The organism is Flavobacterium tagetis (assembly GCF_016735615.1).
Classification (GTDB): domain Bacteria; phylum Bacteroidota; class Bacteroidia; order Flavobacteriales; family Flavobacteriaceae; genus Flavobacterium; species Flavobacterium tagetis.
The window spans coordinates 865,071-980,413 of the sequence record NZ_JAERSF010000001.1; the positions used below are offsets into that span (position 1 = coordinate 865,071).

The 115,343-nt window shown below is 33.2% G+C and carries 87 protein-coding genes (1 of these 87 only partly in view); 54 read left to right on the top strand and 33 right to left on the bottom strand.

Annotated features, from left to right (window positions below; translation table 11 throughout):
- Positions 1–93: 93 nt before the first annotated feature.
- The 5 genes from JI750_RS03790 to JI750_RS03810 form a co-directional block, all read right to left on the bottom strand.
- A complete protein-coding gene (locus JI750_RS03790; RefSeq protein ID WP_201999032.1) occupies positions 94–1,122 on the bottom strand; it encodes an asparaginase in 1,029 nt (342 codons plus the stop codon).
- On the bottom strand, positions 1,112–2,248 hold the full coding sequence (locus JI750_RS03795; RefSeq protein ID WP_201999033.1) for a 1-acyl-sn-glycerol-3-phosphate acyltransferase: 1,137 nt from the start codon (positions 2,246–2,248) through the stop codon (positions 1,112–1,114). The genes JI750_RS03790 and JI750_RS03795 overlap by 11 nt, the downstream gene beginning before the upstream one ends.
- Before the next feature lie 63 nt (positions 2,249–2,311).
- Positions 2,312–3,091, bottom strand: a complete 780-nt coding sequence (locus JI750_RS03800; RefSeq protein ID WP_201999034.1) for a TatD family hydrolase — start codon at positions 3,089–3,091, stop codon at positions 2,312–2,314.
- Positions 3,092–3,394: 303 nt separating this feature from the next.
- On the bottom strand, positions 3,395–5,050 hold the full coding sequence (locus tag JI750_RS03805) for a S41 family peptidase (protein ID WP_201999035.1): 1,656 nt from the start codon (positions 5,048–5,050) through the stop codon (positions 3,395–3,397).
- 130 nt (positions 5,051–5,180) lie between these two features.
- A complete protein-coding gene (locus JI750_RS03810) occupies positions 5,181–6,275 on the bottom strand; it encodes a CDC27 family protein (protein WP_236672969.1) in 1,095 nt (364 codons plus the stop codon).
- A gap of 260 nt (positions 6,276–6,535) precedes the next feature.
- Here JI750_RS03810 and JI750_RS03815 point away from each other — a divergent pair, with 260 nt between their 5' ends.
- Positions 6,536–6,973, top strand: coding sequence for a retropepsin-like aspartic protease (locus tag JI750_RS03815; RefSeq protein WP_201999036.1), 438 nt, complete (start codon positions 6,536–6,538; stop codon positions 6,971–6,973).
- Between the two features lie 88 nt (positions 6,974–7,061).
- On the opposite strand, the gene JI750_RS03820 is transcribed toward JI750_RS03815, so the two are convergent.
- The 6 genes from JI750_RS03820 to JI750_RS03845 all read right to left on the bottom strand — a co-directional run bounded on the left by JI750_RS03820 (position 7,062) and on the right by JI750_RS03845 (position 15,448).
- Positions 7,062–8,300, bottom strand: coding sequence for a TCR/Tet family MFS transporter (locus tag JI750_RS03820; RefSeq protein WP_201999037.1), 1,239 nt, complete (start codon positions 8,298–8,300; stop codon positions 7,062–7,064).
- Positions 8,301–8,445: 145 nt separating this feature from the next.
- Positions 8,446–11,622 carry an efflux RND transporter permease subunit gene (locus JI750_RS03825; protein ID WP_201999038.1) on the bottom strand — a complete coding sequence of 1,059 codons (3,177 nt, stop codon included), beginning with the start codon at positions 11,620–11,622 and terminating at the stop codon, positions 8,446–8,448.
- A 92-nt stretch (positions 11,623–11,714) separates the two neighbouring features.
- Positions 11,715–12,782 carry an efflux RND transporter periplasmic adaptor subunit gene (locus JI750_RS03830; RefSeq protein WP_201999039.1) on the bottom strand — a complete coding sequence of 356 codons (1,068 nt, stop codon included), beginning with the start codon at positions 12,780–12,782 and terminating at the stop codon, positions 11,715–11,717.
- Between the two features lie 12 nt (positions 12,783–12,794).
- The gene (locus JI750_RS03835; protein ID WP_201999040.1) at positions 12,795–14,126 is read right to left on the bottom strand and encodes a TolC family protein; all 1,332 of its coding nucleotides are present in this window, start codon (positions 14,124–14,126) and stop codon (positions 12,795–12,797) included.
- A 93-nt stretch (positions 14,127–14,219) separates the two neighbouring features.
- Entirely contained in the window at positions 14,220–14,819 is a 600-nt protein-coding gene (locus JI750_RS03840) for a TetR/AcrR family transcriptional regulator (protein ID WP_201999041.1), read from the bottom strand.
- A gap of 107 nt (positions 14,820–14,926) precedes the next feature.
- Complete coding sequence (locus tag JI750_RS03845) at positions 14,927–15,448, bottom strand: YceI family protein (RefSeq protein WP_201999042.1); 522 nt, start codon at positions 15,446–15,448, stop codon at positions 14,927–14,929.
- 266 nt (positions 15,449–15,714) lie between these two features.
- Here JI750_RS03845 and JI750_RS03850 point away from each other — a divergent pair, with 266 nt between their 5' ends.
- Positions 15,715–16,689, top strand: a complete 975-nt coding sequence (locus JI750_RS03850; RefSeq protein ID WP_201999043.1) for a polyprenyl synthetase family protein — start codon at positions 15,715–15,717, stop codon at positions 16,687–16,689.
- Positions 16,690–16,714: 25 nt separating this feature from the next.
- Positions 16,715–17,068, top strand: coding sequence for a hypothetical protein (locus JI750_RS03855; protein WP_201999044.1), 354 nt, complete (start codon positions 16,715–16,717; stop codon positions 17,066–17,068).
- Between the two features lie 111 nt (positions 17,069–17,179).
- Here the strand turns inward: JI750_RS03855 and JI750_RS03860 are convergent, their stop codons facing one another.
- Positions 17,180–17,731, bottom strand: coding sequence for a hypothetical protein (locus tag JI750_RS03860; protein ID WP_201999045.1), 552 nt, complete (start codon positions 17,729–17,731; stop codon positions 17,180–17,182).
- Between the two features lie 117 nt (positions 17,732–17,848).
- On the opposite strand from JI750_RS03860, the gene JI750_RS03865 reads away from it, so the two are divergent.
- From JI750_RS03865 to JI750_RS03895, 7 genes are all read left to right on the top strand, one after another.
- Entirely contained in the window at positions 17,849–20,626 is a 2,778-nt protein-coding gene (locus JI750_RS03865; RefSeq protein ID WP_201999046.1) for a 2-oxoglutarate dehydrogenase E1 component, read from the top strand.
- A 77-nt stretch (positions 20,627–20,703) separates the two neighbouring features.
- On the top strand, positions 20,704–21,948 hold the full coding sequence (odhB, locus tag JI750_RS03870; RefSeq protein WP_201999047.1) for a 2-oxoglutarate dehydrogenase complex dihydrolipoyllysine-residue succinyltransferase: 1,245 nt from the start codon (positions 20,704–20,706) through the stop codon (positions 21,946–21,948).
- 218 nt (positions 21,949–22,166) lie between these two features.
- Complete coding sequence (locus tag JI750_RS03875; protein WP_201999048.1) at positions 22,167–24,620, top strand: TonB-dependent receptor; 2,454 nt, start codon at positions 22,167–22,169, stop codon at positions 24,618–24,620.
- A gap of 59 nt (positions 24,621–24,679) precedes the next feature.
- A complete protein-coding gene (locus tag JI750_RS03880) occupies positions 24,680–25,012 on the top strand; it encodes a hypothetical protein (protein ID WP_201999049.1) in 333 nt (110 codons plus the stop codon).
- 21 nt (positions 25,013–25,033) lie between these two features.
- Positions 25,034–25,333: a hypothetical protein gene (locus JI750_RS03885; RefSeq protein ID WP_201999050.1), complete on the top strand. Its 300-nt coding sequence runs from the start codon at positions 25,034–25,036 to the stop codon at positions 25,331–25,333.
- Between the two features lie 5 nt (positions 25,334–25,338).
- A complete protein-coding gene (locus JI750_RS03890; protein ID WP_201999051.1) occupies positions 25,339–26,889 on the top strand; it encodes a PepSY-associated TM helix domain-containing protein in 1,551 nt (516 codons plus the stop codon).
- A gap of 177 nt (positions 26,890–27,066) precedes the next feature.
- Positions 27,067–28,179 carry a PepSY-associated TM helix domain-containing protein gene (locus tag JI750_RS03895; RefSeq protein ID WP_201999052.1) on the top strand — a complete coding sequence of 371 codons (1,113 nt, stop codon included), beginning with the start codon at positions 27,067–27,069 and terminating at the stop codon, positions 28,177–28,179.
- A gap of 57 nt (positions 28,180–28,236) precedes the next feature.
- Here JI750_RS03895 and JI750_RS03900 read toward each other — a convergent pair whose 3' ends face one another.
- Complete coding sequence (locus JI750_RS03900; RefSeq protein WP_008466129.1) at positions 28,237–28,584, bottom strand: toxin-antitoxin system YwqK family antitoxin; 348 nt, start codon at positions 28,582–28,584, stop codon at positions 28,237–28,239.
- Between the two features lie 211 nt (positions 28,585–28,795).
- Positions 28,796–29,788 (bottom strand): TlpA family protein disulfide reductase, encoded by a 993-nt coding sequence (locus JI750_RS03905; protein WP_201999053.1) that lies wholly within the window; start codon positions 29,786–29,788, stop codon positions 28,796–28,798.
- A gap of 158 nt (positions 29,789–29,946) precedes the next feature.
- On the opposite strand from JI750_RS03905, the gene aspS reads away from it, so the two are divergent.
- The 18 genes from aspS to JI750_RS03995 all read left to right on the top strand — a co-directional run bounded on the left by aspS (position 29,947) and on the right by JI750_RS03995 (position 50,133).
- Positions 29,947–31,698 carry an aspartate--tRNA ligase gene (gene aspS / locus JI750_RS03910; RefSeq protein ID WP_201999054.1) on the top strand — a complete coding sequence of 584 codons (1,752 nt, stop codon included), beginning with the start codon at positions 29,947–29,949 and terminating at the stop codon, positions 31,696–31,698.
- A gap of 308 nt (positions 31,699–32,006) precedes the next feature.
- Positions 32,007–32,201: a cold-shock protein gene (locus JI750_RS03915; RefSeq protein WP_007137066.1), complete on the top strand. Its 195-nt coding sequence runs from the start codon at positions 32,007–32,009 to the stop codon at positions 32,199–32,201.
- A 243-nt stretch (positions 32,202–32,444) separates the two neighbouring features.
- On the top strand, positions 32,445–32,810 hold the full coding sequence (locus JI750_RS03920; RefSeq protein ID WP_201999055.1) for an NADH-quinone oxidoreductase subunit A: 366 nt from the start codon (positions 32,445–32,447) through the stop codon (positions 32,808–32,810).
- Positions 32,811–32,959: 149 nt separating this feature from the next.
- Positions 32,960–33,508 carry an NADH-quinone oxidoreductase subunit B gene (locus JI750_RS03925; RefSeq protein ID WP_095929653.1) on the top strand — a complete coding sequence of 183 codons (549 nt, stop codon included), beginning with the start codon at positions 32,960–32,962 and terminating at the stop codon, positions 33,506–33,508.
- Between the two features lies 1 nt (position 33,509).
- Entirely contained in the window at positions 33,510–34,031 is a 522-nt protein-coding gene (locus JI750_RS03930; protein WP_095929652.1) for an NADH-quinone oxidoreductase subunit C, read from the top strand.
- A 21-nt stretch (positions 34,032–34,052) separates the two neighbouring features.
- Complete coding sequence (locus tag JI750_RS03935; protein ID WP_095929651.1) at positions 34,053–35,291, top strand: NADH-quinone oxidoreductase subunit D; 1,239 nt, start codon at positions 34,053–34,055, stop codon at positions 35,289–35,291.
- A gap of 198 nt (positions 35,292–35,489) precedes the next feature.
- Positions 35,490–36,020 carry a complex I 24 kDa subunit family protein gene (locus JI750_RS03940; protein WP_057115709.1) on the top strand — a complete coding sequence of 177 codons (531 nt, stop codon included), beginning with the start codon at positions 35,490–35,492 and terminating at the stop codon, positions 36,018–36,020.
- A 1-nt stretch (position 36,021) separates the two neighbouring features.
- Positions 36,022–37,392: an NADH-quinone oxidoreductase subunit NuoF gene (nuoF, locus tag JI750_RS03945; protein ID WP_201999056.1), complete on the top strand. Its 1,371-nt coding sequence runs from the start codon at positions 36,022–36,024 to the stop codon at positions 37,390–37,392.
- A gap of 93 nt (positions 37,393–37,485) precedes the next feature.
- Entirely contained in the window at positions 37,486–38,514 is a 1,029-nt protein-coding gene (locus JI750_RS03950) for an NADH-quinone oxidoreductase subunit G (RefSeq protein ID WP_111286263.1), read from the top strand.
- Positions 38,515–38,520: 6 nt separating this feature from the next.
- Positions 38,521–39,573 (top strand): NADH-quinone oxidoreductase subunit NuoH, encoded by a 1,053-nt coding sequence (gene nuoH / locus JI750_RS03955; protein WP_095929647.1) that lies wholly within the window; start codon positions 38,521–38,523, stop codon positions 39,571–39,573.
- 86 nt (positions 39,574–39,659) lie between these two features.
- Positions 39,660–40,205 carry a NuoI/complex I 23 kDa subunit family protein gene (locus JI750_RS03960; RefSeq protein WP_111286267.1) on the top strand — a complete coding sequence of 182 codons (546 nt, stop codon included), beginning with the start codon at positions 39,660–39,662 and terminating at the stop codon, positions 40,203–40,205.
- Complete coding sequence (locus JI750_RS03965; protein ID WP_201999057.1) at positions 40,206–40,745, top strand: NADH-quinone oxidoreductase subunit J family protein; 540 nt, start codon at positions 40,206–40,208, stop codon at positions 40,743–40,745.
- Positions 40,745–41,065 carry an NADH-quinone oxidoreductase subunit NuoK gene (gene nuoK / locus JI750_RS03970; protein WP_008466103.1) on the top strand — a complete coding sequence of 107 codons (321 nt, stop codon included), beginning with the start codon at positions 40,745–40,747 and terminating at the stop codon, positions 41,063–41,065. The genes JI750_RS03965 and nuoK overlap by 1 nt, the downstream gene beginning before the upstream one ends.
- Before the next feature lie 6 nt (positions 41,066–41,071).
- Complete coding sequence (gene nuoL / locus JI750_RS03975; RefSeq protein ID WP_201999058.1) at positions 41,072–42,955, top strand: NADH-quinone oxidoreductase subunit L; 1,884 nt, start codon at positions 41,072–41,074, stop codon at positions 42,953–42,955.
- Positions 42,956–42,965: 10 nt separating this feature from the next.
- Entirely contained in the window at positions 42,966–44,405 is a 1,440-nt protein-coding gene (locus tag JI750_RS03980) for a complex I subunit 4 family protein (RefSeq protein ID WP_201999059.1), read from the top strand.
- Positions 44,406–44,470: 65 nt separating this feature from the next.
- Positions 44,471–45,862 (top strand): NADH-quinone oxidoreductase subunit N, encoded by a 1,392-nt coding sequence (locus JI750_RS03985; RefSeq protein WP_201999060.1) that lies wholly within the window; start codon positions 44,471–44,473, stop codon positions 45,860–45,862.
- 163 nt (positions 45,863–46,025) lie between these two features.
- The gene (locus tag JI750_RS03990; RefSeq protein ID WP_201999061.1) at positions 46,026–46,796 is read left to right on the top strand and encodes a Bax inhibitor-1/YccA family protein; all 771 of its coding nucleotides are present in this window, start codon (positions 46,026–46,028) and stop codon (positions 46,794–46,796) included.
- Between the two features lie 478 nt (positions 46,797–47,274).
- Positions 47,275–50,133: a pectate lyase family protein gene (locus JI750_RS03995; protein WP_201999062.1), complete on the top strand. Its 2,859-nt coding sequence runs from the start codon at positions 47,275–47,277 to the stop codon at positions 50,131–50,133.
- Between the two features lie 68 nt (positions 50,134–50,201).
- Here the strand turns inward: JI750_RS03995 and amaB are convergent, their stop codons facing one another.
- A complete protein-coding gene (gene amaB / locus JI750_RS04000; protein WP_201999063.1) occupies positions 50,202–51,755 on the bottom strand; it encodes an L-piperidine-6-carboxylate dehydrogenase in 1,554 nt (517 codons plus the stop codon).
- 180 nt (positions 51,756–51,935) lie between these two features.
- On the opposite strand from amaB, the gene JI750_RS04005 reads away from it, so the two are divergent.
- Together JI750_RS04005 and JI750_RS04010 are read left to right on the top strand one after the other, a co-directional pair.
- Positions 51,936–52,892: an MBL fold metallo-hydrolase gene (locus JI750_RS04005; protein WP_201999064.1), complete on the top strand. Its 957-nt coding sequence runs from the start codon at positions 51,936–51,938 to the stop codon at positions 52,890–52,892.
- Positions 52,893–52,944: 52 nt separating this feature from the next.
- A complete protein-coding gene (locus JI750_RS04010) occupies positions 52,945–53,235 on the top strand; it encodes a type II toxin-antitoxin system RelE/ParE family toxin (RefSeq protein ID WP_201999065.1) in 291 nt (96 codons plus the stop codon).
- 2 nt (positions 53,236–53,237) lie between these two features.
- Here the strand turns inward: JI750_RS04010 and JI750_RS04015 are convergent, their stop codons facing one another.
- The 3 genes from JI750_RS04015 to JI750_RS04025 form a co-directional block, all read right to left on the bottom strand.
- The gene (locus JI750_RS04015; protein ID WP_091128812.1) at positions 53,238–53,549 is read right to left on the bottom strand and encodes a hypothetical protein; all 312 of its coding nucleotides are present in this window, start codon (positions 53,547–53,549) and stop codon (positions 53,238–53,240) included.
- A gap of 131 nt (positions 53,550–53,680) precedes the next feature.
- Positions 53,681–54,220 carry a 3-hydroxyanthranilate 3,4-dioxygenase gene (locus JI750_RS04020; RefSeq protein ID WP_201999066.1) on the bottom strand — a complete coding sequence of 180 codons (540 nt, stop codon included), beginning with the start codon at positions 54,218–54,220 and terminating at the stop codon, positions 53,681–53,683.
- A 42-nt stretch (positions 54,221–54,262) separates the two neighbouring features.
- On the bottom strand, positions 54,263–55,354 hold the full coding sequence (locus JI750_RS04025) for an endonuclease/exonuclease/phosphatase family protein (protein WP_201999067.1): 1,092 nt from the start codon (positions 55,352–55,354) through the stop codon (positions 54,263–54,265).
- Between the two features lie 230 nt (positions 55,355–55,584).
- On the opposite strand from JI750_RS04025, the gene JI750_RS04030 reads away from it, so the two are divergent.
- The 12 genes from JI750_RS04030 (at position 55,585) to JI750_RS04085 (ending at position 74,793) form a co-directional block, all read left to right on the top strand.
- Positions 55,585–56,484, top strand: a complete 900-nt coding sequence (locus JI750_RS04030) for a S66 peptidase family protein (protein ID WP_201999774.1) — start codon at positions 55,585–55,587, stop codon at positions 56,482–56,484.
- Between the two features lie 183 nt (positions 56,485–56,667).
- The gene (locus JI750_RS04035) at positions 56,668–57,039 is read left to right on the top strand and encodes a YraN family protein (RefSeq protein WP_177211344.1); all 372 of its coding nucleotides are present in this window, start codon (positions 56,668–56,670) and stop codon (positions 57,037–57,039) included.
- A gap of 122 nt (positions 57,040–57,161) precedes the next feature.
- Positions 57,162–57,818, top strand: coding sequence for a hypothetical protein (locus JI750_RS04040; protein WP_008466087.1), 657 nt, complete (start codon positions 57,162–57,164; stop codon positions 57,816–57,818).
- Positions 57,819–58,204: 386 nt separating this feature from the next.
- Positions 58,205–58,768, top strand: a complete 564-nt coding sequence (locus tag JI750_RS04045; protein WP_201999068.1) for an RNA polymerase sigma factor — start codon at positions 58,205–58,207, stop codon at positions 58,766–58,768.
- Positions 58,769–59,052: 284 nt separating this feature from the next.
- Entirely contained in the window at positions 59,053–60,231 is a 1,179-nt protein-coding gene (locus JI750_RS04050) for a FecR family protein (RefSeq protein ID WP_201999069.1), read from the top strand.
- Positions 60,232–60,420: 189 nt separating this feature from the next.
- Complete coding sequence (locus JI750_RS04055; RefSeq protein ID WP_236672970.1) at positions 60,421–63,636, top strand: TonB-dependent receptor; 3,216 nt, start codon at positions 60,421–60,423, stop codon at positions 63,634–63,636.
- Positions 63,637–63,644: 8 nt separating this feature from the next.
- On the top strand, positions 63,645–65,138 hold the full coding sequence (locus tag JI750_RS04060; RefSeq protein ID WP_201999071.1) for a RagB/SusD family nutrient uptake outer membrane protein: 1,494 nt from the start codon (positions 63,645–63,647) through the stop codon (positions 65,136–65,138).
- Between the two features lie 14 nt (positions 65,139–65,152).
- Positions 65,153–66,229 carry a SusE domain-containing protein gene (locus JI750_RS04065; RefSeq protein ID WP_201999072.1) on the top strand — a complete coding sequence of 359 codons (1,077 nt, stop codon included), beginning with the start codon at positions 65,153–65,155 and terminating at the stop codon, positions 66,227–66,229.
- Between the two features lie 121 nt (positions 66,230–66,350).
- A complete protein-coding gene (locus JI750_RS04070) occupies positions 66,351–67,748 on the top strand; it encodes an alpha-amylase family glycosyl hydrolase (protein ID WP_201999073.1) in 1,398 nt (465 codons plus the stop codon).
- Positions 67,749–67,821: 73 nt separating this feature from the next.
- Entirely contained in the window at positions 67,822–69,969 is a 2,148-nt protein-coding gene (locus JI750_RS04075) for a glycoside hydrolase family 97 protein (RefSeq protein ID WP_201999776.1), read from the top strand.
- Between the two features lie 233 nt (positions 69,970–70,202).
- Positions 70,203–73,319, top strand: a complete 3,117-nt coding sequence (locus JI750_RS04080) for an Ig-like domain-containing protein (protein WP_201999074.1) — start codon at positions 70,203–70,205, stop codon at positions 73,317–73,319.
- Between the two features lie 136 nt (positions 73,320–73,455).
- Positions 73,456–74,793 (top strand): IPT/TIG domain-containing protein, encoded by a 1,338-nt coding sequence (locus JI750_RS04085; protein ID WP_201999075.1) that lies wholly within the window; start codon positions 73,456–73,458, stop codon positions 74,791–74,793.
- 120 nt (positions 74,794–74,913) lie between these two features.
- On the opposite strand, the gene JI750_RS04090 is transcribed toward JI750_RS04085, so the two are convergent.
- Positions 74,914–75,468 (bottom strand): DUF5683 domain-containing protein, encoded by a 555-nt coding sequence (locus JI750_RS04090; RefSeq protein WP_201999076.1) that lies wholly within the window; start codon positions 75,466–75,468, stop codon positions 74,914–74,916.
- 366 nt (positions 75,469–75,834) lie between these two features.
- Between JI750_RS04090 and JI750_RS04095 the strand changes: the two genes are divergently transcribed.
- Complete coding sequence (locus tag JI750_RS04095) at positions 75,835–76,674, top strand: DUF6625 family protein (RefSeq protein WP_201999077.1); 840 nt, start codon at positions 75,835–75,837, stop codon at positions 76,672–76,674.
- Between the two features lie 130 nt (positions 76,675–76,804).
- On the opposite strand, the gene JI750_RS04100 is transcribed toward JI750_RS04095, so the two are convergent.
- From JI750_RS04100 to JI750_RS04135, 8 genes are all read right to left on the bottom strand, one after another.
- Positions 76,805–78,091: an HlyD family secretion protein gene (locus JI750_RS04100; RefSeq protein WP_201999078.1), complete on the bottom strand. Its 1,287-nt coding sequence runs from the start codon at positions 78,089–78,091 to the stop codon at positions 76,805–76,807.
- Positions 78,092–78,136: 45 nt separating this feature from the next.
- Positions 78,137–80,398: a peptidase domain-containing ABC transporter gene (locus JI750_RS04105; protein WP_201999079.1), complete on the bottom strand. Its 2,262-nt coding sequence runs from the start codon at positions 80,396–80,398 to the stop codon at positions 78,137–78,139.
- 25 nt (positions 80,399–80,423) lie between these two features.
- Positions 80,424–81,260: a DUF6625 family protein gene (locus JI750_RS04110; protein ID WP_201999080.1), complete on the bottom strand. Its 837-nt coding sequence runs from the start codon at positions 81,258–81,260 to the stop codon at positions 80,424–80,426.
- 9 nt (positions 81,261–81,269) lie between these two features.
- On the bottom strand, positions 81,270–82,835 hold the full coding sequence (locus JI750_RS04115; RefSeq protein ID WP_201999081.1) for a thioredoxin domain-containing protein: 1,566 nt from the start codon (positions 82,833–82,835) through the stop codon (positions 81,270–81,272).
- A gap of 135 nt (positions 82,836–82,970) precedes the next feature.
- Entirely contained in the window at positions 82,971–84,170 is a 1,200-nt protein-coding gene (locus tag JI750_RS04120; RefSeq protein ID WP_201999082.1) for a TlpA family protein disulfide reductase, read from the bottom strand.
- Positions 84,171–84,335: 165 nt separating this feature from the next.
- Positions 84,336–84,527, bottom strand: coding sequence for a hypothetical protein (locus tag JI750_RS04125; protein WP_201999083.1), 192 nt, complete (start codon positions 84,525–84,527; stop codon positions 84,336–84,338).
- A 160-nt stretch (positions 84,528–84,687) separates the two neighbouring features.
- Positions 84,688–84,867: a hypothetical protein gene (locus JI750_RS04130; protein ID WP_201999084.1), complete on the bottom strand. Its 180-nt coding sequence runs from the start codon at positions 84,865–84,867 to the stop codon at positions 84,688–84,690.
- Positions 84,868–85,680: 813 nt separating this feature from the next.
- A complete protein-coding gene (locus JI750_RS04135) occupies positions 85,681–85,869 on the bottom strand; it encodes a hypothetical protein (protein WP_201999085.1) in 189 nt (62 codons plus the stop codon).
- 218 nt (positions 85,870–86,087) lie between these two features.
- On the opposite strand from JI750_RS04135, the gene JI750_RS04140 reads away from it, so the two are divergent.
- Positions 86,088–86,456 (top strand): helix-turn-helix transcriptional regulator, encoded by a 369-nt coding sequence (locus JI750_RS04140; RefSeq protein WP_201999086.1) that lies wholly within the window; start codon positions 86,088–86,090, stop codon positions 86,454–86,456.
- 146 nt (positions 86,457–86,602) lie between these two features.
- Here the strand turns inward: JI750_RS04140 and mfd are convergent, their stop codons facing one another.
- Both mfd and JI750_RS04150 read right to left on the bottom strand, forming a co-directional pair.
- Positions 86,603–89,968 (bottom strand): transcription-repair coupling factor, encoded by a 3,366-nt coding sequence (gene mfd, locus JI750_RS04145; RefSeq protein ID WP_201999087.1) that lies wholly within the window; start codon positions 89,966–89,968, stop codon positions 86,603–86,605.
- Positions 89,961–90,569 carry a hypothetical protein gene (locus tag JI750_RS04150; protein WP_201999088.1) on the bottom strand — a complete coding sequence of 203 codons (609 nt, stop codon included), beginning with the start codon at positions 90,567–90,569 and terminating at the stop codon, positions 89,961–89,963. The genes mfd and JI750_RS04150 overlap by 8 nt, the downstream gene beginning before the upstream one ends.
- Positions 90,570–90,881: 312 nt before the next feature.
- On the opposite strand from JI750_RS04150, the gene JI750_RS04155 reads away from it, so the two are divergent.
- On the top strand, positions 90,882–91,820 hold the full coding sequence (locus JI750_RS04155) for an L-threonine 3-dehydrogenase (RefSeq protein ID WP_201999089.1): 939 nt from the start codon (positions 90,882–90,884) through the stop codon (positions 91,818–91,820).
- A 75-nt stretch (positions 91,821–91,895) separates the two neighbouring features.
- Here JI750_RS04155 and JI750_RS04160 read toward each other — a convergent pair whose 3' ends face one another.
- Positions 91,896–93,776: a M1 family metallopeptidase gene (locus tag JI750_RS04160; RefSeq protein WP_201999090.1), complete on the bottom strand. Its 1,881-nt coding sequence runs from the start codon at positions 93,774–93,776 to the stop codon at positions 91,896–91,898.
- 64 nt (positions 93,777–93,840) lie between these two features.
- A complete protein-coding gene (locus tag JI750_RS04165) occupies positions 93,841–95,475 on the bottom strand; it encodes a S8 family peptidase (RefSeq protein WP_201999091.1) in 1,635 nt (544 codons plus the stop codon).
- 294 nt (positions 95,476–95,769) lie between these two features.
- Here JI750_RS04165 and JI750_RS04170 point away from each other — a divergent pair, with 294 nt between their 5' ends.
- The 4 genes from JI750_RS04170 (at position 95,770) to JI750_RS04185 (ending at position 109,834) form a co-directional block, all read left to right on the top strand.
- Positions 95,770–101,319, top strand: a complete 5,550-nt coding sequence (locus JI750_RS04170) for a T9SS type A sorting domain-containing protein (protein WP_201999092.1) — start codon at positions 95,770–95,772, stop codon at positions 101,317–101,319.
- Between the two features lie 3 nt (positions 101,320–101,322).
- Entirely contained in the window at positions 101,323–102,024 is a 702-nt protein-coding gene (locus JI750_RS04175; protein ID WP_201999093.1) for a glycoside hydrolase family 78 protein, read from the top strand.
- Between the two features lie 247 nt (positions 102,025–102,271).
- Entirely contained in the window at positions 102,272–107,332 is a 5,061-nt protein-coding gene (locus JI750_RS04180) for an RCC1 domain-containing protein (RefSeq protein ID WP_201999094.1), read from the top strand.
- Positions 107,333–107,479: 147 nt separating this feature from the next.
- Positions 107,480–109,834 carry a leucine-rich repeat domain-containing protein gene (locus tag JI750_RS04185; protein WP_201999095.1) on the top strand — a complete coding sequence of 785 codons (2,355 nt, stop codon included), beginning with the start codon at positions 107,480–107,482 and terminating at the stop codon, positions 109,832–109,834.
- Positions 109,835–109,910: 76 nt separating this feature from the next.
- On the opposite strand, the gene JI750_RS04190 is transcribed toward JI750_RS04185, so the two are convergent.
- Together JI750_RS04190 and JI750_RS04195 are read right to left on the bottom strand one after the other, a co-directional pair.
- Entirely contained in the window at positions 109,911–110,768 is an 858-nt protein-coding gene (locus JI750_RS04190) for an MBL fold metallo-hydrolase (protein WP_201999096.1), read from the bottom strand.
- 74 nt (positions 110,769–110,842) lie between these two features.
- Positions 110,843–111,763, bottom strand: coding sequence for a DUF8428 domain-containing protein (locus tag JI750_RS04195; RefSeq protein WP_201999097.1), 921 nt, complete (start codon positions 111,761–111,763; stop codon positions 110,843–110,845).
- A gap of 331 nt (positions 111,764–112,094) precedes the next feature.
- On the opposite strand from JI750_RS04195, the gene JI750_RS04200 reads away from it, so the two are divergent.
- The 5 genes from JI750_RS04200 to JI750_RS04220 form a co-directional block, all read left to right on the top strand.
- Positions 112,095–112,424, top strand: a complete 330-nt coding sequence (locus JI750_RS04200; protein ID WP_008466073.1) for a HesB/IscA family protein — start codon at positions 112,095–112,097, stop codon at positions 112,422–112,424.
- Positions 112,425–112,509: 85 nt separating this feature from the next.
- Entirely contained in the window at positions 112,510–113,958 is a 1,449-nt protein-coding gene (sufB, locus tag JI750_RS04205) for a Fe-S cluster assembly protein SufB (RefSeq protein WP_111425869.1), read from the top strand.
- A 7-nt stretch (positions 113,959–113,965) separates the two neighbouring features.
- Positions 113,966–114,454, top strand: coding sequence for a flavodoxin family protein (locus tag JI750_RS04210; protein ID WP_201999098.1), 489 nt, complete (start codon positions 113,966–113,968; stop codon positions 114,452–114,454).
- A gap of 11 nt (positions 114,455–114,465) precedes the next feature.
- A complete protein-coding gene (gene sufC / locus JI750_RS04215; RefSeq protein ID WP_008466070.1) occupies positions 114,466–115,212 on the top strand; it encodes a Fe-S cluster assembly ATPase SufC in 747 nt (248 codons plus the stop codon).
- A gap of 47 nt (positions 115,213–115,259) precedes the next feature.
- Positions 115,260–115,343, top strand: the start of a protein-coding gene (locus tag JI750_RS04220; protein WP_012023264.1) for a four helix bundle protein. The gene runs 285 nt beyond the window's last position; the window shows 84 of its 369 coding nt (coding positions 1–84); the start codon lies at positions 115,260–115,262; its stop codon lies beyond the right edge, outside the window.

A 115,343-nucleotide genomic window follows, 5' to 3' on the forward strand; every position in this document is an offset into this window, starting at 1 on the left:
TGACTAACTGAAACGATTAAAGGAAATTTTCAACAAAATCCCAAACCCATCTTCTACTTTTGGAATTTGGAATTTTTCTATTGTAATTTAAATCTATGATATTTCTCCGCGAAGTGCCGTTTCAAAAATATCTTTAAACTCGTTTTGAGGAATATTATGCCCAAGCAGATACATCAATTTTGTAATTGCGGCTTCTGTTGTAATGTCTTTTCCAGAAATAACGCCAAGAGATTTTAAAGCTGTACTGGTTTCATATTGTCCCATATTTACACTTCCGCCAGAACATTGGGTTACGTTTACAATATGCATTCCTGATTTGATGGCTTTTTCTATTAAGTTCAAAAACCAATCTTCGGTTGGAGCATTTCCAGAACCGTAAGTTTCTAGAATAATTCCTCGCAATCCTTTAGTAGAAAGGATAGAAGCTAAAACTACTTCGCTCATTCCAGGGAACATTTTAATGATGGCAACATGATTGTCTAAATTCTTATGAACAATCAGCTTTGCATCTTTATTTTTTGGAAGAAATAAATGTCTGTTTAATTTTAAATGAACACCAGATTCTACCAATTCAGGATAATTTGGTGCTGTAAAAGCTCTAAAATGTTCTGCATTTACTTTAGAAGTTCTGTTTCCGCGGTACAATTTGTACTCAAAATACAGACAAACTTCATTAATAACAGGTTTTCCGTCTTCTAAAAGCGAAGCAATCTGAATTGCTGTAATCAGGTTTTCTTTAGCATCAGTACGCAAATCTCCAATTGGAAGTTGCGAACCTGTAAACACCACTGGTTTTGACAAATTCTCCAGCATAAAACTCAATGCCGAAGCCGAATACGACATGGTGTCTGATCCGTGAAGTACCACAAATCCGTCATAAGCGCTGTAATTTTCCTCGATAATAGTGGCGATTTTAGTCCACATTTCAGGATTCATATTCGAAGAATCAATTGGATGTTCAAATGAAATCGATTCGATTTCGCAGTCCAATTGTTTAATTTCTGGTATTTTCTGAATCAATTTACCAAAATTGAAGGCTTTAAGCGCTCCTGTTTCAAAATCTTTGCTCATCCCGATGGTTCCTCCGGTATAAACCAATAATATTTTTGCTTTAGATGACATCTTGGTATTTTAATTTGTTGACAACAGGATTGGCGTACATCGCTAAAAATCCTTGTCTTGTCACAGGATTATCGCTTCCGATTCTCATTTCTAAACGACGCTCAAAAAGCTGTTTTTCACTCTCTTTGTATTTGTGAGCGAATTTATCTGTTTCGTTTAAAATATCGTAAGCAATAAAATTTGTCGGCCATAATTGGTAGTTTTTCAAAATAACATCATCAATCGTTTGTGCCAAAGCCTGAACTTGCTTATTTGCATTGTCATTTTCAGCCACAATCTGATCGATTTCTGTATCTAGAACATCGCCAACAGAAATATGTATTCTTTTTTTAGTTCCCATGATACCGCTTATAATGGTCATGAAATCTTCATTTTTGTCTTTTACATAGACTTCGTTATTTGCTTCTGCCATTAATTGCGGCATTTTCAAAACATCAGTCGGATCATATTCATACGAAATAGAAACCGGAACAATTCTCAATTTCTTAAAATAATCCATTAAGTTTTCTTCATCAGACCCCATTCCAATCATTTTTAAAACTCCTGGATTGGTTTCGTCGTTTCCATCTTTTGTTCTTCCTTCTCTTTGTGCAATCCAAACCGAACGATTTTCGCGAAGCAATAATTGTCCCATATATTCAGACAATAGCTTTGAACTTTGCAGCATTTCACGAGGCGTCAGTCCTCTTAAAACCAAAAAATTTCTATTTAATTTTGCTAAAGTTGCCAAGAAAGCTTTCTTCACCAAATTGTCACCAATTGCCGAAGCGGTCATCACTAAACCGTGTTCAAATAAACAAACATTCAGTAATGTAGTATCTAGAAGAATATCTCTATGGTTGGAGATAAACAGATAAGAAGTATTAGGTTCCAGTTTTTCAAAACCTGAAGTTGTAAGGCCTTCAGAGCTTTTTTCTAAAACTTTCTGGATTGTATTGTAAATAAAGTTGCACTGAAAATCACGAATAGAATGTGTTTTCTTTAATTGTTCCTTCCAAACCTCATCTTCTACATCCGGAAATGTAAAGTTCATCATGGTTTTCATCATAGGATGATTAACCACACCATGAAGTGCTTCATTTATTTCGGAATCATAAAACGGTCGAATGGCATCAAATCTCTGCATTATTTATTTGGGTTTAAGTGGGCAAAAGAACAAAAAAAAAATTAAAGTTTTGTAAGGCTTAAGTTAAATACCAAAAACGTCTTTTGAATTTTGCGTTGTAATGGCTGCAATTTCTTCGGCAGAAACACTATAAATTTCGCTTAATTTAGCTATAACATTGACTAAATAACTGCTTTCATTTCTTTTTCCTCTATACGGAATTGGTGCTAAATAAGGAGAATCTGTCTCTAAAACGATATGTTTTAAATCGATTTGATTTAAAAACTGATCGATTTTTCCGTTCTTAAACGTAACAACACCGCCAATTCCTAATTTCATTTTGTAAGAAATAGCACGTTCTGCTTGTTCTAAAGTTCCGGAAAAACAATGAAAAATCCCAAATAAATCTTCAGATTTTTCTTCTTCTAATACCTCAAAGATTTCATCAAAAGCTTCTCTGCAATGAATTACAATTGGCAATTTGTACTGTTTTGCCAGCTGAATTTGTCTTTTAAAAGCAATTTGCTGTTCTTTTAAATGCGTTTTATCCCAATACAAATCGATTCCGATTTCACCGACAGCGTAGAATTTTCTTTTAGACAATTCTGTTTCCACATGCGCCAATTCTTCCAGATAATTATCTTTTACGTAAGTAGGATGCAAACCCATCATTAGGAATATATTTTCAGGATAATTTTTCTCCAAATCGTACATAGACTGAGTTGCCGCAGCATCGATTGCAGGAATAAAAAAACGAGTAATTCCGGCATCAATAGCGCGTTGAATCATTGCTTCACGATCCTGATCAAATTCTTCAGAATACAAATGCGTGTGGGTATCGGTAATAATAGGTGTTGAATTCAAGTTTGTAATTTTAAAGCGTCAAAATTACGACAATATTAAAAGAATAGCAATTTCGTAGAGATTAAGGGACGTGGATTTAACGGATTCACTTCGCGCAGACGCTATGAATACGGATTTCTGTTTAGCTAAAAATAAAAAACCTTTGTCAAAGATTAGAACTTTGACAAAGGCCAGAACAATAATCACCTAATTTAGTTATTCTGATGAACGAAGGACCTCACAAGAAGCTTCGAGGAGAAAACCCCCATTTTTTCTCTCGATCAGCTAGTGCGATCCCTCGTGCTTCAGTACAACAAACAAGCTTTATTTTCCATTTTCTATATATAGCAAAGCGCGTTCCAAAACCTCGTCTTTGCCTTGTTGAACACCTAAAATTGTTGGTTTTACTGTAATATTTGGTACAATTCCTACACGTTGGGTTTCTTTTTTATTTGGATAAAAAACACCCGCGGAAGTAAAACTGGAATCGAATCCTTTTATAATTGTAAAATAATAATTTGGTCCATCTGCTCCTGATGTTTGTGTGCCAATAACTGTTGCATTTGGAGCTGTTTGAAGACTCATTGCTGTTTGCTCACCAAAACTATGTGTTCCCGAACCTACTAAAACAATTACTTTTCCTTTGTAATAATCTGTATTGATTTTTCCGCACTCCTGCATTTCATTATTAAAGTAATAACGTCCAGGATAACTTAAATCTTGATAAAGCAATCTCAAGATTGGTTTAGGTTCTGAATTTAAATAATCACTAACTAAAAAATCTGTGTAAGTTGGTCTGGCTCTCACATCAAAAATAATAGATTTAGTGTTTTTTAATTCTTCCATCATACCTGCAATCTCTTCTTTTGGCACTTTACTCATTCTTACCACACCAATATTGTTTTCTAGTATTTCCCATTTTGCAACACTTTTGGGTGGCGTTCTTTTAATTTTTTCGTTTGGATAACGATGTACTTTTTTAACAGAAGTGATATTATTTCGAATAAATTCAATTTCAAATTCATCGTTATTGCCTGTAAACATTACAAAACCAGAATTCAAATCTGCAGCAGCCCTATTTGAACCCTGCATATACTTTGAGAATTCTTCTGCTTTTTCTTTAATACTTACTCCATCAAGTTTTGTAATAATATCTCCAATTTTTAAATCATCAATTTTAGCCAACGAGTCATTAGCTACACTTACAATCACCGATTTGTTATCTACCAATCTAGCGCCAAATGCGGGGTATTTTTCACCGCCTAAATATTTAATCATATTTGCGCTCATTGTTGATGCATGCGAATCGTTAAGTTTTATTGAGATTTCTCGCATTGCCAATACAAATTCTTTTTCAGACTTTGGATCCGAAACATGGGGCAGAATTTCTATAAGAGCTTCATCCCAATTCTGATCCATTACATATTTGTATGGAAAAAAATATTCAACATAATTCCAGAAACGGAATAGACCTAAAAGACGTAAATTTTTATCTGTCCAATTAAATTGTGCATATTCTGGTTCATTTATAAACTGAAGAGCTATGCCTTTCCCTTCTCTGTTAACATAATAATTTGAACCCTGAAACCTATTTTCTTCAATAAATTTCAATTTACTTGAAAGACTTTTTGAAAACAGCTTTTCTTGTTGTGTCCAATCTAAATTTAGATTTTTATTAAAATAATCTCTCTTCGGGTCATCTAATTGGGGTTTATTTTCTGGAATATTTCCCAATTCATCAATCCACTTTTCTATTACTGTAGCATATTCTTCTTTTGTTGAAGCGCTTTCTACTTTTGGTAATATTGTAAAAAGTTGCTCATCCCAATTTGTTTTTCCAGCAGCAACAGCAGGATGATAATATTTTAAGAATCCCCAAACTTTACAAGTCGCGGCAAGTTTTTCTGTCTCTGTAATTTTAGCGGCGCTAAAAATAGTTTGAGAAAAAATAAGAAGTAAAATCAGCGTAACTTTTTTCATTTGGTTTTTGGTTGGTTTAAATTGTCTTTGGAGCAAATTCTTTTAAAAAGAAAATCGAATTTAGAGCTAAAATTCCAAATTCGATTGAGGTTTCCCGTAAAAGGATAAAATTTTTCTTAATAATAACAATTTATTCCAATTCTTCTAGTAAATGTTCCACATCTTCATAATCTTCATAATCCTGCGAAATGGTTTCTAAAACTGCTTTACATTCTTTATACTTTCCTTGTTTTAGCTTAGATAAAGCTAGATTCCATTTTGCTTTTTCTTTATAAACAGAATTCCCTGCTTCCAATTCTTTAAAAATGTTTTCTGCTTTTACGTATTTGCTTACTTGCAATAATGAAACGGCATAGAAATATTTAATTTCGTCTGAATTGTTTTCTTTCAAAATCATTTCAAAAATCGGAATCGCGGTTTCATATCTTTTTCCGTTGAAATTATTCTCAGCTTGCTTTAAAATTGCTTCAGATACACCTCTTTCTGTAAAATAAGCACTTTCTGGATTGCTGTAATCTTCAAAATTAGGATAATGTCGATAATCGAAAAAAAATAGACCAAACATAACAATTACAGATATCGCCGCAGCAAAATACCAAGGCTTAAGCGATGCTACTTTATGTCTCTTTTTATTGAAGTATTTGTCCGAAATTTTAGTCAAGTTTTCTATAAAAGAGAGGCGATCTGGTTCTGTCTCTAATTGATTTTCTTTTTGAAGATAAATTTCTTTAAAGTTTTCAAATTCAGAGAGAAGAGCTTTGTCATCTGATAAACGTTTCTCCAGACTATTTTTTTCGCCAATATCTAGTTCATCTCGAAGATAATCATTGAAAATTTTGTGCTTCTTTTGCTTTTGGTCAAATGCTTCGATTTGCTCAATTAGCCCATGCGCCGATTCGTTTCTGGAAACAACATTTTCGTAAATAGGAACTTTTTTATGCGTTGAATTTTCTAATTCTCTAAGCCAATGCCTTTTGCATAATGAAAAAAAACAAGCATCAAAAGGACAATCTAATTGCAGTTGATCTGCTTTTGCTTGATCAAACAACAAAATCATAATTTCCTGAATTACATTTTGAGCATCTTCTTTGTCGCCAGAATTATTAGTAATAAACTGAACCACCTTCGGAGCAAATTTTTTATAAATCATTTCAATAACCACAGAATTATTAGCAACAATTCCGTCGATATATTTTTGATCTGGATGAATTTTATTTAGATCCATAAAAAACATTTTATAGCTAATTTAAAAAAAAGAATCTTACAAATTTAAAAAACAAGAAGTAACAACATCATAATCAACCGCATATACACTAAAAAAGTCGATTATTTTTAAAAAAAATTAAACGAAATAGAAAGTTACCAATTTATTACTGAATAAAATGAGAAACCCTAGAAAATCTAAAAAAGTCTCCAAATTATATCTCCTGTATCATTAGTTTTTTGGATGTAATTGCTTTATTTTTGGGTTTCAACATTACAAGAATGGAAAATCTTCACGAAATTCTCAAAATAGAGAAGTACAAAAAAATAAAGTTTAAAATCACTAAAACTCAGCATCTGCAGATAAAAGCCAAAATAAATGGCGTTTCTGGCAATTTCATTTTAGATACAGGCGCATCAAATACTTGCGTGGGTTTTGAGTCTATTGAACGTTTTGAGCTTGCTGCAAAAAACTCTAAAACAAAAGCTTCTGGAGCTGGAGGAACCGGAATGACAACACAGATTTCGTCTCAAAATAAATTACAATTAGGAAGCTGGAAAAGCAAAAATTTTAGCATCGTAATTTTTGATCTTTCGCATGTTAATGAAGCTTTACAGTCTTTTAAAGCTAAACCTGTTCACGGTATTATCGGCGCTGATGTTTTATTGGAAGGAAAAGCGATTATTGATTATTTTAATCATTATTTGTACCTTAAGTAGAAAAATTCCAAATTCCAAATTCCAAATTCCAAATTCCAAATAAAAAAGTCTTCATTAAAATGAAGACTTTTTAGTTTTATACTATTCCTTAATTATTAATTTCTGTTTTCGGAATGACATGTTTTTTCAATGAAAAATAAGCAACTACTGTACTCAACAACATTAAAACTCCTCCTAAAATAAAAGGCGCTCCTGCAAACTTAAATGGCGCATCATCATGAGTGAAAAAGTAAAATGTATTGGCCATCATTGGTGGACCAATAATTGATGAAGCACTCATTAAACTAGTCAAAGTTCCTTGAATTTCTCCTTGTTCACTTGGTTCGACTTTACTTGCTACGACAGATTGCAATGCTGGACCAGCAATTCCGCCAAGGCAATACGGAATTAAAAACACAAACATCATCCAGCTTTCTGTTGCAAAAGCAAACAATAGCATTCCGATGGTATATAAAGCTAAACCAATGTAAATGCTTTTCTCATTTCCAATTTTCGGATTGATATAACGCACTAATCCGCCTTGTACAACGCCGACCAATAAACCGATTATTCCTAACGAAATTCCGATCATTCTTTCGTCCCAATTAAATTGGTAAATAGTGAAGAAACTCCAATTGCTTTGTACGGCATGAGAACCTACATATAAAAGAAATATCGCTACAATTAAACCTATTAATGTTGGGTGTTTTCTTAATCCTAAAATGGCTCCTATTGGATTGGCACGTTTCCAATCGAATGGTCTGCGATTTTCTTTTTTAAGCGATTCTGGCAGAATGAAAAATCCATAAAGGAAATTTAACATACACAAAACTGCCGCCGCATAAAAAGGAACTCTAGAGCCATACTGACCTAAAAGTCCGCCAATAACGGGTCCGATGATAAATCCTAATCCAAAAGCGGCTCCTACTAAACCGAAGTTTTTTGCTCTGTTTTCGGCCGTACTGACATCAGCAATATACGCTGAAGCAGTTGTAATGCTTGCTCCTGTAACTCCTGCAATAATTCTTCCGATAAAAAGCCAGATAATGGTTGGTGAAAATGCTAATAATAGATAATCTAACGAAAATCCGAAAAGGGAAATCAAGATAATTGGCCTTCTACCATATTTATCACTCAAATTTCCAATTACAGGAGCAAATACAAATTGAGTTATCGCATACGCGAAAGTCAACCAGCCACCTATTTTTGCTGCTTCGCTGATATCTCCGTGAATCAATTCTTCGATTAATTTTGGTATTACAGGAATAATAATTCCCCATCCTGTAATGTCTATTAACATAGTTATGAAAATAAAACCAATCGCTGCTGACTTGTCTTTTTGTAGCATAATAATTTTTGTAAGGTGATGCAAATAAACAGATTTTTCAATTAACAATAAAAAAATCCCAAATTCCAATTTAAAAGAATCTGGGATTTTTTATTGTGAAATTCCGAATTCGGGCTCGGAATTTCACTATCAAAAATTAAAACTATTAATGAGTGTGTTTTGGATTAAAACCGTCTTCGCTTAATTCAGTATGCACATAATCAGCATGCATTTCTGCTTCGTAGTCGATTTTTTCTCCTTTAGAGAATTTTTTAATGATTTTCTCCATAATATCATAGATTACCGGAACCACGATTAACGTTAGGAATAATGAAGAGATCAAACCTCCAATAATTACCCAAGCCAATCCGTTTTTCCACTCTGCTCCTGCTCCAGATGCTAGTGCAATTGGGAACATACCAAATACCATCGCAATTGTCGTCATCAAGATCGGACGTAAACGAGCGTGGTTTGCTTGGATTAGAGCGTTTCTGATTGACTCTCCAGCTGCTCTTCGCTGATTGGTATAATCCACAAGCATGATCGCATTCTTACACACCAGACCAATCAACATGATTACCCCTAAGATAGTAAATATATTTAAAGTATTGTTTGTTAATGCTAGTGCAAATAAAACTCCAATGAACGAAAGCGGAATAGCAAATAATACGACAAACGGGTGAACGAAACTGTCATATAATCCAACCATTACAAGGTAAACCAAAATAATAGCGGCCAATAATGCGATTCCTAAAGTACCAAATCCTTCAGATTGGTTCTCTTGGTCACCCCCCCAGATGTAATTAACTCCTGTTGGTTTTTGCAATTTATCTAATTTTGCTTGCCATTGCTGAACGATTGTTCCTGCTGGAACCCCAACGTTCTGACCTTGTACAGTTACAGAAGCTGTTTTATCTCTACGCTCTAATTTACTTGGTCCAGAACCTTCTGTAATAGTTGCGAATTGGTTTAATTTAATCTGCTGGCCTGCATTGTTTATGAAAATCAAATTACTAACGTCTGTGATGTTTTTTCTATCAAATTCGTTGTATTTAATGTTGATGTCATACTCATATTCACCAGCTCTAAATTTACCATCCGTATTACCACTATAAGCTGTCTGCATGGTTAAACCAACTGTTTGAAGTGTTAATCCTAACGCAGCCATTTTATCTCTGTCAACCTGAACGTTGATCTCAGGGTTTCCGTCCTCAACTGTTAATTTAATCTCGGTTGTTCCAGGAATTGTACGTAATTCTGCTTCGGCAAGTTTAGCAAATTTCATGGCACTTTCTACGTTCGGACCTGTTACGATCAAACCTAAAGTTGCATCCTCAGCAGTACCTAAGATACCTACTGGAACTGTTTTTACTTTTGCACCAACTAAAACTTTTTCTAGTTTACGTTTCACTTTTGCAGCATATACGTTGGCATCATCTGTACGATCTTTTTGATCAATCATTTTAACGTCAATCTCTGCTTTGTATGCAGTTGCCTGAGCAGCTCCTAAACCTTCACTGGTTTGACCAACAGTTGTAATTTGGCTGAAAACATATTTCTCCCCTTTTAAGAAAGCTTCTGCTTTTTGTGTCATAAAGTTGGTTTGCTCTAACGAAGCATCTTTTGGCATCTCAATTTGCACTAAGAACTCACCACTATCAGATGATGCGAAAAACTCTCCTCCAATGTATCCACCTCCCATTAACCAGAAGATCGTACCAAAGAACATTACAACAATAACAACCATTGTTTTAACATAATGATCTAAACACCAGTTTAATAAATTAGACACCCAATCAGTAAAACGAGTCAAGTAGCTTTCAAATCCAAGGATAATTCTTCCGAAAAGATTTTTACCTTCTATATGCTCTAATTTTCCAAAACGAGAAGACAACCAAGGAATGATGGTAAACGAAGCCAATAATGAGAACATCGTTGATATAATTACCGTAACACAGAATTGTGTAATAATGTTCGATACCAATCCTGTACTCATTGCAATTGGCAAGAACACTACCACAATTACTAATGTAATCGAAGTTACAGTTGCACCAATTTCGGCAGTTCCATCATAAGCAGCACGAATTCGGCTTTTACCCATCTCCATGTGTCGGTAAATATTCTCCAATACCACAATCGCGTCATCCACAAGGATACCAACTACAAGAGATAAACCAAGTAAAGACATTAAGTTAAGCGTGTAACCTAATAAGTAAATTCCAATAAATGTTGCAATCAACGATGCTGGAATAGATACCATTACGATTAATGAGTTTCTAATACTGTGCAAGAAGAACAACATTACGAATGCTACCAGAATAACCGCGATTAACAAGTCATGTACAACAGAATCTGCTGCTTCAAGAGTAAAGACCGTACTGTCTTTTGCTACTTCTAATTTTAATTGAGCCGATTTATAATCGTTCTCTAACGTTTTAATTGTTTTAATCAATTGCTCACTTACCGCAACGGCATTTGCATCTGATTGTTTTACAATTTGAAGTACAATCGCACTTTTTTGATCTACTCGCGCAATTTTCTCCGCGATTTTTTGAGTATCCTGAACATCAGCGATATCTCCTAAACGAATTTGAATTCCGTTTTGAGAAGAAACTACTAAGTTTCTTAATTCGTCAACATTTTTATATTTACCCGCTAAACGGATTAAGATTTTTTGATTACGAGTCTGGATGTTACCTGTAGGGAAATCTAAGTTTGAACTCAAGATTGTCTGTTGCACCTGCGGAACTGAAAGTCCGTAACCTTGCATTTTTACTGCATCAAGGTTTACCTGAATCTCACGCTCTTGACCACCAATAATGTTTACCTGAGCAACCCCTTGTACACGAGATAAAACTGGAGCAATCTTTTTATCGATCAAATCGTAGAAAGCTGCTTCGTCCATTTTACCATTCGCACCAAGCGTCATAATTGGTAAATCACTCAAAGAGAATTTAGTCAATGACGGCGGATCTGCATCATCTGGCAAGTCACTCAAAATCGCATTGATTTTACGCTGTGCATCGTTCATCGAAATATCAACATTTGCGTTTGAAGTCAATGTGATCGACACAATCGAAAGACTCTCGTAAGATTTCGAATCGATTTTTTTGATATTTTCAAGAGACGCAATCGCATCTTCAATTTTCTTTGTTACAGTATTTTCAACCTCACTAGGAGAAGCTCCAGGATATACAGTTGAAACCGTAATTACGTTGGTTTCAAATTTTGGGATCAGCTCGTAGCCTAATTGGCTGTAACTGAATAATCCACCTAGTGTCAGAATTGTAAACAATACAATTACCAACGACGGACGTTTTATGGATATTTCGGCTAATTTCATATATTTTTTCTTTATGCTTTAAGCTGTAGGCAATAGGCTTTAAGCTTTGAAATTGCTTATAGCCCATACCTTTAATGCTTATAGCCAAATAATTATTTAATAATTTCTACTGTATTTCCGTCTTGTAGGTTGATTTGACCAGTAACAATTACAGTTTCTCCGTCATTTAAACCATTAATAATTTCAACTTTATCTCCTAAAATTCTTCCAGCAATTACTTTTCTTAATTTAGCAACACCGTTTTCTACAACAAAAATTTCGTTACTGCTCACACTTCCAACAAATGCATTTCTAGGAACAACTTTCAAGTTTTGTTTTTGGTTTTTAGCACCAAAGTTTGCAGTTCCGTACATACCTGCTTTTAGGTCGTTGTTAGCATTGTTTGTAATTTCAATTTCCACAGGGAAATTTAAAGAAGCATCTGCTTTTGCTGCGATGAAAGTAATTTTTCCGCTAAAAGATTTATCAGGATAAACACTCGCTGTGATGTCTACAGTTTGTCCTAATTTTAAACTAGCAACTTGAGTTTCGTTTACTGTAACAGTCAATTTTAATTTAGAAACATTTACAATATCAAATAAAGCAGTTGCAGGCATTCCAGCTAAAATAGACCCTGGCTCGATGTATTTTTTATTGATGTATCCGTTAATTGGAGCTTTTACTCTTGTGTCTCCAACATTAATTTTAGCTTGAGTGTAGTTAGACTGAGCATTAGTTAAAGCTAATTTTGCTTGATCTAATTGTTGTTTTGTAACCCCACCAGTTTTGAAAGCGTTTTCATATCTAGCATAATCAGATTTTGCGTTTTGATATGCTGCTTCAGCTGCTTGAGCGTTTACATTGATAACATCACCTCTTACTGTTAAAAGAGTTTGACCTACTCTTACATAGTCACCTTCTTTAACTAAAACACTAATTACTTTTCCAGATTTTTCAGCAGAGAAAGTCAACTCCTGAATTGGTGCGAAGTTTCCGTTTGCAGTAAAACCTAAGTTAACATCTTCTGTTTTTACTGTAGCCACTTTTACAGAAACTGCTGCGTTTTTTTCTGCTACAATAGCAGTTTTCGCTTCGTTTTCTGCTTTGTTCTTATTTAAAATGTAGCTAACTCCAAAAAAAGCTACAATTATGATTACGACTGTTATAATTATTTTCTTCATTGTAATAATTTGTTATTTAGTAAGAGATTTAAGTTCGCCTTTCGATTTGATTAGAGATATTTCGGCAATTTTATAATTTAAAACTGCTCTTGTAAAGTTATTTTGAGCTTCAAGTGATGCGTTTTCTGCATCTAGCAAATCGGTTAAAGATGCTAAACCTTGAAGATAATTGTTTTTGGTGTTTCCTAAGATTTCTAACGCCAAACGCATATTTTCTCTCTGATTTTCGATAGTTACAAGATTATTATTAATCTGTGTCATTGCATTTCTATAATCTAAATCAAGAGAAAGTTTTGTATCTTTGATGTCTTCTTGTAACTCTCTGATTTGAACATCTGCTTGTCTTACTTTTGCACGAGTTCCGAAACCTGTAAAGATTGGCACGTGTAGGTTTAAAGCAATTGCAGAGAAATCTGACCAATAAACTCCTTTATCTGGTTTTGCAAACCAAGGCATTTCAGGTCCTTGTCCGATATAATTGTAACCTGCAGATAATGAAAGTGTAGGATAATAACCTGCTTCAACAGCTTTTTTATTGAATACTAAAAGTTCTTCTTGTTTTTTCAAAAGTAAATATTCTGTTCTGTTTTCAATATTTGGCTCTTGTGTTAAAGCAGCTGGCACAACTTCAAATTCTTCTTTTGGCATAACGATTTGAGTTTCAATTGGCATACCCATATAAAACTTTAATGCATTTTCCTGTAACTCGATCTGATTTTTAACCTGCTGACGATCTGTATCAATATTAGACATTTTTACGATAATACGATCTAAGTCAATTTTTTTAGCTAAACCGTTATTAAACTGTCCTTGCACGATATCACGAACTTTTTGTGTATTTACATAGTTACTATCTAATAGAATAAGTCTTTCTCTTTGTACATAAACTGAATAGTAGTTATTTGCAACTCTTTCAATAACTTGTTCTTCTGTCAATTGATCATTTATCTGATAAAACTCACGAGTCGTCTTTGCAGCTCTTAAACCTGTAAAAACAGATTGATCAAATAATGCTTGAGTTAAAGAAAGTCCTGCAGTTGATGTCCATTTCTGTCCAAATGCTGCCTGAATTGTAGTTCCTGGCTGTCCAAAACCTGCACCGTCGATAACTGTGGTCTGAATTACCGGATTATACGTTAAACTTCCGTTTGCGCTAATTTGCGGTAAAGCTCTCGAACGTATTTCCTGAATCTGATACTCACTATTCTCTACCTGAAGCTTAGCTTTTTTAGCATCGGCTTTATTTTGAAGCGCATAATTGACCGCGTCTTTCAGGGTTAAAGTGGTTTGTGCGTTGACAGACAAGCCAATGGTGCACAAAAATATAAGAAGGATTCTTTTCATAAGTAGTTAAATATTTATTTTTTAAATTTTGAGATAGTACCGTCATTTTCCATCCTCACTCAGAATAATGACGATTAAATATATTTGGATGAATTAATTATTTATTCTTTTTAGCTGCTTTTCCAATTCCTCTACTCCTTTTACAGTAGCCATTGCGCGCGTATGATATTCTAATGCTTCCAGCTCAATTCTTTGTGCTTCACTTTCAGAAACTGTATTTTCATTTATATGAAAAACCAGTGTATAATAAAACTTAACATAAACCTCTACATTCAAATCGCTTCTGTAAAGACCTTCACGAATTCCCTTTTCAATGTTTTCTCTAAAAAGCTGTGTACATTGATCAATTTCGAATGAAAGAATATTTTGATAGATTTCAGGATAATGCTTCTTTAACTGATAAATTGGAGACGTGTCTATATTATTTTTAAACATGTCACGAAACATTTCTCTGATCTCAAAATTCTCATGAATAGCATTAAAATTCTTTGCAATAATCGTATCCATGATTTCGTGTACCTGGCCATGAACCAGCGAAGTGCTTTCTTCAATCAGAACTTCTTTATTGCAGAAATACTTGTAAATCGTTTTTTTCGAAATACACATTTCACCCGCAATATCGTCCATTGTAACACTCTTAAAACCAAGCTTTAAAAATAACTCGCTTGCTTTTGCTATAATCTTCTCTTTCATTTTAAATTCTCGATTGCATCACAAATATACTTTGGAAACTAAAATTAAAAAAATAGTTTCCTGTTTATTTGTAATAATTTTACATCAATTTATTGATTTAGTAAGATTTATATGCTAAATTCTAAATTTGCTATAAGTTTAATGTCTTTTCCTAAGGCTGCACCCGAAGTATGATTAAAAGAGCTGTAATCCAAACCAAAGTCTTCACGTTTGATGTTTCCTTTGATTTCAAAAGCTACTTTCTTTTCTCCGTTATAAATATTTTCTCCAAGAAATTCAGCATCCAATTCAACTACTCTGGTGATATCTTTTATCGTTAGATCTCCTTTGAAGAAATTAATGTTCTGATTAACTTTTTGAAATGATGTTGATTTGAAACTGATAATTGGATGCTCATCTTCTTCAAAAAAATCCTGAAGCTGTAAATAAGCATCTATAGATTGGAAACTTTCTTTTTTATTATTGATGTCTAATGAGAATTCGACAGAAGCATCTTCAATCTCATTATCTTCAATATTCACATACCCATCAAATTTATTTGAGTCTCCTCCCAAATAAGCAGTTCTTGATCGTCTCATTTCTAATAAAACATCTGACTGGCTTGAATCTAAGGTCCATTTTGTTTTCATAAATAGCTGATTTAATTGATTTTAAGAATCATTAAAACTCTTCATGGAAACTTTTACAGTGTTCTTAGTTTCCATTTTATCGCTGCAAATATAGACAGGAAACTCTGAATACCAAAAAAGTTTCCAAGTTTTTTGGAAAAAAATTTAACATCTTAGAAATGAGACGAATTAAAAGCCTGTTTAAAATGATTCATACGCTTTTAACATTTCATCCTTAGAAATTCATATTTGAATTGTATCTTTGAGCCGCGAAATCAGAATTTATTATGCACGATATAAGTCAGTACCAAGATTTTTTTATCAATTATCTACAAAGCCAAAACATACATAAAGAACCTAAAAATCTTTACGAACCTATAGAATATATTTTAGGACTTGGCGGAAAACGCATTCGTCCCGTTTTAACTTTAATGGCCGCAGAGGTTTTTGATACTGATTATTCGATTGCGCTTCCAGCTGCAATGGCGGTTGAAGTTTTTCATAATTTTTCGCTAGTTCATGATGATATTATGGATGATGCGCCTTTGAGAAGAGGACAAATTACCGTGCATGAAAAATGGGATTTGAACACTGGAATTCTTTCAGGAGACGCCATGCTTATTTTGGCTTATCAATATTTTGAGCAATACGAGCCGATTGTTTTTAGAAACCTTGCCAAATTATTCAGCAAAACAGCGCTTGAAGTTTGCGAAGGACAGCAATGGGATGTAGATTTTGAAGTTCGCAAAGATGTTACGATTCCGCAATATCTTAAAATGATTGAATACAAAACGGCTGTTTTGGTTGCCGCTGCCATGAAAATGGGCGCAATTGTTGCTAAAACTTCTGAAAAAGAAGCTGATTTAATTTACGATTTCGGACTTAATTTAGGATTGGCTTTCCAGCTTCAAGACGATTATCTAGATGCTTTTGGAGATCCTGAAACTTTTGGAAAACAAGTTGGTGGTGATATTATAGAAAACAAAAAAACCTATTTATATCTAAAAGCTTTAGAGTTTTCTTCTGATGAAAAAGCTTCTGAATTAGAAAAATTATTCACGCTTCAACTGGAAGATAATACAGAAAAAATAGAAACTGCTAAAAACATTTTTAACGAATCTGGAGCATCACACGCCACGCAAGAAGCCATCGAAATGTACACTTTTAAAGCTTTTGAAACGTTAGAAAAAATGGAAATCAGCAATGAAAAGAAAATCGTTTTGAGAACTTTCGGAGAGAATTTAATGGGTCGTAAAGTTTAGCATTCAGTAAAAAATCTAAAATCTCATGTTTGTAGCACCAGTAAATACCGAATCATTATTAGCGCAAGCGCAAGCAGAGACTTTATACCTTAGTCTTATTGAACAGCTTAATAAAGATTTTAATTTGGCGAATGAAGGAATCGATTTTCCGTTAAGTATTACGCCAGACGAATTAAAGATTCAGCTTCACGAAAAAGTCTACAGAATGATTCAGTATAAATTTGCTGAATATTTAAACCTACTCTACATCATTGATGTTCCCGAAAATGAAATCAAACAATTAGATGGTTCAGATTTGGTAATTCTTGCCGAACAAGTTGCTTTCTTGATTTTGAAAAGGGAATGGCAAAAGGTTTGGTTTAGGAATTATTATAAATAAAAAAGTCACATAGGTACAAAGTTGCAAAGCGACAAAGGCTTCTTTACTTTGCACACAGTTTTTAAATATTTATAAAACTTTGAACCTTTGTTACTATGAACCTTTGAGCCTTTAAAAGTAAACCCTCACAAAAGGCATAAATCCAGAGCCATAAAGACTTTTATTAGGATCATATAAAACATCATAACGTGCTCCAATAGTCACATTTCCTGTTCTATAACCTGCCCCTAAATATAAGGCTGTATTCCAATAAGAATCAGAAAAACCTGGGTGATAATAATTGTCTTCGTAGTCGGTATCGACCTTAACTTGTTCCAATTCTGCAGATAATTGGAGTTGCGGAATTGGGTTTACGAGTGTGATAAAACTTCCGCCATAAACAAACGATTCGTAATAATCTCTTTGGTATAAATAACCAAACTGCAATCCAACTCCAAGGGCAACAATTTCGTTGACATTGTAAATGGCACTTGGCATTACAGAGATGTTGGTGTAGCCTGAACCAAAGCCAAGACCTAAACCACCTCCAAATTGAACTTTTTCCCAAAAATGGTTACTGTTGTCTATGACATATTTTTGTTGTGCAATACTATAACTTGAAAATAAGACGGCCAAAATCACAAAAAAATATCTGCAATCGATTGAAAATTGAATTTTATTCATAGTTAACGTTTATTTTAACAAATTTTTACGTAAAAGTACGTAAAAAAAAGATTTAAATAAATGCGATTGTTGTACTTTTGCCTTTCTATATAACAAAAAAGTATATTCACTCATATTATGGATAGGTTTTCATTTTTAAACGCAGCGCATACTGAGTTTTTTGCACAATTATACGATCAATATTTAGTTAACCCAGACAGCGTTGAGCCTAGCTGGAGAAGTTTCTTTCAAGGTTTTGACTTTGGACAAACGACTTATAATGACGAAAATCCGGTGCAAACGATCGTTGAGTACGTGACTAGCGATAACACAGATTATAGTCAGATTTCTGAAAAACTAAAGAAAGAATTTAACGTTCTTAAATTAATTGACGGATACCGTACGCGCGGACATTTATTCACGAAAACAAATCCTGTTCGTGACCGTAGAACTTCATCTCCAACTTTGGATATCGAGAACTTCGGATTATCTACAGCAGACCTTTCAACTGTTTTTGATGCAGCTCAAACAATCGGAATGGCGCCATCTTCTTTGCAAGATATCGTAAATCGTCTAAAAGCTATTTACTGCCAGCATATCGGTATTGAGTACATGTACATTAGAAACCCTAATGTAGTAAAATGGATTCAGGATAAATTATCTGTAAATACGAATCAGCCGAACTTCTCGTCTGACGAAAAGAAAACAATCTTAAATAAATTAAACGAAGCTGTTTCTTTTGAGAACTTCCTTCATACTAAATATGTTGGACAAAAACGTTTCTCATTAGAAGGTGGAGAATCTATCATCCCTGCTCTTGACGCTTTGATCGAGCAAGCTGCTGAAAAAGGTGTTGAACAATTCGTAATGGGAATGGCTCACCGTGGTCGTTTGAACGTTTTGGCAAACATCTTCGGAAAATCTACTCAAGATATCTTTGGTGAGTTTGACGGAAAAGATTACGATCAAGAATATTTTGACGGTGACGTAAAATACCACTTAGGACTTACTGCTGACAGAAAAACAAGATCTGGAAAAAGCATCAACATCAACTTAGCACCAAACCCTTCTCACTTAGAGACTGTTGGAGCTGTAATTGAAGGTATTACAAGAGCAAAACAAGAAAGACATTTCCCAGAAAATATTTCAAAAGTATTGCCAATCGCTGTTCACGGTGATGCAGCTATCGCTGGTCAAGGTATTTTGTATGAAATCATTCAAATGTCTTTATTGGACGGATACAAAACTGGCGGAACAATTCATATCGTGATCAACAATCAGGTTGGTTTTACAACAAATTACTTAGACGCTCGTTCTTCTACTTACTGTACAGACGTTGCCAAAGTAACGCTTTCTCCAGTATTACACGTAAATGCTGACGATGCTGAAGCTGTTGTTCACGCTGTATCTTTTGCATTAGACTACAGAATGCAATTTGGGCGTGACGTATTTATCGATTTATTAGGATATAGAAAATACGGACACAACGAAGGTGATGAGCCACGTTTTACTCAGCCTGTTTTATACAAAATCATTGCTAAACATAAAAACCCAAGAGACATCTACGCAGAGAAATTACTTTCTGACGGTGTAATTGATGCTTCTTACGTGAATGCTTTAGAAAAACAATACAAATCTCAATTGGAGGAGAACTTAGAAGCTTCTCGTAAAAAAGATTTGACTATCATTACTCCATTCATGAAAAACGAATGGGAAGGTTTTGTACAGGTGACAGACACGCAAATGCTTCAAAAAGTTGATACTTCTTATCCAAAAGAAAAATTAACTCAAATTGCAAATGCTATTTCTAATTTACCTGAAGACAAAAAATTCATCAGTAAAATTCAAAAATTAATCAACGACAGAAAAACAATGTTCTTCGAAACTAATCTTTTAGATTGGGGAATGGCAGAACATTTAGCTTACGGATCTTTATTACAAGAAGGTTTTGATGTTCGTATTTCTGGACAAGACGTAGAAAGAGGAACTTTCTCTCACCGTCACGCTGTAGTTAAAGTTGAAGATTCTGAAGAAGAAGTAATCTTAATCAACAGCCTTGAAGACAAAAAAGGAAACTTTAATGTTTACAACTCTCACTTATCTGAATACGGAGTTTTAGGTTTTGATTATGGATATGCATTGGCAAGTCCAAAAGCTTTAACTATTTGGGAAGCACAATTTGGAGATTTCTCTAATGGAGCTCAAATTATGATTGACCAATACATTTCTTGTGGTGAAGATAAATGGAACAACCAAAATGGTATTGTTCTTTTATTACCGCACGGATATGAAGGACAAGGTGCTGAGCACTCTTCTGCAAGAATGGAGCGTTATTTACAGCTTTGTGCAAGACATAATATGTATGTTGCTGATTGTACAACTCCTGCTAACTTCTTCCACTTATTAAGAAGACAATTGAAAACGAATTTCCGTAAACCATTGGTTGTATTTACTCCAAAAAGTTTACTTCGTGACCCAAGATGTGTGTCTCCAGTAGAAGATTTAGCAAACGGAAGTTTCCAAGAAACAATTGATGATACTACAGTAAACAAAAAAGATGTTAAGACATTAGTTTTCGTTACTGGTAAATTCTACTATGATATTACTGCAGAAAGAGAAAACAACGGAAGAAAAGACGTTGCAGTTGTTCGTATTGAGCAATTATTCCCTTTCCCAGTTGAGCAGATTAAAGAAATCATTGCAAAATATCCAAATGCAGATGATTATGTTTGGGCACAAGAAGAGCCTAAAAACATGGGAGCTTACAGCTTTATGTTAATGAACTTTGATCTTGTAAAATGGAGATTGGCTTCATTAAAAGCATACTCTGCTCCAGCATCAGGAAGTTATACACGTGCTAAACGCCGTCATGCAGATGCAATTAGAATGGTATTCGATAAAAACTTATTTAGATAATTAAAAAATAATTGTTTCAGGTTTCAGTCCCGATAGCTATCGGGACTGAAACCATACAAACCTTAAACAAAAACAAGATGATTTTAGAAATGAAAGTCCCATCACCAGGGGAATCAATAAAAGAAGTTGAAATTGCAACTTGGTTAGTAAAAGACGGAGATTATGTAGAGAAAGATCAGGCTATTGCTGAAGTTGATTCAGATAAAGCTACTCTTGAATTACCTGCTGAAATGAGCGGTGTAATTACACTAAAAGCTGAAGAAGGTGATACAGTTGCAGTAGGTGCTGTAGTTTGTTTAATTGATACAGATGCTGCTAAACCAGCAGGAAGCGGATCTGCAGCTCCAGCGGCTGAAGCTCCAAAAGCTGAGGCTCCTAAGGCTGAAGTAAAAGCTGAGGCTCCAAAGGCAGAACCAGTTCAAGCTCCAGCAGCTACAAGTTATGCAGCAGGAACTCCATCTCCAGCAGCAAGAAAAATATTAGACGAAAAAAATATTGCTCCAGCTTCTGTAACAGGAACTGGTAAAGGTGGAAGAATCACTAAAGACGATGCTGTAAATGCAGTACCATCTATGGGAACTCCAACTGGTGGAAGCCGTGGAACTGAGCGTGTAAAATTATCTATGTTACGTCGTAAAGTAGCAGAAAGATTAGTTTCAGCTAAAAACGAAACTGCTATGCTTACTACTTTCAACGAAGTAAACATGACTCCAATTAACCAAATTCGTAATGAATACAAAGATGCTTTCAAAGCTAAACACGGTGGTTTAGGTTTAGGTTTCATGTCATTCTTTACAAAAGCAGTTACAAGAGCATTACAATTATATCCAGACGTAAACTCTATGATGGATGGTGATTACAAAATCAACTACGATTTCTGTGATATCTCTATCGCTGTTTCTGGACCAAAAGGATTAATGGTTCCTGTTGTTCGTAATGCTGAAAACTTAACTTTCCGTGGAATTGAGGCTGAAATCAAAAGATTAGCTTTAAGAGCTCGTGACGGTCAAATTACAGTTGACGATATGACTGGTGGAACTTTCACAATCACGAACGGTGGTGTTTTCGGAAGTATGTTATCTACTCCAATTATCAACCCTCCACAATCAGGAATCTTAGGAATGCACAACATCATCGAGCGTCCGATTGCTGTAAACGGAAAAGTTGAGATTCACCCAATGATGTATGTTGCTCTTTCTTACGATCACAGAATCATTGACGGACGTGAGTCTGTTGGTTTCTTAGTGGCTGTAAAAGAAGCTTTAGAAAACCCATTAGAATTATTAATGAATGGTGACGCTAAACGTGCTTTAGAATTATAATTTTTAAGTAATTTTCGACAATATAAAAGCCTGTTCTTTCATTAGAATAGGCTTTTTTTTGCTTAAAATTAACTTAAGATTAGCTTAAGATGTTAATTTTTTAAATAAATGTAAATTTTACCCCTTAAAAAGTATTTAATTTAGAATAAATAAGAATAACTTGTTTAGTTGCTATCCAACAATTAAATTTGCACTATCAAAATTAATTCTAAATAAAAATGAAATTAAAATTTACGATTTCGCTCTTAACTTTTTGTTTTTTCTTGTTGATTGGGAATACGATTACGGCACAAGAAAAAGCAACTATAAAAGGAAAAATATCTTTAAATAATAATGAATCTCCTGAAGGGATTTCTCTAGCTTTAAAAGGTACAAGGTTTGGAACAACTACCGATGAAGAAGGTAATTACAAAATAAAAAATGTTAAACCGGGAGCTTATATCTTAAAAGTTTCAGCTGTTGGTTATAACTCATCAGAAAAAAAGATTACCATTACAGAAGGACAAGAATTAACTGAAAACTTCAATCTTACTTCAAATTCAGAAGAATTAACAGAAGTGGTTGTAAACGGTCGCAAAAATAGTTTCGTCCGTAAAGACAACCAACAAGTTTCAAGATTGCCTCTTAAAAACCTTGAAAACCCACAGGTTTACACTACAATCACTGGAGCTGTTTTAAAAGAACAAGTAGTTACAACATTTGATGATGCTTTAAAAAATGCACCAGGTGTTACACAACTTTGGGCTTCAACAGGTCGTGGAGGAGATGGAGCAAGTTACTACTCATTAAGAGGATTTCCTGTTCAAGCAACAATTGTAAACGGTGTGCCAGGTTTAACAAACGGTAGTTTAGATCCTGCAAATATTGACAGAGTTGAAATTATTAAAGGGCCTTCTGGAACTTTATTTGGAAGTAGCTTAATTTCTTATGGAGGATTAATCAACACAACAACTAAAAGACCTTACAAAGGGTTTGGTGGAGAAGTAAACTATACTGGAGGAAGCTACGGACTAAACCGTGCAACTGTAGATCTTAACACTTCGCTTAACGACAAAAAAACACTTAACTTCAGAGTTAATTCAGCATACAATAAACAAGAAAGTTTTCAAGATGCTGGGTTTATAGAATCATTTTTCATAGCACCATCATTATCTTATGAAGTGAATGATAGATTATCATTCTTAGTAAATACAGAATTCATGAGTAACGAAACAACAAACCCAACAATGTTGTTTCTAGACCGAGCAAATCCGTTAAGAGTTCACAATATTGCCGAATTAAAATACGACAATAATCGTTCTTACACAACTAACGAATTAACGATTAAAACGCCTTCTTACAATATTCAGGCGCAAATCAATTACAAGCTTTCTAGTCAATGGACTTCTCAGACTATTTTCTCGACAAGTAATGCTAAGTCTACTGGAAATTATGCCTATTTATATGAAGGAACTAGTAATAAGGCATTTTCTTCTATTAAAGAAGGTATTGTTTTAGCAAGATTTTTCAATTACCAAGACAACAAAAACACCACTTTTGACATACAGCAGAATTTTATCGGAGATTTTAAAATCGGAAATCTAAGAAACAGACTTGTAGTTGGTTTAGATTACTACAACAGGGTTGGTCTTGATCGCGGTACAGGATATTTTGGAAATGGATATGTTTATATTGGGGACGATTTAGCCTCATTCAACGCAATCTTTGGCCCTTCAAATGGTGACACGGGAGATTTAACAAAAGCTGGATCTGATGCAATTGTAGGAAACGCTCCAAGAAACAACAGTAAAACAAAACAAGAAGTTTACAGTGCTTATTTCTCTGATGTAATTAACTTCACTCCTGCTCTTTCTGCAATGGTAAGTTTACGTGCAGATCGTTTTATAAATAGTGGAGATGTTTCAACTGAAGATGATAACTACAACCAGACTTCTTTATCTCCAAAATTCGGATTGGTATACCAACCTATTATTGACAAAGTGTCCATTTTCGCAAACTACATGAATGGTTTCTCAAACGTAGCTCCAGGCGAAAATGTAAATGGGACAGTTAGAACTCCTGTAACGTTCGACCCTGAACACGCCAATCAAATAGAATTTGGTACAAAATTGAATATTTTTAAAGATAAAATTTATGCTACTTTAAGCTACTACGATATTAAGGTTTCAAACATGGTTTATAGCGTTAGACCAAATGCAACCGACGTAACAAACTACCAAGACGGTGGACAACACAATAAAGGTTTTGAAGCTGAATTTATTGCTAATCCAATTACTGGTTTAAATATTGTTCTAGGGTACAGCTATAATGATGCAACTCTAACAAAAGGAGATGCTGACTTTGTAGGATTTAGACCAGAAAGTGCTGGAGCTTATAACTTGGCAAACTTATGGGCAAGCTATAAATTCACTAACGGATTATTAAGAGGATTTGGTGTAGGATTTGGAGGAAATTATGTTGGAGATAACAAAATCATGAACCGATCAGTTTCAGGAACATTTACAATTCCAGAGTACACTGTACTTAATTCTTCTTTGTTCTATAACACTGAAAAATTTGGTATAACATTAAAATTAAACAATATTGCTAATAAAGAAATCTATGACGGATGGTCAACAGTACATCCAAAAGATCCTAGAACTTTTGCCGCAAGTTTTACTTATAAGTTTTAACAAAAGTCAAACAAAAACACCTTTCTTCACTGGAAGGTGTTTTTTAAATTCTAATGATTATGATTACAATTGCCAGCCTTATCGTTTTCTTAGCTTTTTATACACTGTATTACACTTCGAAAAGAGCAGTGTTGTCCTATGATCTAGGTTTTGAAAAATGGATGCAGAAAAATCCAAAGCAAACCAAGATCATCGGATTAATGCTTTTGCTTTCTGCTTATGCAATGTGGCTTTTTACACAATCATTAGGTTGTGGTACTTTGATGTTTTTCATTCAACTTATGACTGTGGGAAGTTTAATCATTATCCTTACTCCTTTAAAAAAGATAAATAGCAAATTGCTTCTAGCGCTACTAATTTTTGTTGCCGCAACTGAACTTTATTACAACTAAAACTCCACTTTAAATTATAATATGCCAGCAAATCCAAAATATCTAAACCCTTCTTTTTGGCCTCGTTTTTCCAAAATTACTGCTGCAATTTTAGGCGGATACTTTGTTTCTGTTACTTTTCATTTGGCTTTAGCTGCTTGGTTTAGTCGAAAAGATATCTTAATCACAATGGCTTTCAGTGGCTTTATTCTTTGGGTAGCCTTAATGATTATTGCTTTCTTGGCCAAAAGCGGTTGGAAAATTTGGGGAGTTTACATTTTGTTGTCTTTACTTTTTTGTCTTTTCATTTATCTCGGTCAAACCTATAATACGGCACAATAATATTTATGAATAACCGTCATTACAATATCTATTTTCACACGCATACTGTCAGCGGAATCGTTATCAGCTTAGTTCTTTTTGTAATTTTCTTCGCTGGATCCTTTTCTTTTTTTAGAGATGAAATCATCAATTGGGAAAGAAGTGAATCTACAGCAATCACAAGAGAAATTCAATTAGATTATAATGATGCGCTTCAGCATCTTGACAAAAAATATGTTTTACACGGAAGAAATCTTACCATTTCTAAACCGTCTGTAGAAAATAGGGTTGCTGTATACATGGAAGGAACCAAAGATACACTGGCTCCAAAAAAACAACAGGCAGGAGAGTTCTTTTATCTGGACAATAAAAATTACAAGAGCTATACTTATGAAGAGTCTTATTCTTTAGGTGAACTTTTATACCGTCTGCACTTTCTGGCTCAAATTCCATATCCTGCAGGATATTATTTAGCTGGATTTACAGCTTTGTTCTTTTTGTTCGCCATCATAACAGGAGTTCTGCTGCATTGGAACAAAATCGTTTCTAACTTTTATATGTTCCGTCCGAAAGAAAAATTAAAAACACTTTGGACAGATGCGCACACAGCATTAGGAATGATTGGTTTACCATTTCAGTTTGTATATGCGGTTACAGGAGCGTTTTTTATGATTAAACTTTTAATTGTAGCACCCGCTGTAATGGCTCTGTATAAAGGAGATCAAGATAAATTATATAAGGAACTGGAATATACTGATCCTGATTATAAGTTTGAAAATAAAAAACTGGCAAATCCATTTAATATTAATGAACTGGTTGCCAAAACCAAAAAGAACTGGATCGATTTTGAAATTACCCGTGTTTTTATCCAAAATTACGGCGATGCCAATATGCATGTTTTGGTTGAGGGTGAACTTTTAAGCCACAAAAAATTTACAGGAATTGGAAAAGTAGTTTACAGAGTTGCTGACGGAAAAGAAATTGCCAAAAAAGACCCTATTGCACAAACGAGCTATTTAGATGTTGTAAAAAATGTTTTATATAGAATACATTTTGGAGATTATGGTGGATATGCATTAAAAATTGTAAGCTTCATTTTAGGAATTATAACTTGCTTTGTTATTATCTCTGGAGTTATGATTTGGCTTGTTGCCCGACAAAAAAACAATATGCCAGAAAAGAAGAGACGTTTCAACGCTGCTGTTGTTCGTATTTACTTAGCGATTTGTTTAAGCATGTATCCAATTACGGCATTGGCTTTTATAGGAAGCAAAATTTTCTACCCTTTAAGTCAGTCTAATTTATATGCACTTTATTTTGGAGGTTGGTTATTACTTACAATCTTCTTTATCATTAAAAAGAATGATGCCTTCACCAACAAGTTCTGCCTGATTTCAGGAAGCATTTTAGGATTCTTGATTCCCGTTACAAACGGAATCGTTTCTGGAGATTGGTTTTGGAATTCTTTTATGCAAAACAAATTTCAGATTTTCTTTATAGATGTTTTCTGGATTTTCCTTGCTGGAATTTCTTTATACACAGCGTATCATTTAAAACCTAAAAAAGTCGTTTCTTAATAAAGATCGAATTTTCTATATAACAGTACTATTTTTTTTAGTCCCGCAATTCCAATTGGATTGTGGGACTATTTTTTTATCGGCAACTACTCTTTTTATTGCAGTTATTCATAAATTATTTCTAATCACTTGTCCCTTATAAATTTTGACCATACTTTTACGTTTTTAAATCAAAAAATGGGATTCAAAACCAAAATACGTTTTATACATAAATGGCTCGGACTAATTTCTGGGCTTATTGTTTTTATAGTCTGTATTACGGGTTGTATTTTCTGTTTTCATGATGAAATAAAAGACATTACCAGAAAAGAATGGCGTTTGGTTGAACCCCAAAACAAACCTTTTCTGTCACCATCTCAGCTGCAGGAAAAAGCAAAAGAAGCTGTCCCTGCAAACAAAGCCAATATGATCGCTTATTATGGAAAAAACAGATCGGCAATTGTTTATACTTATTCAGATACTGGAAATCTGTACTTATACTTTAATCCATATACCGGAGAATATTTAAAAACTGAAAATCCGGAAACTGACTTTTTCATTATTGTAGAATACATTCATTTATATCTTCTTCTACCCGATTATATCGGAAAGCATATTATTGGCGGTGCAACTATCATTTTTATTTTATTGCTCATTTCGGGAATTATACAATGGTGGCCTAAACGAACAAGTGACATCAAAAGAAGTTTCACTATAAAATGGTCAGCAAAATGGAGACGCATCAATTACGACTGGCATAATACTACTGGTTTTTACATTTCTATAATAGCCTTAATCTTAGCTATAACAGGACTTACTTTTACCTACGAATGGGTTGGTGACGGAATTTATAAATCTTTCAATTTTGGCGGAGACAAGGCTGCCGAAACAAAAACACCAATAATTGACACTACCATATTTAAAATAAATTCGGTTACAGCAATTGACAAAGCATTTATTCAAACTCAGAAACTTCAGCCAAAAGCAGAAATGTTTTTTATAATGATTCCGCAGCAAAAAGGCGATATTGTCAGCACAGGAGCTTACCCGCATACATTACGTTATGATCAGCAGAGTAACTATTATTTTCATCCATCAAGCGGAAAATTAATCCAAAGCCAGATTTTTGATAAAAAAAGCCTCGGACTGCAAGTTGTCGAAATGAATTATGGAATACATACGGGACAAGTTTTGGATCTTCCTGGAAAAATTATAGCTTTTACCGTAAGTTTAATTGCCGCCGCACTACCCGTAAGTGGATTTATAATTTGGTTTGGAAGAAACAGAAAATCTAAAAAAGTAAAAGCATAAAAAAACCGTCCAGAAGTATCGGGACGGTCTCTTTATAAGTGATTTTTGAAATTATGACTAATTTCTGTTTGCTAAAGCATTTTTCTGTAAACTTTTAACTGAGCTTACTTTATTGTCTACATAAGCAACTTCGCTTAAACTGTTTTCATTAAAGTAAATCCATTTTCCTGTTTTAACTCCGTCTGTGTATTCTCCAACGGTTTTTTTATTTCCTTTTTCGTCATAAGATACCCAAACACCGTCTAATTTACCGTCTTTAAAAAAGCCTTCTTGCTGCACTTTACCATTGTCATAGTAATAGGTTGCTTTTACCTTGTTCCCAGCAGCTTCTAATTCAGGCTTTCCTTCTTGTGCAACTACAATTCCAGAGAACAATATTGCAGCTAAAATTACACTCTTTTTCATATCTTTAGGTATTTAATGTTAAGAAATCTTTATCAAATATAGTTAATAGTTTACATTAAAAAAACTTTTGCTTAACAATTTGGTAACATTGAATAAAAACTTAACATTGGAAATTTTCCGAAAAAGAAAAAACCAGCGCTCAAGTACTGGTTTTACTGGTATTTTATAAATATTTAAATTTTACGATAACGTTATAAATTTCGTAAATAAATTAGTTCAATAATGCACTAAGTTGCTTATCAAGTTCAGGATCAGATGGTCTTGATGCATCAGATTTCAGAATATTGCCTTGCGGATCTATTAAAATAAATCTTGGGATTCCTGTCACACCATAATTCACAACAAACTCAGATTCCCAATCTTTATCCGCAAATAATTGAACGCCTCCTAATTTTTTATCTATTACAAACTTTTTCCATTTTTCATTGTCTTTTGCTTTGTCAATAGAAATGCTCACAAATTCAATATTCTTTCCGTTATATTTCTCTTCAATCTTTTGTAGATAAGGAATCTCTGCTCTACAAGGTGCACACCATGTTGCCCAAAGATCAATGTAAACATATTTTCCTTTTAAATCAGAAAGTTTTGTTTTTCCTCCTTTATAGTTTTCATAGTCAAATTGAGGAGAAGGTTTTCCGTTAAGCTTACTTGCTTTATAGGCACTTTCATAACGTTCATTTGAGAATTGATTAAAACGCTCAAAATTACTTTTCATGGCAACGATAAATTCTGGATCAAATGATCCTTTCTCCAGACTTTCAACATCTGCTTTATTCTTGGCCGCTAGTATTACTTGAAATTCCGCTGGCTCTTTAGAAAATGCTTCCTCTAATTTTTCATTTCTTAAAGCTTGCTGTGCCAAAAAGTTGCTTTCGTTTACACCTTTACCATTAAATACAATTGTTTCATCAAATTCTTTTGCATTCATTGTTAGATTAACTTCCGAATCTGGTTTTAAATATAAATTTGAAGATTCTGTTCCATCACTAAACATATAAAATCCTTTTGGAGCATCAAATGTTGCCGCAAAAACTCCATTTTTATCAATTGGAATTACTTGCCTGAAATTATCCCTTCCTTTAATAACCAAAGTGTCGCTATTTCTATTGGCGATTTTAGCTGTGAACTTAATTGAATTTTTGCTTTGAGCAACAATATTTAAAGCATTAAAAAGTACTAAACCTGCAACAAAAAGTTTTTTCATAGGTATTACGATTAGTTTTTAGATGAATCAAAACTAAAGAAATTAAAGCTTCGGATTTTCACAATTAACAATTTATTTGAAATTATTCTGAATCAACTTATCACTTTACTATATTATCTTGAATTTTGTATTTACTTTTGCAGTCTAAAATTTTGATTATGTATAGAAGTCATAATTGTGGCGAATTAAACGCTTCAAATATTAATACCGAAGTTACACTTGCGGGCTGGGTTCAAAAATCACGTGATAAAGGATTTATGAATTGGGTCGATTTACGCGACCGTTATGGAATTACTCAACTTATTTTTGACGAAAGTCGTACTGATAAAAACGTTTTTGAATTAGCAAAAACACTTGGCCGCGAATTTGTAATTCAGGTAAAAGGAACTGTTATTGAACGTGAAGCTAAAAACAAAAACATTCCAACTGGTGAAATTGAAATTTTAGTTTCAGAATTAACGATTTTAAATACTGCACTTACCCCTCCTTTTACAATTGAAGATGAAACTGACGGCGGAGAAGATATCAGAATGAAATACCGTTACTTGGACATCAGAAGAAATCCAGTAAAAAACAGTTTATTATTCCGTCACAAAGTGGCAATGGAAGTTCGTAAATATTTATCTGATTTGGATTTCTGCGAAGTTGAAACACCTTACCTAATCAAATCGACTCCAGAAGGAGCGAGAGATTTTGTTGTACCAAGCCGTATGAACGAAGGACAATTTTATGCTTTACCACAATCTCCACAAACTTTCAAACAATTATTGATGGTAGGTGGAATGGATAAATATTTCCAAATTGTGAAATGTTTCCGTGACGAAGATTTACGTGCAGACCGTCAGCCAGAGTTTACTCAGATTGACTGCGAAATGGCATTTGTTGAACAAGAAGATATTTTGAATGTTTTTGAAGGATTGACAAGACATTTATTAAAAGAAATTAAAGGTATTGAAGTAGACAAATTCCCGAGAATTACTTACGACTATGCCATGAAAACATATGGAAACGACAAACCGGACATTCGTTTCGGAATGAAGTTTGGAGAATTAAACGAATTTGCGCAACATAAAGAATTCCCTGTATTCAATGCAGCTGAATTAGTTGTTGGAATTGCTGTTTCTGGGGCTGGGAATTATACTCGTAAAGAAATTGATGGATTAATTGACTGGGTAAAACGTCCACAAGTTGGAGCATCTGGAATGGTTTACGTAAAATGCAATGAAGACGGAACTTATAAATCATCTGTAGATAAATTCTACGATAATGAAGATTTAGCAAACTGGGCAAAAGCAACTGAAGCAAATCCTGGCGATATGATTTTTGTACTTTCTGGTCCTGCTAATAAAACTCGCGCACAACTTTCTGCACTTCGTATGGAATTGGCAACTCGTTTAGGATTACGCAATCCTGAAGAATTTGCTCCATTATGGGTTGTAGATTTCCCATTATTGGAACTTGATGAAGAAAGTGGACGCTATCATGCAATGCACCATCCTTTTACTTCTCCAAAACCAGAAGACATGGCGTTATTGGAAACAGAACCAGGAAAAGTTCGCGCAAATGCGTACGATATGGTTTTAAACGGAAACGAAATTGGTGGTGGATCTATTCGTATTCACGATAAAGCGACTCAGCAATTAATGTTCAAATATTTAGGATTTACCGAAGAAGAAGCAAAAGCTCAATTTGGTTTCTTAATGGATGCTTTCCAATTTGGAGCACCGCCACACGGAGGATTAGCGTTCGGTTTAGATAGACTTGTTGCTATCTTAGGAGGACAGGAAACAATTAGAGATTTTATCGCATTCCCTAAAAACAATTCAGGACGCGATGTCATGATCGATGCTCCTGCTGCAATCGACGATGCACAATTGAAAGAACTTCGCATCAAAGTAGATATTGCTTAATTTGAAGTAAATTATTCATAAAAAAACAAAAAGCCGCTGAAATTTCAGCGGCTTTTTGTTTTAATCAAATTTTTAAGAAAAATCTTAAGCCTTGATTTTTTTGAATTATCATATTCTTACAAACGCAATGTTTTTATATTCTTACAATTAATGATTCGCAAATTATGGTATTTTATAAACAAATTGATGCAATAAACCGCGTAAAAACACTGTAAATCAATAATTTTTACAAAAAATTAACACGTATATGTCTTTTGTATGATTTTATATATTACATTTGTTTATTATAAATTATTATTACATTACAAATGCGTACAGGTACAGTAAAATTTTTCAATGAATCTAAAGGTTATGGATTCATTACAGACGAAGAAACAGGAAAAGACATCTTCGTTCACGCTTCAGGAATTAACGCGGAAGAATTACGCGAAGGTGACCGTGTAAGCTATGAAGAAGAAGAAGGAAGAAAAGGGAAAGTTGCTGCTAAAGTAGCAGTAATCTAAGAAAAATATAGCAATTTATTTTTTTTGCCTCTGAATGGTCTCAGAAGACGTCCCGAAAATATCGGGACGTTTTTTTTATCTATAATCTTAAAAAAATATTAAAATAACTCAATGTTATTTATAATGAATAAAAATTAGACATAAACGCGGTTCGGCACCCTACTTAAATCCTTTTTTAACTTGTGTTTTACAGACTTCCAAGTTATCTTTGTGGCTCATTTTTTAAGTATAAAATCGAAGTTTATGCAATCTGATCAATACAGTTACATTCCTATTTTAATGCAGTTTATTCTAGCTGTTGGTTTTGTGGTAGGAACAATCATTATTTCTGGAAAATTAGGACCTAAAAGATCCTCTGAAGTTAAAGACAAAAACTTCGAATGTGGTATCGAATCTGTAGGTAACGCTCGTATCCCATTCTCTGTAAAATACTTCTTAGTTGCCATATTGTTCGTATTATTCGACGTAGAGGTTATTTTCCTTTATCCGTGGGCAGTAAACTTCAAAGACTTAGGAATTGAAGGAATGTTAAAAATGTTAGTTTTCATGTCTTTGCTTTTAGTTGGTTTCTTCTATATCATCAAAAAGAAAGCATTAGAGTGGGAATAATAATTTTAGATTTTAGATCTGAGATTTTAGATTTATCTAATATTGAGATTTAAAATTTGAATTCAAATTTAAAGTACTGATTTAAAAAATTGATTTTACCTTTTACGATTTCAAAAATCTAAAACCTAAAATCAGAAATCTAAAATAAAATGAGCGATTCAAAAGTAAATATGGTTGCGCCGCCAGAAGGAGTTACTGGTGAAGGTTTCTTCGCTACAAAACTTAGTGATGTTGTTGGTTTAGCAAGAGCTAACTCATTATGGCCGCTTCCTTTCGCGACTTCATGCTGTGGTATCGAATTCATGGCAACAATGGCATCTCACTATGACTTAGCTCGATTTGGTTCTGAGCGTGTGAGTTTCTCGCCAAGACAAGCCGATATGTTATTAGTTATGGGAACTATTTCTAAAAAAATGGCCCCAATTTTAAGACAAGTATACGAACAAATGGCAGAACCTCGCTGGGTTATTGCTGTTGGAGCATGCGCTTCGTCAGGAGGAGTATTTGACACTTACTCTGTTCTTCAAGGAATTGACAAAGTAATTCCTGTTGATGTTTATGTGCCAGGATGCCCGCCAAGACCAGAACAAATTGTTGATGGAGTTATGAGACTTCAAGACCTGGTAAAAAGTGAATCTGTGAGACGAAGAAGCTCACCTGAATACCAAGAATTATTAGCTTCATATAATATCTCATAAGATGGCTTTAGAAAACACCCTGATCCAAGATAAACTTACTGAAACATTTAATAACGATGTTTTCAATTTTCAGCAAGAAAGAGATATTTTTTCTTTAGAAGCTTCGGCTGATAAAATTACGCCCCTGATTCTATTCCTTAAAAATGATCCTGAATTACGTTTTCACTTCTTAACAGATTTGTGCGGAATTCATTATCCAGATAACGAAACAGAACGCCAGTTTGCAGTTGTTTATCATTTACACAACTGGTACGAAAACAAAAGATTAAAAATCAAAGTTTTCTTAAACGGCGAAAAACCAGAAATTAAATCGGTTTCAAACATTTTCTTGTCTTCTAACTGGATGGAAAGAGAAACTTTCGATTTTTACGGAATCGACTTTATAGGACATCCTCAATTGAAACGTATTTTAAATATGGATGAAATGTTGTCTCACCCAATGAGAAAAGAATTCCCATTGGAAGACAGCGGAAGAACAGATAAGGATGACCGATTCTTCGGAAGAACAACAACAAATTGCTAAAAAATAATTCAACATTATAAAATGTCAGAACTATTATTACCACCAGAGCATCGATATGCTAAAATAATTAAGGAGAGACTAAACGAAGACGGAAGCGAACTTTCTGTACTGAATTTAGGTCCGACTCACCCTGCTACACACGGTATTTTCCAAAATATCTTGTTAATGGATGGTGAAAAAATTCTTGAGGCTGAGCCAACTATTGGCTACATCCACAGAGCATTCGAAAAAATTGCCGAAAATCGTCCTTTTTATCAAATTACACCTCTTACAGACCGTATGAACTATTGTTCCTCTCCTATCAACAATATGGGATGGTGGATGACAGTAGAAAAACTATTAGGTATTGAAGTTCCTAAAAGAGCACAATATTTAAGAGTTATCGTTATGGAGCTGGCTCGTATTACAGACCACATTATCTGTAACGGTATTTTGGGTGTTGATACTGGTGCGTATACTGGTTTCTTATACGTTTTTCAATTTAGAGAAAAAATCTACGAAATCTACGAAGAAATTTGTGGAGCTCGTTTGACTACAAATATGGGAAGAATTGGTGGTTTTGAAAGAGACTGGTCTCCAGAAGTTTTCAAAAAACTAGATAAATTCCTTGAAGAATTCCCACCAGTTTGGCAAGAATTCCAAAACTTATTCGAGAGAAATAGAATTTTCCTTGATAGAACTGTAAACGTAGGTGGTATCACTGCCGAAAAAGCAATGGCTTACGGATTTACAGGTCCAAACTTACGTGCTGCCGGAGTTGATTATGACGTACGTGTAGCACAACCTTACTCCTCTTACGAAGATTTCGATTTTATTGTACCTGTTGGAAAATCAGGAGATACGTACGATCGTTTCTGTGTTCGTAATGCTGAAGTTTGGGAAAGTTTAAGCATTATTCGTCAGGCTTTAGAAAAAATGCCTCCAGGCAACGAATATCATGCCGAAGTTCCAGATTACTACCTTCCTCCAAAAGAAGACGTTTACACTTCTATGGAATCTTTAATTTATCACTTTAAGATCGTAATGGGAGAAGTTCCTGTACCAGTTGCAGAAATTTACCACCCTGTAGAAGGAGGAAATGGAGAACTTGGTTTTTATTTAGTAACAGACGGAAGTAGAACTCCATATAGATTACATTTCAGAAGACCATGCTTTATTTATTATCAAGCATTCCCTGAAATGATTAAAGGTGCTATGCTTTCTGATGCAATTATCATCTTATCAAGTTTGAACGTAATTGCAGGAGAATTAGACGCCTAACAGATTGTAGATTTTAAATTGTAGATTTTAGATTGCTGAATGAAAATGCAGATTTTAGAATTTAGATTTAAAATTATAATTAAGAATTGTAAAATTCAGATTGAAGAATCTAAAACTTAAAACAAAGATTGCAGAATAAGGATTGTAGATAAAGATTTGAAAAAATCAAAAATCTAAAATCTAAAATCTAAAATAAAAATGGAACGTAAACATTACAAACAAGAAATAAACATGACTGAGGCATTGATGAATCGCATCAATGAATTAATCAGTCATTATCCTGAGGGCAAACAAAAATCGGCTTTATTGCCTGTTTTGCACGAAGTTCAGGATGCACATAACAACTGGCTTAGTATTGAATTGCAAGATAAAGTTGCCGAGATTCTTCAAATAAAACCAATTGAGGTTTATGAAGTGGTTACTTTCTATACGATGTTCAACCAGAAGCCAATTGGTAAGTACATGTTTGAGTTCTGCCAAACTTCTTGCTGTTGTCTAAGAGGTGCCGAAGATTTAATGGATTATACTTCTGAAAAATTAGGCATTAAAATGGGCGAAACAACTCCAGACGGAATGTTTACCATTGCTGGTGTAGAATGTTTAGGTGCTTGCGGATACGCTCCGATGATGCAGCTGGGAGATTTCTACAAAGAAAAACTGACAGAAGAGAAAATCGATCAGATTATTGCTGATTGTAGAGATGATAAAATAATATTACACGATAAATAAGATGTCACAAAAAATATTATTAGATAAAATCAATATTCCTGGAATTAAAACCTATGAAGTATATCGCCAAAATGGTGGTTACGCTTCTGTAGAAAAAGCTTTAAAAACATTAACTCCGGACGAAGTAACTGAGGAAGTAAAAAAATCAGGATTACGTGGTCGTGGTGGTGCTGGTTTCCCTGCGGGAATGAAATGGAGCTTTATTGATAAAAAATCAGGAAAACCAAGACACTTAGTTTGTAATGCCGACGAATCTGAGCCTGGAACATTCAAAGATAGATTTTTGATGGAATATATTCCTCACTTATTGATTGAGGGAATGATTACTTCAAGCTATGCTTTGGGCGCTAACTTATCGTATATCTACATTCGTGGAGAATATATGTGGGTTTTCAAAATCTTAGAAAGAGCAATCGCCGAAGCAAAAGCTGCCGGATGGTTAGGAAAAAATATATTAGGATCAGGTTATGATCTTGAACTTCACGTACACTGTGGAGCTGGAGCATATATCTGTGGAGAAGAAACAGCATTAATCGAATCATTGGAAGGTAAAAGAGGAAACCCTCGTATTAAACCACCTTTTCCAGCGGTTTCTGGTCTTTGGGCAAATCCAACTGTGGTAAACAATGTGGAAACAATTGCGACGGTGCCATGGATTGTAAACAATTCTGGCGATGATTATGCTAAAATTGGAATTGGACGTTCTACTGGAACTAAATTAATTTCTGCTTCAGGGCACATCAAAAATCCTGGTGTTTACGAAATTGAATTAGGTTTAAGTGTTGACGAATTCATGAATTCTGATGAATATTTAGGAGGAATGTCTTCAAGCAGACCTTTGAAAGCATTTGTACCTGGAGGTTCTTCTGTGCCAATTTTACCAGCTGAATTGATTTTCAAAACAGCAAATGGCGAAGACCGTTTAATGACTTACGAATCTTTAAGTGATGGTGGTTTTGCTACTGGATCTATGTTAGGTTCTGGAGGATTTATTGTGTACAATGACACTGCTTGTGTAGTTAGAAACACTTGGAACTTTGCTCGTTTTTACCACCATGAGTCTTGCGGACAATGTACTCCATGCCGTGAAGGAACTGGATGGTTAGAAAAAATCTTATGGAGAATCGAAAACGGTCAAGGCCGTGAAGAAGATATCGAATTATTGTGGAGCATTCAGAGTAAAATTGAAGGAAACACAATTTGTCCACTTGGTGACGCTGCTTCTTGGCCAGTAGCTGCAGCGATTCGTCACTTTAGAGATGAATTTGAATATCACGTTCGTTTCCCAGAAAAAATTAAAAATAGAGATCACTTTGTTGCCGAGCCTTTCTCACAAGTTAAGCATTTAGTTGGCGGTAAAGTAATCGTTTAAAAAATATATAGCAGAAAGTTATAAAGTTAAAAATATTAAAAGGACAGCAACTCTTTTGAATATTCCGACTTTCAACATTCAAATCATAAAGAGATGAAAGTAACCATAGACGGTCAAAGTATAGACGTAGAACCAGGAACAACAATCCTGCAGGCTGCACGTATGATTGGAGGGGATTTAGTACCGCCAGCCATGTGCTATTACTCAAAATTAAAAGGCAGCGGCGGTAAATGTCGTTGTTGTTTAGTTGAAGTTTCTAAAGGAAGTGAAGCTGACCCACGACCAATGCCAAAATTAATGGCATCTTGTGTAACAGGATGTATGGATGGTATGGAAGTAAACAGTAAATCGTCTGCAAGAGTAACTGAAGCCCGTAAATCTGTAACAGAATTTTTATTAATCAATCACCCATTAGATTGCCCTATTTGTGATCAAGCTGGTGAATGTGATTTACAGAATTTAAGTTTTGAGCACGGAAATCCGAAATCACGTTACATTGAAGAGAAAAGAACATTTGAACCAGAAGATATTGGTCCAAATATTCAACTTCACATGAACCGTTGTATTTTATGCCAAAGATGTGTGCAAGTTGCAGATCAATTGACAGACAACAGAGTTCACGGAGTATTGGATCGTGGTGACCACGCTAATATTTCAACTGGAATTTCTAAAGCGATCGACAATGAGTTCTCTGGAAACATGATTGATGTTTGTCCAGTTGGAGCTTTAACAGATAAAACTTTCCGTTTTAAATCAAGAGTTTGGTTTAACAAACCTTATAACGCACACAGAGAATGTACTACTCCAGGATGTTGCGGAAAAACTACCGTTTGGATGTTTGGTGGAGAAATTCAGCGTGTAACTGGTCGTAAAGACGAGTACCATGAAGTAGAAGAATTCATCTGCAACAGCTGTCGTTTTGATCACAAAAATGTGAATGACTGGGTTATTGAAGGACCAAGAGAATTTGAAAAAGATTCTGTTATCAACCAAAACAACTACACTCAAAAATTAGAGAAAGTTACAATCGATACAGAAAAGAATATTCTTTTAGGTAGAGATATTGACCGTAAAAAGATTAGTATGGCTGCAATTCCATTAACTGATAAAGATCAAAAATAGTAAGAAATGGAAAGTGCATTTATTATAGAAAAAAGTGTTGTTATTGTTGTCGTTTTTGCGGTAACAATGATCATGGCGATGTATTCTACTTGGGCAGAACGTAAAGTTGCTGCTTTCTTGCAAGATCGTGTTGGACCAAACCGTGCTGGATGGGGAGGTTTATTACAACCACTTGCAGATGGTATGAAATTGTTCTCTAAGGAAGAGTTTTTCCCAAACACACCAAATAGATTTTTATTCGTAGTTGGACCTGCAATTGCAATGAGTACCGCTTTAATGACTAGTGCTGTAATTCCGTGGGGAGATCGTTTGCATCTTTTCGGAAGAGACATTATTCTTCAAGCTACAGATGTAAACATTGCCTTATTATACATTTTCGGAGTTCTTTCTGTTGGAGTTTACGGTATCATGATTGGTGGATGGGCTTCTAACAACAAGTTCTCTTTGATGGGAGCTATTCGTGCCGCTTCTCAAATGGTTTCTTACGAAGTTGCAATGGGATTATCAATAATTGCTTTATTGATGATGACTGGAACAATGAGTTTAAAAGAAATTTCATTACAGCAACAAGGAATGAATTGGAATGTTTTTTATCAGCCATTATCATTCTTGATTTTCTTAATCTGTTCATTTGCAGAAACCAATAGAACTCCTTTCGATTTAGCAGAATGTGAAAACGAATTAATTGGAGGTTACCATACAGAATATTCGTCAATGAAAATGGGATTCTATTTATTTGCTGAATATGCGAGTATGTTTATCTCTTCTACTATTATTTCTGTATTATTCTTTGGTGGGTACAACTATCCTGGAATGCAATGGATGGTAGAAAATGTTGGTGTAAATACAGCAAACTTATTAGGAATTGGAGCATTATTTATAAAAATATGTTTCTTCATTTTCTTTTACATGTGGGTACGTTGGACAATTCCAAGATTTAGATATGACCAATTAATGAACTTAGGCTGGAGAATATTAATTCCGCTTTCGATTATTAATATCATGATTACAGGTGTTGTTATTTTAAGACACGAAATCTTAGCCGCTTTAGGATTCTAAGAACTGTAATTAGCTTCAAATAAAAACAAAATAGATTTTGAATTTGATCGATGTCAAATTATAAATCATAAACTATAATAGTAAAAATGTCAATAGAAACTATATCATTATCGGGTAGAAAAAAGGTGGTGTCAAATAAAGACATGTCTTTTGTTGAACGATTGTATCTTGTGGCGATTGTAAAAGGTTTGGTTATTACAGTAAAACACCTTTTCAGAAAAAAAGTTACCATTCATTACCCAGAGCAGGTTCGTGAAATGAGTCCAGTTTACCGTGGTCAGCACATGTTGAAACGTGATGAACAAGGCCGTGAAAACTGTACAGCTTGCGGATTATGTGCATTATCATGCCCTGCAGAAGCGATCACTATGAAAGCTGCAGAACGCAAACCTGATGAAAAACACTTGTATAGAGAAGAGAAATATGCAGAAATCTACGAAATCAATATGCTTCGTTGTATTTTCTGTGGTTTATGTGAAGAAGCTTGTCCAAAAGACGCTATTTACTTAACTGAATCTAAAGTATTAGTTCCTGCTAATTACAATAGAGAAGATTTCATTTTCGGGAAAGATAAATTAGTAATGCCTTTAGAAATGGCTTTGAAAAACGCTCAACTTAAAAACGCTAACTAAATGATACATATTCCTGATTTTGCACACGCAACAACTGTTCAAGTTATCTTTTGCTTTTTAGCGTTCATTACCGTTATTACTGCTTTCTTGACTATTTTCAGCAGAAACCCGATTCATAGTGCCATCTACTTGGTAATTTGTTTCTTTTCAATCGCTGGTCATTATTTACTATTAAATTCTCAGTTTTTAGCTGTTGTTCATATAATAGTCTACTCCGGAGCTATTATGATTCTGTTCCTGTTTACCATCATGTTGATGAACCTGAACGAACAGCGAGAAGTTCACCGACCTAGAATTACACGTTTAGGTGCTATTATTTCTTTCTGTTTAATACTGATTGTTTTGATTACAATCTTTATTAACTCGAAACCAATTGTTGGTGAATACGATTCTACTGGAGAAGATTTCCAATCAATTAAAGTTTTAGGTAAAATATTATTGAACGAATATATGGTTCCGTTCGAATTTGCTTCGATCCTACTTTTGGTTGCTATGATTGGAGCAGTTCTATTGTCTAAAAAAGAAAAATTAAATAAATAATGGGTAATATATTAAATCAAATAGGTATTGAAAACTACATCTTTTTAAGTGTTGTACTTTTCTGTATTGGTATTTTTGGTGTATTGTACAGACGAAATGCTATTATCGTTTTCATGTCTATCGAAATTATGTTGAATGCGGTAAACCTTTTATTTGTTGCTTTTTCAACTTATCATCAAGATGCGCAAGGACAAGTTTTTGTGTTCTTCTCGATGGCGGTTGCTGCAGCCGAAGTTGCGGTAGGATTGGCCATTTTAGTTTCTATCTTTAGAAATATCGGCTCAATCAGTATCGATAATTTAAAAAATTTAAAAGGATAATCAGAAATGGATACCAATTTAGCTTTAATTTTAGTTTTAACTCCTTTACTAGGTTTTCTAGTAAATGTCTTTTTTGGAAAAAGCTTAGGCAAAACAGTTTCTGGTGCAATCGGAACTATTGCTGTAGCAATTTCTTTTGTAGTTTCTCTTTTACTTTTTAATCAAATAACTTCAACTGGAAAAGGAATCGAAGTTACTTTATTTGATTGGATTCAAATCAGCAACTTAAAAATCAATCTTGGATTTTTATTAGATCAATTATCTGTTCTTTGGTTACTTTTTGTAACTGGAATTGGATCTTTGATTCACTTATACTCTATCAGTTACATGCACGATGATGAGAATATGCACAAGTTTTTTGCGTATTTAAATCTATTCGTATTCTTCATGATTACACTTGTAATTGGAAGCAACTTATTAGTTCTTTTCATTGGATGGGAAGGTGTTGGACTTTGTTCTTACCTATTAATTGGATTCTGGCATAAAAACCAAGATTACAATGATGCTGCTAAAAAAGCTTTCATCATGAACAGAATTGGAGATTTAGGTCTTTTAATCGGTATGTTCATCATTGGTTCAATGTTCTCTACATTAGATTATGCAACTTTAAAAACGGCAATTGCTGGAGCTACAAATTTAAATTTACCATTACTTTCTCTAGCAGCTTTATGCTTGTTCATTGGGGCTTGTGGTAAATCTGCTCAAATTCCGTTATACACTTGGTTGCCTGATGCGATGGCTGGACCAACTCCAGTTTCTGCATTAATCCACGCGGCTACGATGGTTACTGCTGGTATTTTTATGGTAACAAGATTAAATTTTGTTTTTGACCTTGCAACAGACGTTCAAAGTGTAATCGCAATTATTGGAGCAATCACTTCATTAGTCGCTGCTACAATTGGATTGGTTCAAAACGATATCAAAAAAGTATTGGCTTACTCTACAGTTTCTCAATTAGGTTTAATGTTTTTAGCATTAGGATTTGGAGCTTATGAAGTAGCGGTTTTCCACGTAATCACTCACGCTTTCTTTAAAGCTTGTTTATTCTTAGGATCTGGATCTGTAATTCACGGATTACACGGTGAACAAGATATGCGTAATATGGGTGGATTGCGTAAAGCAATGCCAATTACATTCTGGACTATGTTGATTTCTTCATTAGCAATTTCAGGAGTTCCATTTTTCTCAGGATTCTTTTCTAAAGATGAAATTTTATTGACAGCTTTCCACCACAGTATTCCATTATACGTTGTTGGATCTGTTGCTTCAATCATGACAGCTTTCTATATGTTCCGTTTAATGTTCTTGACTTTCTTCAAAGAATTCAGAGGTACTGAAGAACAAAAACATCACTTACACGAAAGTGGTTCATTAATTACTATTCCGCTTATCATCTTAGCTATTTTAGCAACTTTTGGCGGATTGATCAGTTTACCTGGAAACAGCTGGTTAAATGGATACCTTGCTCCTCTTTTCACAAAAGTAGCAGGTGAAGAACACCATTTAGGCGCAACTGAATACACTTTAATGGGTGTTGCAGTTTTAGGCGGATTACTAGGGATTTTAATTGCTTACATAAAATACTTTAAACAAGATAATGTTCCAGAATCTGATGAAAACATTACTGGTTTAAGCAAAGTGTTATACAACAAATATTATGTAGACGAAGTTTACGACGCTGTATTTGTAGCACCAGTAAATAGTTTATCTAAATTCTTTAGAGATTATATCGAGACAGGATTGTCTGCTCTTGTTTTTGGATTAGGTAAAATAGCAAACGAAATTGCTTTCCAAGGAAAAAAATTACAAACCGGAAGTATAGGATTATATCTATTTGTATTTGTTTTAGGACTTTGTGCAATTGTTTCCTATATATTTTTAGCTCAATAATATTATTACTATGAACGTTTCTACTATATTAATTATACTTTTAATTGGTGCATTTGCCACTTACTTTTCTGGTGACAAACTAGCTTCAAAAGTTGCTTTACTTTTTAGTTTAGCCGCTTTAGGATGTTCAATTGTATTATTGAATAATTATAATGCTGGCGAAAATATCAGCGTAATCAACAGCTGGATTAATCAGCCAAAAATTTCTTTCGCTTTAAATGGTGATGGTCTTGGGCTTGCAATGGTTTTACTAACTGCAGCTTTAACTCCGATTATTATATTTTCTTCTTTTGGAAATGAATATAAAAATGCAAAAAGCTTTTATGGATTAATCTTGTTTATGGCTTTTGCCATGGCGGGAACTTTCTTAGCAGCTGACGGTCTTTTATACTATATCTTCTGGGAGCTAGCGCTTATTCCAATCTACTTTATTGCTTTGATCTGGGGTAATGGCGATGCTGAAGAGCGCAGAAAAGCAGTGGTTAAATTCTTTATTTATACACTTGCTGGTTCGTTATTCATGTTGACTGCTTTTATTTACTTATACACAAAAGCTGGTTCTTTCTTAATCGAAGATTTATACAAAGTAAACTTATCTGCTTGCGAGCAATTCTGGATTTTCTTGGCTTTCTTCTTAGCTTATGCTATCAAAATTCCAATTATTCCTTTCCACACTTGGCAGGCAAATGTATACCAAAAAGCACCGACTGTTGGAACAATGCTTTTATCTGGTATTATGCTAAAAATGGGATTATACAGCGTACTTCGTTGGCAATTGCCACTTGCTCCAATCGCAGCTAAAGAGTACATGCATATCTTTATCGCTTTAGGAATTGCAGGTGTAATTTATGGTTCAATTGTAGCGTTGAGACAAAAAGATTTGAAAAAACTATTAGCTTATTCTTCTCTTGCTCACGTTGGATTAATTGCTGCTGGATCTTATACTTTAACGCTTGATGGTTTTAGAGGGTCAGTTATGCAAATGATCGCTCACGGTTTCGTTGTGGTAGGATTGTTCTTTGCTGCTGAAGTAATTTTTAGAAGATACGAAACTAGAGAAATTGGCGGAATGGGCGGAATTCGTGCGCAATCTCCAAAATTCACATCGATGTTTTTAATCTTAGTATTAGCTTCTGTTGCATTACCAAGTACATTTAACTTTGTTGGAGAGTTTACAGTATTATACAGCTTATCTCAAATTAATATCTGGTTTGCTATCCTTGGCGGTACTACTATTATTCTAGGAGCTTACTATATGTTAAGAATGTTCCAGCATGTAATGTTAGGAGAAACTAACTCTAAAGCTTTTGCTGATGTTACGCTTAACGAGGGAATTTCATTTGCTGTAATCATCGCGGTTTTATTATTCTTTGGTTTCTATCCAAAACCAATTACAGATTTGATTACACCAAGCTTGGAAAACATTTTACAAGTTATCAATAAGAACTAATATTTTAAACAAAAATAAATTAGGATTTAAGCTTAAAATTGAAATCCTAAATCAAAAAGATAAAAATGAATACATTAATAGCTATAACAGGATTGGGTATTTTCTGCCTATTGTTTGAAATTCTTAATTTAAGAAAGGCGATCGTTCCTATTACCATTTTGGGTTTATTAGGCGTATTAGCACTTAATTACTGTGAATTTGGAGCAGAACAAAGTTATTACAATAACATGATAGCAGTGAGTAAGTTTTCTACAGCTTTTTCATCATTGTTTATCGTTTTGACTATTTTCCTTGTAGCATTAAGTCACAATTTTTACCATAATCACCCAACGAAAATTTCTGATTATGTTGCTATTAAAGTTTTCTTACTAGCTGGAGCTGTAGCGATGGTTTCTTTTGGAAACTTAGCTATGTTCTTCTTAGGAATCGAAATTTTATCTATCGCATTATATGTTTTAGCGGCAAGTGACCGTTTGAATATAAAGAGTAACGAAGCAGGTATGAAATATTTCTTAATGGGATCTTTTGCATCAGGAATTATCTTATTCGGAATCTGTTTGATTTACGGAGCAATGGGAACTTTTGATATAAGTGAAATCCACGAAAGTGCTTTATCTGCAGAATTACCAATCTGGTTTCCTATTGGATTAATTTTAATGATTATCGGAATGTTATTTAAAGTTGCAGCTGTTCCTTTCCACTTCTGGGCTCCAGATGTTTATGAAGGTTCTCCTGCTTTGACAACTGCTTTAATGAGCACATTGGCAAAAGTAGTTGCAATTGCAACTTTATTTAAACTGATTGCTGGAATGAACTTTATTTCTTCATTAGAAAATCAAGATCTATTACATACTTTTGAAGTTATCGTGGTTATAATCTCAATTACCTCAATGTCTGTAGGTAATATTATGGCATTAAGACAAGTAAACGTAAAACGTATGCTTGCTTTCTCTGGAATCTCTCACGCAGGTTTCATGTTAATGACTTTACTAACTGTTTCAGCTTCAGCAGGAGTTTTGTTATACTACACTGCTGCTTACGCATTAGCAGGAATCGCAGCTTTCAGTGTGATTTTATATGTATGCAGAGATCAGGATAATGAAGATATTACAAATTTCCACGGTTTAGGAAAAACAAATCCGCTATTGGCTGCAGTTCTTACAGCTTCATTATTATCAATGGCCGGAATTCCTATTTTCTCTGGATTCTTTGCTAAGTTGTTCTTATTCAATCAAACAATTCAAGCAGGATACATTGGTTTAGTAATCGTTGCAGTAATTAATTCTATCATTAGTGTTGGATATTATTTCAAACTAATCATCGCAATGTATTCTAAAGAACCTAATCAAGAAAGAACAGGAAGACCATTCCTTATTTATGCTACAGCTGTAGTATCAATTGTTTTAAATATTGCTTTAGGTTTATTCCCATCGTTAGTTTTAGACTTATTGAAATAAGAAAATTTCTTTAAATTAAAATATTGAAAATCCATTAAATTAGTTTTAATGGATTTTTTTTTATGTCTTAATAAAGAACAGAAATTCATGTTAAAAAATTCTTCTATGCAAGTGCACATCAAAAAATCTCCATATATTTGAATTCAATTAAATGTATTAAAATATGAACTTTAATTCAAAAAATCCATTTTTAAACAGTAAGCGTTTTTCGTCTAATACTGAATCAAGAACAGAAGTACACCAAGCTCAGATTATTGATTACAATCAAGAAATGACGGTGTCTGGAACAATTAACAAAACAGCAATCTTATTTCTAATTTTATGCGGAGCTGCTATGGTAACATGGTGGATGGCTTTTAATGGAATGAATCCGATGTTACCTACAATTGGAGGTGCAATTATTGGTTTTATTTTAGTATTAGTTTCTTCATTCAAACCACAGCTATCTCCTTACCTAGCGCCAGGATATGCTTTATTCGAAGGATTGTTCATAGGTGGTATTTCTGCGATATTTGAATTAAAATTTCCAGGAATCGTAATCAATGCAGTTGGTGCAACTCTTGTTACTTTCTTGGTTTGCCTTGGTTTGTACAAATTTAGAATCGTAAAAGTTACAGAACAATTCAAATCTGTTGTGGTTGCTGCAACGTTAGCAATTGCAACTTATTATTTAATTTCTTGGGTTGTATCAATGTTTACAAGCTGGACACCTGTTCATTATGGAAATTCCATGATGAGTATCGGTATCAGTGTTTTTGTTATCATTATAGCAGCACTTAACCTTTTCTTAGATTTTGATTTAATTGAAAAAGGTGCAAGAGAAAAAATGCCAAAATTTATGGAATGGTATGGAGCAATGGGATTAATGATCACATTGGTTTGGTTGTATATTGAATTCTTAAGACTTTTATCTAAACTTTCTAGTAAAGACTAATTGTCCAAAAATATTAATTCAGGCCCTTTTGAGTAAAATCAAAAGGGCTTTTTTTATTTCTAATAGACTAAAATTTGAATGCCAATTCAATATTCTAATAAAATCTTCTAAGAATAATCTTTTATTCAAAACACAAAAAGAATCCATTTCCTACAAAAAAATAAAATGTAATTTATGTAATAAAAAAAAATTACAGATTATCCCCATTCATTTTGTTTAAGGTTTAAAATTACTAAAGGCGAGAAAAATACGGCTTTCCGTACTCAACGACTAATATGTAATAAATTACAATTAATGCAATTTATTACATTTTTAATATTTTAAAAGCTCAATAATTCAAGTATCCTCTTTTTTTTAGCAAAAAAATTATACTATTTAAAATTAATATATAATTTTGTGTAATCGATTACAATTAAACCACTTGAAATCGAAAGTAAAAACCACTTACTTATTTTATTAACTATCTTAAACAAACCTTATGAAAAAAAACCTACTTTTCGTGGCTGTCTTTCTCATGACAGTTCAATTATGGGCCCAAACTATCCAAATTAATGAAGCTTCTGGCTGGTTGGAAACTGCTTTTGTAAAATGGCAGCCAGTCAGTGGTGCTCAGACCTACAATGTCTATTACACTGGCAACGGATTTACAGACCAAAAAATAGACGACCAGCTTATTAGAAGTTATGGTTCTTATTTCCGTGCTGACATTCCGGGACTTAAAGCCGGAACTTACATTGTAAAAGTAAAACCTGTTGTAAATGGCACAGAAGGAACTGGAGCCACAACAGGAAATCTAACTGTAACCGCACACGACAGAAACGGATTTGCTTTTGATGGCGGGCGTGTTCCAGGAGGATACAAAGCAGACGGAACTCCTAAAGACAACGCGGTAATTCTCTACATTACCCAAAATACTAAAAACACAATTTCAATGAATATTACTGGTGCAAGTTCAAATCCTTGTATTGGTTTACAGAATATTCTTTACGCTATCAAGAAAGGAAAAGACACTCGTCCGTTTATTATCCGTTTAATCGGAAATATCACTGATATGACGGTTATGGAAGGTGGAGATGTTGTTATTGAAAACGCAAACAATGCTTCGAGTTATGTTACCATTGAAGGTATTGGAGACGATGCTGTCGCAAATGGATGGGGAGTTAGACTGAAGTCGGCTTCAAACATCGAAGTAAGCAATCTTGGATTTATGAACTGCAATAGTACCGCAGGCGATAACGTAGGAATGCAACAGGACAATGACCACGTTTGGGTTCATAATTGTGATTTATTCTACGGAAATGCAGGAAGCGATGCTGACCAAATAAAAGGCGATGGTGCGCTTGACAATAAAACTTCAACTTATATCACATTATCTTACAACCACTTTTGGGATAATGGAAAAGCAAGTCTTTTAGGTTTAAGCGAAGGAACAACTTCTGGACTTTATATTACTTATCACCACAACTGGTTTGATCATTCAGATTCACGCCATCCTCGTGTACGTTATTATTCAGCACATATTTACAACAACTATTATGACGGAGTTTCTAAATATGGAGCAGGATCAACTATGGGATCTTCGCTTTTTGTTGAAGGTAATTATTTCAGAAATAGTAAGCATCCAATGCTAACTTCACTTCAAGGTTCTGATATTTGGGACGAAGCAAACCAAGTGAATAATGCTGGAACAATGGGAACATTCTCTGGGGAAGCTGGAGGAAGCATTAAAGCTTTCAACAATACTTTTGACGCTTCTAACGGAACCAATAATATGCGTTTTGTAGCTTATAATGACCCTAATCCGTTGTACAATATCTCAGGAAAAATAAGCTCTACAACAGATTTTGATGCTTATGTGGCTTCTACAAGAGGAGAAGTGGTAAGCAGTTCTGTTAAATCTAAATCGGGCGCTAATGTTTACAACAACTTCGATACAGATGCTAATTTATATGTAAAAAATTTAACTATCGATACTCCTGCCGCTGCAAAAACAAAAACGACTCAATATGCAGGACGTGTTTCTGGAGGAGATTTGAAATGGACATTCAACAACGCTACAGATGATACTTCTTCTTTAGTTATTACAGCATTAAAAACAGCTCTTACAAATTACACTGGAAATTTGGTCGCTGTACAAGGAGAAGGGAATCCACCTGCTGGAACACAGACTTTAACGTTAACTTCTGCTTCAAACAACAATCAAACGGTTGTAAGCGGAACAGCAATTTCTTCCATCGTATTTACATGGGGCGGAGATGCAACTGATGCAACTGTAACGGGATTACCTGCTTCAGGTTTATCTTTTGTAAAAAATACTACAGCTAAAACTATAACTATTTCGGGTACCCCAACTGCAACAGTTTCGTACTCAATTGCAACTTCTGGAACTAGTGGTTCCCCAGCCACTGGTTCAGGAACTGTAACAGTTACCGCTGCTGGAAACCAAACATTAACTTCTAGTGGCAACAATAGTCAAACGGTTTCATCTGGAACTGCTATTGCTTCAATCGTATTTACTTGGGGCGGAAACGCAACAGATGCATCTGTAACTGGATTACCTGCTTCTGGATTGTCATTTGTGAAAAATACAACAGCAAAAACTATAACTATCACTGGAACTCCAACTGCAAATGTTTCTTACACTGTAACAACTTCAGGTACAGCTGGAACGCCAGTATCTGCATCAGGAACAATAACAGTTACTACAGGTTCAGGCGGAGGATCTGAATTACATAATTTTACAACATCTGGCAAAACAAGTACATTCTACTCTATAACAGGAAATATGAATTCAACTCCAGGTTCTGTAACTTACAATGGTTTAACACTTACTGAACGTCTAAAAATAGAATCAAGTACATCAATAACTTATACAACAACAAGTACGTCTACTTTAACTTTGGTTTTCGATTCAAACTTTACGGGAACTATTAAAGTAGATAATGTTTCTTATACGGCATCAGCAGGTATCGTAACGGCTTCAATTGCTGCTGGTTCTCACACTATAACAAAAGGCTCTGTTGCAAATCTATTCTACATCAGCACAGTTTACGGCGGAAGCACTTTAAGAATGGCTGTTGCAACTGAAACTGCTGCAAAAGAAAGCATAGAAACTTCACAAATAATCTTGTATCCGAATCCAGTTTCAAGCACTTTATACTTATCAGACCCAGAACAGAAAGTACAAAAAGTACTTATCTACAACATTTCTGGAAATCTAGTGATCAATTCTGGAAATTCTCAAAGCATTGATACAAACGGTTTAATTCCTGGAACTTATCTAGCAAAAATTATTACTGTTGATGGATCGATAAACCAAACACTAATTAAAAAATAAAAACCAAAACTTAACTTAAAAAGGCTTCCAAAATTGGAAGCCTTTTTTAAATTTCAAATATTATCGAATTACAAATCAAATTTAATCCCTTGTGCAAGCGGAAGATTTGTCGTATAATTAATTGTATTTGTTTGACGTCTCATATAAATTTTCCAAGCATCAGACCCTGATTCACGTCCTCCTCCTGTTTCTTTTTCACCACCAAAAGCTCCGCCAATTTCAGCACCAGAAGTTCCAATATTTACGTTTGCAATTCCGCAGTCAGAACCTGTTGCTGATAAAAATCTTTCGGCTTCGCGCAAATTATTGGTCATAATTGCAGAAGATAAACCTTGAGCAACACCATTTTGAATTTCGATTGCATTTTCTACTTCACCAGAATATTTAAGTAAATATAAAACTGGAGCAAATGTTTCATGTTGTACAATTTCAAATGAGTTTTCAGCTTCAGCAATCGCAGGTTTTACATAGCAGCCGCTTTCATAACCTTGGCCAGAAAGCACTCCTCCTTCTACAAGGATTTTTCCGCCTTCGGCTACAACTTTATTCAAAGCCGCTGCATACATTTCGACAGCATGCGTATCAATTAGTGGACCAACATGATTGTTTTCGTCAAGCGGATTCCCGATTCTCAACTGTTTATAAGCCGCAACCAATGCATCTTTTACTTTATCATAAATACTTTCGTGAATAATCAATCGACGAGTTGAAGTACAACGCTGTCCAGCTGTTCCAACAGCTCCAAAAACAGCACCAATAACGGTCATTTTAATATCGGCATCTGGAGTCACAATAATGGCATTATTTCCTCCTAATTCTAACAACGATTTACCTAATCTCCCCGCAACAGTCTGAGCAACAATTTTCCCCATTCTAGTAGAACCTGTCGCAGAAATAAGCGGGATACGAGTATCAGCAGTCAACAACTCTCCTATTTTGTAATCACCGTTTATTAAACACGAAATTCCTTCTGGGAGATTGTTTTCCTTTATTACCTGAGCTATAATGTTTTGACAAGCAATACCGCAAAGAGGTGTTTTTTCTGAAGGCTTCCAAACGCAAACATCACCAGAAATCCAAGCTAAAGCTGTGTTCCAAGACCAAACAGCAACTGGGAAATTAAACGCTGAAATGATTCCGACAATTCCCAACGGATGGTATTGTTCGTACATACGATGTCCTGGCCTTTCAGAATGCATTGTTAATCCGTGAAGCTGACGTGATAAACCAACAGCAAAATCACAGATATCTATCATTTCTTGAACTTCACCAAGACCTTCCTGCAATGATTTTCCCATTTCGTAAGAAACCAGCTTACCAAGGGCTTCTTTATTTTGTCTCAATTTTTCTCCAAACTGACGCACAATTTCACCACGCTGTGGAGCAGGAATTAATCTAAATGTTTTAAAAGCTTCTGCCGCTGTTTGGATTGCTTTTTCATAATCTTCTGCAGTTGACATTTTTACCGAAGCAATTAATTTTCCGTCAACAGGCGAATAACTTTCTAGAATTTCTCCAGAAGAAAAGTTATTAATTCCTGTTGATGTTCCTTCATTTATTGTCTTGATGCCCAATTTATCAAGAGCTTCCTTCATTCCAAATTGCGATGCTATTGTTGTCATTGTAACTTTTTTTGTTAAAATTGTTATATTTTTATGTAAAGATATTCTTTTCGAATTAATTTCCCATTGTAGTCAATTCATAAATAAAAGTAAATTTAAGCTTATTTTATAGTATTAACAGAAACGAAACCTCAATATTGAATTTATTTAATGAAATTTGCATTACTTAAAATTAAAAATATGACCTCTTATATTCGGCTTCTCCTTTGTTTTCTTTTAATAACAACCAATATATTTTCTCAAAAAACAAAAACTTCTTTTTCAGTAGTTCCATTAGGAGTAATGGGCGGAATAGACGAAAAAAATCTTTCAGCTTATTTAATCGCTCCATCAAATACAACTGATTATATCTGTCTTGACGCTGGAACTGTAAATGCAGGAATCGAAAAAGCTATTGAAAAGAAAACTTTCAAAGTTTCGACAAGCGAAATTTTACGAAAATACATCAAAGGATATTTGATTTCGCACGCACATTTAGATCATGTTTCTGGTTTGATCATAAACTCACCTGCCGATTCTTCAAAAACGGTTTATGCTACTAATAAATGCATGGAAATGATGGAAAACCATTATTTCAACGATCAGACTTGGGCTAATTTTGGAGACGCAGGGCCCGGATTTCCTTTAAAAAAATACCATTTTCAGACTTTAAATTTGGGAGAAGAAACTTCTTTAACGAATACCAAAATGACCGTTAAAGCATTTTCTCTAAGCCATGTTAATCCGTTTGAGAGTACTGCTTTCTTAATTAAAAATGAGAATGATTATGCGTTATATTTAGGGGATACAGGTCCAGATGAAGTAGAAAAGAGCAATAATCTTCGTGATTTATGGACAGCTGTTGCACCATTGGTTAAAACCAAACAATTGAAGGGAATTTTTATTGAAGTTTCGTTTCCTAACGAACAGCCAGATAAATTTTTATTTGGTCATTTGACTCCAAATTATTTAATAAAAGAACTTCATGTTCTAGAGGATTTAGCTGGGAAAGGTTCTCTTGAAAACTTTAAAATTATTATCACACATTTAAAACCTCCAGCAAAGAATATTGCAAAAATTAAAGAGCAGTTAAAAGCTCAAAATGATTTAGGATTGAAGATTATCTATCCTGAACAGGGCAAAAAACTCGAATTATAGAAACATAATTTGTAAGTTATTTTTTATAATTTAGCCAAATAAATTATATTAAATGGAAATTGTTTGGTCAAAAAAAGCAAAACATAACTTTTACTCTATTCGAAATTATTTAGAATTATATTGGTCACCATTAATAGCAGAAAAATTTATTCTCGATGTATTAAGAGTAAATAAGTTATTAGAAAAAAATCCTCAAATAGGAAAATATAGGGATGATTTAGAATGCCGGGAAATAGTAATCTCAAAACATATCACTTTATATTATGCAATAAAAGAAAATCAAATAAAACTGATTGCTTTTTGGAATAATCGCCAACGACCTTTAAATCCTTATGATTTGTAAATCTATATAAGTTTTTTACTTCTTAATTCTGCCAGCATTTCTTCATGAGTAATAAAATCTCCATTTTCGAGATCACGTTTACCCTGCTCGATTTCCTCTTTTAATTCTAATCTAAAGTTTTCTTCTGGAGAAAGAATTTTAGCAATAGAAAGCATTTCATCGGCAGAAAAAGTCTGAGTCTTTAACTTACGATAGAACGTTGGACTTGGAATACCAACTTGCTCAATAATATAGCTTTTTTTAAAGGGTGATTTGTTCATTAAACTCTCAATATTATCGACAATATTTTTATATGCAATTATTTCTTGTATCATTTTTGATATATTTATGAGTTATTTGTAATACAAATATACTTCAAAAATGATACAATCTTCTTTTTTAGCGTTAAAAAAATAACCCAACAAGCTTACAATAATTGTTGGGTTATTTTTATATGTAATTAACATTATTTCTTCGCTACAAACCTAGGATCGGTTTCCATAACAATACCACATTTATCACAAGTTCTTAATTCTTCTGAATTGTAGAAGTGTTCAAAATGAGGAAGAAAATCTTTCTCTATATTATGAAGTTCAAAATACACTTCATACAATTTATGATTGCAGTTATCGCAATGCCAAAGCAAACCATCTGTAAAACCTTGTCCAGCACGTTTACGTTCTATTACAAGTCCGATAGAACCTTCTGAACGAACAGGAGAATGAGGCACTTTTGCAGGATGCAAATACATATCACCGGCATTTAATTCCATTTCTTTACGCTGTCCATCTTCCTGAATGACAACCTTAATACTTCCTTCTAGCTGATAAAAAAGTTCTTCTGTTTCGTTATAATGATAATCTTTTCGAGCATTTGGACCTGCAACAATCATTACAATGTAATCTCCAGAATCAACATACAGGTTTTTATTCCCAACAGGCGGTTTAAGTAAATGACGGTTTTCGTCAATCCATTGCGTCAGGTTAAAAGGTTTTGCTATAGCCATTTTTATTCAAAATTTATGAAAAGCTAAGGTAGTGAAAACTCATTAAAACTCTTTTATCAAATAAATATAAACTGGAAAATGGTCACTAAAGCCAGCATCCGCCAATGTATTTCGCAACGGATAACCTTTATATGCTCCTGAATTCTGAATAAGGTAAGGTCTATTGAAAATGCCTGCTTTCCAAAAATTAAAAGTCAAAAAATCTGTTTTCACTAAAGAAGCTGTCATGATAATTTGATCAAAAATATTCCAAGAGTCACGATATGCAATGGTTCCTAAACCTTTATTGGCAAGGTCTCCAAAAGGATTAAAAACTCCAAATTCTGAAACTTCCGTCTTTATACCCTTCGCTCCTAACCCCGCTTTTATACTTTTATTAAACGGTCCATCATTAAAATCTCCCATTGTCAATACTTTTGCCTGTGGATTAATGCGCTGTAATGAATCAATTATTTTTCTATTCAGTTTTCCTGCAGCTTCACGAAACATTGTCGTTGCCTTTTCACCGCCAGATCTAGATGGCCAATGATTTACGATAATATGAATTTCTTCATTTTCTAAAAACCCTGAAACCAAAAGCTGGTCTCTTGTGAAAACACGATTTTTATTTTCTTTTTTAACTTCAACTTCATCATCTAAAACTTCTGATTGTTCCTCTTTTTTTGAAATTTCCTTTTTATAAATAAGTAATGGAATATTTGAAAAGGACGTGGGACGGAAGTATTTTTTCTGATAAAGCAAAGCGACATCAATACCACGTTTGTCTGGTGAATCAAAATGAATGATTCCTAAATCCAAAGGCTGTAATTTTGGTTCTTTAATTAAATCTTCTAAAACATTACGGTTTTCGATTTCAGCTCCACCGATTAAAGTCGGAGCATTTGAATTTTCTGGCGTTCCAATTTCAGATATCACTCTTGCTAAATTTTTTAATTTTTGCTGATATTTTTCTGCCGTCCAATGCTGTGCCCCATTTGGAGTCCATTCGTCATCATTTGTAAATTCATCATTTATAGTGTCATAGAGATTTTCGAAATTGTAAAAAGCAACTGTATGTATTTTATACTTTTTGGATTGAGATTGCGTTTGAATTGAAAAAAATAGAATTATTAAAAAGATTCTGAAAAAGTGCATGTATTTAGTATTTTAAAAAATATTCAATATTAATCTTTTTTATTTAATTGTAAGAAAATTCAAATAGATTTAAAATCTAAAATTTCTATATTTGTTTTTTCATACAAAATGAAAAGAAGCAAATAATGATTATGAAAAACCTTTTAGATAGTAAGAAGCCAAATATTCTGTTTCAACTCGCATTTCTTATTTTTGCTTTACAATCATTCAACTGTCAATCTCAACAAAACATGATAACACCGCCTTATTTACAAAAAGGAGATACTGTCGCACTTTTGGCAACAGCAAGAAAAAACATCGACGACAATTTAAAACCAACAATAGATTTATTGCACAGTTGGGGTTTAGAAGCTGTAATTGGATCAACAATTGGTTTAGATTATCATCAATTGGCTGGAACAGATGAACAGAGAGCTGCCGATTTTCAGAAACAAATGGACAATTCAAATATTAAAGCGATCTGGTGCGTTCGTGGCGGATATGGCACTGTTAGAATGTTAGATTTACTAGATTTTACGAAATTTAAACAGCATCCTAAATGGGTTATCGGTTTTAGTGATGTAACGGTGCTTCATAATCATTTGAATACGATGGGCTATAAATCTATTCATGGTATTATGCCGGTAACCGTTCCTAGAGCGACGCCAGATGCTGTAAGTTCATTAAAAGCAGCTTTATTTAACGAACCTATTTCCTACTCTATCAGCCCAAGTCCGATGAATCGTTTGGGAAGCGCAACGGGAGAATTGGTTGGAGGTAACTTGTCTATTTTATATAGTTTGTTAGGATCTCCGTCTGCAATTGACTGTAAGGACAAAATTTTATTTATCGAAGATTTAGATGAATATCTGTATCATATCGACCGTATGATGATGAATCTAAGACGTAATGGATGTATTGAAAATCTAAAAGGAATTATCATTGGCGGAATGACAAGCATGAAAGACAATGAAGTGCCTTGGGGTAAAAATGCATTAGAGATTATTGATGACGTAACAAAAAAATACAATATTCCAGTAATTTTTAATTTCCCAGCCGGCCATATTAGAGACAACAGAGCTTTAATTATGGGAAATACCGTTTCTATAGAAGTTACATCTTCTGGAAGTACGGTTACTTTTAAAAAATAATACAGTCAAGCTCCTTATTTAAGGAAATCTAACAATACCACATAAAAATCTCGGAGAGACGCAAAATCGCAAAGTTTTAAAATGCTTTGAGGTTTTGCGTTTTTTCGTGCAATAACTTCATTTCATAAAAATAATTTCTCAGATTCACACTGAAAACTGAGACCGAGACTGAATACTATAAAAATGGCAGAACACAACGATTTAGGAAAATTAGGAGAAGATCTCGCAACTGCACATCTCGAAGAAAATGGATATTCAATTCTAGAGCGAAATTTTGTTATTCAAAAAGCAGAAATAGATATAATTGCACAAAAAGATAATGTTTTGGCGATTGTTGAAGTTAAAACTCGTTCGAGTTTAGATTTTGGTTCTCCGCAAGATTTTGTGAAGCAAAAAAAGATTCAATTACTTATTAAAGCAGTAAATGCCTACATAAACGATAGGGAAAAGGATTTTCAGGAAGATTTAGAAATCCGTTTTGACATCGTTGCGATCCATAAAAACGGGGAATCATTTGCAATTGAACATCTTACCGACGCTTTTTATCACTTTTAACATAATTTTTCATTGTTATAATTGTAACAATTTGTTTTTTTATTTATATTTGCAAAGAATTATAACATCGCAATGTTAAATTAACAAACCAACTCAACTGTTACCAAAAAAAAAAAAGAATTATGAAAACTGTTTCTTCTATTGTAGAAAACTACATTAAAACAAAACCATTTTTATTAAATGCCCTGTCTCTCGGAATTATTAACCTAACATCACTTTCGCGAAATATTATGACCGAATTAGAAAGTGAGTTTGGTAAAGAAGTAAAACAAGGCGCTGTAGTAATGTCTTTAAAACGACTGACAGAAGAACTAGATTTTAAACTGAACCACAAAATCAATAAAGTAATTAAAAATATCGGTGAAATCACGGTTCGCTCTGAACTTACAGATTACACTTTTGCAGCGTCTGAAACTGTTTTAAACAAACAAGCAGATTTGATCTCTGATATTAATGCTTTATCTGATATTTTTTATACCTCATCTCGTGGAGTAAATGAAACGAATATTGTCGTGAGCAGCAGTGTAAATCACTTAGTTGAAAAACACTTCATGAGAGAAAAATTAATTCAGAAATTGGATAATTTGGCTTCTATTACTGTAAAATTACCTAAAGAAAATATTGTTGTTCCTGGTATTTACTACTTCATTTTCCAACGTTTGGCTTGGGAAGGAATTATCATCAACGAGGTAATTTCAACTTCAAATGAATTTACTATTCTAGTCGGAGAAGATCAAGTTGATGTTGCTTTTAAAGTAATTAAAGACTTGAAAAACTAATTAAAATATGATTTAAAGAATCAGCTTTGATTCTTCTTTATAAACAAAAATCCTTTTGTCTTTTTAATGAAAGATGAAAGGATTTTTTCTTTGAATAAAAGGTTGCATAGGTATAATTTCATTTTTAGCAAATAAGAATATTCTCAAAAGACAAATTCTTAAATAAATCTTATTTCGAAAAAGCGTCAATATGACACTTACTTGTAAAATGCCACTTTGCACTGCTTTTTATGTCTTTTTTATAAAAAACTAACAAAAAATCCGAATTAAGTTTTTTTACATATGATTTGTTGAGAATAATATTTTTATATATTTGCGAAGAAGTCAGACATCAGACCTCGCATTTGATAGTTTAATACCATTGGAATTAAATAAACGCAATTAAATTGTTAGAAGCGGCCAACCATAGTGAAAAATTATTGGTAAGTGAACTCAAAAAAGGAAACGAAAAAGCCTTTCGCCAACTTTTTGATTTGTACCGCCAAGATATTTATGGATACAGCATCAGTCTTCTAAAATCAAAAGAGGCAGCGGAGGAAAATGTACAGGATGTTTTTTTAAAAGTATGGCTCAATCGCGAAAATTTAGATGTAGAACAATCTTTTAAATCCTACATTTTTACCATAGCTAGAAATCAGGCTTTTAATGTTTTGAATAAGGCTACTAATGAAATTTTATTGAAAGAAGCTGTTTTCTACGAAAGTCAGAAAACACATGAATACGGAGATTATGCTGTTCGCGAAGCAGACTGCAAAAAACTCCAAAAACAAGCTATAAAACAGCTCCCGCCCAAACGACGGCAAATTTTTAAAATGTCGCGAAAGAAAGGAATGAGCTACGAAGAAATAAGCGAGGAACTCGGAATCTCGATAAATACAGTCCGGAACCAAATGAGTAAAGCGCTCGAATCGATGCGCGGTTTTTTTCAACTTCACGATGAAATTATCTAACCAAAACCACAAATATTGCCCTTAAAATCACTCTTCGGAGTGATTTTTTTTTGATTACTTTTTTGCCATAGATTTAAAGGATTTTCACAGATTATATTTCTTTTAATCTATAGCAAAACCACTTTATTTAAATTTATTTCAAAAAAACAAAACAACTCAAATCTCTAAAAATCAGAAGAATATGCGATTAAAAATGTTAAAATTTAAAAAATTATAACGTTTGAGTAGTACTTAAATCTCTTTCAACTGTATTATAGAAACACAGAACCTAAAAAACATTCTTAATGAATTCAAATTCTGAAATAAAAACGCTTTTAGAGAAGTTTATCTTAAATCAATGTACTGCCGAGGAAACAGAACAAGTTGTTGCCTATTGTCGAAATAACAATCTTACTGAAGAATTTCCGACTGTTGAAGAAGTAAAAAATCTATTGGGCGAAATGCCAAAAATGGATGAGCAAAAAGCAGATTCTATTTTTGACAATATTTTATCTGCGTCAAAAGAACAAGAAACCATTATAGAGTTACAGCCTAGAAAATCAAATTATAGAAAATATATTGCTATTGCAGCTTCCGTTTTGGTTCTCTTGGGAGTTGGTTTTGGCTACAAACAAGTTTTCCTAAATAAAACTGCCGAAGTCCCTTTCGATTTTAAAAGCACTGATATTGTTTTACAAATGGAAGACGGAAGTGTTCAGATTATTTCTGAAAATGGTAAAGTTCAAGTTCGCGATAAAAATGGAAATATTATCGGAAACCAAAGCGGCGATAAATTAGTTTACGAAAATAAAGCTAATTCTGATGAACTAGCTTACAACACTCTTAAAATTCCGTTTGGCAAAAAATTCCGTCTGCAATTGTCTGATGGAACGATGGTTCATTTAAACTCTGGAACTACTTTAAAATATCCTGTAAAATTTATTGCTGGAGAAAATCGCCAAGTTTATCTAGACGGAGAAGCCTTTTTTGACGTCGCAAAAGACAAGAAACATCCCTTTATTGTAAATGCTGACAACTTAAATGTACGCGTTTTAGGAACTCATTTCAACGTTTCTAATTATCCTGAAGATGCGGTTACCGATGTAGTTTTGGTTGAAGGTTCTGTTGGAATGTATCGTTCTAACGAAGAATTTGATGCTTCTAAAAACACAATCTTAAAACAGGGATATAAAGGAAGTTTCAACAAAGAAAATACTTCGATTTTCACTAAACAGGTTGCTACAGAAATCTATACTTCTTGGATAGATGGCGGTCTGACTTTTAGAAATATGACTTTCAAAAATATTATCACGAAACTTGAAAGACGATACAACGTAACGATCATTAATAAAAATGAAAAATTGGCTAACGAGAAATTCAATGCCAGCTTTAAAGAAGAATCAATTGAGAATGTTATGAGTTATTTTAATGATGTTCATGGCATTAATTACACTATAAAAAACAATCAAATACTAATTAAATAACCATAAAACCAATACAATATATGATGAGATAACATTACGGGAATAAAAAAATCGGAAAGAGCTGCGAACAATTTCCGATTAACTAAGTGATTGAATATAACGAATTAACTACAATCAATTAACAAAATTATGAAAAAAAAATCTAAGAATAATGGGTTTCTATACTCATTGTTCCAAAATGACCTAAAATTGAAATTAACTACTCTACTTATTTTGGTCGCCATGTTTAATATCAAAGCAAGTACTTATGCTCAAAAAACAAAAGTTACCCTTGAATTAAACAATTCAACAATCGAAAAGGTTATTGAGACCATTGAACAAAAAACAGATTTCAGATTTATCTATAAAATGAATGATGTCGACTTAGATCGAACGGTTTCCATTTCTGTAAAGGAGCAATCGATATATGTAGTTTTAGACAGAATTTTTAAAGGAACCCCAACCGAATTTAAAATTCGCGACACACAGATTATCCTAAAAAAACCTGAACTAAAAACGCAAAATATCGACGATGAAAAAGAAACAATTTCTGGAATTGTTACCGACGAAAATGGTGCTCCGCTTCCTGGAGCTTCTATTATCGAAGAAGGTACAAAAAACAGTGTTGTAACCGATTTTGATGGTAAATTTAAATTTACTGTCGAAAGCAGTTCTTCTGTAATCTTGGTAAGTTTTGTAGGATATAAAACTAAAAAAGTTCCTGTTGGAAATGGCGTTTTAAATATTCAATTGGAACCTGATGCTACCAATTTACAAGAGGTTGTTTTGGTTGGTTATGGTTCTGTTTCTAAAAAAGACGTTACTGGAGCTGTCTCTACAATTAATGCAAAAGACATGAATCAAGGTGCAATTGTAAATCCGTTGCAATTAATTTCAGGGAAAGCTGCAGGTGTAAATATTAACCAAATTGGTAGCGAACCGGGTTCTGGTCCAAGTGTGCGCATTCGCGGAGTAAGTTCTTTAATTGGCGGAAGCGACCCTTTGGTTGTAGTAGATGGAATTCAGGGAAATTTAGATTTACTAAATTCTATTCCTCCAACAGAAATTGAATCTATCGATATTTTGAAAGACGCCTCAGCTACAGCCGTTTATGGATCTAGAGGAGCTGCTGGAGTAATTATCGTAAGAACTAAAACGAATAAAACAGGAAAAACAACTTTTGAATATGTAGGTTCTTCTTCTATCGATTTTATTCCAAAAAAATTAGATTTTCTAAATGCTGATCAATGGTGGACTGCAGCGCAAAGTGTTGGGGTTCCTGCATCTGCAAATCATGGTGCAAATACAGATTGGTACGGGATTTTAACACAAACAGGGTTTACACAAACACATACGCTTTCGTTTGGTGGCGGAACTGATAAATTCAGTTACCACGGATCTGTAAGTGCTATTTTGCAAGACGGTGTTGTAATTAACTCTAACAATAAAAAATATATTGCAAGATTACAAGCCACTCAAAAAGCTTTGGATGACAAATTAACTTTAACTTATAGTTTAACTAACGGAATTAGTAATACGGCCAGCAGTGTACAAAGTATCGGTAGAGTAAATCAGGTTTCAAACTTAATTTCTCAGGCCTATCAAATGCGTCCTACTGATCCTGTATTTGAATCAGATGGGACAACTTATTATACAGATCCTAACCTATTTCAATATTTGAATCCTTATGCGGCTCAACAAGAAATTACTAATGAGGGAAAATATGATAATTTATTCGGAAGCCTTAAAGCAGATTTAGATATCGTTGATGGTTTACAGGCTGGTTGGTTTGGAAGCTGGAGAAAAGCAAATAATTCAATCGGTTTTTATAATCCAGCAAAATCTACAGATGCAAACGCAATTAACCAAAAAGGTTTTGGAAATATTAATAATACTCGTCAGGAAGAGAAATTAATGGATATTAGTTTGAATTACAAAAAAACATTTGGAGTTCACTCTATTAATGCTTTGGCCTTGTACGAATGGCAGTACCAAAGCAAGCAAGAAAATTACTCTCAAGTAAGAGGTTTTATTAATGATTTAGCAACTTATAATAACCTTCAATTAGGCGACATTACTAAAGCTCTTCCTGGTGACATTAAATCTTCTAAAGAGGATAGAACTCTAGCTTCTTTTTTGGCAAGAGTAAATTACTCTTTACTAGATCGTTATTTGGTTACAGCAAGTATTAGACGTGATGGTTCTTCTGTATTTGGAGAAAATAACAAATGGGGTAATTTCCCATCTGCTTCTGTAGCTTGGCAAATTGCTAAAGAATCATTTATGGCTAATCAATCTGTAGTTAATGATTTGAAACTACGTGTAGGTTATGGTGTTACCGGAAACCAGCAAGGGTTGAAACCTCTAAGTTCTCTTTCTTTGGTTGGTGCCTCGGGGACAACTTATTTTGGAGGTTCTCAAATTCCAAATTACAACATCACTCAAAATGGCAATCCAGATTTGAAATGGGAAACAAAAAAACAAACCAATATTGGTCTTGATTTTAGTTTAATTGACAGCCGATTGAGAGGTACAGTTGATGTGTATACTGCAACAACAGATAATTTATTATTTGATTATACAGTACCTCAGCCTCCTTACCCACATGACAAAATTAAAGCTAACGTTGGTAGTATAAGAAACAAAGGTCTTGAGGTTGCTCTGGCGTATGATGTAATTCGTAATGAAAATACAACTTTTACTTTGGCAGGAAATGTTTCCTTTATGAGTAATGAGGTTCTTAACCTAAGCGGAAGTATCAATGGAGTAGCATTAAATACAGATTATGTAAGTTGGGGTGCACCGAATTCTTATTTGATAAAAGGACAACCAATTGGTACATTTAATATTTTACAACACCTAGGTAAAGATGCTGCTAACGCTGAAACGGTAGTAGACCAAAATGGTGATGGTGTTATTGACCAAGGCAGTATGAGTCTGGATCGTGTAATGCAAGGTTCTGCTTTACCAACTTATACTTTTGCATTCAATCCAACTTTAAGATATAAAAAGTTTGACGCTTCTTTATTATTAAGAGGATCTGGAGGGAATAAAGTTTATAACACTGTAAATCAACGTTCAAGTTATATGGAAAACATAGGAAAAAGCAATGTTTTACAAAGTGCTGTTGATTTAGGTATTTACACCTCGCAATATTCTTCAAATTTATGGTTGGAAGATGGTTCTTTTGTTCGTTTAGAAAACGTTACTGCAGGATACAATTTTAGCTTTAAAGATCGATTTATAGAGTCAATTAGACTTTCTCTTACTGGAAACAACTTATTCCTTATCACAAAATATTCAGGTATTGATCCTGAAATTAACTTAAGTGGTAGTGGTGACGTAAATGATTATTTTGGAGGAGACAGAGGAATTTATCCTCATACCAGAAGCATTTCGTTTGGTGTAAACGTTAAATTTAAATAGTAAAAGAAATGAAAATAAAAAATATATTTTTAGCAGGAAGCATTTGTTTCATTGCTTTGACAGGTTGCACCAATGTTGAAGAAAACGTGTATGATCAATATCCTGCAAAGGATTTTTATGGATCTCCTCAAGGAGCTGACATAGCCTTAGCAAGTGTATATGCACAGATTCCTGGTAATTGGAATGGTGTTGGTTATGCCGGCGCCGATATGGGTTGGTATGACTTAAATTCCATGTGTGTTGATGATCAAGTTATTCCTCACAGAAATACAGGTGACTGGTCAACTGAATTTGCAATTTTGTTCAAACATCAATGGTTGCCAACAGATGAAGTAGTTAGAAATACATGGAACTGGCTTTACAAATCAATTTTCAATGCCAACCTTGCAATACAACAATTGGAAGACTCTAAAGCTGATGCATCAAAAATTGCTGAAGCTAAAGTTTTAAGAGCTTTTTTCTATTATTTATTAATTGATGATTTTGGAAGTGTTCCTTTTTACACAGATAACAATATTACTGTTGACAAAATTCCACAAGCAAGTCGTCAAGTAGTATTTGATTTTGTAGTATCAGAATTAAAGGCAAATGTTGATCTACTGCCAGGTACTAAGGGTGGCGAATTTTACGGCAGATTCAATAAATGGGCTGGATATACTTTGCTTGCTAAGGTATACTTGAATGCAGGTGTTTTAACTGGAACTCCAAAATGGGAAGAATGTTTGGCGGCTTGTAATGTTGTAAATGGCGGAGGGTTCTCATTACATCCCGCTCTTTCAGATGCTTCAAGTCCATTAGGAAATAAATACTACGAATTGTTTGGAGATGTAAGTCCACAAGATGAAACTATTTTATCTATTTATACTACCGTTGATGTTGTGGGTCGTAATATTTTTACAGTACGTAGTTTGATTGGGCCACATGCTAATGCTTTATTTGGTTATAGTGGCTGGAACGGATCTGTTATTCCAAAAGATTTTTACCTAAAGTATGACGATAAAGATATTCGTAAAAAACAATTCTTATTAGGGCCGCAACCAGGTAACGTAAATTATACATTAGACATCACTTCATTAGATAATCCAGGAGCAGGTGCCCAGGAAGGTGTTAGAAATGTTAAGTTTTATCCAGCAGGTTCAATGAACGGTGGCGGAGCTTCAAATGATTTCCCAATTTACAGATATGCTGATGTTATGTTAATGACAGCCGAATGTAATGTTCGTTTGGGCAATGCAGGAGCAGCTAAACCTTTAGTTGATGCTATTAGAACTCGAGCTGGTCTTGCTGCTTTAGCTTCAAACCCTACTCTTGATGATATTTTTGATGAAAGAGGACGTGAATTAAATTGGGAAGGGCATCGTAGAGAGGACATGATTCGTTTTGATAAATTTTTGTTGCCAAATGAATTCAAAGGTGCTTCAGAAGAATATAGAAAAATATTCCCTATCCCAACTTCAGCTTTAAATGCAAATCCAGGACTTAAACAAAATCCAGGTTACTAAATCAGCTAAATATTATGAAAAAATATATAAATAAATTAGTCGCATTACTTGCATTAGTAATCGTGACTACTTCTTGTGAATCTGACGCAGAATTAACCGTTTTAAAATCGGTTAGTTTTCCTGCTGCAATTACATCTTCTTCTAGTAAAATTGTGCTTACAGAAGATACCGCTGACGATACTGCAACAACTATTTCTTGGCCAGCTGTTGTTTTCCCAATTGAAGCTCCCGTTTTATATACGGTACAATTTGATCTACCAGCAAATACTACTGGTGCAAAGGCGTGGTTAAATGCTAAAGTATTCGAAGCTGGAAATGATGTTTTGAGTAAATCTTTCACTGTTCGTGATTTGAATAAAATTGCAACTGATTTAGGAATACAACCAAATGTAGAAGGAAAATTAGCCGTAAGAGTCGTGGCTGCCATGGACAGAAATATTTATTCAGATCCAATTGAGATAATGGTTACTCCTTACGAAAAAGCAGTTGTTTTTGGCGAAATTTATATGCCTGGAGATTATCAAGGTTGGGCAGTTGAAACTGCTTCAGCTTTAACAGCAATTGAAAAAGGAATTTATCAAGGATACATGACTGCTGAAGGCACTGCACTAGCATTCAAATTAAATACTGCCAGAACATGGGCTGAATTTTACGGTGCAGGTGCTACTAATGAAGATTTAGTTAGAATGGATGATGATAATTTATTTCTTCCAAGTGCAGGTTCATACCAAATTAAAGTAAATTTGAACACGCTAAAATGGTCTGCTACTCCTTATTCATGGGGAATTGTTGGAACTGCTCAATCTGGAGGATGGGACAACAGCACGCCAATGAGTTATGATCACCAGACTAAAACATGGAAAGTAACAGCAGACTTAGTTCCTGGAGCATTAAAATTCAGATTGAACAACAAATGGGACGTTAATTACGGACCTAAAGATGCTACAACAAATACTATTAATCGAGACGATCAAGGTTCTTATACCATTACTGAAGCAGGAACTTATGAGGTTACCTTCACTATTGAAGAAACAGATCCAAATACAAATGGCTATCCTGCAACAGCAACATGCAGTATAGTTAAAAAATAATCTAGCACATTCATACTTGTTAGATTAGTTTTGAGTGAAACCTGCCTTTCTGAGCAAAAGGCAGGTTATCTAAAAAAATAAAACTGCCGCTCAAAACCTATCCAATTTAATTTTTAAAATTATGAAGTCTAACTCCAATATTTTTCTTGCTTTACTGCTTTCAATAGCTTTTGTATCGTGCAGTTCTTCTGAAGAAAATCCGAAACCAGATCCAAATACAGGAACAGGAAACGAATATCAGCAGTATGGATCACCATTTGATAAAGTTGCAGCCAACGAAGATGCCGTAATTTATCAGGTAAATGTGCGTTCTTTTAGTCCAGAAGGAAATTTGAAAGGTGTTCAGAAACGACTTGGAGACATTCAGAAACTAGGTGCCAATGTCATTTATTTAATGCCGATTTATCCTGTTGGAAAAATAAAAACGGCTGGTAAATTAGGTTCGCCTTATTCTATTAAAGACTACAAAGCCGTTAATACTGATTATGGGACATTAGAAGATCTTCAAGCTTTGGTTACTGATGCACACAGCAAAAATATGGCGGTGATTTTAGACTGGGTTGCCAATCATACTTCTTGGGACAATCAATGGATTACAACGCATCCTGATTGGTACCAAAAAGATGCCAGCGGAAACATTACGATTCCGCCTGGAACAAACTGGCAAGATGTGGCGCAGTTAAATTACACCAATTCAGAAATGAAAAAAGCCATGATTGACGCCATGTCATATTGGGTTTACAATGCCAATATTGACGGATTTAGATGTGATGCAGCCGATATGGTTCCGATGAATTTCTGGTCAGAAGCGATTGCTAAAATCCGTAAAATTAAAAATCAGAGAATGATTTTAATGGCAGAAGGCACTAGAGCCAATCATTTTGATGCAGGATTCGATTACACTTTTGGATTTACCTATTTTGGCGCTTTAGAAAAAGTATTCGCAGAAGCTCAACCTGCAAGTTATCTTCAAACAGAAAGTTCTAAAGAATATGGCCAATTAGATGCCTCAAAACGAATTGTGCGTTATACAACAAATCATGACGTTAATCTTTCTGACGGAACTCCGCTTGAACTTTTTGGAGGAAAAAAAGGGTCTCTAGCAGCGTTTGTAATTGCATCAAGCATGAAATCTGTCCCTATGATCTACAACGGTCAGGAAATTGGGTACAACAAACGCATCGATTATTTTGACAATGTTCCTATCGATTGGTCTACAGCAGATAATGAAATGCTTTTAGAATATCAGAAAATAATCGCATTTAGAAATTCTAGTGAAGCACTCCGAAAAGGAAAATTAACCGGATATAGCAGTAATGATGTTAGTGTATTTACAATGGAAACTGCAAATGATAAAGTTCTGATTGTTGCCAACATTAAAAACAAATCACTTAAATATACTGCTCCTACAGCTTTAGCCAACACAAATTGGACAGATGCATTAACTGGAAATCAAATTGCAATTGGTGCGGAACTAAATTTAGAAGCTTATCAATATTTAATACTTAAAAAACAATAAACGCTTCTAATAAAACTAGATTTGCAAAAAACTAAATAAAATGAATTTTCAATCCCAAAAAACATTGCTTCAAATGCGTTTGAGCAAAAAAACAGCGCTTTTATTTTTTGTTATCCTAAGTGTATTTTCACTTCAGGCACAAGAAATAACTTCGCCAGACAAAAATATTTCTCTAAAATTTGAATTAAAAGAAGGCGGAATCCCGTCTTACCAATTATCATACAAACAAAAACCAGTTATTAAGCCAAGTTCTTTGGGTTTAGAGCTTAAAAACAACGCTTCGTTTATGGATGGTTTTACCATTACAAATACAGCACAATCTTCTGTTGATGAAAATTGGAATCCGGTTTTAGGAGAAGAAAAAACAATTCGCAATCATTATAACGAATTGGTTGTCACTTTAGCGCAAGCGAAAAACAATAACAGATTTATTAGAATTCGTTTCCGTTTATTCAACGACGGATTGGGATTTAGATATGAATTTCCTAAACAAAATGACCTGAATTATTTTGTAATTAAAGAAGAACGCACCGAATTTCAATTGGCAGGAAATCATAAAATTTTCTGGATTCCAGGAGATTATGACACCAACGAATATGCTTATACGACATCAAAGATTTCAGAAATTCCTTCTTTGATGAAAAAAGCAACTATTGAAATTAATGCACAACAGCCAATAAAAGAATTGTCTGTACAAACGCCATCAATGATGAAATCAGATGACGGTTTATACATTAATATTCACGAAGCAGGATTAATTAACTATCCCGCAATGTACCTTGAAGTTGAAGCTAAAACTAACAAAATGACAAGTCATTTGGCACCAGATGCCGTTGGTGCAAAAGGCTACATGCAGACTGATGCTCAAACACCATGGAGAACAATTGTAGTAAGTGATAAAGCAACAGATATTTTAGCTTCAAAATTAATTTTAAACCTAAACGAACCAACAAGTTACAAAGATGTTTCTTGGATTAAACCAGTGAAATACATCGGAATTTGGTGGGAATATTTTGTTGCAGGAAGAAGTACTTGGGCTTTTGGAAAAGAAAACAACGTAAAAATGACGGATGATTTTACGAAACTTACTCCAAACGGTAAACACGGAGCCACAACAGAGCGTGCAAAAGAATACATTGATTTTGCTTCTAAAAATGGCTTTGATGCAATTCTTATCGAAGGTTGGAACATTGGCTGGGAAGACTGGATTGGCAATTGGAAAGAAGAAGTTTTTGACTTTGTAACAGCTTATCCTGATTTTGATGTAAAAGCAGTTCATGCTTATGCAGCTTCAAAAGGGGTAAAAATTATTATGCATCATGAAACTTCTGGATCGGCAACCAATTACGAGCGTCGTCTAGATCGTGCTTTTCAATTTATGAATGATAACGGTTATGATGCTGTAAAAACAGGTTACGTAGGACAGATTATTCCGCGTGGTGAACATCACGACGGACAATGGATGGTGAATCATTACATTAATGTTGCCAAACGTGCTGCCGATTATAAAATTATGGTCAACAGTCACGAAGCTGTTCGCCCGACAGGATTAAACAGAACTTTTCCAAACTGGATTGCTCAGGAATCAGCGCGCGGTACTGAGTTCGAATCTATGGGAGGATTAGCTCCAGATCACACTACAATTTTACCATTTACCCGTTTAATGGGAGGTCCAATGGATTATACACCGGGAATTTTCCAGACCGATCTTTCATATTACGGAACAGGAAGTTTACAACGAGTAAACACCACTTTAGTAAAACAATTGGCTTATTATGTAACTATGTACAGTCCGCTGCAAATGGCTGCTGATATTCCAGGGAATTATGAGCGATTCCCAGATGCATTTCAGTTCATTAAAGATGTTGCCGTAGATTGGGATAACAGTTATATTTTGGAAGCTGAACCTGGAGATTACATTACAATTGCCCGTAAAGCAAAAGGCAAAAACGAATGGTTTATTGGCGGAATTACAGATGAAAATGTAAGAACAGCAAACATTGCATTTGATTATTTACCTGCAGGAAAAAATTTCGTTGCCACAATTTATGCCGATGCTAAAGACGCCAATTGGAATCAGAATCCACAGAAATATACTGTTACTAAAGTTATCGTAAACTCAAAAAGTAAACTGAAGCAATATTTAGCTCCTGGCGGTGGTGTTGCCATCAGCATCAAAGAAGGAACTGCTTCAGATTTAAAAGGATTGAAAAAATTATAGATTAACAGATTACTAAGTTTTTTTCGCCACGAATTCACGAATTTTTCAAATTAAGATTTTCACATAAATACTTAATTCGTGAATTCGTGGCAGAAAAACTATTGCCCAAACTCGGGCTCAAAAAACTTACTATTGAAAACTATTAACCACAAATGTTTGTCGAATTTAAAAACAATGCGAGTGAGAATGAATTTTAGTTAGAAATGCCGACAAGTATGCAAAAAACTATTATTATGAAAATCAAAATTACCCCTAGATTATTTCATATTACCAAAGCAATATTTTGCTTTCTATTATTGTTTGCAGGTTCAGTTTATGCACAAGATCCTGCGCAGTACGGGACACCATTTGCTGGCGTGCCAGATACACGAGATATCAACATGTATCAGGTGCATATTCGTCCGTTTAGTGCCAACGGAGATTTAGCAGGAGTAACTGCCCGATTAGACAATATTAAAGCACTCGGTACGAATGTGATTTATTTAATGCCAATTTTCCCCCACGGAACCGATTCCCGAAGTTCGGCTTCACCCTATTGTATTAAAGATTTTAAAGCTGTCGGATCTGAATATGGCTCGCTGGCCGATTTAAGAACTTTGGTTGATGGCGCACACAGTCGCGGAATGGCTGTAATTTTGGATATTGCCATCAATGGAACTTCTTGGGATAATGTCTGGACGGTTTCACATCCTGAATATTACAAACGAAGCGGTACAACGATTCAACAATTAGGTAACTTCTCCGATATTGCAGCACTTGATCTAAATAGTACAGCAACAAGAGCAGCGATTAAAGACGCTATGCGCTATTGGATTTTTGCGGCCAATATTGACGGATACCGTTGCGATTATGCGAACAATCCTCCTTTAGATTTCTGGTCAGAAGTTAATTCAAATCTTCGCGGAATTACATCTCATAAATTATTAATGTTAGCCGAAGGAGACAGACAAGAAAACTTTGAGGTTGGTTTTGATATGAATTATGGAGACAGATGGTTTCATGCAGGTTTGTATGATATTGCTGGCGGAGGACCTGTTTCTCAAAGAATTCAAGATCAGACTACTTACGAATACGCTAAAGCAACCGGAAATCAGCAAATCGTTAGATACACTGGAAACCATGATACATACACCAATGATGATGGTGTGAGAAGGCCATTTGTTGTATTTAAAAATCACAACGGAATTGTTGCTAATTTCTTAGTTTCAGCTTATATGAGAGGTGTTCCTTTTTTAATGAGCGGACAAGAAATCGACTACGAACCAAAAACCGATTGGCCTTGGACAAACTTTAAATTCAACTGGTCTCAAAACCCAACTGCCGCTGCAGATTTTGCCAAAATCTTAAACTTTAGAACTACAAGTGCCGCCATCAGACGAGGTGATTTAACAACGTATGCCAACGATGACATTAGTATTTTTACAAAAACATTAGGTTCAGAAAAAGTAATCGTAATGTCGAATTTGAGAAATGCAGCAAAGTCGTATGTTATTCCAGCGGCTTTGGCAGGAACTTATGTAAATCCTTACAACAATAATGCTTCTGTGACTTTAACTGCAGGTTCTACACGTAATTTTGCTGCTTACGAATATTTAGTTTTAACCAATACAAATGCACCGGTAGTTGCGGTAACAGGAGTTTCTGTTAGTCCGACAACAGTAACAGTTGGTTTAGGAACAACACAGCAGTTAAATGCAACGATTGCTCCAGCAAATGCAACAAACCAAAACGTAACTTGGACCTCAAGTAATACGGCTGTGGCAACGGTAAATGCATCTGGATTGGTTACGGCTGTTGCAGCAGGAACAGCAACAATTACAGTAAAAACAGTTGACGGAAATAAAACAGCAACTTCGGCTATAACTGTTGCTGCAATTCCAGTTTCTTCTGTAGCGATATCTCCTACCTCAGCAAGTTTATATGCAGGAAATACACAACAGCTTACAGCGACAATTTCGCCTGCAAACGCAACAAACAAAAATGTAACGTGGACTTCAAGCAATACCGCAATTGCAACGGTAAATTCAAGCGGACTTGTAACAGCGGTTTCTGCAGGAAATGCAACGATTACAGCAGCAACACAAGACGGAAACAAAACAGCTTCGGCTACAATTACAGTTAATCCGAATACCAATTTTACGGTTTATTTCTACAAACCATCAAATTGGGGAACTGGAATTAAAATCTACTATTGGAATACTTTACCAACAGGAGTTTTAGCTACTGTAAACTGGCCTGGAGTAAATATGACGGACGCTGGAAATGGATGGTACAGCTATACATTTACCAATGTAACTTCGACCAATTTAATTTTCAATGATGGAACAAACCAAACTGCAGATTTAAGCAGAGATAAAAACGGATGGTACATGAACAGCGCTTGGTACGATTCTAATCCAGGAACTGGTGTTGCGGTTACTAGTGTTAGTTTAAGTCCAACGACAGCTTCATTAAACATTGGCGGAACACAGCAATTAACCCCAACAATTCTTCCTGCAAATGCAACTAATAAATCGGTAACATATAGTTCAAACAATACAGCTGTAGCAACTGTAAATGCTTCTGGTTTAATTACCGCTGTAGCGAATGGAACGGCGACAATTACCGTTACAACTGTTGACGGAAATAAAACCAGCACTTGTTTGGTATCGGTTACAACAGCTTCTGGCGGAGGAAATTATTACACTATCAAAAACAGATGGACAGGCGCCTATTTATCTGACGCAGGAACAAATACAGGTTACGGAACAACCGTTTCTGGCAATAATTATAAATGGCAGAAAATCGCTATTGATGCCACATATTTTGTTCTTAAAAACGTTGCAACAGGAGAATTAATGAATATTGAAGGCCAGACAGGAAATGTACAATGCAACATTACCGATACTACTTTTTGGAGCGCACAATGGTCTAGCGATTATATTGATGGAACTTGGGTTCGTTTAAGAAACAGGTGGCAGACAGGAAATATTATTCATATCGAAAACCAGACAGGTTCTGCGCAATACGGAAATTCACAAGACGGCTGGTACAGCGCTCAATGGCAATTGGAACCAACTACGGTTGGAACATCAAAAATGGCTTTAAATGTTGAAGAAGTTTCGAAAACTGAACCGTCAATTAGTATTTATCCAAATCCGGCAATTAACAATGAATTTAATATTTTAATGCCTGAACTAGCAAGTGGAGATTCTGCTGAAATTTTCGTTTCAGATTTGAACGGAAGAACTCTTTTGACAGAAAGACTTTCTTCTTCAGGACAAATTAATCATCATTTATCTACAGGAATTTATATAGTGAACATTGTTTCTAAAGATTTTAATGTGACCAAAAAACTGATCGTTAAATAATTCATTATAATCTATATATTTAAAGGCATATGAAGTTTCCATATGCCTTTTTTAGATAAACAATCAAAATGAGGTTTCCCGTATAGATTTCATTATATTATTTCATTTTTTTGCGGAGAAATTTAATCCCTAAATAATGAAAAAAAAATTACTCCTATTATCAATCCTTTTGTCTGGACTGACGATATTTACTTCTTGTTCTAGCAATGATTCTGGTGATGACACTCCAGCTGCAGCGGAGCCACTACCTATTGCAATTTCTGCCACTTCTTCTGAAATTCTTACAATTGGAGAAACCTTTGAAATTACGGGAACTAACTTTTTAAACAAAGATTATCCAACCAAAATTTTTATTAACGGAACAGAGGTAACTGCAAAAGAAATTTCAAACACTAAAATTGTATTATCTATTCCAGATGGTTTAATAACAGGCACTAACACTTTAAGAGTGCAAATAAAAAATGTAAATAGTAGCGTTGTCAATTTTTATAGCATAACAAAGGGATGGACAAAATTAACAACACTTGGAAATTTAGACATCCAGTCATCCAGCGTTCTTGACAATAGTAAAACTATATTTTCGTTTGTAAACAATATTACATCTGATAATGGAAGTTTTTGGGGTGCTCCCAAAAAACTAGAAGCTAAATCTACAGGTTATGAACAAGTTTATATCAATCAGTCTGGAAGTTATGGTGATTTTAGAATGATTGACGATAAAACAGGAGCTTTAACAAATACTATTGCTGGCTTTTTTACTGACAATGGTTTTGAAACACAAAAAAGAATTGATGTTGATAATCATTTTAGCCCAGCCATTAATGGTCTAAAAATTGGTTATTTAGACAATAACATTTGTATTCTGACAACAATGATTAGCGGTCAAATTTACACAGCCGATAAAGGTGCAACAATTACTAAAAGCGATCCTCCTGCTTGGGCTACCATTACTGGCAGCGTCGGAGGTGTAGGAACTAGATTGTCAATTTCAGCTTTTGGAAAATCAGTATCTGACAATAAATTTTATCAGGTTGGAGTACTTTATACTCCTAAAAATGGTGTATACAATTCCAAAAACGTGATCCTACAATCTGAAACAGGATACAACAACTGGGTTGTAAAAGATTCTATTTCTAAACAAATCAACTCAAAAATATATCCTTCTAGTTATAAGTTTGTAAATATCAATAAAATATTTGGACTAAATAATGAAGATAAAACATTATATGCTTCTACTGATATGCTTCAAACATGGAGTCCGGTAAAAACTGACGTAAAAGCTTTTTTTCTTAGAACAGAAACACAATGGTATATTCAATCTGGAGATAAATTGTTTGTAACGAAAAACTCAGGTGCTTCCTGGGAACTAGAACTAGAGCTTCCTGCTGGTTCTGTTATAAATGATATTTCTTTTGCTAAAACTAAAATAATTGTTTCTGGAAATAAAGGTTTACATTATCTAAAATTAGAGTAATAATCTGATTTTAATTTAATTATAAAAATGGCGTATGAGATTTATACGCCATTTTTTATTTTATTTTGCCACGACTCGAGCGATAGCGAACAGAAGAAGCAAATTCGTGGCAACTCTTTTCTAAAACGAATAATTCACAGCGAATCCAAAATCATTCTTAAATGTGATATCGTTTTTTATAACTGCAGGTTTAAATGCCAATCTTTCATCTACATTAAATTGCGATAAAGCCGCATCTATATTGGCATCAATAATATTTAAAACATAAAATCCAACTATAAATAGAGCTGATAAATCTCTGTATCGCTGATATTCTTTTTGAGCAGATGTCAATTGGCTTTCTGTTAAACGTGCTAAAAATTCAGAATCACTTTTTTTACCTTCAAGCCTATTTTTGTATTCGTCTCTGTATAAATTATATTTTTTCTGATTGTCAATATAAAAATAAGTGCTCGTGCCAATTGCCCCATAAACTAAAGGAACCTTCCAATATTTCTTATTGTAAACTTGACCTAAACCTGGCAAGACAGCCGAATAAAATGCAGCCTTTGCAGGACGAAGCGGGTCAATGGTTTCCGATTTTAAGGAATCTTTTGAAATGATTTTATTTTTTCCTTGAGCGAAAATTGTAGTTGATCCTAAAAATAAAAATAGAAGAATAAGTTGGTTCTGCATATAAAGTTGTCTTTGAAAATTTGAGTCAAAGAAAACTTTTTAGTTCTAAGATTTTTCTTAAATAAAAGATAAAGAAAGCTTAATTTTTTTTATTTTGTTTGTCACGAATTCATTAAATAATATTTTATGTTCTCGAAAATTTTTAATGTCCCTGAAAAATTGATTTTTTTAATTATAGCTCAAAATTTCAAGAACAGTACGAGATTTCCGTATAACTTTTTATTCAATTTTTTTTTAATTTTATAAGAATATCTTCTTAATTTTAATAAGATCTAGTGTAGATGATTTTTAGTTTCCATTTAAATTAAATTTTGATACCATTAAAAAGATAATAATATTTTCTAAATACATTAAATTATAAAATATATGAAGATCTCCCCTTCAATTGCTATATTAACATGCTGGTACGGTGATTATCCTTGGTACTTACCCTATTTTATAAAATCTTGTAAATATAACCCTTCTATAGATTTCGTAATAATAACTGAAAATAAAACTATAATACCTAACAAGCCGTCGAATGTGATAGTAGTTAATAAGTCATTTGATGAATTTAAAAATAATGCAAGTTTTAGATTAGGATTTCAAGTGGCACTAGACACCCCATACAAATTAAACGATTTTAAACCCGCATATGGTTTCTTATTTCCTGAAATTATCTCAAAATATGATTTTTGGGGTCATGCTGACATCGACATGGTATATGGGAATATCCGGGGATTTATGACAGATGAGCTTTTACAAAATTATGACATATTAACTAGTCGCGAAGATTTTATTATGGGTACATTTTGCTTATTCCGAAATAATCAGCAAATGAATACACTTTTTATGAAAAGTCGAGATTATAGATACATTCTCACGAATGAACAATATTTTTCTTTTGATGAATGCAACTTTTTATTTGAAGAATTAGGTTTAGGGCATTCAATATTAGATTACCCAAACAATCTTCAGAGCATGACATATCTTGCAAAAAAAGGAAATAAAGAAGGGAGTTTTAAAGCTTTTTTTGATCGCTTAATTATACGAGGAATGTCTAATAAAATACGATGGGATAACGGATTAATAATTTATGATGACAAATTTGAATGTCTGTTTTATGATATGATTGATTATAAAGTAAAATGTAAAAATAAAAATGCTAGTTCTACTATCCCTGATATCTTTTATTTTAATGAAAAAGGCATAAAAATAGTTTTATAACATTATTGTATATTAAAATAATTCAAGAAATATAAATTGTTTGATAAATCAATTATAAGTAAAACTAATCTCTAATAGTCAAAATCTATTACTTAATTTTTAATCAATTAAGCAAATGTTATTAAACTGTCTATTCAGTTTTAAAAATATCTCTAAATTGATATAATAATCGTTCAATCAAACGTAAATCATCAGTCAAAATATCGGCAGTACCGTTCATTTCTTGTAAAAAAACAATTTGTTTTTTATAAGATGTTTCCAGACCATTCGGTAATAATACATCAATTAATAAATTACCATCTTTATCAGGTGTTAATGAAATTCCTTTTATAATTCCTTTTATAATTCCAAACTCACGATCTGGATAATTTGCGAGCCTTATATTAACTATTTGACCAACTTTTATTTTACCTGAATTTTGTGCAGGAGCTTTCACTTTTCCTATATATCCTTTTTCATTTGATGGAATTATAGCAAATACATTTTCTCCAGCATCTACAGTCTGATTTTCTGCCCAAAGTTGTAAAAAACTAACTTTACCATCTATAGAAGAACGCAAAATGTAATTTAGTTCCCAATCTCTAATCGCTTTTTTTAGTTGATAAAATGCACGTATTAAATTACGCTCTAAGTCAACATTTTCTATATTTTCATTAATTTTAGTTTTATTACTACTCCTTTGCAATTCAATTAAAGATGATTTTAAAGAGGAAATAGAACTTAATAAAACCTTATAATTTCTTTCAACTTGAAGATATTCTAACTTGTGTTTCTCTAATTCTTGTACGGCTATAATCCCTTTTTTAAACAAATTCTCATATCGCTCTAAATCATTTTTTTGTAGAACTAGCTCGCTTTGATTAATACTTTTCTGTGATTCAAGTAAATTTAATCTTTCTCTTAACTGAATCGATTCATAACTTTGTGCGACACCTTCTATTTTAAAGGGTTGTAATTTCACATTCAAGTCGTATGCACTGCTTTCCTTTTGAAAAACAGCAAAATAGCTTTCTACATCTCCAAGCTGAACATGTTTTAGTTTATCAAATGGAAACCTATTTTTATAAACATTCATTGTGTCTAAAATGCTTTTTAGTTTCAAAACATCGTTGTAATTCGCGGCGTTTTCAATTACTGCTAATGGTGTGTTTTTAGAAACAATTTTATTCTGTTTAACAAGAATAGCTTCAATTTTACCAGACTTACGAGCAACTAATTTTTCAGGTGGAATATTTGATGTTATTATAATTTGAGTTGTAATAACATCTGGGTATTTTATAAGCCATGAAGTAAAAAACAACATTAAAATGATTCCAAAAATCATTAAATTACCCCATCTAATCATCCAATGTGGTACTTTGGTAAGAATATCTTGTACTTCTTCACTTCTTAACTCTATAGATACATTCTCCGGCATTTTTTCTAATTAAAAAAATTAATAAACTATCTATTTTACAAAAATCTAATCTGCTAATTGTAATTGATTTCTAACCAATTCATAGTAGTTACCTTTTTTCTTTACTAATTCTTTATGATTTCCCCTTTCAACAATCTTACCTTTTTCCAGAACTACAATTTGATCAGCATTCATAACAGTACTTAGCCGATGTGCGATAACCACTACTGTTTTGTCTTTAAAAAAGATACCTAATTTATGCATTATCTCTTTTTCATTATTTGCATCAAGTGCACTTGTAGCTTCATCAAAAAATAACATTTCGGGATTTTTATAAACTGCTCTCGCAATCATTAATCGTTGTTTTTGTCCTGTACTCATCCCAACACCTTCCATTCCTATTTTAGTATTAAAACCTAACGGATAGTCTCCAATAAAATCTTTAATATTAGCTACATCAGCAGCATAATTCAATTTTTCTTTATTTACTGAGTCAACACCAATAGCAATATTATTAGCAATACTATCACTAAAGATATAGCTTTCCTGCATTACAGTTCCAACGTGGGATCTCCATGTTTTTTGAGCAACATTTTTGAGATCTAACATTGAGACAGAAGAATTAGTTTTGTAAAGGGACGAAACTTCATTAACTGAAGACGAATTGAAAGTTTCGCTTGCAAGACTTATACTTCCGCTATTGGGTTCGTAAAATTTTAACAGTAATTTCATCAAAGTTGTTTTGCCGCTCCCACTAGTACCAACAATAGCAGTAATTTTATTACTCGGGATAGTTAAATTTAAGTTTTCTAAGACATTGGTATCACAACCAATATATTTAAAGCTTACATCTTTTATTATAATGTCACTATTTTCAGGAATCTCATGTGCTTGGTTTTGTTCTTGCTGAGTTTCATCTTCTTTTTCGTGTATTTCAGACAATCTAGCTAATGATATTTTTGCATCTTGTACTTCACGAATAAAATTAATAAGCTGTAAAATTGGCCCATTCAAACCCCCAACAATACCACTTATTGCAAGCATCATACCCAAAGTAATTTCTCCATCAATAACTAATTTTGCGGACAAAAAGATGATCACAATATTCTTTATCTCATTAATGAAATTAGAACCTATATTTTGAGTTTGCTCTAAAACAATGCTTTTCACCTGAACTTTAAATATTCTTGCTTGTACATATTCCCACCCCCATCGCTTTTGTTTTTCAGCATTATGAAGTTTTATTTCCTGCATTCCATTAATCAGTTCGATTACTTTGCTTTGTTCCTGAGAAACCTCGGAAAAACGTTTATAATCTAATTTTTCACGTCGTTTAAGGAATACAACTACCCATAGAAAATAACAAAAACTGCCTAGAAAAAAGACAAGAAAAATTTTCATGCTATAATATGCTAAAACGGCGCCCATTATAAACATATTAATTAATGAAAACATTACATTTAATGATGATGTTGTAAGTATTCTTTCGATACGATTATGATCGTTTATACGTTGAATAACATCACCAGTCATTCGTACATCAAAAAAAGAAATAGGTAAATTCATTAATTTTATGAAAAAATCTGATATTAAGGATATACTTATTCTTGTCGAAAGATGCAACAAAATCCAGCTCCTTATCAATTCTAACCCTGTTTTTCCAACAAAGAGAAATAATTGTGCAAATAAAATCAGATAAATAAAGTGGATATTTTGATTTTGAATTCCTACATCAACAATGCTTTGTGTCAGAAAAGGAAATATAAGATCTAACAAACTTCCAGCTAATAATCCGATAATTAATTGAAATACAAAAGCCTTATATGGATAGATATATTTAAGTAGAAAGGAAAATCCAAAAGTATTATCTTCAGTTTTTTCAAATTCTGATAAATGAAATTTTGATGTAGGCTCTACTAATAAAATAATTCCCTCATTAGTTGTTTCATTGGCATTATTACCAATCCACAATTTTAAAAAAGATTGTTCATCATATTCCAATAATCCAATTGCAGGATCAGAAATATAATAGATACTCTTTTTAATATTATAAAGAACTACGTAATGATTCTTATTCCAAAATAATATACATGGTAGTGGCGCTTCTTTTAGTTTTGTTAATGAAAATTTTACACCTACTGACCTAAAACCAATTTTCTCCGCGGCATCACTAAGCATTAGCATATTGCTACCTTCCCTAGTGGTTTCACTATAATCCCTTAATTCCTGTACTTTAATAGATTTACCATAATATTTGGCAATAATTTTTAAACATGTTGGCCCACAATCTTTAGATTCGGTTTGTATATAATTTGGGAATTTTTTCAATTTTTTAATTCTTAATTTTTATAATTTATCTCGAATGATAAATTTTTGCTTTACTTATAAAATATTTGTTTGGGATATTTTTTGGAACTTTTTTAGGATTATACTCTTTTTTCAGCCAAAACAAATGATACATTATTCCTTCAAATTGATTTTTGTAATAAATCCTTCCATTCTCAAAAGTTATTCTCCCTATTAATCCTTCAAGAAGAATAAAATCAAAATGCGCAACAATTTCCTGATCTAATTCTGCTCTCTTAATAAGATGCGTAAAACTTTCAACTTCTGTCTCAAGATCAAATATGGATGCTCCTGCCGTTAATGAATCCCAAACAAAACTGCATTCATCAAAACAGTAATGTTTCGCTTCTGAAAATACTTTTTTGTAATCCTTACTTCTCATAAAAAAAGTATTCATCTTTTCATTGTTTTTATACAAAGCAAAACATCCAGTAGTATAATCGTGCCTAAGACTTATGAAATCAAATTTATCAAGCATTTCGGTGGTAATAAAATCTCGGACATTTCCATAAATAATATCCAAATCGCTTTGTCCCCAAAAATCGTATCCATTTATAATTTCAGGGAATAAAAAGCCATATGCTGGTTTAAAATCGCAAAGTTTATACGCATAATCGATATTAACCTGGAAACCAAGTTTTTCTGATGCTGATTTTATTATCTCTGATAATGTTCTGTATATAATTATTACATTATCGGGTTTGTTTGGTATAACTTCTGTATTATCCGTGATAATATAAAAATCCACAGTAGGATTGAAACTACAAGAATTTATGTAATAAGGAAAATACCATGGATAAGGACCGTACCAGCAAGTAATAACTGCAATTGATTTTAATTTCATTTTTTTTATTTAAAATTCTTCATCTATTAAGTCACCTACAAAAAATTGCAAGCTTTTTCTATCGTACATTTTAGGATATTCATAACCATTTATAAAAATAGCTGGTGTAAAATTATAATCGTTTTCTGCACACCATTTATATTGTGATCCAAATATTGCATCAAACTCTGAAGTGGCGTCTGTTGGAAATAAACCAAACCATTCCTTTGTATTTTTAATTTCAAACCAATTTCTTAAGGCTTTTTTAAAAGTTGCCTCTCCATCTTCTTGGTATATTTTCATTAAACTTCTGAACAGTTTCTGAGAATCTTTAGTCTCTGATTCCAAATCTGCTTTTAAGATTACTTGAATTTGCACATCATCGTTATACTTTTCTAAAATAGTTTCTATAACTTCATGGGCGCCTTTACAGTGACTGCAATAAGGATTTGATATAACTGTAATTTTTGTTGTACTTTCTTTGTTACCCAAAATAATTGGGCTTTCTGGAAGTTGTGCTTTCTCTTTGGCAAATAATGAATTTTTAAAAACATCATAATTTCTCTCAAATCGAAAAGATTTTGAAAGCTCTTCTTTAAGTTCTTTTTGTTTTACAAACAATTTTTTTAGGTTGTTCCAAACAAACAACACAACTAAATAGATAAATCCAAAAAGAATTACTGATGCGAATGAAAATGAAATATTATCTTTTTGAAAAACAAACAAATACGCAAATTCAAATATAATATTGCATGAAATCAATAAACAGATAGGACACCATTTTTTTTCTACAATTTTTTGATAATATATTGATAGAAACAAAACAGGAATGGCTACGATAAGCATTATTTTCTGGATCGAAAAATAAACTTCTGGATTACCATTAAGTATAAAACTAAATAATCCTAAAAATTGCGAAACAAAGAAAACGATACTTAAATCACTAAAATTAATAATTTCAAAAATTTTCCATTTTGCCGAACCAACTACTTCTGTACAACTTGTTGAAGCTGTTATATTACAAAAACTGCTAATAATTTTACTTTTATTATCAAATAATTCTTTAAGTGCTCCAATTGAAAACAAAATTCCTAAAACAGGAAAAATAAAAAATAAATTTGTTCTTAAATCTTGATTACTATAAAACAATACAGTTAAAAAGGTAACCAAAACAAAAACTGGCAAGAACCTGTTGTAATTCTTTTTATTGTCTTTAATTATATCTTCTGTGTCTTTTTTTTCGGCTAAAAGTACAATTCCTGCCCAACGATCAACTAATTCTTGTTTTGAAATTAACTTTGTTATTTTTTCTTTTGTAACTGAATAATTTTCGCCTTTCTTTTCAACAAAATTAAGTTCATTATCACCTGATTTTTCCATCAATAAAGCCATAAATCTCTCCGGCAATAAATCTATTTGATTGGAACCTAAACGAGTAGCGAGATTATCAATTGAAAAAAAACTTAAGGTGTCAGAAATTGCTAATAAAGAGGGATAATCAGGATGAGACTTTATTTGAAACTCAAATTCTGCTTTATCAATTGTGATTTGCTCTTTTTGCAAATAATCGAAGAAATGGGTAAAATCTTGGTTCATAAATTTATGATTGTATTTTAAGATATTTTCTGTTTGTTTTTTAGAGATGCTTTAGCGCTACATTTACTTCATTAATAAATTTATTTTAAATATTAAGATCCTTTTTTATGGTTTATTTTATGTAGACTACTGTGTTTATTGATATTGATAAAATTCAATATTGGCTTTACTTTTTTCAAGTGTTAAACCATAGGTTTGTAACTCTTTTATTGTTTCTTCTATTGAGTTGTTTTTCAGAATAAAATCGTATTTGTTATTGAGATTAGTTTCATTTTTTATTATTACATTATAAAAAACACTCATACTTTTAACTACATCGTCAATCCCTACATTAGAAAAAAGAAAATGCGTTTTGTTTTGTCCATTTTTTACATCGTTCTCATTAGTAACTTCTACAAGTTTGTCCTTGTTTTTTAATCTTAGCACATATACTTCTGAATCAATTATTTTTATATTTTCATGTAGATTTAAAGATTTTAAAATATTATTTCTAATATCTTGTTTTGGCTCTAAATTTTTATAAAACTTATTTTTATAAAATAAACTATAGTAACTCTCTTTAAAATTTTCCGGCAAAATAATTTGAGATTCTAACACATTAGATAAATCTGACAGAATTGTATTTAATCTATTATTTAAGTCAAAATACAAACCATCTTCATTTAGAGAATTAACTTTCATTTTTATCTCATTTTCTTTCCCATTTAATAAAGTAAAAGAATATTGAGTTTCTGTATTATAAATTGCTTTATATACAATATCAATTATTCTTTCTTCTGTTGGCTGGACAAACTTGACATCATCAATTCCATTCGATTCTGAATTGTCTGAAATTTTTAATTCTTCATTATTAACAAATTTATTTAATATTGCCTCGTTTAAAAGTTGTGGCGAACCAACCCATTTTACAATTCCTTCCTTATTAATAAGTATGGTACGTGGTATACTTACTGATCCATCACTTTCTTCTATAAAGCTTTTAAGTGTCTTTCGCGTTTGATCACTTACTACTATTGAATTGAACGTTATCCGATTTAAAGTTCTCAAAACTTTCTCAGGCTTTTCGTCTGTAATTGAAATGAAAATTAAATCTTTTTTGTTTTTAAATTTCTCTTGAAATTTGTTCAAATTAGGAACTTCTTCTAAACATGGCCCACACCAGGTTGCCCAAAATTCTAATAAAATATATTTGTCTTTAAATGATATATTTTTGGGAATATTAGAAATATAATCTGTTACATTAATTTCTGGCGCAACGTCACCTACTTTAATTTGGGCTTGAATCGATAACACAGAAAACGAAAAAAATAGTACTACTATAACTTTGTTTTTCATGATGTTTAAAATATTACTGCAACATTCTACACTACTTTTTAACGAATGTATCATACCATTAATTGAGTTTTAGTAAAGTATAATAAATTAACTTTTTGTACTTTTTAATGGATATGCAAATGAAGGTAAGGCGTCACTATACATAATGCCTAATCATTTCATTCTTTATACACAAGCTCTTAATATTCCTCCATTAGAGCAAACAGGCAGTCCTTGACTTAGATCCCAAAAGCGGCAATCACCACAAGTAGTTCCAATACAACACTGTACAGCACTTCCAGCCATAATATTTTTCATTTCCGTTCTGCTAAGTTTACCCTCTACAGTAACAAGGCTAATTTTTTCTAGGTTTTTCATAATTTTATTGTCTACTTAATGGGTATTTATTTTATTGTTTTATCTACGTAAACTTCTCTCTATAACAAATTTTTTGATTGATTTTAGTCCAGATTTTGAAGATAGATGTTAAAAATGAAAAATATTCTATTACAGTTACCTTCCCCTTGTATCAATATAATTAGCAAGCCGTTAAGACCCCTTGTTGGCAATAAGGTGTTCCTTGACCTACTCTACAAGCACTACAATTACTTCCTATACAACACATATATCCATTACTACCTGCCATAACATTTTTCATTTCTTTTCTGCTAAGTTTGCCCTCTATATTGACAAGGCTCATTTTTTCAAGTTTTCTCATGATTTTGTTTTTAAATGTTACAGATATTCATTTTTTTTGAAATTCAAAAGAACTAAAGACACTATTTTTTATAGTGCCTAATCATTCTTTACATAAATGATTAACTTCAAATTTGAGACTACTTCATAAAGGAATTGCCCAACTAGGATCCCGCACATGCTCTTGCTTGAGATCCACTGGCACACATAGGAAGTGAACCTTGTGGTAGTTGGCGACAATCACTGCAAGTAGTTCCTATACAACACTGATATGCACTCCCAGCCATAATGTTTTTCATTTCCGTTCGACTAAGTTTACCTTCAATATTTACAAGATTAATTTTTTCTAGTTTTTTCATGATTTTGATCTTTATATTGTTAATACTTATTTTTTATCATTTTACCCTACAAACTTCAAGTCTAAAAAACATGCATCTACATTAATTGATTTTAGGTAAAGTATTCTGATATTATTAAAAATCACATGACCTTGTTTGACCACTACTGCAATTAGAAATTGAACCGCTAGATAATGGATAGCAACTACTACAAATAGTTCCCACACAGCACATGAAGCCGCTTCCAGCCATAATGTTTTTCATTTCTTTCCTGCTAAGTTTGCCTTCAATATTCAAAAGGCTCATTTTTTCTAGTTTTCTCATGGTTTTTAATTTTAGTACAATATTTTTACCTAAATTTACAAGTCACTTTCTTTGACTAACAAGACTCTCTTTTAAGAAATTTTTAGCCTAATTTTATACTCGATTTTGAGGATTATTACTCAAAATGAAAGGCACCAAATTACTGGCACCTCTCAATTGTTATAACAATCTAATTAACAAGCAGTTACAGTTGCTCCGCCACTGCAAACAGGTATTCCTGCTCCTCCGCCATACTCTCTACAAGAACTACAATTAGTTCCTATGCAACACTTAAACCCACTACCAGCCATAACATTTTTCATTTCTTTTCTGCTAAGTTTGCCTTCGATATTTGCAAGACTCATTTTTTCTAGTTTTTTCATGATTTTTTGTTTTAATGATTATTAATAAAAATTTCTGGCTTATCCAGAATTATCCTAAAATCACTTTCTCAATTTACAACGCGCGTTTTGTTTATCTCAAAAATGATGAAAGAATATGTTCCAAATTTGTGATTAAAATTTAATTGCCCCAATCCTTTTTTCGTAATATTTTATGCACATTAAAACATAATCATTATTTTTAGTGCAAAAAAACTCACATGATAAAACAAAAATTAACAAATAAACGCACAGAAAGAAATTTTTCACAAGAAAAAATGGCGGAACTACTGGGGATATCTCAATCGCAATATAATCGCAGAGAAAATGGAGTTACTAAAATATCAAAAAACGAATGGGACAAAATGGCAAAAATCCTAAATACTACTCTTGAAAGTATTTATGAACCAGAAGACGGTATATATATAATAGACAATAAAAGTTCAGGCGATAACATTTCACATGCTCAAAATAATTTTCATCAATTACCAAATCATATATTAGAAACAATGAGAAAATATATTGAAAAATTGGAAGACGAAAACCAAGTTCTAAAAGACGAAATTAAAGTGTTAAAAAATAATTGTTAAATTAATATCGCATTTGATATAAGGGCTGTGATCATTTTTTAGTTTTGTTACTAAAATAAATTTTAACTAAAATTATTTCAAAAAAGAAAAGTCTTTAAGATTCTTACTCTTAAAGACTTTTCTTTTTATTTTCACAATGATTAAGTTTACTCCTCAAACAATTCCATCAATTCCAACGCTCGTTTTATCGACTTCACATTTTCAAAAGTCAATAACAAACGTAATCCATTAACGGTTTGTTTTTCTTTCATTTTGCAAAGATTGCTATGATTCTGAACAAAATTCAAGACATTTCTAAACTTCACCGATTGGTAATAATCAGATTGTTGATCGGATACGAAATAACCAATCATTTTTCCTTGCTTCAAGACTAATTTCTCAATTCCGACTTTCGTTGCAATCCATTTTATTCTGATGCTGTTTAATAAAGAAACAGCTTGTTTTGGCAACGGTCCGAAACGGTCAATCAATTTCTTTTCGAATTCCTGTAAACCTGCTTCGTCTTTTATTGCTCCCAATTCGTTGTATAAAACCAAACGTTCAGAAACGTTATTGATATATTCATCTGGAAATAATAATTCAAAATCGGCATCGATTTGAATGTCTTTTACGTATTCTTTTGTATCGATATCATTTTCTTCAGGATACAAATCTTTGAATTCATTTTCCTTCAATTCTTCAATCGCTTCATTCATGATTTTTTGGTACGTATCAAAACCAATTTCATTAATGAAACCGCTTTGTTCTCCACCTAATAAATCTCCTGCTCCACGAATTTCAAGATCTTTCATTGCAATATTGAAACCACTTCCCAATTCGCTGAATTGTTCCAACGCCTGAATACGTTTTCTAGCATCTTCAGTCATAGAAGAATACGGCGGACAAATGAAATAACAGAATGCTTTTTTGTTGCTTCGCCCTACTCGACCTCGCATTTGATGCAAATCTGATAATCCGAAATTATTGGCGTTGTTGATGAAAATCGTGTTGGCATTTGGAACGTCCAATCCGCTTTCGATGATTGTGGTTGCCACCAAAACATCAAAATCTCCGTTCATGAAACCTAACATCAATTCTTCAAGTTTTGCTCCGTCCATTTGTCCGTGACCGATTCCGACTCTTGCATTTGGAACCAAACGCTGAATCATTCCTGCCACTTCTTTTATATTTTCGATTCGGTTATTGATAAAGAAAACTTGTCCGTTTCTTTGAATTTCATACGAAATCGCATCACGAATGATTTCTTCATTAAAACCAACAACATTTGTTTCAATAGGATAACGGTTTGGCGGAGGCGTTGTAATTACAGATAAATCTCGAGCCGCCATTAATGAAAACTGTAAAGTTCTCGGAATTGGCGTTGCAGTTAATGTCAGCGTATCAACATTCGCCGCAATGGTTTTCAGTTTATCTTTTACGTTAACTCCAAATTTTTGTTCCTCATCAACAATCAATAAACCTAAGTCTTTAAAAACCACATTTTTGTTTACTAATTGATGTGTTCCAATAACGATATCCAGCTTTCCTTCGGCTAAATCTTTTAAAGTCTGCGTTTTTTGTTTTGCCGTTCTAAATCGGTTTAAATAACCAATTGTAACCGGCATATCTTTCAATCGTTCAGAAAAAGTTCTATAATGCTGATAAGCCAAAATCGTAGTCGGAACCAAAACAGCAACTTGTTTACTATTATCAACCGCTTTAAAAGCAGCACGAATTGCAACCTCTGTTTTTCCGAAACCTACGTCACCACAAACCAAACGATCCATTGGGCGATCGCTTTCCATATCGGCTTTCACTTCTGCCGTCGATTTCATTTGGTCTGGCGTATCTTCGTAAATAAACGAACTTTCCAATTCGTTCTGAAGATAACTGTCGGGCGCAAACTGAAACCCTTTTTCTAAACGACGTTTTGCATAAAGCTGAATCAAGTTGAATGCAATATGTTTTACGCGCGCTTTGGTTTTTTGCTTTAAAACCTTCCAAGCGTTCGAACCTAATTTATAGATTTTAGGAGGCGTTCCGTCTTTTCCGTTGTATTTTGAGATTTTATGAAGCGAGTGAATGCTCACATACACAATATCATTATCGGCATAAACCAATTTTATGGCTTCCTGGGTTTTACCTTCTACTTGAATTTTCTGTAATCCGCCAAACTTCCCAATTCCGTGATCGATATGCGTTACGTAATCGCCAACAGAAAGAGCAGTCAGTTCTTTTAAAGTAATATTCTGCTTTTTCGAATATCCATTTTTAATGCTGAATTTATGATAACGCTCAAAAATCTGGTGATCTGTGTAAGCCGTTATCTGATTTTCTTCATCAATAAAACCTTGATATAAAGGCAGTACAATTGTATGATAATGTTTCCTGATATTTTCAGAATTCGCTTCGTCTAAGCTTTCAAAAATATCATGAAAACGTTTTGCCTGCGTTTCATTCGAACAAAACAGATAATTGACATATCCGTTAAAATGATTTTCGCTTAAATTATTCAGCAATAAATCAAATTGTTTATTGAAGGATGGCTGAGGCTGAATATGAAATTCGAATTTCTTGGTTGTTTTATAAACTGGTCTTGAAGCCAATTCTACAACTGAAAAATCTAAAGATCTTTTTATAAATGAAGCCTGATTTAAGAACAATTGCTCCGGCGTAGCATGTTTTATTTCTTTCGAAAGTTTCTCAAAAGCTTCTTCTGCCCTTGCAAATTGTTTATCTAATTGGCTAAAAAGTCCTTCAGTGTTTTGAATGAAAAGAACTGTTTTCTCCGCAATATAATCTAAGAAACTCTCACGGTTTTCTTGAAAAAGTTTATTCTCAACATTCGGGATAATCGTGATTTTTTTATGTGTTTCTACCGATAATTGCGTTTCAACATCAAAAGTTCTGATGCTATCTACTTCATTTCCAAAAAATTCAATTCGGTAAGGATGATCATTTGAAAATGAGAATACATCGACAATTCCTCCACGAACCGAAAATTCTCCAGGTTCTGTAATAAAATCTACTCTTTTAAACTCATATTCAAATAAAACCTCGTTAATAAAATCGATAGAAATTTTATCGTTTAACGCTACTTTTAAAGTGTTTTTATCGAGTTCTCTTCTTGTTACTACTTTTTCAAAAAGTGCTTCTGGATAGGTAACAATTACGGCTGGTTTTTTTCTTGAATTAATTCTGTTTAAAACCTCAGCACGAAGCAAAACATTGGCGTTGTCTGTTTCATCAATCTGGTACGGACGACGAAATGAAGCAGGGTAAAACAATACATCTTGTTCTCCAATCATCTGTTCCAGATCGTTTAGGTAATATGCCGCTTCTTCCTTATTGTCTAAAACAATCAGAAAAGGCAGTTCGGTTTTCCTGAAAACAGAACGTATTATAAAAGAAACAGCAGATCCCAACAATCCGCTGATGTTCATTTTTACCTGATTTCCTTCCAGTAAACTTTTAGCAATCTGCTCTGCTTTTGGCAGATTATCGTAGGTTGTATATAAGGCGTTTTTACTCAACTTTTGGTATATTTTTATCTAAAGGCGGTGCCGAACTCGGAATCGCGCGTGTTGTGTCTAACATTCTAAGGAAATCTTCTTCTCCTTGTTCTTTAGGTATTTTGGCTTTTTCGACAATTTTATCCATTTGTCTTTCCAAAGAAATTAGTTCTTTATTGATTTCCTGAATTAAAAAAACTACTTTATCATCTGGAATTTTACTTAAATGAATAAATAAATCCAGCATTTTAATTTTTGTTATTAAAATAGAAATACGGCTTTTAATCTGAGGCTGGTTAAATTGTGCCGGAATATTATTGTTTAAAGCCATTGCTTTCTTAGAAATAGCAGCCGATTTTTTCTGAAAAGCTCCAATTGTTTTTCTTGGTTTTTCTCCAATCTCTTTCATAAATTCACGCCATTCTGTCCACGAATTTAATTGTGATTCAGAAATTTCGTTAATTGGCTCATCTAGAAAAGTCCAACCTTTATTTATATTATTAAAAATAGCTTCTTTCTTTTTTGCTTCTTTTGCATTTTCTGCAAGGCGTTTTTCATTTTCATTTTGGCAAGAAAACAATACAGTTGTCAAAAGCAGAAAAAGAGATATTTTGTATTTCATTTATTAATAATGTTAGGCTGCAAAGTTACGAAGTAAATTTACAAATATGAATTCTGTTTTTTGCTAAAGATTCTATAAATCAAGGTTATCTTTTTCTTAGGCGATGAAGCCAAATAAGACGTTTTTTTTCGTTTCAATTCTATTAAAAAAGCTCTTTAAAACAAAAAATAAAAAGACACAAAGACACACCTCCTGTAAAAGCGAATAATCCAACAAAAAAACTTTTTAATTATTGAATTAATAATTTATAATTCTAGAAAGTAGATGTAATTGCGAAAACGTTATATTTGTGTCTCTAAAATTCTCGGAAAAATGAATCCAAAAATATTGATCATTGGCGCTTGCGGTCAGATTGGAACAGAGCTGACTCAAAAGTTGCGCAAAATATACGGAACAGAAAATGTAATTGCTTCTGATATCCGAAAATTAAATACTGATGTTGTAAATTCAGGCCCTTTTGAAGTGGTCAATGCTTTAGATTTTAATCAGATCGAACATTTGGTTGAAGTGCATAAAATTACAGATGTCTATTTGATGGCTGCACTTTTATCGGCAACTGCCGAAAAAAATCCCGCATTTGCTTGGGATTTGAATATGAATTCGCTTTTTCATGTTTTAAATTTAGCGAAAGCAAAAAAGATTCAGAAAATTTTCTGGCCTTCAAGTATTGCGGTTTTCGGACCAACAACTCCAAAAGAAAACACTCCGCAATATACTGTAATGGAACCTTCTACAGTTTACGGAATCAGTAAACAAGCCGGCGAAAGATGGTGCGAATATTATCATAATATTTATGGCGTTGATGTTCGCAGTATTCGTTATCCAGGTTTAATTAGCTGGTCTACTCCTCCAGGCGGTGGAACTACAGATTATGCTGTTGATATTTTCTACAAGGCTATTGCTGATAAAAAATACGAATGCTTTTTATCATCTGAAACCAAAATGCCGATGATGTATATGGATGATGCCATTGATGCAACAATCAATATCATGAAAGCACCGGCTGAAGAAATCAAAATTCATTCTTCATACAATTTGGCTGCAATGAGTTTTACTCCAACAGAAATTGCTGCAGAAATCAAAAAACATATTCCTGAATTTGAGATTACTTATAATCCAGATTTCCGTCAGAAAATTGCTGACAGTTGGCCAGCAAGTATTGACGATTCTTCTGCAAGAGAAGATTGGGGATGGAATCATAAATTTGATTTGGAAACTATGACAAAAGATATGATTGAACATTTGAGTTAAATTTTCAATTATCATAAAAAACAAAAATCCCGTTTAGAAATTCTAAACGGGATTTTTTATATTCAATTTTGAAGATTATTTCACTTCAAAAACATTGTTTGTCTGCTTAACATCAGCCATTAATCCGCTTGGGTCGATAGTAATTTTTTTGATTGACGACTTATTTTTGTCAATTGTAAAACTATAGTTTTGCTGTGCCCAAGCCCAATCTTCTAGAACTGTTCTTTTCTCGTTAGGGTTTGGATTTGGTTTAATAAAATTCATCATTCTTAACGGAATGTAGAATGTTTCAGAAGTTCCGTCAGTATAATCCACTTTTAAATCGATTGGCATTGGCATTCTTCCAATTCTTTCTAAAGAAACCGTTGTTTTTCCTGCATTATCTGCTACATCTTTAATTCCGTAATCGATCGTATTTGTAGTTTGTGTCCAGTCAATTAAATACCAGTCTAACTCCGCTCCAGAAACTCTTTCAGCTGTTCTTTTAATGTCGTTTGGAGTTGGGTGTTTGAATTTGAAATCGTTGAAATATCTTTTTAAAGTTGCATCAACATTCTCTTTTCCAATTACATATTCTAATTGAGAAAGGAAAAGACTTCCTTTAACATAAGAAGAAATACTGTAAGGACGGTTTTCATCATAACGATCTCCATGAGTTGTCTGCGGCTGTTCTTTACCAGAATTTACTAAACTGTAATAAGCTTTATAATTTCCTACAAAAGGATTTACCTCTTTTTTGTCTCCTTTTAATTCATTCAAAGCACTGTCTTCGATATACGTTGTAAAACCTTCGTCCATCCAAGGGTGTTTTGATTCGTTTGAAGCCAAAATGTGTTGAAACCAAGAGTGCCCTAATTCGTGCGTTGCTGTTCCAAGAATTCCTTCTAGAGTGCCGTTACCTAACATTAGAGTACACATTGCATACTCCATTCCACCATCTCCACCTTGAATAAATGAATATTGTTTGTATGGATAAGCTCCAACTCTTTGGTTGTAATATTCCATTACTTTAACCATTAGAGGTTCTAACTGTTTCCAGTTTGCAGTTGTTTTTTCATTGTTTTTGTAAAAGAAATGCAAATCGACATCGTTTGGTCCTTTAACAATATCATGCGTATATTCTTTATCAGCAGCCCATGTAAAATCGTGAACATTTGGCGCAATAAAATGCCATGTAAGTGTTTTAGCTTTTTTAGGATATGTAACTGTCACACCAGCATCTTGATAACCATGTCCAATAGAATTTTTGTCTTGCAAATATCCAGAACCGCCAATTGTGTAATCTTTATCGATTGTAATTTTCACATCAAAATTACCCCAAACACCGTGAAATTCTCTTGCGATGTAAGGATCTGCGTGCCATCCTTCAAAATCAAATTCAGCTAATTTTGGATACCATTGCGACATAGAAAGTTCTACCCCTTCAGAATTGTTTCTTCCAGAACGACGAATTTGTACCGGCACTTGTCCGTCAAAATCTAAAGTAAAAGTTGTTTTAGAATTTGGAAGAATTGGTTTAGCTAAAGTCACTTCTAAAATTGTTCCTGAAACTCTAGTTTGAGCTACAGCACCATCTTGTTTGAAGTTTGTAATTTTTAAATAACCAATTTCATTTGGTTTTAAAGTTTCAATACGGCTTTGTTTTACTTCTTTTCCGTCAGCTTGTTTTACTTTGTTTACCATTCTTCCGTCTGGATCTTTAATAAAATGAAGACGCGCATCCATTTCGCTTCCTGGCTGAAATGCGTTTGGAAACAAATGATAGAATACTTTTTTAAGAGTATCAGAAGAATTATTGGTATAAACCAATTCTTGTTTTCCTTTGTACTGATAGTTTTTTACGTCCATTGAAACCTCCATTTTATAGTCAGCGTGCTGCTGCCAATATGGGGCGCTTTGTGCAAAAGCCGAGTTAAAACCTAAGCTTAGGAAAGAAAGTAAAATAATTTTTCGCATGTTTATATGTAATAGAAAATGGAAGAGCGTTAGCCCTTCCATTGGATTAATAGTGTATAATCGTTTATTTTTTAGACATCTTTTCTGCCATTAATAAGGCATTGTAAGCATTTACCATCTTAGCGGTTTTTGATGATTCTGAAGAAGAAACAGCTGCTGGTTTTTCTCCAGGATTTTCACTTTTTCCTAAAACAACCGTTGAAGGAAGCGCTACTCCAGAGTCCATTAAAATCTTTTTAACTTGAGCCGCTTTTAATTTTGGATAGTACGAACGAATTAAAGCTGCAACACCTGCTGCATTTGGAGATGCCATTGATGTTCCTTGCAAATACTTGTATTTATTGTTCGGAACCGTTGCATAAATTTCTTCACCTGGAGCAAAAACGTCTACGTTTATTTTTCCAAAGTTTGAAAATGAAGCCACAACATTTTCTCCGTATGATTTATTGATAGCTCCAATTGTAATTAAATTATCTGCAAATTCTTTTACGTTGTCTTTAGAATCGTTTGGATAATTGATGTTTTTTGTTTCATCGATATTGTAACCGTCGTTACCAGCAGCATGAACAATTAAAACATCTTTTTTAGCTGCATAAGCAATAGCATCATAAACCCATTGTTTGTGTGGAGAGAAGCTTTTTCCAAAACTTCCGTTGATTACTTTTGCTCCATTGTCTACTGCGTAACGAATTGCCAAAGCAATATCTTTATCGTACTCATCTCCATCTGGAACCGCTCTCACAGTTAAGATTTCAACGTTTGTCGCTACTCCATCTCCTCCTAAATTATTCCCTCTAACTTGAGCAATAATTCCAGCAACGTGAGTTCCATGAAGCGCTTTCTCTTTGTCTGGACCAAAAACAATATTATTTCCATAATGATTGTTTTTAATGTCTTCTGGATTATCTCCTACGATTTTTCTTCCGTCGTAATCTTTATTTAAATTATATTTTAACTGATCTTCAACTTGTTCTGCATACTCATTTAATTCAGCTTCTGGGTCAAAAGTTGGTCCAGCATTTGTGAAAATCTGAGTCATAATTCTTTTACTTTCTAAAACTTTTGGATTTGCCGAAGTAATTGTGCTTAAATCTTCAAGTTTATAATCCGCTTTATTCAATTCTTTTTTAATGGTATTATGAATATCTAATAAACGGTCTACTTGTTGTTTATCCAGTAAAGCTTCTCCATACTTTTCATTATATTGTGCTAAAGCTGCTTTATATTCTGCAGAACCGTCATCAGCTTTTTTTGCAATACGAGTCATTTCTAGATTTTCATGAACAGCATCTCCAAGGAAATTCCATCCGTGAACATCATCGATAAAACCATTTTTATCATCATCGATTCCGTTTCCTGGAATTTCTTTAGTATTTGTCCAGATCATTCCTTTTAAGTCTTCATGCTCAATATCAACACCAGAATCTACAATTCCTATAATTACTTTTTGTCCTTTTTTACCTTGTAGTAATTCAGCATAAGCTTTGTCAACGCTCATTCCTGGAATTGAGTCTTTGATTAAATCAAGATGACTCCATCTTTTTAATTCGTTTTCGGTAAGAGGAGCTTTTTTTACAACTGTCGCGGGTGCTTTAATAAACTCTTTTGATGTTGAAACCTGCGCCTGAACTGTAGCGCTACATCCTGCTAAAACAAGCAATGCAAAAGCAGTTAATTTAATAGGTTTTATATGACTCATGTATCTGTAATATTAAGTAAAGTTAAAAGATGGGTCTAAATTATGCTTTTTTGTTACAAAAAACTAACTGTTAACAATGTGTTATGAAATTTTGACGAAAAATACTAAAAACTAAAATTCTCTCAAACATTTACCATTCAAATCATTATAAATGTAATTGTATTCATTCAAAAATATACTCATAATGCTTTGAACGGTAAAAAAATCAACAAATAATATAGTCTTTACGGCATCCCGTAAGGTTTACCAGTTTAAATCGAGTATACTTGCGCGACCTAATCCTAAATTTATTCTATGAAGACAAAACTACTCTTATTGCTGTTACTGGCAAGTTTTTCTATCAATGCTCAAACCAACTTAGTCTTAAATGGCTCGTTTGAAAAATGGTCAGGAAATACTTTGCCTAACAACTGGACTACTACCAATGCTGTATATCAAATTTCGGATACACAAGGATCTTACGTTGCAAAATTATTCTACAACGCTGCATCTCCTAAAGTAACAACTCAGGTACCAATGAAAGCGGGTGTTACTTATACAGTGAAGTTTAGGTATAAATATGTTTCTTCTAATTACAGCGGGCAACATCCTATTGCATTAAACATATCACAAACTGGAAGCGGAAGCACTTTATCTACCAGCGCTTTTGCAACAAACAATTTATGGACTGAAAAAGTAACTGAGTTTACTGCTGACTCCAATTTATCTTATGATTTATCTATTTCAACTTTTAGTTTTGACGGACAATCTTTTGAGGTTTTAATTGATGCTGTTCAGGTCTATGTTAAGGGGACTGAGCAATATACTGCTATTCCTAGTTTAAATTTTGAAAAAAAACTAATCGCTCTTGGTTATGACTCTGGAGCAACAGATGGGAAGGTGCCGACTATTAACATTAATGAATTAACTTTTTTAGATGTTTCAAATAATGCTATAGGTGACTTAACAGGTATTCAAGATTTTGTGTCTTTAACTGGTTTAGATTGCAGCCAAACAGGCTTAACTACATTAGATGTTAGCAAAAACGTTAATTTAACTAGACTAGATTGTCATGGTAACAGTTTAAAAACATTAAACGTTAGTAAAAATGTGAACCTATCTTTTTTATCATGCGAATCTAATTATTTAGAAAGTATTGATGTAAAATCGAATATTGCTCTTAAATACTTGCTATGCGGTAACAATGGAGGTAATAATGCCATTTCTTCTTTAGATTTATCACAGAATATTAATCTTCTGGAATTACGCGCTAATCGCCAAAAACTATCAACTATAGATGTATCAAAAAACATCGCCCTAAAAGGTTTAGATGTTTCTTCCAACTCAATATCTTCTTTAAATTTATCTTCAAATCCTAATTTAGAATCTTTAATGTTTAGTGAAAATAAATTATCAACACTAGACATTAGCAATAATAAACTTCTTAAATATCTAGAATGCAGTTCAAACGAATTAACTTCATTGGATTTAAGCAAACATACTGCATTAATATTTCTGAACTGTTTCAATAATAAGCTGAAAAGTCTCAATATCAAAAATGGAAATAATGCGAATTTTGAATTGAATGATGGCATTCCGTTTACAGATATGTATACAGTTATGTCAAGACCTTATTACAGTTCTTTCTTAAACAATGTAGATTTAACTTGTATTCAGGTAGATAACACTGCTTATTCTAACACTGCTTGGTCCTCAATAAAAAATGCTTTCACTTATTATAACACTTTAGACTGTTCACTTTCTACTATCCTTGTAGACCCAAAGTTTGAGGATAAATTAATAGCCCTGCAAATTGATAAAGATGGTAAAAACGGAAGTGTCTTGAATTCTAGCATTAATAATATTACTGCTTTAGATCTTTCAAACAGTTCAATTACCGATTTAAGCGGAATAGAAGGTTTTACTGCTTTAAAAAGTTTAAACGTATCAGGAAATGCATTAAAAAAATTAGATATTTCTAAAAATACAGCCTTAATTACCTTAAATACTTCTGGTAATCCTGCTTTAACTTGCATTCAAGTTGCTAATCTTGATGCTGTGGCAAATTGGAATGTTACAAAAGACAATACAACAACTTTTAACCTTGACTGTAACGTTTATACACTTATTCCTAATTCTAACTTTGAAGATTATCTTATTTCTCTAGGCATTGACAGAGATGGTAAAAATGGAAAAGTAATTACCGAAAACATTCAGAATCTTTCTACCTTTAGTGCAAATGGAAAAAACATTACAGACTTTACAGGAATTCAAGATTTCAAGTCTCTAACATCATTATTTGTAGAAAATAACAAAGCTACAAAAATTGACGTTTCTAAAAATACAGCTTTAAAGACGTTAAGTCTATATGGAAATAAACTATCAGATATTGATGTTTCTAAAAATACAGCTTTAACTTATTTAAACATTGACGATAATTTGCTAACAAGCATTAATCTGACTAAAAATACAGAATTAACAACTTTCTCATCTTCTGGCAATAAACTGACAAGCATAGATGTTTCTCAAAATACTAAGTTAAATAATCTGTGGGTATCCTCAAATTCATTGGCTAGCTTAGATGTTTCTAAAAATCTAGAATTGGTTCAATTGTCTTGTGGTAACAACCAAATAAGAACACTAGATCTTTCTAAAAACACTAAATTAACATCAATATCTATAGGTGGAAACAAACTAGTAAATCTGAATCTTAAAAATGGTAACAATACCATTGTCCAATCTCTATATCTAGTAGGTAATCCAAATTTAACTTGTATTCAAGTAGATGATGTCGCATATGCCAATAAAAACTGGGCAGATAGAAAAGATGCAACAGCAACTTATTCTTCATCTGCGTGTCCAACTATTGTTCCCTACACTCTAATTCCTGATTCAAATTTTGAAGACAAATTAATTGCAATAGGTATCGATAAAGACGGAAAAAATGGAAAAGTTGAATCAACCAGTATTGCCATTTTAGGTACGTTAAATGTTTCAAACAGCAACATTAAAGATTTAACTGGAATTGAAGACTTTGCTTCATTAACTTCACTTGACTGCAGCGGCAATCAATTGAAAACAATTAATGTTGCTAAAAATATTGCTCTGACAAAATTAAATGTCAGCAAAAATCAATTGACGACTTTGGATGTCTCTGCCATTGCGTTGCTAGAAGATCTAAACATTAGCAATAATGCATTTACATTTGTAAGCATTTACAACAACCCACGTTTAAGCCGTTTAAACTGTAGCAATAATGCTATCACATCATTAAGCATTTCTGACAAAACAAATCTTACTGCTTTAAGCGCAAGTTTTAATAAAATTAGAAACTTAGATGTTTCTAAAAATACAATGCTGAAAGAATTGGATTGTGCTTCTAATGACATGTATAATCTAAACTTACAGAATGGAAACAACGTAAATATGCAAGGTATGATTTTCGGAAATTTCACTGAAAACCCTAATTTACTTTGTATTCAAGTTGACGATGCAGCATTTTCTAATGACAAATGGATTGCTAAAGATGCAATAGCAAGTTATTCGACTATAGCATGTGGAAACCATACAGGTTATACAACAATTCCAGATTCTAAATTTGAAGATAAATTAATCGCATTAGGCATTGATAAAGACGGAAAGAATGGCAAAGTTGCTACGATGAGCATTAACAATGTGACTACTCTAAATGTATCAAAAAGTGAAATTGCAGATTTAACTGGTATTGCAGATTTTACTTCATTAGTTTCATTAGACTGTAGCAATAATACGCTTACAAAAATCGATTTATCTAAAAATCTTGCATTGACAAATGTAAATGTAACTAAGAATCAATTAAGCATTTTAGATCTTTCTAAAAACACAAAACTTACCATCTTAAGCGCAAGTTTTAATAAAATTGAAAGTTTAGATGTTTCTAAAAATATCGCTTTAAAAGAAATCGATTGTGCTAGCAACAATATGTATAACTTGAATTTGAAGAATGGTAACAATGTGAATATGCAAAGAGTAATTTTTGGAAATTTCACTGAAAATCCTAATTTGCTTTGTATTCAAGTTGATGATGCAGCTTTTTCTAACCAAAATTGGATCGCTAAAGATGCAACTGCATCGTATTCTTCTCAAGCTTGTCCGGTGAACTTAAGATACACATTAATTCCAGATCCAAATTTTGAAAAATTATTAATTGCCAACAAAATTGATACGGATGGTGAAAATGGAAAAGTTCTAACTTCAAATATTTCAAAAATAACATATTTGAATCTTTATGATGCTACAATAAAAGTGTCTGATTTAACAGGTATACAAGATTTTACATCTTTATCAACTTTATATTGCTACTCTGCTTCATTAACATCTTTAGATTTATCTAAAAACGTAAACTTGACAATGGTTGACTTTTCAACTAATAAATTAACCTCTGTAGATTTATCTGCTAACACCAATTTAACAGCCGTAGTAGCCTATAATAATGAATTAGCAAGTTTAGACGTTTCTAAAAACACTGCTTTAAAATCTTTAAGTGTTTATCGAAATAAATTAACCAGCTTAAATATTTCTAAAAACACCGCATTAACAAGTTTAGATGCTTCTAGCAATCAGATAAGCAATTTAGATATTAGTACAAATACAAATCTAACAAAAATAGATGTTTTCAATAATCAACTAACTTCTTTGGATTTTTCTAAAAATCTGCTTCTGAAAGAAGTAAGAATTAGTAATAATAAGTTCGAAAACATAAGTGTATCTAATCTTAACGCTCTAACATCTTTATCAGCAAATGACAATCTACTTACTGCAATTGACATATCTCGAAACACTGGATTAATTGCTCTTGAAATGTCTAATAACAAATTAAGTGCGATTGATGTTTCATCAAATACTGCTCTTACTGCTCTAGGTGTTTCGAATAATCAATTAAAAACTTTAGATATCACAAAAAACAAAGCTTTGGTTGGTCTTTATGCAAATAATAACCAATTAACAAGCTTGGATATGAGAAATGGAAAAAATACATTGATACAAAATTACAATTTATCACTTGGCACTAATCCACAATTATACTGCATTCTTGTTGACGATGTTACTTATGCAAATGCCAATTGGTCTTCTAGAAAAGATGCAATTGCTAAATACAATACAGAATGTACTGGCGAATTAACTTTAGCTTCAAATAACTTTACTGTAGAAACTAAAGGCGAATCTTGTTTAGGTGAAAATAATGGAGAGATTAGCATTGTTGGAAAAGCTTCATTTGCTTATAATGCAACGATAAACGACAAGCCTTACACGTTTACAAACAATGCTTTAAAAGTTACAGCATTAACTCCAGGAGTTTACAAAATTAAGATTACTATTCCTGAGACAATTTTTGAGCAAATTTTTAATGTAACCATTCAGAAAGGAGCAACGACTACAGGAAAATCCGAGGTAAGCGCTAAAAATGTAAATGTTGAAATTACAGAAGGAACTGCTCCTTTTACAGTATTTGTTGATGGTAGAGAACAATTCCAGACAACAGACAACAATTTTACAGTTGCTCTAGATAAAGCTGGATTAGTTGAAGTAGCAACCGCAAAAGCTTGCGAAGGTGTTTTTGCTAAAAAAGTTACTTCTTACGAATTAGGAACAATGCTTTCGGCTTATCCAAATCCTACTTTTGGCAGTATCGAAATCGAAATTCCTAATACAAAAACTGAAGTTTTAATTGAATTATACAACTTTGGCGGTCAATTAGTTTCTAAAAGAAATTACAATACCGAAAGTGGTAGAGCAATTTTAAATCTTGAAAATTTACCATCAGGAATTTATGCTGCTAAAATCTATTTGGAAACTCCAGAGTACATTAAAATCATAAAAAAATAAAAAATGAAGAATTCTATATACCTGTCAATAATCTGTTTAGTATTTGCAGCCTGTGGAAGTGGAGGCGGAGATGATCCTGTTACTCCACCAACAGCAAACACAGCTCCTACAGTACCTGTATTGAGCATACCTGCAGACAATAAATTATGTTTAGACAATAATGTTTCTTTTCAGTGGAATGCTTCAACTGATGAACAAAAAGATGCTATTGTTTATCAGATTCAAATTGCAAAAGACAATGCATTTGCTCAACTTGTTAACACATTAGATAATTCATCTCTTTCAACAAGCGGTTTACCATTAGAAAAAAACACTGCTTATTATTGGAGAGTAAAAGCAACAGATGCTAAAGGATTATCTAGTGCTTATTCTTCAACATTCAAGTTTTATACTGCTGGTACAGCTGTTGTAAATCATTTGCCGTTTGCTCCAGAAATAATATCTCCAGCAATCAATGCGGCCTTGAGCGCATCAACTGCAACTTTAACTTGGAATGCTTCTGATGTTGATCTTTCTGATGTTCTTACTTATGATGTTTATTTTGGAACTGCAAATCCGCCAACAGCAAAAGTTAGCGAGAACGCAAGTTCAAAATCATTTGAAGTTGCGCTTCAACCAACAACACAGTATTACTGGAAAATTGTCGTAAAAGACAATAAAGGTGGTGAAACCGTAGGTCAAGTTTGGAAATTCAAAACCAACTAAACCTTAAAAATTACAATTAGTTAAAATCAAAAATCCCATTTTCAACAAATGAAAATGGGATTTTTTTGTAACGTACTGATTCTATTTGTTTCGTTACGTCTTTCCGTAAAGAAATCTAAAACGAAATTTGTATAATTGCTCTGGCAAAATCTATAAACAGTTTATAAAAACAAAACTGCTTATTGCTGTTTTTAGCAGGTTTTTCAATATAAATTCGTCTCAATTAATTAACCCAAATATTAACTCTATGAGGAAAATTTTACTTTTAATTTTAATTCTTTCTTTTTCACAAATAAATGCCCAGTGCTGGAAAACAGTAGCCACTGGAGCTGGTTACACTGTTGCCTTAACAACAGATGGTGTTCTTTGGTCTTGGGGAGAAAATGGAAGAGGACAGTTAGGTATTGGCAGTTTTACAATAACAAACACGCCTACCAAAATAGGAATAGATAAAGATTGGAAAACTGTATCAGCAGGACAATCCTTTACTGTTGCATTAAAAACAAATGGAACTTTATGGGCTTGGGGAGATAACTTTTACGAACAACTTTGTGATGGTACAAGGACAAACAGCAGCTTACCTATTCAAATAGGAACTGCAACCGATTGGACAGCGATTTCAGCAGGGGATGGTTTTTGCATTGCTTTAAAAGCAGATGGTACTTTATGGGGATGGGGAAATAATTATAAAGGACAGCTGGGTGATGGGACCACTAACAATAAAAATACGCCCACCCAAATAGGCACAGCAAATGACTGGCAAACAATTGAAACAGGTTCTGGTTACAGTGTTGCTATTAAAAAAGACGGAACACTATGGACATGGGGGTCAAATTCATTTGGTCAATTAGGCGATAATACTCACACTGACAGCCTTCTTCCAAAGAAAATTGGAACATCAAGTGATTGGAAAACCATCTCCGCTGGTGTATCCCACAATATGGCTATAAAAACCGATGGCAGCTTATGGGGTTGGGGAGAAAGTGCATATGGAAATTTAGGTAGCGGCTCCGGAACAGATTTCTATGTTCCTACAAAAATAGGAACTTCTACAGATTGGAAAACTATTAGTTGCGGTGGAAATCATACCATTGCTATAAAAAATAATGGCTCTCTGTGGGGTTGGGGATACAATTTAGATGGAGAATTAGGCAATGGGGCAAATGCAAACATTATGGCTCCTGTTCAAATAGGGTCAGCAATCAATTATGAGACTATAGCTGTTGGTTATTTTCATACCACCGTCATAGATACAAACAACTCTCTTTGGACAACAGGCCGAAATTCTGAAGGACAATTAGGTCTGGGGACGTTTGCCAATAAAAATGTGACAACACTTTTGGCCTGCCCTGGGACATTAGCAGCAACAACAGCTTTTACAAATGTAAACTGTTTTGGCAATACAGGATCAGCATCTATAATATCAGTTAATGGCGGTACTGCTCCATATACTTACCTTTGGTCTAATGGAAAAACAACAGCTTCTATAACAGACTTAGCAGCTGGAACCTACACTTGCACAATAACAGATGCTGCTTCATTATCAATCACAAAAAGCTTTGATATTTTGCAACCAGTAGCTCTTACTGCTAACGTAATTGTTGAAAGCCCTGCCTGCGGTGATGTGAGTAAAAATGGACGTTTGACCGTTAATGCTTTGGGAGGAACTTTACCATATCAATACGCTATCTCAAATAATCCTTATCAAGGCTCAAATGTCTTTGCTGATTTGCCTCCTGGAATGTATCAAGTAATGGTAATAGACAAAAACGGATGTTTAGTTCAAATTGTAGCAAACATCGAACCAGGCAATACACCTCCACCATATACATATCCAGATGTACAGACATTTAATAGTACCGCAATTGTAGCTAATTTAAAAGCTAGCGGAGTCAGCCTTAAATGGTATAGTTCTGATACAGAAACAACTCCTCTAGATTTATCAACCCCTTTGCGTACAGGCAAATATTATGTTTCGCAAACACTCAATGGATGCGAAAGCGCAAAAGCAGCATTTGATGTATCTATTCAGCCCGTTTCAGTAAGTGATCCAATACCAACAGATGGTTTGGTTGCTTATTATCCTTTTAATGGAAATGCGAACGATGTAAGCGGAAACAGATTAAATGCGAGTGTAGCTGGTGCTACTCTAACTTCGGATAGATTTGGAAACAATAATAGTGCTTATAGTTTTAATGGCGTAGACAATTTTATAAATGTTTTTATGCCAAATATTCCTCAAAAAAATTCTTCAAGAACAATATCTGGATGGTTTAAAACAGATAATGTTTTTACCAATCCTAATAAATTTGAAACTTGTATTTTTAATTATGGCAACGCAGAAAAACTGCAAAGGCTATCCCTTTATATTTACAGCAAAGGTTATCTTGAACCTATAACAGGTTCAGATTTTTCTAATGATGACTTTTATGTAAACAATTTTAATTACGCAAACAATGATTGGTACTTCTTTACACTTACTTATAATGGCACAAAACTTTCCTTATATGTAAACGGTAAGTTTGTAGATGAAAGAACTGTAAGTTTAAATACTACCAATAATATTTTCCGATTGGGAGAAAGATATCCTGATAATAAAGATGAATGGTTTAAGGGAAAAATCGACGATGTTGCCATCTGGAATCGTATTTTAACTCCAGCGGAAATTTCGGCTTTGTATACTCCTGGTGAGCAACCTCCTTATACTTTAATTCCTGATCCGAGTTTTGAACAAAAATTAATCAATTTAGGATTGGATAATTTTCCACTTGATGGAAAAATCCTCACATCTAATATTAACACCTTAACTTCCTTAGATGTTAGTAAAAGTAATATTTCAGATTTAACGGGAATACAAGACTTCGTATCACTAACTGATTTGAATTGTAGCCAAAATTCATTAACAACATTAAACATAAGTAAAAATACCGTTCTAACTACTCTAGATTGTAGTACCAATAGAATAACCTCTTTAGACGTAAGTAATAATATTGCTTTGCTTAATTTGAGCTGCTATTCGAATCAATTAACATCTTTAAATGTTAAAGCAAATACGGCGCTAACAAAGTTAGATTCGGGTTCAAACCAATATACTTCTTTAGATGTAAGCTCAAATACAGCTTTAACATTTTTGGGATGTAATACAAGTCAATTAACCACTTTAGATGTAAGTAATAATACAGCTTTAAATCTGCTGGATTGCCGCGAAAATAAATTAACCTCATTGGATGTTTCTAAAATCACTACTCTAACAGAATTGTATTGCCAATCTAATCAATTAACAAATTTGAATCTAAGCAAAAATAAAGTTTTAGAATTTGTAAACTGTTCAAAAAATCAGCTAACCACTTTAGATGTTAGCGCAAATACTTCCTTAGTTGGATTATATCCTAATTCCAATCAATTAACGAGTCTAAATTTAAAAAATGGAAACAATGATAAACTTGTCTATCTAAATTTTGTTAATAATCCAAATTTAACTTGTATACAGGTCGATGATGTGGCTTACGCTAATGCAAACTGGTCTAGCAAAAAAGATCTTACTGCAAGCTTTAATAAGAACTGTAACGATGGGTATACTTCAATTCCCGATCTAAATTTTGAAAAAGCCCTAATTGCCAAAGGAATTGATTCTGGAACTCCAGACGGAAGAGTTCTTACTTCAAAAATAGCTTCGGTAACTGAATTGTTTATTATGGGCGAATCAATTACGAATTTATCTGGAATTCAAAATTTTAAGTCTATAAAAACTCTTTTTTGCGATGAAAATCAAATTACCAGCATCGATATTTCTAACAATATTACTTTAGAAAATTTATCTATAGGCGATAATCAGTTAAAAGATTTGGATGTTTCTAAAAATATAGCTTTAAAAAGTCTCTATTTTCACAACAACCAAATAGACAGCATAAATGTTTCACAAAATATAACTTTAAGATCGTTATATATGCCTGGAAATAAGGTAAGAGATTTAAACGTTTCAAAAAATACTGCTTTAGTGCACTTAACCTGTAGTTCTAATTTATTAACTACGCTTGATATTTCTCAAAATACAGCTCTTGAAGATTTAATTTGTGATCATAATCAATTAACAGAATTAGACATTACTAAAAATATTTTACTGAACGGTTTGTATTGTAACAGTAATAAACTAACCACTTTAAATACTTCAAAAAATACTAATCTAATCAGGATCGAATGTGATTCTAATCAAATTACTCGTTTAGATACTTCTAATAATCCTTTATCAGGAGGTTTGAACTGTAGTTCTAATTTATTAACGTCTCTTGATATTTCAAAAAACACTTCTTTAGATTATCTAAAATGTGCTTCCAATCAGTTAATTAGTCTTAATTTAAAAAACGGAAACAATACCAAATTCATCAATACCACTATGGTTGATAACTTAAAAAATAACCCAAATTTAACCTGCATTCAAGTTGATGATGTAGCCTATGCGAATAAAAACTGGATGAATGCTAAAGATTCTTGGGCTACTTACAATACTACTTGTACAGTAGAGTATGTGGCGCTTCCAGATGCTAATTTTGAACAAAGGTTAATTGATTTAGGAATTGATACTGATGGTCTTAACGGAAAAATTACAGTTGCTGATGCAAGTTCGATAACAACTTTAGACCTTTCAAACAGCAATATTAAAAATTTAACTGGTATTGAATATTTTACTTCTTTAACAACTTTAGATATAAGCAATAACCAAATTACTTCGCTTGACGTAAGCAACAATTTGCTTTTAGAAACACTAAACGCTTCTTCAAATCAACTTACTACATTAGATTTATCCAAAAATACTAGGCTCAGAATTGTATATGTTGTTAATAATCCTTTGGTTTATTTAAATCTTCGAAACGGAAACAATGCTAATTTTATTCTGCCATCAAATACTGGAAGAAAATCTGCTTCTACATTGTATACCACTTTCTTAGGACTTAACTCTCTTAGCTGTATACAAGTTGATGATGAGAATTATTCAAATGCAAATTGGTCAAGCATCAAAGAATCGACCACTACGTATTCTAATACTTGTAAAAGTCTAGGCATTGATAAATCTGAATTTAGTCAAGTCGTTGTATATCCAAATCCAACAAAAGGTGAAATAACGATTAATAATATTGCATTAGACAAAGCAACAGTTTATAACTCGTTAGGCCAATTGGTAAAATCTTTTACTTTAAATAATGCAAATACAAATAATGCGATCGACTTATCTGGCTTGCCAAGAGGAGTTTATTATGTGTATTTAATTAATGGAGATGCCGCTTCCGCTAAAAAAGTCATAGTAGAATAATCGTCCCCTTTTTCAAAAAATAAATCCCATTTTCAATACTAGAAAATGGGATTTATTTATGATTCCACGGTATGCGTTACGGCTTTCCGTAAAGAAACATTCTCATAAAATTGTATACTTGCATGACTAAATCCAAAAACTGAACCTATGAAAATAAAACTACTTTTATTGCTTTTATTAGCAAACTTTTCAGTCTATGCCCAGCAATACACATTGATTCCTGACGCTAATTTTGAGAAAAAACTAATCGAATTAGGAATAGATTCTGGAACTCCAGATGGAAATGTTTTGAGTTCATCTATTGAATCTGTTACAGAGTTAAATCTTTATTACAGCAACATTTCTGATTTAACTGGAATACAAGGTTTTAAAGCTTTGACATCTTTAAATGTAATGTCTAACAAATTATCGACAGTCGACCTTTCAAAAAATTTAGCTTTAAACTATTTGTCAATTAGCTACAACAATCTAACAACATTAGATATTTCACATAATACCGTTCTCGAAAACTTAACAGTAACAAATAATAAAATCCAAAACATTGATGTTTCAAACAATCTTAAATTAAAATATTTTGCTTGTTCATCAAATCAGTTAACTACTATAGATGTTTCAAATAATAAAGAACTGGTTTCACTTAATTGCCAATTAAACCAATTAAAAAGTTTAGATCTGTCTCAAAATAAATTGCTAAGTCTTTTAACATGCTCAGAAAACAACCTCCTTACTAATGTAAACTTAAGAAATGGGAACAATAGAAATATGCAAATAGCACCATATGCTATTGATTTTACGAAAAACCCATTGCTTACCTGTATTTTGGTTGATAACCCAATTTATTCTAATGAAAAGTGGACAAGCTTTAAAGAAAAATCTGCATCATATTCAACTGTTGACTGCTCTCAGATTACTGCAATCCCAGATCCAGCTTTTGAAGACAAATTAATTTATTTACAAATCGATAAAGATGGCAAAAATGGTACTATTTTAAACACTAGTATTTCAAACATTACTGCATTGAATGTAGAGAACAGTAACATCAAAAACTTAACTGGAATTAATGGCTTTTCAAACTTAAGCACTTTAAATTGTTCCTCAAACCTATTAAACGCTTTAGATCTGTCTCAAAATAAAGCGCTAACTTTTATAAATTGTGGTTCTAATAATTTAACGAGCTTAAATTTAAAGAATGGAAATAATAAAAATTTAGATCTAAATTCAAGTTTTACAAAAAATCCAGATTTAACTTGTATTACTGTTGACGATGAATTTTACTCCAATCAAAAATGGGCTAATATTAAAGATGATGCAGCAAATTACAATTTAGACTGTACACTTTATGCCATAATTGATTCTAATTTTGAAAAAAAACTAATCGAATTAGGCATCGACAAGGATGGAGTAAATGGGAAAATTTCTGTTGAAAACTTAGAAAAAATTACTTCTTTAAATTTATCAAATAGTAACATTACCGATCTAAAGGGCATTGAAAATTTTACAGGATTAACCTATCTTGATTGCAGTGGCAATAATATTACTACGATAGATGTTAGTAAAAATTTAAATCTTACGAAATTAGATTTAAATTCAAATCAGTTAACATCGCTAGACGTTACAAAAAATACTAAGCTTTTAAATTTATCCTTTGCTTACAATGAGGTTTCTACTATAAATTTAGCTAACAACAAAGAACTTTTGTTTTTAAACACTTCTAAAAATCTGCTTACCAATTTAGATTTAACCTCAAATACAGCACTCTCTCTTATTGACTGCAGCCGAAACAATTTAACACAATTAAATGTTTCAAATGCACCGGAGCTAACTTATTTGATAATAGACCTTAATAAGATTACTGCATTAGATCTTTCTTTCAATACTAAACTTACAGATTTATATTGTAGCAATAATGAATTAACCTCTTTAGATCTAAGCTATAATATTCTCTTAAAAAGATTAAGTGCATCTTGGAATCAACTCACAACTTTAGATTTATCTCATAATCCTTTACTTGAACTTGTTTTTGTAGAATTCAATCCATTAAACTCCTTAAACATTCAAAATGGAAACAATAAAAACTTTGTTCTTCCTTCAGTTAGTGGTAAAATGGCAGATGATACAATTATATATACTAGCTTTCTAGGAAATGCAAAACTAAATTGTATACAAGTTGATGATGAGAATTATTCAAATGCAAATTGGTCAAGCATCAAAGAATCGACCACTACGTATTCTAATACTTGCAAAAGTCTAGGTATTGACAAATCTGAGTTTAGCCAAGTCGTTTTATACCCAAACCCAACAAAAGGTGAAATAACGATTAATAATATTGCATTAGACAAAGCAACAGTTTATAACTCGTTAGGACAATTAGTAAAATCTTTTACTTTAAATAATGTAAATACAAATAATACGATCGACTTATCTGGCTTGCCAAGAGGAGTTTATTATGTGTATTTAATTAATGGAGATGCCGCTTCCGCTAAAAAAGTTATAGTAGAATAATCGTCCCCTTTTTCAAAAAATAAATCCCATTTTCAATATTAGAAAATGGGATTTTTTTATGTCTAATTTATTCTGTTTAAAGAATCTCTTCGCAAGTAAAAACATCTTTTAATCGAACACCTTTTTCAGTGTGCTCAACCGTTATAATTTGATTGTGCGCATCATGTTCTAAAAACAAATAATGATTATTATCTGCTGCCAAATTCAAGAATTTTGATTTCTCAGGCATTGTCAACAAAGGTCTTGTATCATAACCCATTACATATGGAAGCGGAATATGCCCTGCTGTTGCTAATAAGTCGGCACAAAAAACAATTGTTTTGTCTTGATATTTGATATACGGAATCATTTGTTTTTCGGTATGGCCATCAACGTAGTAAATATCAAAACCAAGTTCTTTTGCAAATCCAAAATCAGATTCAGGCCTTTCAATAAAGTTTAATTGTCCGCTTTCTTGCATTGGCAGAATATTTTCAGACAAGAAAGAAGCTTTTTCGCGTGCATTAGGTTTTGTTGCCCATTCCCAATGATTTTGGTTTGTCCAAAATTTGGCATTTTTAAAAGCTGGCTCGTAACCTGTTTTATTGGCATTCCATCGAACACTTCCTCCGCAATGGTCAAAATGAAGATGCGTCATAAAAACATCTGTAATATCATCTCGATTAAAACCATATTTTGCCAAAGACTTATCTAAAGAATGTGAGCCCCAAAGCGAATAATATCCAAAAAACTTTTCTGATTGTTTATCGCCCATTCCAGTGTCAATTAAAATAAGACGATTTCCGTCTTCAATCAATAAACAGCGAGCCGCAATATCGATAAGATTATTGGCATCGGCAGGATTGGTTTTATTCCAAATGGTTTTAGGAACAACGCCAAACATTGCGCCTCCGTCTAATTTAAAATTTCCAGATTCGATAGGGTAAAGTTTCATGAGAATGATTTTCTAAAAAGAACAAAGCTAGAAAATTCAAACTCCTTTTGCTAAAATTTAAAGCCAAAAAACTTTTATTCTAATGTAACCGATGTGCTTCCCATTATTTCCTGCTTATCAAAGTAATTCACAAAATAAGTTCCTTTCTTAAACTGGTCAGCATTCAAAACCCCATATGCATTTACCGATTTACCTTGAAAATCGGTACTTACTATAAAACTATAAACAAGCGCTTTATCATTTCCAAATTCAATCAGCTTATTATCGCCCAGAACAGTGTTTTTCTGATCTAAAACCTGAACATAAAAAACTCTTCTTCCTGTCTTTGCAACTGCATTTCCATTAACCGTAAAACTAATTTTTAATTTTTTGGTGTTCTTTGCTTTCGTTGTTTCCAGTTCTGCTCCAGAGTTTTTTTCACGAAGTGCAATTGCTTTAAAATTGCTTAAGTAAAGCTTTGAAGCATCTTTGAGAGTCGATTCTAACTTTTTTTGTTTAGATACCAAAGTGTCATTTTCTACCTTTTGATTGTACATGACAACATTCTGACTTTCAATTTCTGTCAATAAATTTTTATTTTGAGATTTCAGTTTTTTAATTTCCTGAACTCTATTTTCTAACGATGCATTCAAATCTGAAAGCTGATTGCGATAAACTTTAATCTGCTCCGCCGATGGATTATTAGAAGCTTTAATAATAGCGACTAAATTCTCAACATTTTTACGCTCTAATTCTAATTCCTTAGATAAAGCTGTTTTTTCTAAAATAGCCTGATCATATGCATTTTTTAATGTATTTAAAGAATCTAAAATATTCTTTTGCTCACTTGTTTCTTTACTTTCAAATGAGATTATTTTGGCAATATTTTCCTTTTTACCTTCATTGTTATTTTTATCAGGCTCACTGCTAAAAACCAAGACTACAGCACCTACTCCTAAAACAAAAATTAAAGCAAACAAGGGTTTAAACCACTTTATTTCATTTTGTTTTTTCATAATTACTCCTAATTTTCTGCAAAAATATTGAATAAAAAACGGTTATAATCAGTAGAAATACTTGTTTTTTAACATTTAGGAGCGATATTTGCAACTTAATTCTAAAAAAGTTCCTTTTGGAAATTTAAGAACTGTTTTTAAGATCGATTTTATCAAAATAAGTATTATCTATTTTCTCATTTGTTATAATAATGTGAACCGTTATGGAAAAAGGTTTTTAAGTCGTATCTTTGCAGACAATTTCTATTTAACATTGAAAATTAGCGCTTTAAATCTGTAATATTTTTTATACAGAAGTAAAAAGTCCATTAAAAACAAACATCTAAGAACCATGATAAAAGTTTCTGATACTGCCAAAAAGAAAATCATCGACTTAATGAAAGACGACGGTTTTGATGCTGCGCACGACTATGTAAGAGTTGGTGTAAAAAGCGGCGGATGCTCTGGTTTATCATATGAGTTAAAATTTGATAAAACCAAAAACGACGACGATAAAATATTTGTAGACAACGATATATCTATTGCTGTTGAAAAAAAATCATTCCTTTATTTAGCTGGAACAATCTTAGAATTTTCTGGCGGATTAAACGGAAAAGGTTTTGTTTTCAATAATCCTAACGCGAGCAGAACTTGCGGATGCGGGGAATCATTTTCTCTTTAGTCAAAAGCTGAAAGTTCTCAAGTCATAAAGACTTCGATTTACTTTCGAATTTTAGACTTCAAAACATTAGACAACAACAAAAATAATGAGCAAATACACCGAAGACGATTTAAAGATCGAACTGGAAACTAAAGAATATGAGTACGGATTTTATACCAATATAGAATCTGAGACTTTCCCTATTGGCTTAAACGAAGAAATTGTAAGAGCAATTTCTCTAAAAAAAGAAGAACCTGAATGGATGACCGAATGGCGTATCGAGGCTTTCCGCGCTTGGAAAGAAATGATTGAGCCAGAGTGGGCAAACGTACGTTATGAGAAACCAGACTTTCAGGCAATTTCATATTATTCAGCTCCAAAACAAGTAGATCCTAATAAAACTTTGGATGATGTTGATCCAGAATTATTAGAGATGTACAAAAAGTTAGGAATTTCTATCGACGAACAGAAAAAAATGAACAATATCGCTATGGATATTGTTGTCGATTCTGTTTCGGTAGCAACGACTTTCAAGAAAACTTTGGCAGAAAAAGGAATTATTTTCTGTCCAATTTCTGAAGCAATTAAAGAACATCCAGAATTAGTAAAAAAATATTTAGGAACTGTTGTACCTCAAAAAGACAACTTCTATGCAGCATTAAACTCAGCTGTTTTCTCTGACGGAAGTTTCTGTTATATTCCAAAAGGTGTAAAATGCCCAATGGAACTTTCAACATATTTCAGAATCAATCAGGCAGGAACTGGACAATTCGAAAGAACTCTAGTTATTGCTGACGAAGGAAGCTACGTTTCTTACCTTGAAGGATGTACTGCTCCAAGTCGTGACGAAAACCAATTGCACGCTGCTGTGGTTGAATTGATCGCTTTGGATGATGCTGAAATTAAATATTCTACCGTTCAAAACTGGTTCCCTGGAAATAAAGAAGGAAAAGGTGGAGTTTACAACTTTGTAACCAAAAGAGGTTTATGCGAAACAAACGCTAAAATTTCTTGGACACAGGTTGAAACAGGTTCTGCTGTAACTTGGAAATATCCTTCTTGTGTATTAAAAGGAGATAATTCAGTAGGAGAATTTTATTCAATTGCTGTAACCAATAATTTCCAACAAGCTGATACCGGAACTAAAATGATCCATTTAGGAAAAAACACTAAATCGACTATTATTTCTAAAGGTATTTCGGCTGGAAAATCTCAAAATAGCTACCGTGGTTTAGTGCAAATTTCGCCAAGAGCAGAAAATGCAAGAAACTTTTCTCAATGTGACTCATTATTAATGGGTAACAATTGCGGTGCACATACTTTCCCTTATATCGAAAGTAAAAATCCATCTGCAAAAATCGAGCATGAAGCAACTACAAGTAAAATTGGAGAAGATCAGGTTTTCTATTGCAACCAAAGAGGTATTCCGACTGAAAAAGCGATTGCCTTAATTGTAAACGGTTTCAGTAAAGATGTCTTGAATAAACTTCCAATGGAATTTGCTGTTGAAGCTCAAAAACTATTAGAGATTTCTTTAGAAGGATCTGTAGGTTAATTTGAAGATGGAGAATAAAACAGTCATCATTTTAGGTTCTTCTAGAAAAAACGGAAACACAGCAAAAATTGTGGATCAACTTTCGAAAGAACACAACATTGATGTAGTTAATTTAAGTGATTATAATATTTCCTATTATGATTACGAAAGCAAAAATTTAGGCGATGATTTTTTGCCTTTAATAAGAAGAATTATCGAACAGTATGATACTTTAATTTTTGCAACGCCCATTTATTGGTATAATATGAGCGGAATTATGAAGGTCTTTTTCGACAGGATTTCAGATTTAATCCGAATTGAAAAAGAAACTGGAAGAAAACTAAGAGGGAAAAAAATCGGGGTGATATCAAATTCTCACGATAATGAAACTGACGAAAGTTTTTATATTCCGTTTCAAAAATCAGCCGATTATTTAGGCATGGAATATTTAGGACACGCGCATTTTAATGCCAATATCCTAAACCAAACAACAAAAATAGAATTGACATTTATATAAAATAAAGAACAATGTTATCAATAAAAAACCTTCACGCCGCGATTGGTGATAAAGAAATCCTTAAGGGAATTAATATAGAAGTTAAAGCTGGAGAAGTTCACGCGATAATGGGACCAAACGGTTCTGGAAAAAGTACACTTTCTGCTGTTATTGCAGGAAACGAAAACTACGAAGTTACAGACGGAGAGGTAATTCTAGACGGAGAAGATCTTGCTGATTTAGCTCCAGAGGAAAGAGCACATAAAGGTGTTTTCCTTTCTTTTCAATATCCGGTAGAGATTCCTGGAGTTAGCGTTACTAACTTCATGAAAACCGCTATCAACGAAACTCGTAAAGCAAACGGTCAGGAAGAAATGCCAGCAAACGAAATGCTGAAAGTAATTCGTGAGAAATCTGAATTATTAGAAATCGACCGTAAATTTCTTTCTCGTTCTCTTAACGAAGGTTTTTCTGGAGGAGAGAAAAAAAGAAACGAAATCTTCCAAATGGCAATGCTTGAGCCAAAATTAGCGATCCTTGACGAAACAGATTCTGGTCTTGATATCGATGCTTTAAGAATTGTTGCAAATGGTGTAAACAAATTAAAAAGCGACAAAAACGCTATTATCGTGATTACACACTACCAACGTTTATTAGATTATATCGTTCCTGATTTCGTTCACGTTCTTTACAACGGAAGAATCGTAAAATCTGGAGGAAAAGAATTGGCTTACGAATTAGAAGAAAAAGGATACGACTGGATTAAGGCAGAGAATTAGTCAGTCATAAAGTCGAAAGTCAAAAGTCGTAAAGTCGAAAATACAATATGAGTAAGTTCAAATCTTTTGAGGAAATAAATTCTTGGCAAAAATCTCGAATCTTCAATAAGAAAATATATTTGATTACTGAA

Coding starts and splice junctions, on each gene's coding strand:
- JI750_RS03790 (WP_201999032.1), bottom strand. CDS start 1,122: ATGTCATCTAAAGCAAAAATATTATTGGTTTATACCGGAGGAACCATC.
- JI750_RS03795 (WP_201999033.1), bottom strand. CDS start 2,248: ATGCAGAGATTTGATGCCATTCGACCGTTTTATGATTCCGAAATAAAT.
- JI750_RS03805 (WP_201999035.1), bottom strand. CDS start 5,050: ATGAAAAAAGTTACGCTGATTTTACTTCTTATTTTTTCTCAAACTATT.
- JI750_RS03810 (WP_236672969.1), bottom strand. CDS start 6,275: ATGGATCTAAATAAAATTCATCCAGATCAAAAATATATCGACGGAATT.
- JI750_RS03815 (WP_201999036.1), top strand. CDS start 6,536: ATGGAAAATCTTCACGAAATTCTCAAAATAGAGAAGTACAAAAAAATA.
- JI750_RS03820 (WP_201999037.1), bottom strand. CDS start 8,300: ATGCTACAAAAAGACAAGTCAGCAGCGATTGGTTTTATTTTCATAACT.
- JI750_RS03825 (WP_201999038.1), bottom strand. CDS start 11,622: ATGAAATTAGCCGAAATATCCATAAAACGTCCGTCGTTGGTAATTGTA.
- JI750_RS03830 (WP_201999039.1), bottom strand. CDS start 12,782: ATGAAGAAAATAATTATAACAGTCGTAATCATAATTGTAGCTTTTTTT.
- JI750_RS03835 (WP_201999040.1), bottom strand. CDS start 14,126: ATGAAAAGAATCCTTCTTATATTTTTGTGCACCATTGGCTTGTCTGTC.
- JI750_RS03840 (WP_201999041.1), bottom strand. CDS start 14,819: ATGAAAGAGAAGATTATAGCAAAAGCAAGCGAGTTATTTTTAAAGCTT.
- JI750_RS03845 (WP_201999042.1), bottom strand. CDS start 15,448: ATGAAAACAAAATGGACCTTAGATTCAAGCCAGTCAGATGTTTTATTA.
- JI750_RS03850 (WP_201999043.1), top strand. CDS start 15,715: ATGCACGATATAAGTCAGTACCAAGATTTTTTTATCAATTATCTACAA.
- JI750_RS03855 (WP_201999044.1), top strand. CDS start 16,715: ATGTTTGTAGCACCAGTAAATACCGAATCATTATTAGCGCAAGCGCAA.
- JI750_RS03860 (WP_201999045.1), bottom strand. CDS start 17,731: ATGAATAAAATTCAATTTTCAATCGATTGCAGATATTTTTTTGTGATT.
- JI750_RS03865 (WP_201999046.1), top strand. CDS start 17,849: ATGGATAGGTTTTCATTTTTAAACGCAGCGCATACTGAGTTTTTTGCA.
- odhB (WP_201999047.1), top strand. CDS start 20,704: ATGATTTTAGAAATGAAAGTCCCATCACCAGGGGAATCAATAAAAGAA.
- JI750_RS03875 (WP_201999048.1), top strand. CDS start 22,167: ATGAAATTAAAATTTACGATTTCGCTCTTAACTTTTTGTTTTTTCTTG.
- JI750_RS03880 (WP_201999049.1), top strand. CDS start 24,680: ATGATTACAATTGCCAGCCTTATCGTTTTCTTAGCTTTTTATACACTG.
- JI750_RS03885 (WP_201999050.1), top strand. CDS start 25,034: ATGCCAGCAAATCCAAAATATCTAAACCCTTCTTTTTGGCCTCGTTTT.
- JI750_RS03890 (WP_201999051.1), top strand. CDS start 25,339: ATGAATAACCGTCATTACAATATCTATTTTCACACGCATACTGTCAGC.
- JI750_RS03895 (WP_201999052.1), top strand. CDS start 27,067: ATGGGATTCAAAACCAAAATACGTTTTATACATAAATGGCTCGGACTA.
- JI750_RS03900 (WP_008466129.1), bottom strand. CDS start 28,584: ATGAAAAAGAGTGTAATTTTAGCTGCAATATTGTTCTCTGGAATTGTA.
- JI750_RS03905 (WP_201999053.1), bottom strand. CDS start 29,788: ATGAAAAAACTTTTTGTTGCAGGTTTAGTACTTTTTAATGCTTTAAAT.
- aspS (WP_201999054.1), top strand. CDS start 29,947: ATGTATAGAAGTCATAATTGTGGCGAATTAAACGCTTCAAATATTAAT.
- JI750_RS03915 (WP_007137066.1), top strand. CDS start 32,007: ATGCGTACAGGTACAGTAAAATTTTTCAATGAATCTAAAGGTTATGGA.
- JI750_RS03920 (WP_201999055.1), top strand. CDS start 32,445: ATGCAATCTGATCAATACAGTTACATTCCTATTTTAATGCAGTTTATT.
- JI750_RS03925 (WP_095929653.1), top strand. CDS start 32,960: ATGAGCGATTCAAAAGTAAATATGGTTGCGCCGCCAGAAGGAGTTACT.
- JI750_RS03930 (WP_095929652.1), top strand. CDS start 33,510: ATGGCTTTAGAAAACACCCTGATCCAAGATAAACTTACTGAAACATTT.
- JI750_RS03935 (WP_095929651.1), top strand. CDS start 34,053: ATGTCAGAACTATTATTACCACCAGAGCATCGATATGCTAAAATAATT.
- JI750_RS03940 (WP_057115709.1), top strand. CDS start 35,490: ATGGAACGTAAACATTACAAACAAGAAATAAACATGACTGAGGCATTG.
- nuoF (WP_201999056.1), top strand. CDS start 36,022: ATGTCACAAAAAATATTATTAGATAAAATCAATATTCCTGGAATTAAA.
- JI750_RS03950 (WP_111286263.1), top strand. CDS start 37,486: ATGAAAGTAACCATAGACGGTCAAAGTATAGACGTAGAACCAGGAACA.
- nuoH (WP_095929647.1), top strand. CDS start 38,521: ATGGAAAGTGCATTTATTATAGAAAAAAGTGTTGTTATTGTTGTCGTT.
- JI750_RS03960 (WP_111286267.1), top strand. CDS start 39,660: ATGTCAATAGAAACTATATCATTATCGGGTAGAAAAAAGGTGGTGTCA.
- JI750_RS03965 (WP_201999057.1), top strand. CDS start 40,206: ATGATACATATTCCTGATTTTGCACACGCAACAACTGTTCAAGTTATC.
- nuoK (WP_008466103.1), top strand. CDS start 40,745: ATGGGTAATATATTAAATCAAATAGGTATTGAAAACTACATCTTTTTA.
- nuoL (WP_201999058.1), top strand. CDS start 41,072: ATGGATACCAATTTAGCTTTAATTTTAGTTTTAACTCCTTTACTAGGT.
- JI750_RS03980 (WP_201999059.1), top strand. CDS start 42,966: ATGAACGTTTCTACTATATTAATTATACTTTTAATTGGTGCATTTGCC.
- JI750_RS03985 (WP_201999060.1), top strand. CDS start 44,471: ATGAATACATTAATAGCTATAACAGGATTGGGTATTTTCTGCCTATTG.
- JI750_RS03990 (WP_201999061.1), top strand. CDS start 46,026: ATGAACTTTAATTCAAAAAATCCATTTTTAAACAGTAAGCGTTTTTCG.
- JI750_RS03995 (WP_201999062.1), top strand. CDS start 47,275: ATGAAAAAAAACCTACTTTTCGTGGCTGTCTTTCTCATGACAGTTCAA.
- amaB (WP_201999063.1), bottom strand. CDS start 51,755: ATGACAACAATAGCATCGCAATTTGGAATGAAGGAAGCTCTTGATAAA.
- JI750_RS04005 (WP_201999064.1), top strand. CDS start 51,936: ATGACCTCTTATATTCGGCTTCTCCTTTGTTTTCTTTTAATAACAACC.
- JI750_RS04010 (WP_201999065.1), top strand. CDS start 52,945: ATGGAAATTGTTTGGTCAAAAAAAGCAAAACATAACTTTTACTCTATT.
- JI750_RS04015 (WP_091128812.1), bottom strand. CDS start 53,549: ATGATACAAGAAATAATTGCATATAAAAATATTGTCGATAATATTGAG.
- JI750_RS04020 (WP_201999066.1), bottom strand. CDS start 54,220: ATGGCTATAGCAAAACCTTTTAACCTGACGCAATGGATTGACGAAAAC.
- JI750_RS04025 (WP_201999067.1), bottom strand. CDS start 55,354: ATGCACTTTTTCAGAATCTTTTTAATAATTCTATTTTTTTCAATTCAA.
- JI750_RS04030 (WP_201999774.1), top strand. CDS start 55,585: ATGATAACACCGCCTTATTTACAAAAAGGAGATACTGTCGCACTTTTG.
- JI750_RS04035 (WP_177211344.1), top strand. CDS start 56,668: ATGGCAGAACACAACGATTTAGGAAAATTAGGAGAAGATCTCGCAACT.
- JI750_RS04040 (WP_008466087.1), top strand. CDS start 57,162: ATGAAAACTGTTTCTTCTATTGTAGAAAACTACATTAAAACAAAACCA.
- JI750_RS04050 (WP_201999069.1), top strand. CDS start 59,053: ATGAATTCAAATTCTGAAATAAAAACGCTTTTAGAGAAGTTTATCTTA.
- JI750_RS04060 (WP_201999071.1), top strand. CDS start 63,645: ATGAAAATAAAAAATATATTTTTAGCAGGAAGCATTTGTTTCATTGCT.
- JI750_RS04065 (WP_201999072.1), top strand. CDS start 65,153: ATGAAAAAATATATAAATAAATTAGTCGCATTACTTGCATTAGTAATC.
- JI750_RS04070 (WP_201999073.1), top strand. CDS start 66,351: ATGAAGTCTAACTCCAATATTTTTCTTGCTTTACTGCTTTCAATAGCT.
- JI750_RS04075 (WP_201999776.1), top strand. CDS start 67,822: ATGCGTTTGAGCAAAAAAACAGCGCTTTTATTTTTTGTTATCCTAAGT.
- JI750_RS04080 (WP_201999074.1), top strand. CDS start 70,203: ATGAAAATCAAAATTACCCCTAGATTATTTCATATTACCAAAGCAATA.
- JI750_RS04085 (WP_201999075.1), top strand. CDS start 73,456: ATGAAAAAAAAATTACTCCTATTATCAATCCTTTTGTCTGGACTGACG.
- JI750_RS04090 (WP_201999076.1), bottom strand. CDS start 75,468: ATGCAGAACCAACTTATTCTTCTATTTTTATTTTTAGGATCAACTACA.
- JI750_RS04095 (WP_201999077.1), top strand. CDS start 75,835: ATGAAGATCTCCCCTTCAATTGCTATATTAACATGCTGGTACGGTGAT.
- JI750_RS04100 (WP_201999078.1), bottom strand. CDS start 78,091: ATGCCGGAGAATGTATCTATAGAGTTAAGAAGTGAAGAAGTACAAGAT.
- JI750_RS04110 (WP_201999080.1), bottom strand. CDS start 81,260: ATGAAATTAAAATCAATTGCAGTTATTACTTGCTGGTACGGTCCTTAT.
- JI750_RS04115 (WP_201999081.1), bottom strand. CDS start 82,835: ATGAACCAAGATTTTACCCATTTCTTCGATTATTTGCAAAAAGAGCAA.
- JI750_RS04120 (WP_201999082.1), bottom strand. CDS start 84,170: ATGAAAAACAAAGTTATAGTAGTACTATTTTTTTCGTTTTCTGTGTTA.
- JI750_RS04125 (WP_201999083.1), bottom strand. CDS start 84,527: ATGAAAAACCTAGAAAAAATTAGCCTTGTTACTGTAGAGGGTAAACTT.
- JI750_RS04130 (WP_201999084.1), bottom strand. CDS start 84,867: ATGAGAAAACTTGAAAAAATGAGCCTTGTCAATATAGAGGGCAAACTT.
- JI750_RS04135 (WP_201999085.1), bottom strand. CDS start 85,869: ATGAAAAAACTAGAAAAAATGAGTCTTGCAAATATCGAAGGCAAACTT.
- JI750_RS04140 (WP_201999086.1), top strand. CDS start 86,088: ATGATAAAACAAAAATTAACAAATAAACGCACAGAAAGAAATTTTTCA.
- JI750_RS04150 (WP_201999088.1), bottom strand. CDS start 90,569: ATGAAATACAAAATATCTCTTTTTCTGCTTTTGACAACTGTATTGTTT.
- JI750_RS04155 (WP_201999089.1), top strand. CDS start 90,882: ATGAATCCAAAAATATTGATCATTGGCGCTTGCGGTCAGATTGGAACA.
- JI750_RS04160 (WP_201999090.1), bottom strand. CDS start 93,776: ATGCGAAAAATTATTTTACTTTCTTTCCTAAGCTTAGGTTTTAACTCG.
- JI750_RS04165 (WP_201999091.1), bottom strand. CDS start 95,475: ATGAGTCATATAAAACCTATTAAATTAACTGCTTTTGCATTGCTTGTT.
- JI750_RS04170 (WP_201999092.1), top strand. CDS start 95,770: ATGAAGACAAAACTACTCTTATTGCTGTTACTGGCAAGTTTTTCTATC.
- JI750_RS04175 (WP_201999093.1), top strand. CDS start 101,323: ATGAAGAATTCTATATACCTGTCAATAATCTGTTTAGTATTTGCAGCC.
- JI750_RS04180 (WP_201999094.1), top strand. CDS start 102,272: ATGAGGAAAATTTTACTTTTAATTTTAATTCTTTCTTTTTCACAAATA.
- JI750_RS04185 (WP_201999095.1), top strand. CDS start 107,480: ATGAAAATAAAACTACTTTTATTGCTTTTATTAGCAAACTTTTCAGTC.
- JI750_RS04190 (WP_201999096.1), bottom strand. CDS start 110,768: ATGAAACTTTACCCTATCGAATCTGGAAATTTTAAATTAGACGGAGGC.
- JI750_RS04195 (WP_201999097.1), bottom strand. CDS start 111,763: ATGAAAAAACAAAATGAAATAAAGTGGTTTAAACCCTTGTTTGCTTTA.
- JI750_RS04200 (WP_008466073.1), top strand. CDS start 112,095: ATGATAAAAGTTTCTGATACTGCCAAAAAGAAAATCATCGACTTAATG.
- sufB (WP_111425869.1), top strand. CDS start 112,510: ATGAGCAAATACACCGAAGACGATTTAAAGATCGAACTGGAAACTAAA.
- JI750_RS04210 (WP_201999098.1), top strand. CDS start 113,966: ATGGAGAATAAAACAGTCATCATTTTAGGTTCTTCTAGAAAAAACGGA.
- sufC (WP_008466070.1), top strand. CDS start 114,466: ATGTTATCAATAAAAAACCTTCACGCCGCGATTGGTGATAAAGAAATC.